Source organism: Neobacillus mesonae (assembly GCF_001636315.1).
GTDB classification, from domain to species: Bacteria; Bacillota; Bacilli; order Bacillales; family Cytobacillaceae; genus Neobacillus; species Neobacillus mesonae.
Genome location: NZ_KV440949.1, coordinates 1,893,866 through 2,009,208 on the forward strand (window position 1 = coordinate 1,893,866; position 115,343 = coordinate 2,009,208).

96 protein-coding genes and 2 pseudogenes (2 of these 98 running past the window's edge) are annotated in these 115,343 nt (G+C 41.5%); 32 read left to right on the forward strand and 66 right to left on the reverse strand.

Going from position 1 to position 115,343, the window contains the following annotated elements:
* Positions 1 to 607, reverse strand: the start of a protein-coding gene (locus A6749_RS09215) for a bifunctional GNAT family N-acetyltransferase/carbon-nitrogen hydrolase family protein (protein ID WP_066388484.1). Its footprint begins 872 nt before the window's first position; the window shows 607 of its 1,479 coding nt (coding positions 1-607); the start codon lies at positions 605 to 607; its stop codon lies off the left edge, out of view.
* Positions 608 to 790: 183 nt separating this feature from the next.
* On the opposite strand from A6749_RS09215, the gene A6749_RS09220 reads away from it, so the two are divergent.
* Positions 791 to 3,280: a M64 family metallopeptidase gene (locus tag A6749_RS09220; RefSeq protein WP_153043018.1), complete on the forward strand. Its 2,490-nt coding sequence runs from the start codon at positions 791 to 793 to the stop codon at positions 3,278 to 3,280.
* Between the two features lie 63 nt (positions 3,281 to 3,343).
* Here A6749_RS09220 and A6749_RS09225 read toward each other — a convergent pair whose 3' ends face one another.
* Both A6749_RS09225 and A6749_RS09230 read right to left on the reverse strand, forming a co-directional pair.
* A complete protein-coding gene (locus tag A6749_RS09225; protein WP_066388486.1) occupies positions 3,344 to 4,141 on the reverse strand; it encodes a fumarylacetoacetate hydrolase family protein in 798 nt (265 codons plus the stop codon).
* Between the two features lie 166 nt (positions 4,142 to 4,307).
* Positions 4,308 to 5,627 (reverse strand): MFS transporter, encoded by a 1,320-nt coding sequence (locus A6749_RS09230; protein WP_066388488.1) that lies wholly within the window; start codon positions 5,625 to 5,627, stop codon positions 4,308 to 4,310.
* Positions 5,628 to 5,876: 249 nt separating this feature from the next.
* On the opposite strand from A6749_RS09230, the gene A6749_RS09235 reads away from it, so the two are divergent.
* Both A6749_RS09235 and A6749_RS09240 read left to right on the forward strand, forming a co-directional pair.
* Positions 5,877 to 6,863, forward strand: coding sequence for a hypothetical protein (locus A6749_RS09235; RefSeq protein ID WP_066388490.1), 987 nt, complete (start codon positions 5,877 to 5,879; stop codon positions 6,861 to 6,863).
* Between the two features lie 320 nt (positions 6,864 to 7,183).
* Complete coding sequence (locus A6749_RS09240) at positions 7,184 to 8,179, forward strand: ABC transporter substrate-binding protein (protein ID WP_066388493.1); 996 nt, start codon at positions 7,184 to 7,186, stop codon at positions 8,177 to 8,179.
* An 804-nt stretch (positions 8,180 to 8,983) separates the two neighbouring features.
* Here the strand turns inward: A6749_RS09240 and A6749_RS09245 are convergent.
* A complete protein-coding gene (locus tag A6749_RS09245) occupies positions 8,984 to 10,186 on the reverse strand; it encodes an MDR family MFS transporter (protein WP_066388495.1) in 1,203 nt (400 codons plus the stop codon).
* Between the two features lie 123 nt (positions 10,187 to 10,309).
* A complete protein-coding gene (locus A6749_RS09250; protein ID WP_066388497.1) occupies positions 10,310 to 11,197 on the reverse strand; it encodes a LysR family transcriptional regulator in 888 nt (295 codons plus the stop codon).
* Between the two features lie 128 nt (positions 11,198 to 11,325).
* Here A6749_RS09250 and hutG point away from each other — a divergent pair, with 128 nt between their 5' ends.
* From hutG to A6749_RS09265, 3 genes are all read left to right on the forward strand, one after another.
* Complete coding sequence (gene hutG, locus A6749_RS09255) at positions 11,326 to 12,312, forward strand: formimidoylglutamase (protein ID WP_407937504.1); 987 nt, start codon at positions 11,326 to 11,328, stop codon at positions 12,310 to 12,312.
* On the forward strand, positions 12,287 to 13,474 hold the full coding sequence (gene gltS, locus A6749_RS09260) for a sodium/glutamate symporter (protein ID WP_066388504.1): 1,188 nt from the start codon (positions 12,287 to 12,289) through the stop codon (positions 13,472 to 13,474). The genes hutG and gltS overlap by 26 nt, the downstream gene beginning before the upstream one ends.
* A gap of 694 nt (positions 13,475 to 14,168) precedes the next feature.
* Positions 14,169 to 14,609 carry a YtoQ family protein gene (locus A6749_RS09265; RefSeq protein WP_066388507.1) on the forward strand — a complete coding sequence of 147 codons (441 nt, stop codon included), beginning with the start codon at positions 14,169 to 14,171 and terminating at the stop codon, positions 14,607 to 14,609.
* A 112-nt stretch (positions 14,610 to 14,721) separates the two neighbouring features.
* On the opposite strand, the gene A6749_RS09270 is transcribed toward A6749_RS09265, so the two are convergent.
* The 9 genes from A6749_RS09270 to A6749_RS09305 form a co-directional block, all read right to left on the reverse strand.
* Positions 14,722 to 16,455 (reverse strand): amidohydrolase, encoded by a 1,734-nt coding sequence (locus A6749_RS09270; RefSeq protein ID WP_169809858.1) that lies wholly within the window; start codon positions 16,453 to 16,455, stop codon positions 14,722 to 14,724.
* Between the two features lie 480 nt (positions 16,456 to 16,935).
* Positions 16,936 to 17,736 (reverse strand): carbon-nitrogen hydrolase family protein, encoded by an 801-nt coding sequence (locus A6749_RS09275; protein ID WP_066388510.1) that lies wholly within the window; start codon positions 17,734 to 17,736, stop codon positions 16,936 to 16,938.
* 133 nt (positions 17,737 to 17,869) lie between these two features.
* A complete protein-coding gene (locus A6749_RS28360) occupies positions 17,870 to 18,040 on the reverse strand; it encodes a hypothetical protein (RefSeq protein WP_161487130.1) in 171 nt (56 codons plus the stop codon).
* On the reverse strand, positions 18,037 to 19,044 hold the full coding sequence (locus A6749_RS09280; protein ID WP_066388515.1) for a TIR domain-containing protein: 1,008 nt from the start codon (positions 19,042 to 19,044) through the stop codon (positions 18,037 to 18,039). The genes A6749_RS28360 and A6749_RS09280 overlap by 4 nt, the downstream gene beginning before the upstream one ends.
* A 75-nt stretch (positions 19,045 to 19,119) precedes the next feature.
* Positions 19,120 to 19,884, reverse strand: coding sequence for a macro domain-containing protein (locus A6749_RS09285; protein WP_084797734.1), 765 nt, complete (start codon positions 19,882 to 19,884; stop codon positions 19,120 to 19,122).
* Between the two features lie 99 nt (positions 19,885 to 19,983).
* Complete coding sequence (locus A6749_RS09290) at positions 19,984 to 20,952, reverse strand: MBL fold metallo-hydrolase (protein ID WP_236719642.1); 969 nt, start codon at positions 20,950 to 20,952, stop codon at positions 19,984 to 19,986.
* A 386-nt stretch (positions 20,953 to 21,338) separates the two neighbouring features.
* Entirely contained in the window at positions 21,339 to 22,622 is a 1,284-nt protein-coding gene (locus tag A6749_RS09295) for a cation:dicarboxylate symporter family transporter (RefSeq protein WP_407937505.1), read from the reverse strand.
* Between the two features lie 570 nt (positions 22,623 to 23,192).
* Entirely contained in the window at positions 23,193 to 24,086 is an 894-nt protein-coding gene (locus A6749_RS09300) for a response regulator (protein ID WP_066388528.1), read from the reverse strand.
* A 2-nt stretch (positions 24,087 to 24,088) separates the two neighbouring features.
* Positions 24,089 to 25,330, reverse strand: coding sequence for an ATP-binding protein (locus tag A6749_RS09305; RefSeq protein ID WP_236719643.1), 1,242 nt, complete (start codon positions 25,328 to 25,330; stop codon positions 24,089 to 24,091).
* 187 nt (positions 25,331 to 25,517) lie between these two features.
* Here A6749_RS09305 and A6749_RS09310 point away from each other — a divergent pair, with 187 nt between their 5' ends.
* Positions 25,518 to 26,309 (forward strand): extracellular solute-binding protein, encoded by a 792-nt coding sequence (locus A6749_RS09310; protein ID WP_066388530.1) that lies wholly within the window; start codon positions 25,518 to 25,520, stop codon positions 26,307 to 26,309.
* A 789-nt stretch (positions 26,310 to 27,098) separates the two neighbouring features.
* Here the strand turns inward: A6749_RS09310 and A6749_RS09320 are convergent.
* On the reverse strand, positions 27,099 to 29,189 hold the full coding sequence (locus A6749_RS09320) for a GAF domain-containing protein (protein ID WP_066388538.1): 2,091 nt from the start codon (positions 29,187 to 29,189) through the stop codon (positions 27,099 to 27,101).
* Positions 29,190 to 29,859: 670 nt separating this feature from the next.
* On the opposite strand from A6749_RS09320, the gene A6749_RS09325 reads away from it, so the two are divergent.
* The gene (locus A6749_RS09325; RefSeq protein ID WP_066388540.1) at positions 29,860 to 31,257 is read left to right on the forward strand and encodes an LVIVD repeat-containing protein; all 1,398 of its coding nucleotides are present in this window, start codon (positions 29,860 to 29,862) and stop codon (positions 31,255 to 31,257) included.
* 286 nt (positions 31,258 to 31,543) lie between these two features.
* On the forward strand, positions 31,544 to 32,374 hold the full coding sequence (ypfJ, locus tag A6749_RS09330) for a KPN_02809 family neutral zinc metallopeptidase (RefSeq protein WP_066388542.1): 831 nt from the start codon (positions 31,544 to 31,546) through the stop codon (positions 32,372 to 32,374).
* Positions 32,375 to 32,436: 62 nt separating this feature from the next.
* Here the strand turns inward: ypfJ and A6749_RS09335 are convergent, their stop codons facing one another.
* The 6 genes from A6749_RS09335 to A6749_RS09355 all read right to left on the reverse strand — a co-directional run bounded on the left by A6749_RS09335 (position 32,437) and on the right by A6749_RS09355 (position 37,384).
* Entirely contained in the window at positions 32,437 to 33,213 is a 777-nt protein-coding gene (locus tag A6749_RS09335; protein ID WP_066388544.1) for an SH3 domain-containing protein, read from the reverse strand.
* Between the two features lie 314 nt (positions 33,214 to 33,527).
* Positions 33,528 to 34,709, reverse strand: a complete 1,182-nt coding sequence (locus A6749_RS09340; protein WP_066388550.1) for a NupC/NupG family nucleoside CNT transporter — start codon at positions 34,707 to 34,709, stop codon at positions 33,528 to 33,530.
* Positions 34,710 to 34,779: 70 nt separating this feature from the next.
* Positions 34,780 to 35,178 carry a cytidine deaminase gene (locus A6749_RS09345; protein ID WP_066388552.1) on the reverse strand — a complete coding sequence of 133 codons (399 nt, stop codon included), beginning with the start codon at positions 35,176 to 35,178 and terminating at the stop codon, positions 34,780 to 34,782.
* Between the two features lies 1 nt (position 35,179).
* Positions 35,180 to 35,320 (reverse strand): hypothetical protein, encoded by a 141-nt coding sequence (locus A6749_RS28365; protein WP_161487131.1) that lies wholly within the window; start codon positions 35,318 to 35,320, stop codon positions 35,180 to 35,182.
* Positions 35,321 to 35,387: 67 nt separating this feature from the next.
* On the reverse strand, positions 35,388 to 36,062 hold the full coding sequence (deoC, locus tag A6749_RS09350) for a deoxyribose-phosphate aldolase (protein ID WP_066388554.1): 675 nt from the start codon (positions 36,060 to 36,062) through the stop codon (positions 35,388 to 35,390).
* 20 nt (positions 36,063 to 36,082) lie between these two features.
* Positions 36,083 to 37,384, reverse strand: coding sequence for a pyrimidine-nucleoside phosphorylase (locus tag A6749_RS09355; RefSeq protein ID WP_066388559.1), 1,302 nt, complete (start codon positions 37,382 to 37,384; stop codon positions 36,083 to 36,085).
* A gap of 292 nt (positions 37,385 to 37,676) precedes the next feature.
* Between A6749_RS09355 and A6749_RS09360 the strand changes: the two genes are divergently transcribed.
* Positions 37,677 to 38,441: a TrmB family transcriptional regulator gene (locus A6749_RS09360; RefSeq protein ID WP_066388560.1), complete on the forward strand. Its 765-nt coding sequence runs from the start codon at positions 37,677 to 37,679 to the stop codon at positions 38,439 to 38,441.
* Between the two features lie 260 nt (positions 38,442 to 38,701).
* Here A6749_RS09360 and deoD read toward each other — a convergent pair whose 3' ends face one another.
* Positions 38,702 to 39,403 carry a purine-nucleoside phosphorylase gene (gene deoD / locus A6749_RS09365; protein WP_066388561.1) on the reverse strand — a complete coding sequence of 234 codons (702 nt, stop codon included), beginning with the start codon at positions 39,401 to 39,403 and terminating at the stop codon, positions 38,702 to 38,704.
* A gap of 57 nt (positions 39,404 to 39,460) precedes the next feature.
* Entirely contained in the window at positions 39,461 to 40,627 is a 1,167-nt protein-coding gene (locus tag A6749_RS09370; RefSeq protein WP_066388563.1) for an MFS transporter, read from the reverse strand.
* 384 nt (positions 40,628 to 41,011) lie between these two features.
* Here A6749_RS09370 and A6749_RS09375 point away from each other — a divergent pair, with 384 nt between their 5' ends.
* Entirely contained in the window at positions 41,012 to 41,896 is an 885-nt protein-coding gene (locus A6749_RS09375) for a DMT family transporter (protein ID WP_066388565.1), read from the forward strand.
* 97 nt (positions 41,897 to 41,993) lie between these two features.
* On the opposite strand, the gene A6749_RS09380 is transcribed toward A6749_RS09375, so the two are convergent.
* The 7 genes from A6749_RS09380 to kynU form a co-directional block, all read right to left on the reverse strand.
* Positions 41,994 to 43,469, reverse strand: coding sequence for an aminoacyl-histidine dipeptidase (locus A6749_RS09380; protein WP_066388570.1), 1,476 nt, complete (start codon positions 43,467 to 43,469; stop codon positions 41,994 to 41,996).
* Positions 43,470 to 43,721: 252 nt separating this feature from the next.
* Positions 43,722 to 43,925, reverse strand: coding sequence for a hypothetical protein (locus A6749_RS09385; protein WP_066388571.1), 204 nt, complete (start codon positions 43,923 to 43,925; stop codon positions 43,722 to 43,724).
* A 257-nt stretch (positions 43,926 to 44,182) separates the two neighbouring features.
* Complete coding sequence (locus A6749_RS09390) at positions 44,183 to 44,809, reverse strand: metal-dependent hydrolase (protein WP_066388573.1); 627 nt, start codon at positions 44,807 to 44,809, stop codon at positions 44,183 to 44,185.
* Between the two features lie 198 nt (positions 44,810 to 45,007).
* Positions 45,008 to 45,631 carry an arylformamidase gene (kynB, locus tag A6749_RS09395; protein WP_066388574.1) on the reverse strand — a complete coding sequence of 208 codons (624 nt, stop codon included), beginning with the start codon at positions 45,629 to 45,631 and terminating at the stop codon, positions 45,008 to 45,010.
* Positions 45,632 to 46,322: 691 nt separating this feature from the next.
* Positions 46,323 to 47,162 (reverse strand): tryptophan 2,3-dioxygenase, encoded by an 840-nt coding sequence (gene kynA, locus A6749_RS09400; protein WP_066388575.1) that lies wholly within the window; start codon positions 47,160 to 47,162, stop codon positions 46,323 to 46,325.
* 16 nt (positions 47,163 to 47,178) lie between these two features.
* Positions 47,179 to 48,567, reverse strand: coding sequence for an amino acid permease (locus A6749_RS09405; protein WP_084797736.1), 1,389 nt, complete (start codon positions 48,565 to 48,567; stop codon positions 47,179 to 47,181).
* 178 nt (positions 48,568 to 48,745) lie between these two features.
* Positions 48,746 to 50,020 carry a kynureninase gene (gene kynU, locus A6749_RS09410; RefSeq protein WP_127488978.1) on the reverse strand — a complete coding sequence of 425 codons (1,275 nt, stop codon included), beginning with the start codon at positions 50,018 to 50,020 and terminating at the stop codon, positions 48,746 to 48,748.
* Positions 50,021 to 50,167: 147 nt separating this feature from the next.
* On the opposite strand from kynU, the gene A6749_RS09415 reads away from it, so the two are divergent.
* The 3 genes from A6749_RS09415 to A6749_RS09425 all read left to right on the forward strand — a co-directional run bounded on the left by A6749_RS09415 (position 50,168) and on the right by A6749_RS09425 (position 53,306).
* Complete coding sequence (locus A6749_RS09415; RefSeq protein WP_066388576.1) at positions 50,168 to 50,785, forward strand: TetR/AcrR family transcriptional regulator; 618 nt, start codon at positions 50,168 to 50,170, stop codon at positions 50,783 to 50,785.
* A 161-nt stretch (positions 50,786 to 50,946) separates the two neighbouring features.
* Complete coding sequence (locus tag A6749_RS09420) at positions 50,947 to 51,819, forward strand: YitT family protein (RefSeq protein ID WP_066388579.1); 873 nt, start codon at positions 50,947 to 50,949, stop codon at positions 51,817 to 51,819.
* Between the two features lie 248 nt (positions 51,820 to 52,067).
* Positions 52,068 to 53,306 (forward strand): dicarboxylate/amino acid:cation symporter, encoded by a 1,239-nt coding sequence (locus A6749_RS09425; protein ID WP_066388581.1) that lies wholly within the window; start codon positions 52,068 to 52,070, stop codon positions 53,304 to 53,306.
* A 200-nt stretch (positions 53,307 to 53,506) separates the two neighbouring features.
* Here A6749_RS09425 and A6749_RS09430 read toward each other — a convergent pair whose 3' ends face one another.
* Both A6749_RS09430 and A6749_RS09435 read right to left on the reverse strand, forming a co-directional pair.
* Positions 53,507 to 54,799 (reverse strand): TrkH family potassium uptake protein, encoded by a 1,293-nt coding sequence (locus tag A6749_RS09430; RefSeq protein ID WP_084798053.1) that lies wholly within the window; start codon positions 54,797 to 54,799, stop codon positions 53,507 to 53,509.
* 285 nt (positions 54,800 to 55,084) lie between these two features.
* The gene (locus A6749_RS09435) at positions 55,085 to 56,452 is read right to left on the reverse strand and encodes a dipeptidase (protein WP_066388583.1); all 1,368 of its coding nucleotides are present in this window, start codon (positions 56,450 to 56,452) and stop codon (positions 55,085 to 55,087) included.
* Between the two features lie 103 nt (positions 56,453 to 56,555).
* Here A6749_RS09435 and A6749_RS09440 point away from each other — a divergent pair, with 103 nt between their 5' ends.
* Entirely contained in the window at positions 56,556 to 56,939 is a 384-nt protein-coding gene (locus A6749_RS09440; RefSeq protein ID WP_066388585.1) for a glycerophosphodiester phosphodiesterase family protein, read from the forward strand.
* 62 nt (positions 56,940 to 57,001) lie between these two features.
* On the opposite strand, the gene A6749_RS09445 is transcribed toward A6749_RS09440, so the two are convergent.
* Positions 57,002 to 58,270, reverse strand: a complete 1,269-nt coding sequence (locus A6749_RS09445; RefSeq protein WP_066388587.1) for an MFS transporter — start codon at positions 58,268 to 58,270, stop codon at positions 57,002 to 57,004.
* Positions 58,271 to 58,626: 356 nt separating this feature from the next.
* Between A6749_RS09445 and A6749_RS09450 the strand changes: the two genes are divergently transcribed.
* On the forward strand, positions 58,627 to 60,843 hold the full coding sequence (locus A6749_RS09450; protein ID WP_066388589.1) for a glycerophosphodiester phosphodiesterase family protein: 2,217 nt from the start codon (positions 58,627 to 58,629) through the stop codon (positions 60,841 to 60,843).
* A gap of 622 nt (positions 60,844 to 61,465) precedes the next feature.
* Here A6749_RS09450 and A6749_RS09455 read toward each other — a convergent pair.
* Both A6749_RS09455 and A6749_RS09460 read right to left on the reverse strand, forming a co-directional pair.
* Entirely contained in the window at positions 61,466 to 61,657 is a 192-nt protein-coding gene (locus A6749_RS09455; RefSeq protein ID WP_066388591.1) for a hypothetical protein, read from the reverse strand.
* A gap of 151 nt (positions 61,658 to 61,808) precedes the next feature.
* On the reverse strand, positions 61,809 to 62,759 hold the full coding sequence (locus A6749_RS09460; RefSeq protein WP_066388593.1) for an aldolase catalytic domain-containing protein: 951 nt from the start codon (positions 62,757 to 62,759) through the stop codon (positions 61,809 to 61,811).
* A 264-nt stretch (positions 62,760 to 63,023) separates the two neighbouring features.
* On the opposite strand from A6749_RS09460, the pseudogene A6749_RS28855 reads away from it, so the two are divergent.
* Positions 63,024 to 63,116: pseudogene (locus tag A6749_RS28855) on the forward strand (YjcZ family sporulation protein); the annotation flags it as partial.
* A 71-nt stretch (positions 63,117 to 63,187) separates the two neighbouring features.
* Positions 63,188 to 63,337 (forward strand): YjcZ family sporulation protein, encoded by a 150-nt coding sequence (locus A6749_RS09465; RefSeq protein WP_066388594.1) that lies wholly within the window; start codon positions 63,188 to 63,190, stop codon positions 63,335 to 63,337.
* A gap of 147 nt (positions 63,338 to 63,484) precedes the next feature.
* Here the strand turns inward: A6749_RS09465 and A6749_RS09470 are convergent, their stop codons facing one another.
* Positions 63,485 to 63,664, reverse strand: coding sequence for a hypothetical protein (locus A6749_RS09470; protein WP_066388595.1), 180 nt, complete (start codon positions 63,662 to 63,664; stop codon positions 63,485 to 63,487).
* Positions 63,665 to 64,088: 424 nt separating this feature from the next.
* Here A6749_RS09470 and A6749_RS28370 point away from each other — a divergent pair, with 424 nt between their 5' ends.
* The 3 genes and pseudogenes from A6749_RS28370 (at position 64,089) to A6749_RS09480 (ending at position 65,430) form a co-directional block, all read left to right on the forward strand.
* Entirely contained in the window at positions 64,089 to 64,256 is a 168-nt protein-coding gene (locus tag A6749_RS28370; RefSeq protein ID WP_161487132.1) for a hypothetical protein, read from the forward strand.
* Positions 64,257 to 64,271: 15 nt separating this feature from the next.
* Positions 64,272 to 64,598 (forward strand): annotated as a pseudogene (locus A6749_RS09475) (redoxin domain-containing protein); the annotation flags it as partial.
* A 226-nt stretch (positions 64,599 to 64,824) separates the two neighbouring features.
* The gene (locus A6749_RS09480) at positions 64,825 to 65,430 is read left to right on the forward strand and encodes a trimeric intracellular cation channel family protein (RefSeq protein WP_066388601.1); all 606 of its coding nucleotides are present in this window, start codon (positions 64,825 to 64,827) and stop codon (positions 65,428 to 65,430) included.
* Between the two features lie 214 nt (positions 65,431 to 65,644).
* Here the strand turns inward: A6749_RS09480 and A6749_RS09485 are convergent, their stop codons facing one another.
* From A6749_RS09485 to A6749_RS09500, 4 genes are all read right to left on the reverse strand, one after another.
* Positions 65,645 to 66,436, reverse strand: a complete 792-nt coding sequence (locus A6749_RS09485) for a J domain-containing protein (RefSeq protein WP_066388604.1) — start codon at positions 66,434 to 66,436, stop codon at positions 65,645 to 65,647.
* 156 nt (positions 66,437 to 66,592) lie between these two features.
* The gene (locus A6749_RS09490; protein WP_066388606.1) at positions 66,593 to 67,036 is read right to left on the reverse strand and encodes a hypothetical protein; all 444 of its coding nucleotides are present in this window, start codon (positions 67,034 to 67,036) and stop codon (positions 66,593 to 66,595) included.
* A 74-nt stretch (positions 67,037 to 67,110) separates the two neighbouring features.
* Positions 67,111 to 68,136, reverse strand: coding sequence for a DUF3231 family protein (locus A6749_RS09495; RefSeq protein WP_066400903.1), 1,026 nt, complete (start codon positions 68,134 to 68,136; stop codon positions 67,111 to 67,113).
* Positions 68,137 to 68,423: 287 nt separating this feature from the next.
* The gene (locus A6749_RS09500; RefSeq protein WP_066388607.1) at positions 68,424 to 69,287 is read right to left on the reverse strand and encodes a metal-dependent hydrolase; all 864 of its coding nucleotides are present in this window, start codon (positions 69,285 to 69,287) and stop codon (positions 68,424 to 68,426) included.
* A 224-nt stretch (positions 69,288 to 69,511) separates the two neighbouring features.
* Between A6749_RS09500 and A6749_RS09505 the strand changes: the two genes are divergently transcribed.
* Entirely contained in the window at positions 69,512 to 69,853 is a 342-nt protein-coding gene (locus A6749_RS09505) for a zinc ribbon domain-containing protein YjdM (protein WP_066388609.1), read from the forward strand.
* A gap of 153 nt (positions 69,854 to 70,006) precedes the next feature.
* Here A6749_RS09505 and A6749_RS09510 read toward each other — a convergent pair whose 3' ends face one another.
* Both A6749_RS09510 and A6749_RS09515 read right to left on the reverse strand, forming a co-directional pair.
* On the reverse strand, positions 70,007 to 70,210 hold the full coding sequence (locus tag A6749_RS09510; RefSeq protein ID WP_066388611.1) for a hypothetical protein: 204 nt from the start codon (positions 70,208 to 70,210) through the stop codon (positions 70,007 to 70,009).
* 168 nt (positions 70,211 to 70,378) lie between these two features.
* Positions 70,379 to 71,125, reverse strand: coding sequence for a DUF4253 domain-containing protein (locus A6749_RS09515; protein WP_066388613.1), 747 nt, complete (start codon positions 71,123 to 71,125; stop codon positions 70,379 to 70,381).
* Positions 71,126 to 71,505: 380 nt separating this feature from the next.
* On the opposite strand from A6749_RS09515, the gene A6749_RS09525 reads away from it, so the two are divergent.
* Complete coding sequence (locus A6749_RS09525; RefSeq protein WP_236719778.1) at positions 71,506 to 72,111, forward strand: peroxiredoxin; 606 nt, start codon at positions 71,506 to 71,508, stop codon at positions 72,109 to 72,111.
* A gap of 434 nt (positions 72,112 to 72,545) precedes the next feature.
* On the opposite strand, the gene mgrA is transcribed toward A6749_RS09525, so the two are convergent.
* The gene (mgrA, locus tag A6749_RS09530; RefSeq protein WP_066388616.1) at positions 72,546 to 73,535 is read right to left on the reverse strand and encodes an L-glyceraldehyde 3-phosphate reductase; all 990 of its coding nucleotides are present in this window, start codon (positions 73,533 to 73,535) and stop codon (positions 72,546 to 72,548) included.
* Between the two features lie 239 nt (positions 73,536 to 73,774).
* A complete protein-coding gene (locus tag A6749_RS09535; protein ID WP_066388619.1) occupies positions 73,775 to 75,970 on the reverse strand; it encodes a beta-N-acetylhexosaminidase family protein in 2,196 nt (731 codons plus the stop codon).
* Positions 75,971 to 76,420: 450 nt separating this feature from the next.
* Here A6749_RS09535 and A6749_RS09540 point away from each other — a divergent pair, with 450 nt between their 5' ends.
* Positions 76,421 to 77,512, forward strand: coding sequence for an AI-2E family transporter (locus tag A6749_RS09540; protein WP_084797747.1), 1,092 nt, complete (start codon positions 76,421 to 76,423; stop codon positions 77,510 to 77,512).
* Between the two features lie 72 nt (positions 77,513 to 77,584).
* Here the strand turns inward: A6749_RS09540 and A6749_RS09545 are convergent, their stop codons facing one another.
* The gene (locus tag A6749_RS09545) at positions 77,585 to 78,196 is read right to left on the reverse strand and encodes a TetR/AcrR family transcriptional regulator (RefSeq protein WP_066388621.1); all 612 of its coding nucleotides are present in this window, start codon (positions 78,194 to 78,196) and stop codon (positions 77,585 to 77,587) included.
* 253 nt (positions 78,197 to 78,449) lie between these two features.
* Between A6749_RS09545 and A6749_RS09550 the strand changes: the two genes are divergently transcribed.
* Together A6749_RS09550 and A6749_RS09555 are read left to right on the forward strand one after the other, a co-directional pair.
* Complete coding sequence (locus A6749_RS09550; protein WP_066388626.1) at positions 78,450 to 79,205, forward strand: SDR family NAD(P)-dependent oxidoreductase; 756 nt, start codon at positions 78,450 to 78,452, stop codon at positions 79,203 to 79,205.
* A 92-nt stretch (positions 79,206 to 79,297) separates the two neighbouring features.
* Complete coding sequence (locus A6749_RS09555; RefSeq protein ID WP_066388637.1) at positions 79,298 to 80,563, forward strand: MFS transporter; 1,266 nt, start codon at positions 79,298 to 79,300, stop codon at positions 80,561 to 80,563.
* A gap of 122 nt (positions 80,564 to 80,685) precedes the next feature.
* Here A6749_RS09555 and A6749_RS09560 read toward each other — a convergent pair whose 3' ends face one another.
* Positions 80,686 to 82,305 carry an MDR family MFS transporter gene (locus tag A6749_RS09560; RefSeq protein WP_066388639.1) on the reverse strand — a complete coding sequence of 540 codons (1,620 nt, stop codon included), beginning with the start codon at positions 82,303 to 82,305 and terminating at the stop codon, positions 80,686 to 80,688.
* Positions 82,302 to 82,757, reverse strand: coding sequence for a MarR family winged helix-turn-helix transcriptional regulator (locus tag A6749_RS09565; protein ID WP_066388641.1), 456 nt, complete (start codon positions 82,755 to 82,757; stop codon positions 82,302 to 82,304). Before A6749_RS09565 ends, A6749_RS09560 begins: the two co-directional genes overlap by 4 nt.
* A gap of 282 nt (positions 82,758 to 83,039) precedes the next feature.
* Here A6749_RS09565 and A6749_RS09570 point away from each other — a divergent pair, with 282 nt between their 5' ends.
* The 3 genes from A6749_RS09570 (at position 83,040) to A6749_RS09580 (ending at position 86,500) form a co-directional block, all read left to right on the forward strand.
* Positions 83,040 to 84,947 (forward strand): FUSC family protein, encoded by a 1,908-nt coding sequence (locus A6749_RS09570; protein ID WP_066388644.1) that lies wholly within the window; start codon positions 83,040 to 83,042, stop codon positions 84,945 to 84,947.
* Between the two features lie 190 nt (positions 84,948 to 85,137).
* Positions 85,138 to 85,488 (forward strand): hydrolase, encoded by a 351-nt coding sequence (locus A6749_RS09575; RefSeq protein ID WP_066388645.1) that lies wholly within the window; start codon positions 85,138 to 85,140, stop codon positions 85,486 to 85,488.
* Positions 85,489 to 85,630: 142 nt separating this feature from the next.
* A complete protein-coding gene (locus A6749_RS09580; RefSeq protein WP_066388646.1) occupies positions 85,631 to 86,500 on the forward strand; it encodes an SDR family oxidoreductase in 870 nt (289 codons plus the stop codon).
* 91 nt (positions 86,501 to 86,591) lie between these two features.
* Here A6749_RS09580 and A6749_RS09585 read toward each other — a convergent pair whose 3' ends face one another.
* From A6749_RS09585 to A6749_RS09595, 3 genes are all read right to left on the reverse strand, one after another.
* The gene (locus tag A6749_RS09585; RefSeq protein ID WP_066388648.1) at positions 86,592 to 87,095 is read right to left on the reverse strand and encodes a DinB family protein; all 504 of its coding nucleotides are present in this window, start codon (positions 87,093 to 87,095) and stop codon (positions 86,592 to 86,594) included.
* An 82-nt stretch (positions 87,096 to 87,177) separates the two neighbouring features.
* Positions 87,178 to 87,795 (reverse strand): hypothetical protein, encoded by a 618-nt coding sequence (locus tag A6749_RS09590; protein ID WP_066388650.1) that lies wholly within the window; start codon positions 87,793 to 87,795, stop codon positions 87,178 to 87,180.
* A 479-nt stretch (positions 87,796 to 88,274) separates the two neighbouring features.
* The gene (locus tag A6749_RS09595; protein WP_066388652.1) at positions 88,275 to 88,634 is read right to left on the reverse strand and encodes a hypothetical protein; all 360 of its coding nucleotides are present in this window, start codon (positions 88,632 to 88,634) and stop codon (positions 88,275 to 88,277) included.
* A gap of 202 nt (positions 88,635 to 88,836) precedes the next feature.
* On the opposite strand from A6749_RS09595, the gene A6749_RS09600 reads away from it, so the two are divergent.
* Positions 88,837 to 89,346, forward strand: coding sequence for a DoxX family protein (locus A6749_RS09600; protein WP_066388653.1), 510 nt, complete (start codon positions 88,837 to 88,839; stop codon positions 89,344 to 89,346).
* Between the two features lie 780 nt (positions 89,347 to 90,126).
* Here A6749_RS09600 and A6749_RS09605 read toward each other — a convergent pair.
* The 11 genes from A6749_RS09605 to A6749_RS09655 form a co-directional block, all read right to left on the reverse strand.
* On the reverse strand, positions 90,127 to 90,759 hold the full coding sequence (locus A6749_RS09605) for a superoxide dismutase family protein (protein WP_066388659.1): 633 nt from the start codon (positions 90,757 to 90,759) through the stop codon (positions 90,127 to 90,129).
* Between the two features lie 219 nt (positions 90,760 to 90,978).
* Positions 90,979 to 92,793, reverse strand: coding sequence for an ABC transporter ATP-binding protein (locus A6749_RS09610; protein ID WP_066400906.1), 1,815 nt, complete (start codon positions 92,791 to 92,793; stop codon positions 90,979 to 90,981).
* Between the two features lie 9 nt (positions 92,794 to 92,802).
* Entirely contained in the window at positions 92,803 to 94,557 is a 1,755-nt protein-coding gene (locus A6749_RS09615) for an ABC transporter ATP-binding protein (protein WP_066388660.1), read from the reverse strand.
* A 296-nt stretch (positions 94,558 to 94,853) separates the two neighbouring features.
* Entirely contained in the window at positions 94,854 to 95,747 is an 894-nt protein-coding gene (locus A6749_RS09620; protein WP_066388662.1) for an ROK family protein, read from the reverse strand.
* Positions 95,748 to 95,774: 27 nt separating this feature from the next.
* Positions 95,775 to 96,692, reverse strand: a complete 918-nt coding sequence (locus tag A6749_RS09625) for an ROK family protein (protein ID WP_236719644.1) — start codon at positions 96,690 to 96,692, stop codon at positions 95,775 to 95,777.
* Positions 96,693 to 96,785: 93 nt separating this feature from the next.
* On the reverse strand, positions 96,786 to 98,189 hold the full coding sequence (locus A6749_RS09630) for a glycoside hydrolase family 1 protein (RefSeq protein ID WP_066388666.1): 1,404 nt from the start codon (positions 98,187 to 98,189) through the stop codon (positions 96,786 to 96,788).
* A 20-nt stretch (positions 98,190 to 98,209) separates the two neighbouring features.
* Entirely contained in the window at positions 98,210 to 99,724 is a 1,515-nt protein-coding gene (locus A6749_RS09635) for a response regulator transcription factor (RefSeq protein ID WP_066388668.1), read from the reverse strand.
* Complete coding sequence (locus A6749_RS09640; protein ID WP_066388671.1) at positions 99,717 to 101,513, reverse strand: sensor histidine kinase; 1,797 nt, start codon at positions 101,511 to 101,513, stop codon at positions 99,717 to 99,719. The genes A6749_RS09635 and A6749_RS09640 overlap by 8 nt, the downstream gene beginning before the upstream one ends.
* 69 nt (positions 101,514 to 101,582) lie before the next feature.
* Positions 101,583 to 103,037 carry an ABC transporter substrate-binding protein gene (locus A6749_RS09645; RefSeq protein ID WP_066388677.1) on the reverse strand — a complete coding sequence of 485 codons (1,455 nt, stop codon included), beginning with the start codon at positions 103,035 to 103,037 and terminating at the stop codon, positions 101,583 to 101,585.
* A 23-nt stretch (positions 103,038 to 103,060) separates the two neighbouring features.
* The gene (locus A6749_RS09650) at positions 103,061 to 103,939 is read right to left on the reverse strand and encodes a carbohydrate ABC transporter permease (RefSeq protein WP_236719779.1); all 879 of its coding nucleotides are present in this window, start codon (positions 103,937 to 103,939) and stop codon (positions 103,061 to 103,063) included.
* Positions 103,940 to 104,104: 165 nt separating this feature from the next.
* Positions 104,105 to 105,034, reverse strand: coding sequence for an ABC transporter permease (locus tag A6749_RS09655; protein ID WP_066388680.1), 930 nt, complete (start codon positions 105,032 to 105,034; stop codon positions 104,105 to 104,107).
* 205 nt (positions 105,035 to 105,239) lie between these two features.
* Here A6749_RS09655 and A6749_RS09660 point away from each other — a divergent pair, with 205 nt between their 5' ends.
* Positions 105,240 to 105,971: a ThuA domain-containing protein gene (locus A6749_RS09660; protein WP_066388681.1), complete on the forward strand. Its 732-nt coding sequence runs from the start codon at positions 105,240 to 105,242 to the stop codon at positions 105,969 to 105,971.
* Positions 105,968 to 107,011: a Gfo/Idh/MocA family protein gene (locus A6749_RS09665; protein WP_066388683.1), complete on the forward strand. Its 1,044-nt coding sequence runs from the start codon at positions 105,968 to 105,970 to the stop codon at positions 107,009 to 107,011. The genes A6749_RS09660 and A6749_RS09665 overlap by 4 nt, the downstream gene beginning before the upstream one ends.
* Before the next feature lie 50 nt (positions 107,012 to 107,061).
* Here A6749_RS09665 and A6749_RS09670 read toward each other — a convergent pair whose 3' ends face one another.
* The 5 genes from A6749_RS09670 to A6749_RS09690 form a co-directional block, all read right to left on the reverse strand.
* Positions 107,062 to 110,169 (reverse strand): alpha-mannosidase, encoded by a 3,108-nt coding sequence (locus tag A6749_RS09670; RefSeq protein ID WP_066388685.1) that lies wholly within the window; start codon positions 110,167 to 110,169, stop codon positions 107,062 to 107,064.
* Between the two features lie 114 nt (positions 110,170 to 110,283).
* On the reverse strand, positions 110,284 to 112,167 hold the full coding sequence (locus tag A6749_RS09675) for a beta-N-acetylhexosaminidase (protein ID WP_236719645.1): 1,884 nt from the start codon (positions 112,165 to 112,167) through the stop codon (positions 110,284 to 110,286).
* 38 nt (positions 112,168 to 112,205) lie between these two features.
* A complete protein-coding gene (locus A6749_RS09680) occupies positions 112,206 to 112,826 on the reverse strand; it encodes a YesL family protein (protein ID WP_066388689.1) in 621 nt (206 codons plus the stop codon).
* A 28-nt stretch (positions 112,827 to 112,854) separates the two neighbouring features.
* Entirely contained in the window at positions 112,855 to 114,186 is a 1,332-nt protein-coding gene (locus tag A6749_RS09685) for a glycoside hydrolase family 125 protein (protein ID WP_066388692.1), read from the reverse strand.
* 14 nt (positions 114,187 to 114,200) lie between these two features.
* Positions 114,201 to 115,343: the 3' end of an alpha-mannosidase gene (locus A6749_RS09690; RefSeq protein ID WP_066388694.1), read on the reverse strand. The gene runs 1,560 nt beyond the window's last position; 1,143 of the gene's 2,703 nt are visible here — the last part of the coding sequence; its start codon lies off the right edge, out of view; the stop codon is at positions 114,201 to 114,203.

Here is a 115,343-nt window from a genome sequence, read left to right on the forward strand (position 1 = left end):
CCATCGAGGCAGATGCCTTATCATCCGGCAGGTACTGTGTATTGATTCGTTTGATGGTAAATCCCTGCAGGAGCTGGAAGGACAATACGGGATCATAAATGCTGTGCTGTTCCACAGCTTTTACATACTCACGGGCCGTCATTTGCTCCTTATACTTGTGATAATTCGGAATCCGCCCGCCGATAATAATGCTTTGAAGATTTAATCGGACAGCCAGGTCTTTGCGTGCCTCATACAGACGATGCCCGAGCTTCATCCGGCGATATTCCGGATCCACCATGACCTCAATCCCATATAAATTGAAGCCATCGGGGTCGTGATTGGTGATATATCCATTGTCCGTGATCGTATCCCAGGTGTGCTGGTCATTATATTCGTCAAAATTGACAATCAGGCTAGAACAGGAGCCGACAATCTTGTCCTCATATTCCACACAGAACTGCCCCTTAGGAAAAATCCGAATATGGCTAAGCAGCTGCTCCCGCTTCCACGGCTCCATATTAGGGAAGCAAACCTTACCCAAGGCTATAATCTCATCAATATCTTCCTCACGTATATTGCGAATGATGATTTTTTTCTCGTACTTTGACATATCGGTATTTGACATGTACTCACGCCCCTAAACTGTTATCCCTTATAGAATGGCTTTTTGGGGCAGCAATTATGAAACATGGGGACCTTTGTACCATTTTTCAGAAAAATCTAAATATTTATGGAAATTGTTTACATTGTGTGGCAAAATGGATTTGGCATGTATGCCTAAATATAAATGAGTGAAGGGCGGGGTTGAATGGTTAAGAAAAAATCATGGTTTTGGTCTGGGGTGCTGAGTGCTGCGCTGCTGGTTTCGGGTACTGGTTTTACCACGATGGATACAAGCACTCAGGCACAAGCTGCGGCACCGAAATTGCAGCAACAGCAGCTGCTTCAACAGACCAATGCAGCAAAGGAACTTAAAGTTGGGGATGTAAATATTGTTCCCCTGCAAGTAACCGGTCCAGCCAAGGATCGGCTTAATCTGATTATTTTGGGAGATGGCTATACCGCCGAAGAAATGGACAAATTTCAAGCGGATGTTGAAAGAAATCTTAACGTCCAATGGAGTGTGGAACCATTCCGCAGCTATCGCTATTACTTCAATGTTTACATGGTCCAAACGCCATCAAAGGATTCAGGAATCAGCTGCGACCCGGATGACGGAAACGTGCGCCGCGACACAGTTTTCAAACTTCAATTTGCCAGCCAATGCCCGGCGGACAAGCTTGCCCGCGGTGTCACATACGGCACGGGCGGAACAGAAGCACGCAACAATATTCTTAACAACTATGTATCTCCTCAACTAGGCATACCTGCTAATGCACAAAATATCCAAACACTAGCTATCGCAAATACATTCACATATGGCGGCATTGGCGGCGTCCATGCAACAACCACCGGCAGCAGTCCACAAGGTCCGTTAGTATCGTTACATGAATTGGGGCACTCTCTTGGTAACTTGCAGGATGAGTATGCTTACTATGATCGCGGTGTTCCAGGCGGCCCGCATCCAGAAAGAGAGCCAAGTTCCAACCACCATACCCGCCTTACATCTAGTGAAATGATTGCAAAACAAAGCAAATGGTGGCGCTGGCTTGGGGAAGAAAGTGAATCCGGCGGTATCATTCGTGCAGCCGACCACGACGGACATGAGAGCGGTGTCTATTACGATTCCAACGTTTGGCGTCCAAGCGAGCATTCCATGATGCGCCACACCGGCTTCTATTTTGATCAGGTTGGCCGCGAGCAGATGACCCAGAGAATTACCGGAATGCGTAATGCCGGAGCAATGCCGCTGGCGTCCACTCCGGTTGGTGAGGTTGGACCAAAAGATATGGTTTGGGTGGAAACGATGCATCCTAGATTCCATATCCTTGACGTCACATGGGAAATAAACGGCAAAGAGATTAAGGACATGCATAATAGCCGCCACCTCGAGCTCACCGACTTTAACGTTCAGACTGGTGATAAAGTGAAGGTCACGGTTAAAGATCAAACCAATTTTGTCCGCGATCCTAACTATTTAAATGGCCCAAGAATGACCCAGACAAGAGATTGGACAATTGGAAAACCACTGTCGAAAACAGAGGTGGAGGCAAAATTCATCTATACCTCCGTCACAGATCATCCACTAGCATATGACGAGGTTGCATTCGTTGAAACGACTAACCCGAACGATCGCGTACTGAATGTAACTTGGGAGCTTAATGGAAAAATAGTAGAGAATACAAAGAACAGCAGGCTGCTTGATCTTGGAAAATTAGCTTTACCTAAAGGAACTTCCCAGTTGACAGTAACCGTATCAGACCCGGCCAATCCTAATGGTCCATCTGAAACGATTCACTGGACAATTGACAACGGCCTGCCAACTGCACCGCGAACATTATCTGAGCCGTTAGTTAAGTTAGACGGCGAAGTTGAGCACAATGTTTATTTTAACGAGTTTGATATGCGGCTTAACCCTAAGGATGATCATAATGGATTCATTGTTGGAGAGTTCCGCTTGGACCACGATGGCTGGTACAATTACTTTGGTTTTCCTGAAAAACCTGAGGGCACTCCGTTCAAGTTCACACATTCTGGTACGGATGTTAAGGCATTAACATATGGCAACCTTGGAACTGGCGGCTTGTCAAAAGCAACATTTGAGCAATCCTATAAAGAAGGCGATCCTGGTGGTCCATTCGTGCCAGGCTTCGGTACGCACATTGTAGAGCATCGTGCCATTGACGCTACCGGAAACATCGGAAATGCTGATCAGTTTAAAGCGACCGTCCTGCCTGGGAATACGCCGGATTGCACAACAACTGTAACTGGCAATCAAAATGGCGGGCTAGTTGTCACAAAAGGAGTTACCTGCCTTAAGGATGCAGTGGTTCGCGGAGGAGTTACGGTGAAAGACGGGGCATCGCTAGTTATTTTCAACAGTACGATTAATGGCGGGTTGAAGGCTGACAAGGCGAACCTTATCCAGCTATTTGGTACTACCGTAAATGGCAAATCCGAAATCACGAGAACTGCCAGCAATGTGACATTTGCAGGAAATACTTTCAACGGCGGACTCACACTAACTGATAACAACCAAGTTTCCGCAAACAAACAATTCGGCAGCTACGGACCAATCCTATCAGGAAACTCCATCAACGGAAAATTGCAATGCAGCGACAACAGCTTAACAGTAAATGACTTCGGGGCACCGAACAAAATAGAAGGCTCTCTGACAGGTCAGTGTAAGGGGCTTTAAATGAATTAAGGGGACGGTTCTTCCGCTTCATGGAATGAAGCAGGGAACCGTCCCCTTGCATCACTATTTTACATAGTTACAAAGCTTACCAATCTGCTCTACTTCGACAACTACAGTATCGCCAGACTTCATCGGGCAGCTACCTGAAGGCGATCCAGTTGCCAAAACATCGCCTGGTTCGAGTGTCATTACCTGTGATATCCAGCTAATGAGGAATGGGATTGACAGTGACATCTGACTTGTATTACCGTCTTGAACCACTTTACCATTTAATTTTGTAACGATTCGTAAATTTGTTGGATCTAAACCGGTCACGATACACGGACCCAACGGACCAAAAGTGTCAAAACCTTTGCCCCGTGTGAACTGAGGATCTTTTTTTGTCAGGTCTCTTGCCGTTACATCATTAAAGATCGTACAGCCAAAAACATAATCCATTGCCTCTTCTTCTTTTACATTTTTGGCTCGTTTCCCAATAATGATTGCCACTTCCCCCTCCAGCTCCACCTGCTTCGTTAAATCGCTGGATGGCAAGATAATGTCACCTTGATCTGGAATCATGGAAGACGTCGGTTTTAAAAACAAAAATGGCTCTTTGAGATTGGCCGTCCCTCCAGTTTCCTTTGCGTGTTCAGCATATGTCCAGCCAAAATTAACGATTTTAGAAGGGACTACCGGCTCTAAAATCTTCACATCGCTATAATTAACCTTTACCCCATCAAATTTCAAATCATTATTTACGATATCAGTAAAACCACTGGATAATTGTAAGATCTCGCCATTTTCAACCATTCCATAAGAAGCTTCACCGTTAGGTTTCTGATAGCGAACTATCGTTTGTGTTTTTTGAAGCACTTGCATGACCATATGAACTCCTTCTATTACGTGATGAATCTTACCTGCTTGCTGATTATAACATATTGTTCTTTTTTCTTATTAAACTAAATTTATCCATCAAAAAATTTAATATTATCCATAAATAAGAATGCCCTACAAGTTTATAGAAAATCTTGCAGGGCATTTTGTTTTACGCTGATTTATTTCTATTATTTAGTTCAGATTCAATATGGGAGGTTTTAGAGGATTCACCCATACGCCAATAGGTAAATAGACTTACTGCTATACAAGCGGCAACATAGTAGAAGAAGAGAGATTCTTTTCCCGCATTCTTCAACCATAAGGCAACGAACTCAGCTGATCCTCCGAAAATCGCTACAGTGAGTGAATACGGAAATCCTACTCCTAGCGCCCGAATTTCAGTTGGGAATAATTCCGCTTTTACAATCGAGTTGATGGATGTATAGCCCGTTACAATCACTAGTCCTGCCAACATAAGCAGAAAAGCCATGACTGGATTTTTTGTCTGTTGCATAAGCATAAAGAGCGGTACAGTCAGGATGGTTCCAAATACTCCGAAGCCTATTAATAACGGACGGCGGCCAATTCGGTCGGAAAGCATACCCGCGAGTGGCTGCAGTACAACAAATATGAGTAAGGCCAGAAAATTAATCCAGCTGACAGATTGTTTATCGATTCCTACCGTGTTAATCATAAATTTCTGTAAATAGGTGGTAAACGTATAGAAGGCAATTGTTCCGCCAAGCGTTAAGCCAACGACTGTTAGAACTGCCTTAGGATATTTCATTAAGACCTTAATAGTTCCAGCTTTCTTACGGGTTTCTGAGCCCATTTTCGAAAATTGTTCAGATTCATCCATTGTGCGGCGCAACCATAATACAGCCAATGCTCCTAATGCGCCGATGACAAACGGAATACGCCAGCCCCACGATAACATTTCACTATCACTAAGGACCTGCTGAAGGATAATCATAACACCAAGTGCCGCCAACTGCCCGCCGACAAGGGTAACGTATTGGAAACTAGAGTAGAAGCCGCGGCGCCCGCTGCTCGCCATCTCGGATAAATAGGTGGCGGAAGTTCCATACTCGCCGCCGAGTGATATCCCTTGAATCAGCCGGGCAATAACAAGAATGATAGGTGATAGAATACCAATGCTGCTATAACCAGGAGTACAGGCAATGACTAAAGAACCCCCTGCCATGATGGTGACGGACAGTGTCAACGCAGCTCGGCGCCCACGCCGGTCGGCGTATATTCCCATTAACAAACTGCCAATAGGGCGCATAAGAAAACCGATAGCAAAAATTCCCGCTGTGTTGAGCAATTGAATGGTTGGATTACCTTTTGGAAAAAATTCAGCAGAAAAATAAATGGCAAAAGCAGAATAGACGTACCAGTCGTACCATTCAATTAGATTTCCAAGCGATCCCTTGAAAATGTTACTTGTAATCCGTCGTGACGCTGCACGATCATTTTGTGAACTCACTTTTAATTCCCCCTTTGTTTAAAAGCCTCTCGAGTGTAACATTATAGAGTTTTTACCCCCCTTTTTTAGGTTGTAAACGAATTCAAAAAAATGTAAACTCGGGGAGACTTCCCTCATGAGTTATTTAAAAATTCAATTATTCACTATGCAAATGTAGGGGATTCTTTAGTAGGGCTTTTTTTAATAAAAAATTGAACAGTAATTCGTAATTTATTATAATTTTAGGAAAAAGATGGGGTTAACGACCGTATGAAACAAGAATTGTATTCTTACTGTTTACAAGGTGATATCAATAAAGTAATGGATTATCTGAACAATTTACCCGAAGCCAAATCAATTGAGAGAATTAAAATACAATATACCAATCGATTTTTCTCAGAGAATCCAAAATTTGAATACAAAACAAAAGATCCTTGGATTAGAAGTGTTATAAACGCCTACTATCAGTACTTTATTTCAGTGATGACCAAAAGAGAAAACGTGGAAATAGCAGAAGATAAATTAATAAACAAATTAAATGAATGGTTCCCTGACCATGATGATAAAACGGATTTAGATTCAATTGAAATGCAATTAGAAAAGGAATTTAATACCAGGGGATTTTATTTCCTTGGGGGAGTTACTCCTCCTTTTAGGGGTCCGTATATTTGGAGAAAACAAGAAAAGTGTGAGTATAACGTACAAATTCCATCTGGCATGAAAAAGGTAACAGTTTATTTTATGGAAGATTTCATTATGCATGGCTGGCTGCACTTTGCTACCTTTGGAGAAAGGGCAGCAGGAGGATGGGCAACAAAAGATGGATTATATTGTGTAAAAGAAAGATATTCCACTGAATTAGATAAACCAAATTTTTTAATATCATACCTTGCTCATGAAGCACAGCATATGAATGATTATGATCAATTTCCTAATCTAGGTTCTCTTGACTTGGAATATCGTGCTAAGCTAGTGGAATTAATTTATCATCCGTCCAATAATGACACTCTCATACAAAAATTTCTGTCAGATTCAGATACTAATAGAGATCATCCACATCCGTATGCAAGCTATTTAGTTTGTGTCAATTTGTCTAATCTACTATTCAATAGTACTTTTGAAACTAACCCTATCAAGTGGAAGAGTATAGAATCCGAGATCCTTAGTAACACTGCAAAGGATTTACTAAAAAATCATACCCAATTGCTAGTAGAGCTTGGAAATGAAACCGTAAAAAGTACTTTACAAAGTATGTAATGCGCTCTTTGAAAGACTCATAGTGCGCTTTCCCTCTACATTTTTTACTCTAACGCGCTTTATGAAAGGGTTATAGTATTACTCTTACAACACGAGGAAGAACAGTGATTTCAAATCTATACCATATAGTTTTCAAAAACACAATTGCAGCTTGTCTACCATAATTATTCAGAAGCTCAACTGTAACTTGACGGAATTTTCCTAAAATTATGTTGTTCTATTCAAATAATAGTGTTAAAATCTGAATATTATAAATTTCTAGAAATAGAAAAAATAGGAGACTACTTTGGTGTAGTCTAAGAATTTGAGGGAGGAAGAAGATGAAAAAAAGTTTAGCGATTATCTTGTGCGGATTGCTATTATTGCTTTCTGCATGCGGTGCCGGAAGCAAGGAAACGGCTGGAGAGAAAAAAGAGAAAGTCGTGAAGATCGGCATTTCGCAGCTGATTGAGCATCCATCTCTTGATGCTGCACGAGAAGGTTTTATTAAGGCACTGAAGGATGCCGGCTATGAAGAAGGTAAGAACCTAAAGATTGATTACCAAAACGCACAAGGGGACATGAATACCAATATGCCGATTGCTCAAAAATTGGTAGCAGATAAGAATGATCTTATTTTAGCGATTGCCACCCCTAGCGCACAGGCAGTGGTCAATTCGACGAAGACGATTCCAGTTTTGTTTACCGCGATTACAGATCCGGTTGGGGCCCAGCTCGTTAAAAGTTTGGAACAGCCAGGCGGGAATGTAACAGGAACTTCTGATACACACCCGGAAGCGATCAAGAATACGATTGCCGCAATTAAAAAGTTTATTCCGGATGCCAAGAAAGTGGGTATCATCTATAATAGCGGTGAACCAAACTCTGTTGTCAACGTTAAAAACGCGAAGGAAGCCCTAAAGGCATCTGGTCTTGAAGCTGTTGAAACAACCATCTCCGCAAGTTCCGAAGTAAAGCAGGCAGCTGATTCATTGGTCGGACGTGTGGATGTATTCTATATTCCTAAGGATAACACTGTCGTATCCGCCCTTGAATCGGTGATCACGGTAGCGAATGCGCACAAAATCCCAACCTTTGTCGGTGAAGGGGATTCAGTAAAACGCGGAACCTTTGCCTCTTATGGATTTGACTACCATGACCTAGGGTACACGACAGGTAAAATGGCCGTTGAAATTCTAAAAGGTAAGAAACCAAGCGAAATCCCCGTCGGATTCCCGGAAAACCTTCAGCTGATGATTAACAAAAAAGCGGCTGAACAGGAAGGAATCACCCTAACAGACGAGATGTTAAAGGATGCTAAGATCGTGGGAGAATAAGCATAACTGAATTTGAAAAAAACACAGTTTAGGAATATGAACGGTGTTTAGTTTTTTAGGAAGGGATATCTATATACTTTAATTTGGTAAAAATAAGGAAGATGTGCACATTGGAGTGTTTAATGAACACGAGGGAACGGACTATCCACATAGATGGGCACATTGGAGCGTTCAATGAACACGAGAGAATGGAATATCCACATAGATATGCACATTGAAGCGTTCCATGAACACGAGAGAATGGAATATCCACATAGATGTGCACATTGGAGCGTTCCATGAACACCAAAGAAAGGAATATCCACATAGATGTGCACATTGAAGCGTTCAATGAACATGAGAACGAGGAAAATTCCCATAGTTGTGCACATTGAAGTATTCAATGAACATCAGAGAAAGGAATATCCACAAAGTTGTGCACATTGAAGCGTCCAATGAACACGAAAACAAGGAAAATTCCCATAGTTGTGCACATTGAAACGCTCAATGAACACGAGAACGAGGAAAATTCCACAAAGTTATGCACATTGAAGTATTCAATGAACACAGAGAAAGGAATATCCACAAAGTTGTACACATTGAAGTATTCAATGAACACCAGAGAAAGGGAGATTGCCAAAGAAGTGCACATTAAATCATACAAATTTGAGGATGACTAAAATAAGCAATTGTTTTATCACAAAAAAGGACAACACAGCAACGTGTTGTCTTTCACCCCTATTGATTCTTATTCTTTTCCCTATCCGTTTCCCATACTTTTGCCCCGCGTTCCCATGCTTTCCCGCGAGAACACGGACCGAATTTCTATTGGTGATAACTTCGATCTCCGGTATGGCTAATTTTTTCCGATAAAGCCTTACGATAGAAGATAATACTGATTAGAACGACCAAAGCCACAACAAAATACAATTGGGCTTCAAAGTGCACAAGAAGCCATCCGCCAAATATAGGACCCAGAAACCCTCCTAAATTTTTAAATTGCGAAGCGCCAAGGTAAGTTGCCTTTTGGGTGGCAGGGGCAATTTCTTCTATTAGGGCATTCATCATTGGAAAGGCGAAAATTTCACCAATTGTGAAAATCACCATACCAGCAATAAATCCCCAGCTGGAATGAGCGAGCCCAAAAACAAACAAACCACCAGCAAAGAAAATAATCCCCCATATTAAGCTGCGGATAATCGATATTTTTTCAGTATAAATGCCTATTGGCAGTTGTAATGCCAACACAACAATTGCATTTAGTGTGATTAAATAGGAATAGAGTTTAACTCCATTTTCAATGTTCAAATTGATATACTGCGGCAAAGTGGAATCGAATTGAGAATATCCCAGATTGATCAGGATTCCTCCCGCAAGCAGGTATAAAAGTTTTTTGTCCATAATAACCACTTTAAACACTTGAAAAATGGTTTGATTCTCAGCTAACTTCTGTTGGCTCATTTCATATTTTTTGAAAAGAAAAATCAAAAAAACGCCATAAATGGCATACATCAATGCCGTTATGAAAAACGGTACCTTTGGGCTGGACATGCCGGAAATCAGCACACCACATAATGGGCCAATGACGGCGGCAATGTTAATCGCTGTATAACGAAATGAAAACAGGCGGCGCCTCTTCTTCGGTTCTGTAAAATCAATCATTAAGGCCTGTGTTGCAGGTTCAAAAAACGAACGACATAAACCATTAATGGCACTTAACACAATAAACAAGCCAATCACATGAACGGTCGCAAATCCTATAAACACCGCACTCCAAATAAACACGGTGGCCAGAATGATAAATTTTCTGCCTAACTTATCGGTGAAATATCCGCCAATAAACCCGCCAACGGTCGCACTTAGCTGTGCAACTCCTAATGTTACGCCAATCATTAAGGGCGAAGCACCCAGCTCATTTTGCAAATAAATCGCCATAAAAGGAATGGTCATGAAGCTCGCAATACGTGTAAAAATCGTTCCAGTTAAAATAATCCATACAATCGGATGAAAATAGGACAAAAATGGCATAGTGGTGCTCCTTGAAATGTAATGAAATTACTTTAACTCAAACTATCTTGATTGACAATAAATAGATATAATCTACTGCCTTAGCCCCGATGATGGGTCAGAAGAACCGCCCGTCCCCATTCCTCATTCCTCTTCAAAATACTGCCGCACAGATTGTATGAAAGATTGAATGGCGGGTGCGAGGTAGCGATTTTTAAGATAGGTGATATAGACGGTTCTTTCGAGTGCGTGTGAGTCAAGGGTTTTCCAAACGACGGAATCATGGATTGGGCCGTACAGATAGTTTTCTGGAATAATGGTGATCCCAAGATTTCCCCTAACTAATGAGATGGCCGTTTCAAAGCGTTCGATTTCATATTTGAGATTGGGCACCGCCTGTTCAAGGTGAAATGCTTCTAAAATATCCTCTCTTGTCTGGAAGCCTTCCTTGCAAATGATGAATGGTTCTTTTTCTAGGTCCTTAATTGCAATCGATTCTTTAGATGCTAGTGGGTGGTCCTTTGGCAGAACGAGCACCAAGCGTTCGTGGTATAGCGGATGCGATTCAATATCCTCCTCGAAAACATACTGGTTGGTAATGATGATATGGGAAGAATAATTCCGCAGCGAATCCTTTACATCCTTGCCGCTCAACACTTCAATCAGCTTAATAGTAACAGAAGGAAACTGTTCTTGATACGCACTGAGTACTTTTGGCAGCCAATGCTTGACGGACTCAATCATCCCAATATGAAGGACACCGCTTCCGGAAAGTTTTACCTCCTCCATCTCCTTCTTCAGGATGTTCATTTGTGAAAGAAGTGCCTCCGCCTTTTTGTATAAAATTTTTCCAGCATCGGTCAATTCGACCTTTCTGGTATTTCTCTCGAGCAGCGGCGAGCCCACTTCGATTTCTAAATTTTTTATTGCATTGCTTAACGAAGGCTGCGAAATATGCAGGATTTGCGCGGCTTTGGAGTAGCTTAACTGGTCCGCAACCGTCACAAAATAATGCAGTGATTTGATGTCCATCAGAATCCTCCTCTCGCATTTATAACTTTAAAATATAAATCCATTCAAATTATATATTAGATATTATAAGTATATCATTATAAAATTAAAGTACGAATCATTTAAAAGATTCAGAAAGGATGAGAAGCGTGAGACAACATATTTCACCAGATTTATGGACCGGAAGAACGGACCATACAGAGAGAAGAAGCAGTTTTCGCTACCATCAGATCGTAGAATTAATTGACCTGGAAAAATTAGAGCCTTCCCCTGGGAAAGCTTGTGCCCTTATTGGATTCCAATGTGAGGAAGGTGTCAGACGCAATCAGGGTCGGTTGGGTGCCGCAAAAGCTCCAAACGCTATTCGGCAAGCGCTTGCAAGCCTGCCTTGGAAACTGCAGGAAGGCAGCACATTGATCGATACAGGCAATATTATGTGTCAAAACGATGAACTTGAAAAGGCTCAGGAGGAATTGGGCTCCGCGGTTTCCAGCATTTTTTCAAAGTCCGTTACTCCGATTATTCTTGGCGGGGGACACGAAACATTGTATGGCCATTATTTAGGAGTCCGGAAGCATATCGGGAAAGAGGCAACACTCGGGATTATCAATATTGATGCCCATTTCGATTTACGTTCATATGAAGTACAGCCTTCATCCGGAACGATGTTTAAGCAAATACTAGAACAAGACGAAAACAGCCATTATTTTGTACTCGGGATCCAACGTTTTGGCAATACCCAGGAGCTGTTTGACACGGCGGACGAGCTTGGGGCTCACTACATTTATGAAGAAGATATGACCGAGAGCTCAATGAATGAGATTCTTTCAGAACTAAACGAATTCATCGAAAAACACGATCACATCATGCTGACACTCTGCACAGATGTGTTAAATGCAGCCTTTGCACCAGGAGTCAGTGCACCGTCACCGTTTGGGTTAACGCCAATGACAGTGCGGACATTAATCCGGGCAGTGGCATCCCATCAAAAAACCCTTTCCTTTGATATTTGTGAAGTCAACCCAGCTCTAGATGAAAACGGAAGAACTGTAAAATTAGGCGCATATTTAACCAACGAAGCGATTATGGCATTTTTAGGAGGACACCAAGATGACGCTAACTTTGAATCAAGTTAATACCATTTTTTTAGCTGTTGCACTTTTAGTTTTAGGGACATTTTTTGTAAAAAGAATTGGATTTCTGCAAAAGTTCTGCATTCCTGCACCGGTTGTCGGGGGACTGTTGTTTGCGATTATTGCAACGGTCCTTAAGGCAACTGGCCTGCTGCAAATTACCTTAGATACCTCTCTCCAAAGCTTATTTATGCTTACCTTTTTCACCACAATCGGCCTTGGCGCCAGCTTTAAACTTGTCAAGCTTGGCGGAAAGCTGCTCGTAATTTACTGGATTGCCTGCGGTTTCTTGGCACTTATGCAAAACGTGATAGGTGTTTCGCTAGCCTCCCTATTCGGCATTCATCCGCTCATCGGCATGATGGCGGGGGCCGTTTCCATGGAGGGCGGGCACGGAGCAGCCGGCGCTTTTGGACAAACCCTTGAAGATATGGGCATCCACTCCGCATTATCCATCGGAATTGCCGCAGCGACCTTTGGCCTTGTTGCCGGCGGCCTAGTTGGCGGACCTATCGTTAAATATTTAGTGGGCAAATACAATCTGAAACCAACTGAAACGCAAGAGGTTGAAGTTGGGGCTGAGGAAAAAGTAGAACCTATTAAGTCTGATGTGTTTTTCATTCAAGTACTCATGATTACCTTCTGTATGGCATTAGGGACGTATTTAGGTGAACTGTTCTCATCAGCTACAGGCTTTGTTCTTCCAAGCTATGTTGGAGCGATGTTTGTCGCAGTAATTGTTCGTAACATTGTGGACAAATTCAATCCAAAAGCGATCGATATGAAGAGCATCAACCTGATCGGTGACGTAACACTAGGAATCTTCCTTTCTATGGCCTTGATGAGCATCAAGCTATGGGAAGTTGCAGACCTTGCGCTGCCAATGTTAGTGATTGTTTTTGTACAAGTTGTCTTTATCGTTCTATTCGGCACATTTGTATTGTTCCGCTTGCTTGGCAAAAACTATGATGCCGCTGTCATGGTAGCAGGCTTCACCGGCCACGGCCTAGGCGCTACACCGAATGCAATGGCCAACATGGCAGCCGTCACCGCACGATTCGGCCCATCACGAACAGCCTATCTAGTCGTTCCAATCGTAGGCGCATTTTTGATCGACGTATTCGGCATGCCAATCATCATCACTACTATTAACTTGTTTAAGTAATGAAGCATGGGTTGAGGTATTGGGGGATGGGTGAGATCAGTTTTAGGAGAACTCACTAATACTCCGGTCCATTTCAGCTCACATAAATAAAAGTATGCTTTTTTGATGGCAGTGTTTATGAACTAAACACGCCATGGAGAAGCATACTTTTTTTGTGAGGATTAATATTATCTGTTCTAATTGTCTCCTATCATTTTTACCGCTGGCTCTCTTCATGGTATCTTTTCGGGAAGAATCAGGACTTTATTTTGACTGGTGACCTCCTTCTTGGTACCTTTGCGGGAAGAATCGGACCTTTATTTTGACCGGTGACCTCCTTCTTGCTACCTTTGCGGGAAGAATTACGCCTTTATTTTGACCGACGACCTTCTTCTTGGTACCTTCACGGGAAGAATCAGACCTTTATTTTGACCGGTGACCTCCTTCTTGGTACCTTTGCGGGAAGAATCGGACCTTTATTTTGACCGGTGACCTCCTTCTTGATACCTTTGCGGGAAGAATTACGCCTTTATTTTGACCGGCGACCTCCTTCTTGTTACCTTTGCGGAAAGAATCACGACTTTATTTTGACCGTTGAAACCATTGGATTTCCCCTTTACATCCACGAATGGAAAAACACTAGGCGGAAAAATCCACGTTTCCAAAAAAGTAGTATATGATAGAGTTAGAATATTCTAGCTATGGAGGGATTTGGATGGAGTTGACGGTTTATTTGGCAGGGCAGATTCATGATGATTGGCGGGATGTTGTGGCAAAAAGAGCCAAGGAGAAGAATCTTCCTTTGGTGTTTGTCGGACCGCAGACAAATCATGACCGCTCCGATAATATCGGTGAGGAAATTTTAGGCGAGCAGCCTGGAAATTATTATAAAGATGACGCTGCGTCTGATATCAATAATTTCAGAACCCAGGTATTGATGCAAAAATCGGATATCGTGATTGCCCTATTCGGCGAAAAATATAAGCAGTGGAACACGGCAATGGATGCTAGCACGGCGATTGCGCTGAACAAGCCTACGATTATCGTTAGACCGGCATCGTTAATTCATCCATTGAAGGAGCTTTCCAATAAAGCGAATGTAACGGTTGAGACGGTTGACCAGGCTTTAGATGTAATAAGCTATATATTTGAATAACAGCATTGATTTTCAAGGTTAGGGGACAGGCTGAAATGGCCTGCCCCTTTCTTTTACCTCCTGCTCTTCCTCAATTTGGAGGATGAGGCAAGAGAACCGTCCCCATGCATCATTAGTTTTCGTATATTACTTTGTCGTTTACAATTGTTTTGAGTACTTTGATGTCTTTAATTTTTACTGGGTCTATTGTTAGTGGGTTTTCTTGGAGTATGACAAAGTCTGCATATTTTCCTATTTCGATTGAGCCTTTGATATTTTCTTCAAAGTTTTGCCAAGCTGCATCGCTTGTTACTGCTCGAAGTGCCTGTAATGGTGTGATCCTTTGATCTGGACCAATGACTTGACCGCTTCTTGAAATTCGGTTAACAGCAGACCAAACTGCCTGCAGCGGGTCCATTGGAGTTATGTGTGTATCAAGGTGAATACTAAATTTTATGCCGCGTTCAATGGACGATTTAAGCGGGCTCATCATAGCAGCTCGTTCGGGCCCCATGAATGTATCGCGGTGTTGATCGCCCCAGAAAAATGTATGCGAAACAAAATAGGATGGTGTAACACCAAGTTCCTTCATTTGATCTAATTGATCTAATCTAGCCATTTGCGAATGCTCAATACGATGACGGGCATCTTTGCGCGGATACTTCTCCTGAGCTGTACGGTAAGCATAAAGAATATCATCAATTGCGGCGTCGCCGTTACCGTGAATGGCAATTTGGTATCCTGCCTTATGCAATTCCACGACCCGCTTCGTTAATTCCTCACGGCTTTGTGCTGGATATCCTCGATAATTTGGGTCATCCCCCGGCGGAACATGGTACGGTTGACTCAAATAGCCAGTGTACCCTTGAATGGAGCCATCGTGAGACATCTTCACAGGGCCCAGCTTCAACATATCACTGCCAAAACCTGTGACAAAACCGCCTAATTCACCAGGTGAAATAACTCCTCCCCAGCCAGAGCCCATAGCTGTAACCCTTAATGGCAACAACCCTTGTTTCTGGTATTTTTGCAAATCGACAAGCCCCTGTTTGCTTGCACCTGCTATAATAGAGGTCGTTACACCTTTTGAGATATAATCCTGAACAGCCTTTTTAAACGCTGCAAGATTTTCTTCCTCTGTAACATTAGGAATATGCTTACTTACTAGACCCATAGCCGATTCCTCTAATACTCCTGTAGGTTCTCCTGTCTTAGGATCTTTAACAATGACACCACCTGACGGGTTAGGAGTACCTTTCGTTATTCCTGCTATTTTAAGGGCAGCGCTATTGGCTACTGCTAGATGCCCTGAAGTATGTGCAATGTAGATTGGGAGTTCCGTTGATACCTTGTCCAAGTCATCACGCGTAGGGTGACGCTTTTCTGCTAAAAGTGTCTGATCATACCCCCGCCCGAGTATCCATTCACCTTCGTGGGTTTCCATACCCCGATCTTTCAAGGCAATGATTAGATCATCAATCGTTTTAATCGGTCCCACCGGCGGACTATTTAAATTTACTTGAACCGTCCCATCCATTCCGGAGCTCGGGAAATGACTATGGGCATCATAAAACCCCGGCAATAATATTTTATTTTCTAAATCAACGATTTTTGTACTGCTTCCTTTTAACTTGCTAATCTCATTATTTGAACCGACTGCAATGATTTTGCCATCCTTGACCGCAACAGCTTCAGCATTAGCAGCATCTTCATCCATGGTGATCACTTTTCCGTTGAAGTAAATCGTGTCAGGTGCTAGCGGATCAAGATGTTTTGGGAGCGTACCTGAAGAAAAGCCTACCAATGCAAGCATAAATACAATAGAGAGTATAAACATATTTTTTTTACTTAAGAGATTCTTTTTCAAATAAATACCACCTTCACACTTTTTATTTTCTTTTTTGCACACACTAAAATAATTCTGTTTAATTCTCCACCCTTTCAAAACCTTCTTTTTGGAGCATTATGCAAGATAAATTACTTGATAAAACTTTACCTATACTACTAGAAAGCCACCACCCCCTATCCTAAAGACTGAAAAAACCGTTAGTCTACTATGTATTCCATGATAGATAAGTAAATTTCCATCAACATCATGACGTCCGGACCAGATTACATAAAATTCCAAGTAGTTTTTACATATATAGTATTTTATCTTCATAATATACTAAATATTCCGAATTTAATATATAACTTTATAACTAATTTTGTAGTGCATACTCTATGGTGCTAGACACAAAGTGTAAAAAATAACAGTTCTTAACTGAACTACCCCTAAGCATAGGAATATTTATACTATAAAGCAAAAAGAAGGAACCCTATATAGAGTTCCTTCTTTCACTAATAGTTATCTTGAAATGTAGCACTCCGGTCGACGGTTCGCGACACTTGGGAGCTTTTCTCTCACGCGCTCTATCCGCTTTAGATCAATGTCTGATAAAATCAAGGCTTCTTCTTCGCCGCCGCTTGATAGAATAATACCCATTGGGTCGACGGTGATGCTGCGACCGGTAAATATGTCGCCGACGAGGTTGGCACCACACACGAATACTGTATTTTCGATGGCTCTCGCACGAAGAAGAGTTTGCCAATGATCTTCTTTTAGCGGCCCCTTCACCCAGCCAGCTGGTACGAACAAGACATCCGCTCCTTGCAGCACTAACTGCCGCGCAATCTCTGGGAAACGGAGCTCGTAGCAGACAAGCAGGCCGATTTTTCCAAACTCTGTTTCTACTACTTTGTATTCACTATCCCCTGGAATAATCGTATCGGATTCCTTATATTTAAAGGCATCGTATAGATGGGTCTTACGATAGGCTTGTACGATTTGCCCAGAACGGTCAATAAAAACGGTGGTATTAAATGCGCGTTTCGGGTCGTCCACTTTAGATTCATAAACACCGCAAACTACATAGATTCCATTTTCCTTCGCTGCTTTTGCCAATGCGGTAACAAACGGGCCGTCCAGTGGTTCCGCTGCTTCTGCCGGCAGTAAGCCCGAATCCGGGGTCGCCAATACCATATAAAATTCTGGCAAAATTACAAAATCCGCCCCCGCACTTTTCGCTTTCGCAATATATTCTAACGCCTTTTCTAAATTCGCCTTCTTATCCGTACTTGTCGTCAATTGAGCCGTAGCAACTCTCACAATATTCCTCCTCCTTCATAACAAAACTCATTCTTCTATATTTTAATATACTTTCGGAAAATTCCAACACCCCATACATCATAAGAAAAGCAAAAAAGAGAGGGTTTCTCCCCTCTCTTCAAATTCTTTATAATTAAGCCCGCTTCTTATACGGGTCCTCGTGGTAATCCGCTTTACGTTTGTAAATGACTTTTCCGGATTCTTCTTTTCCGTGTTTGGTAGGAATGACGGCTCTGATGCCTGCTACCGCTTCTCCAATTTTATACGCATTTTTGTTTAATTTTAATACCACAGCTCTGTTCATGAAGACGCACCTCCAAAAATAGTATTGATAGTGCTTAGTAGGTTGTAATTATCGAGAAAGATATCGTCAATCTCTTCTTGACTTAATACCCTTTTTCCCGTAATGGCAACCGTTAGAACTAATTGGTTCCCTATAGGATAACATAAAACATAGGTATTATCAAAGGCAGTACTATTTTTTTGAAAAACTAACTCCGTACATTGTAAGAAGCAGTCGATGACGACAATTCTTTCTGTGTCTTCCCTGGCTTCATTTACATTAAAGGGATAAAATTCCCCCTGGCCGTCATTTCCAGCGATTTGTCTTAAGCCTTCCTGCCCTTCCGCCTGCCATACGCCTATTGCTTCGACATAATAAAAATCGGGCGCTTGGTAGGCATTTCTAACAGCTTCTTGGAGGTATTCAAATTTTTTAGAAGGGTCTGTTAGAAGTCGTTTAGAAAGAGTTCGGAGAATACGGATTAGGGTGTAATCCTTATCCATATTGGCTTGAGCTTCCTCTAAAAGCTTAACTGGATCTTGGAAGAAGCTTAGCTCAGTGATTTTTCTTTTAATCGCCCTGCAAGCGACATTGACAGCAGCCACATAATTATTGTCACCGCGGGTCTCATATCTTAAGACAGTTAGACCATCTAGATCTGAAGGTAAACGAAACCCTTTTATTTCCTCACTCTCTGGTAAGGACCCGGGAATAATGAAAAACACTCGTCCTCTTCTTAACCTTCCCCAAAATAACCCCATTTCAAACAATGTATTATCTCTTGTCGTAAAGGTGATGGTTCCGCGAATATTTACCACATCATCCGGTGAAAATACAAATACAGCAAAATCATTCTCATCTAATTGACGTTCGAGGGTTTCCATATTGTATTCTAAGGGACGAAATGCGCCTGCTGACCAAGGTGTAACCTCTGCAACATGTGAAAGTGCTTCATGAATCGCATCTACATACTCAATCGATTCTTTTGCAGATCCGATAAATAATTTTGGTTTGATTTTGGCCATTTACTCCTCCAAAAAACTATTTTCTATAATTATTATATCACAAATTTCCTCTTTTTGGAACGAACGGTTCTGGTACTACTTTAACGTATATAAATTTATTTTATCCTTTTTCGACTCATGTATGACTATCGAGACCTTCGAAGGGTAGGTAAATTTGATTCTGCTGACTTTAAATGACCAAATGATTAACTCTAACAACTCCTGGTCGGTGATTAGATTGTATTCCTTAAATCTGGTGATCCCCGAACCTAGCAATGGAATGGATACGGACCTGCCGCTGTAAACTACATCAATTTCATTCCAAAAATGGAGCAAGAAATTTATATAGTCATTCATGTATAAAAACGCTCGATTGTCGTGATCAAATCTAGAAAAAGCCGTTAGCAAATAATCATGATGCTGAAAAATACTTCCCAGTTTGTATTGCTTCTTTTTCCCACGGCTTCTGCTGCTATTTACCGCCGCCAGGTTTTCTTTTAAACGGTCATCGTCCTCCATCAAACGATCCAGCTCTTGAACGTCAGGGATCATTCTTTTTATATACATCCCGTTGAGCGACCTCTCCGAAATGATGGAATTGTCAACTTCTGTATCAAAATACTCGTTAAAGGCGATAACCTTAAGCTCATTTTCTTCAAAAATGTCCCCAAACTTTATTTCCACCGTGGAATTGTTAATCGTCAGTTTCGTCTTTTGAAGAAAGTTTGCCCTCAGCCATAAAAACAAATAGACAATAAGCAAAAATAAAACAAGGCTCACCCCAGTTATCAGTTTGAAACGACCTGGGATCTCCACCACAATCAAAACAAATGAGAAAATCAAACTAATAACCGACAACACTGAAAAGTACTCTCTTATCAGCCCTTCATCAAAAAAACGAACCTTAATTTTGATTTTTCATCCCCCCAGTTGATGAAGCAAGAGAACCGTCCCCGTGCTTCACGCAGAATAATGCCAAACCCCGCTGACCATTTCTTTCTGAACCTTCCCCTGCAATTCCAGGTAATCCAAGTGACCGATAACCTCGGACATGACGAGCGAAAATTGCTTAATGTAGGTTTCTTTGTAATACGTTTTGGCGACATCGGCGGCTGTTGTGCTGCCAGATTCAATTAATGCCAGGAACTTATCTGCTTTTCGCCCGATTCCGTCCAGCCTTTTTTGAATTAATGCCTTGTGGTTTTCAATCAGCATACCGTGCCCTGGAAAAATCACATCCGCGTTTACCCCTAATACTCTTTTTAATGATTGATAATGTTCATATAGTGTCATCATCCGGTGACCCTCTAGATCCGGTTCTACCAAAGCATTACTTGAGATATGTTGAAGTAATAAATCCCCACCGAACAGCCATTGGCTATCATTTTGGTAAAAAACAATTTGATCCGGCGCATGGCCTGGTACATACAGGACATCGAAATCAAGCAGCTGATTTCCTTTTACTGTGCGAATTTCACCATCCATTTTCTTTGTTCTATTTTTCTCCAGCGCCTGCTGCAAATACGCCGTTTGTTTTTCCCCTTGCTCGCCGCAGCCCATTTCCTTATAAAGCTTTGCAAAAAACTCCACCCGCATCGCCATAAAGTCATCGTCCCTTTTTAAGCGGGGAACGGACAGTGGGTGGGCGTAAACCGGAACGGGGTGCTCACTCAGAATTCGGTTCACTAAGCCGACATGGTCGACATGATGGTGGGTCAGAAGAATTTGGGTGATATCGTTTATGCTTAAATCGTGTGCTGTTAATGCCGTCTGCAAGGCGTTCCAGCAATCTTCGTTATCAAATCCTGCATCAATGAGCGTCAAAGAATGCTGCTTTTTATATAAGAAAAAATTTACCGATTTTAATGACGAAGAGACTGGCACCATAATGGGAATCACTTCACAGCCGTTTTTCTGTAAGTGGGACAAAATTTTCAACTCCAAACAAATTTTTAAACTATTAGGTATATTTTTTTATTCGCCATGATTGGTGGATGGTCCTGCAAAACTGAGGAAACTTGTTTTTTGATTTATAAGGAGGGGCTTGGATGGTTTGGATACACCTACCTGTATACCTAATTTGAAATTTAACCGTCTAAAAATTGAATTTACCCGTCAACTATGTGATTTTACCCGTCGATTTTTCAAATTTACCCGTCAATATCCACCCGTTACCCGTCACTTTTTCCATTTTACCCGTTAATCCTCAAGGTACTTTTTTTAAGTAAAAAAAAAAGAGGAAATAGATCTTACTCTATTTCCCCTTTTGTATCTTATAAAATGGGACACGAGAACCGTCCCCATGTCCCATTGCTTTATGCTGTTTTTTGCATAGATTGAAGGTATTTGGTCTTTTGGAGTGTGTCGAAGCGGCCTTCCCATTTGGACATGACGACGGTCGCAAGTGCGTTGCCGATGACATTTACAACGGTACGGGCCATGTCGAGCAGACGGTCGATTCCGGCGATGAAAGCAAGGCCTTCAAGCGGGATGCCAACCGTTCCCAAGGTTGCCAACAGGACAACAAAGGATACTCCCGGTACACCAGCAATTCCTTTCGATGTAATCATTAACACTAATACCAATGTGATTTGCTGTGAAATACTTAAATCAATACCGTACAGCTGCGCGATAAAAATCGCTGCAAGCGCTTGGTACAATGTCGAGCCGTCAAGGTTGAACGAATAGCCCGTTGGAACGACAAACGAGACAATATCTCTCGGGCAGCCGAACCTTTGCATTTTTTCAATGATCTTTGGCAATACGGTCTCGGAGCTAGAAGTCGAATAGGCTAAAATCAGCTCATCCTTTAACACCTTGACAAGTTGAAAAATATTGACGCCAGCCCATTTTGCAATGCTTCCTAGAACAATAACGATAAAAAATAACATCGTAGCATACACAAGAATCATTAATTTTCCAAGCGGAATTAACGATGCCACACCAAATTTTGAAACAGCGACACCCATTAAGCCAAACACACCAAACGGAGCAAACTTCATGATCAGGTTCGTCACCCAGAACATTGCGCTTGCCACGCCTTCAAAAAATGCAAGGACTGGCTTTCCTTTTTCACCAATCGCAGCTACTCCTAAACCGAAGAGTACGGAGAAGAAGATAATGGATAGCATATTGCCAGCAGCCATTGCCTCAATTACATTTTTCGGAACAATCCCGACAATAATATCCATCATCCCGTTGTGCTGCACTTGTTCCGTTGTTTGCACGTACTGGTCAATATTCCCTTTGGTTAGTGAAGACATGTCCACCCCTTCACCAGGTTTAAAAATATTCGCCGCCATCAAGCCGATAACGATTGCAATCGTAGTTACGATTTCAAAGTAAATTAGCGTTTTCCCGCCAAGCTTCCCTAATTGCTTGATGTCACCTGTTCCCGCAACACCAATAATCAATGTGGAGATAATAATAGGGACAACAATCATTTTAATCATATTAAGAAAAATGGTACCTAGCGGCTGCAAGTACGTTTCCACCGCTGGATTCCCGTAAAATACTGCACCGACAATAATCCCTAGAATTAAGCCTGCAAGAATTTGAACTGCCAATGAAACTTTAAACGCTTTCATTTTGGATTTCATCTATAAGGTCACCCCTCTATCAAACTTTCTAACCCCTAGGGGTTAGTATTTTAGATTAATATAAAGGCAACCTATAAAATCCTACACAATCCGACATTTATTTTCGAAAAAATTTTTGTTTTAGACGCTGGCGTATAGCTGCATTGACCATTTTGGTGGGTTTTTATCTTTTTTTGGCAATTAAGCCCACTTGCATTTACCTTTTTCATAGAGCTTCCTCTTTTTCGGGCAATGCACCCCACTCTCATCGACCTTTTTCATAGAGTTCCCTCTTTTTTGGGCAATGCAACCCACTCTCATTTACCTTTTTCATAGAGTTCCCTCTTTTTCGGGCAATGCAACCCGCTTGCATTTACCTTTTTCATTGAGTTTCCTCTTTTTTAGGCAATGCAACCCACTTTCATTTACCTTTTTCAAAGAGTTTCCTCCTTTTTGGGCAATGCAACCCGCTTGCATTTACCTCTTTTATAGAGTATCCTGCTTTCGGGCAATGCAACCAGCTCTCATTGACCATTTTAGAAGAGTGCTCTCTTTTTCGGGCAATACAAACCCCACCCGAAGAAAATTTTTTCAACCTCTATATTTTTCTAACGTTTCCAAATACAGCACCTGGAGAAATTTACGGATGTTGATTTTGATTTTCGGCGGGTTCTGGCGTTCATCGCGGATATAGACCATGTACGTCCTTACCTCTTGAAAGTCAAAATAGCGCGGTGCAAAATATTCAAACGCCTCGTTCGTAAAATCGATCGCCCCCAGAGACGCTAAATTATTGATGGCGCTTAGAATCGTCCGGCGAATCCGTTGCTCGATGGCCTTGCATTCCTTTTTCATATCAGCATGGCGGACCTTTCTTCTAGCCCCGGCCGCTTCATATAAATCCTTTAATGGCGGCAGCTGCACAGGCCTGTCGCTCATCTCAATCAAAAATTCAATAATCGCCGTGATATCCTCGCTTCCAGCTTCCCCGACTACACCCATTTGGTTGAGAATCGAAAGAACGATATCCTTCACCGATTGCCGGTTGCGAGTCGGCGGATTCTGCGTGAGACCGATCTGCTCCAATGATTGTCGGATCGTTTGCAAGGAATCCTTCAGCCGCGCCTGCTCAGCGGTTCTTTTTAAAATACTTTCGACTTCGACGCGGTTGATCGGCTTGTGGATGAAAAACTCGACACCCTTTTCGTACGCCTCCCCGACCATTTCCTTATTAACAATCTGCGAAATCATAATAAATTGGCCGGAAAAACCTTTCCGCCGGAGCTGCTCCATCGCCTCAATCCCGTCCATTTCCGGCATTAAACAATCAATCAGTACGATGTCCGGGCTTAAGCTCATGACGGACGAAAGCGCATCGCTGCCATTTTCGGCCTCTCCAATTACCATGCCAAGCTGGCTGTCGCTGATAATTTTTTTCAGCATCGTCCGGCAAACCTTATCATCATCTACGATAAAATAACGCAACGCTATTCCCCTCGCTTTCGTATGGTGTTCACTGGCAGGCACACTTGAAAAATCGTCCCGGTGTCCGGCGTTTCAATTTCAATCCGCCCCTGAAACGCCTGCACAATGTCAAGCACATGTGACAGGCCAATCCCCGTCGCCGCCACGCCTTTGTCATTAAACTTCGTGGTGTAGCCCGGCTCAAACACAATCGAAACATCCTCATCAGGAATACCCACGCCTGTATCTTTTACGAAAAAACAAATCTCTCCTGATTCTTCCAATATATCAAACTGAATCTCGCCGCTGTCAGCAATCGCTTCGACGGCATTTGCAGTTAGGTTATTTAATAGCGCCAGCAGCGGAATCGGCTTGTCGGTTTTAAAATTAACCTCCTGCTTAACATGGAAAGTAATTGTTTTTTTTAACCGCTGGCTGTACCGCTCGTTCGCATGAACAGTGAGGTTGAGAACATCCGACAGCGAAAAATCGAGATCTCTTTTTTGCTCAGTAACCTTTGTCAGACCCGATAATATTCGCTGGGAATCCTTTTTGACTTCATGGATTTCTTGCGCAATAAGAAGCGCTTGTTTTCCAAGGTCGTGGCTGTCCTGCTTTAACTTTCGATATAAATCATGGCTGGAAGCCGTAATTTGTTCAATGTGGTCAATTGATTTTTCTAAATAAAGGGTTTCAACATACAGCTCCGCCCCCACTCGGAGCATTTCTTCCACCCGTTTCTTTTGCTCGGAAATGATCATCGAGCCGTACAGCCCGATGGCAAAATAGCTCCGTAGCAAGGCCACACCGGCAAGGATGGCCCACTCCCTGAGGGTAAGATTTGCTTGAGATAGAAACTCATGCCGGATCAAATCTTCCGCTCCGTTGCCGAAAAATTCAAACAAAGCGGCCCACGCGCCTAACAACAGCGGATAGGTTTTGTAGCGGTTGACCTCGATGAGATGAAGGCCAAGGGCAAAGATAAAATAAAACAGAAAGGCCGGCAAATGATTGATAAAGCTTTCGGCTAGCGGCATGATTTCAAACAGGAGATTCCATACCGACCTGAAACATACTACCGTCAGCCCGGTCACAATCCCCGTCCGGAGCACCGACACCGGGGGCCAAATAAGAATCAGTAGGAAAAAGGTAATGCTCCCCAGCCCAAAACGGAACAAATCCCCATCAAACGGAACCAGTTTCACCTCACCAGCCAGCGCCGTTAACAACGCCGTTACCATCACCACAACCCAATCACGCCGCAAAAAACGCTCACCCACAAAACCACCCCCTCTACCTTTTTTAATATACCAGAAAAAGATGATGCATGGGGACGGTTCTTGTTATCATTCGAACCTGTTACTTTTTTCCTAACTTTTAATATTTATCAAACCGTTTTCTTCCTCCACCCGTTTCCTACATTGAAAATATAAACTATTGGAGGGAAAAGGGATGAAAAAAACGTTGTTGATTGGCGCTCTCTTTTTGTTTATGTTTGCGGCGGCCGGGATATCGGTATACGCGAACATGGATCATTCAATGAAGCCAACATCTGCAAAGAACGATGGCGTGATTAGAGTGTATGGACCAGGTGGGCCTCTGGGACCGATGAAGGAAGCTGCGGAAAAATTCACAGCCGAAACCGGAATAAAAGTGGTCGTGACGGCCGGACCAGAATCGAATTGGATTGACAGCGCGAAACAAGATGCAGACATCATTTACGGCGGATCGGAGTACATGCTGCGCAGCTTTATGCTCAGCAATCCAGGAATGATCAATGAAAAATCACTGACAGAATTATATCCACGGGCCGCAGGGATTTTGGTACGAAAAGGGAATCCGAAAAAAATTCATTCGCTTGAAGATTTAACAAAGAGCGGGGTAAAAATTGTGGATGTCAATGGCGCTGGGCAGCTCGGATTATGGGAGGACTTGGCAGGGAGAAAGGGACTCATCGGCGGAATCAGCAAAAACATTGATATTTCTGTAAAGTCTAGTGCGGAAGCGATTGAGTTATGGAAATCCAATTCGAAGCTCGACGCGTGGATTACATATGAATCTTGGCACTATAGACTTACGGATGTCACCGATCTAGTCGAACTGCCGGAAGCAGAAAAACTATACAGAGGTACCCCAATTGCCCTGGCCACCATCACGGACAATAAAAAAGAAGCCCAACAATTTGTCGATTTCCTAAAAACCGAAGCATCTCACCAAGTATTCCAAAAATGGGGATGGAAATAGAAAACGGGCAAGTTTAAAAGTACCGATTAACACAAAAACCTCAAGAATTTCCTTGAGGTTTTTTATGTTAAGGGCATTATCTTCGGTTCTTTCTGGCAGTTTTGTCCTTCATCGGGCTTATGAAGGACATTCCGGACCTGGATCCCGCCTGTTTTGTCCTTCATCGACTCTATGAAGACCATTTTGGACTTGACCCACGCCTGTTTTGTCCTTCATCAGCCTTATGAAGACCATTTTGAAACTAGCTCCCGGCTATTTTGTCCTTCATCTGCCTTATGAAGACCATTTTGGACTTAACCCACGCCTGTTTTGTCCTTCATCGACCCTATGAAGACCATTTTGGCCTTGACCCACGACTGTTTTGTCCTTCATCAGCCTTATGAAGACCATTTTGAACCTGGCTCCCGCCTATTTTGTCCTTCATCAGCCTTATGAAGACCATTTTGAACCTGGCTCACGCCTGTTTCGTCCTTCATCAAACTTATGAAGACCATTTTGGTCCTGGTTCCCGGCTATTTTGGCCTTCATCGACCTTATGAAGACCATTTCCGACTTAACCCACGCCTGTTTTGTCCTTCATCGACCCTATGAAGACCATTTTGGCCTTGACCCACGACTGTTTTGTCCTTCATCGACCCTATGAAGACCATTTTAGCCTTGACCCACGCCTGTTTTGTCCTTCTCGACCCTATGAGGACCATTTTGGACCTGGCTCCCGCCTGTTTTGTCCTTAAGATCTTTGAATGAAACACAAGAACCATCCAACCGTCCCCAAGCATCACTCGTTCTTCAAAATTTAAATCTTACACTAAAAGTGGTGCCTTCTGATTCTGTTTGGATGTCAATTTGGGCGTGATGACGGGCTGCTATGGCGTAGCAGACTCCTAGTCCCAAGCCGGTGCCGTTATCTTTGGTCGTGAAGAAAGGGGTTCCTAATTTTTCAACAATTTCAGGCTTAATCCCCTCGCCTTGATCCTCTACCGCAAGAACCACGCAATGATCCTGATCTTTATAGGTTCTAATGGTTAAAATCTTCTCTGGGTCCATCGCTTCTAAACCATTTCGACATAGGTTGAGTAATAATTGCCGAATTTCATTTCGATTTAAAAGCAGCTCTGGGATCTCTTCTGTTTCGATTTTAATCGATTTATTTTGACTAGACGCATCAATCTTAATTAAGGGAGCTGTATCACGAATAATCGAATTTAAATCTAACATCTGTAAATCTGACGTCCTGGTATTCCCCATTGAAAGAAATTCTGTAATAATCGAATTTGCACGGTCCAATTCTTCAATCATTAAATCAAAATAATAATCTTGATTCCGATATTTTTCATCCTTTTTTAAAAACTGTAAAAACCCTCTTACTGTTGTCATCGGATTCCGAATCTCATGGCTGATTCCTGCCGCCATTTGCCCGATTAATTCTAGACTGGATAACCTTTTCAATTCCTTCGCATACTTCTTTTTTTCCGTAACGTTTTTAAAAAGACAACAGATTCCCTCATCAAATGGGTAAGCCACAACTTCGTGCCAATAATCATCAGAGGGTGAAGCAATTTCGAACTGTACTGGTATCCGCTCGACCATGGCCCGACAAAATTCTTTATACATGACTGTATCTACAGCTTCCGGGAAGACCTCCCAAATTTTCTTGCCAAATACATCCTTTGCGGTTTTCCCTTGTGGTAAATACTGATGTTCGTTAATGTAAATAAACTCCCATTCTTTATTCAACGCAAAGAATCCATCGGTAATACTTTCCATTACACTTGTCACTTTCTCATTCGCCGCCGCTAGTTCCTTTGTCCGGTCTTCTACCATATTTTCGAGCTGGTCCATATAGAGCAGGTTAGAGAACGTAGGAGCCGTAGCATCAACGATCGAATGAGCCAACTGAATCTGAGATGGTAGATAAGGGGCACCTTTTCCATCTATATTGATCACCGCTACGACCCCTAAAACCTCCCCCGTTGAAACTAATGGAATCATGAGTATATTCCTAACATTGAAACGCCGGTAAATCTCACCCTCTAGGCTTTTGTCAGCAAAAACGTCGGGAATGAAGCACGCTTCTTTTGTTTTCATAACCTTTCGAATAACGGATCTTTCATATTTGTCGATTATTTTATTCATATAGGACCTCAGCCATTCTGCTTCTGTCCAATCCCTTTCATATCTTAACTTCGCTGATTTGATGGTTTTTTTGTCTACTGGGTCTAAAAGGTAGGCCACCATATATTGGCTGTCTAGAATTTTCTCTAGGTAAAAAAAACATTTATCAAGGCTTTCCTGTACCGAGGAGCACAATGATAAATCACGTGTCGCATCTAGTAATAACTGTTTTTCGGCAATCAAGGTTTCCTTTTGTGTTAAAATTTTCGCATTTCGAATGGCGACTGCCGCCATATTCACATAAGCTTCCACACTTTGAATTTCGGATTCGCTAAGGTCCATGGGAGTTCCATAGTCGAATAAAGAAACGAGTCCAAACAACTCTTGCTCATATGAGATTGGCAAGACTAATAAAGATCTAATTTTGAAGGCTTTGATTGATCTCAGATCTGGACGATGATCCTTCGAAGTATCTGGGATGTAAATCGTTTTTCTAGTTTCAATCACTTCTTTGAACAATAAATCTTTTTCAGGATCAATAACCAGTGAATCGAGCCTTACGCCATTTATGATCTCTGGTTTTCCTGCAAATCCTCTAAAAGTTCCATCTGCGTTCGGTAAAAAAATCCCCACCGAATGACACTGCACAATTTCATCCGATATTGCCGAGGTCACATACTGTAATACTTCACGCAATTCCAACCTTGTATTAATAATTTTCGTTATATCCGCAAGCCGAGAGTATCTCGTTTGTTCCCTTACCATTCACACGGTCTCCTAACATGTACAAAATAAATGTCATATATTCTTGATAAATTCTCTTTTACCTATCATTTTACATAAAATTTCATACAAGGAATGGAGAATTTTACGAAAAAGTGTTATTCGTTAAAAAATAAATAGAGGGCGCTTAAAAACAAGTTTTAGATGCCACAATGAACTGTATGATTATATCAAAATACCTAGAGCGTGGATTTTTAGGGAAAAAGCACGCCTTACTAAATGAAACAGCAATAGACACCCGAAGAAGGATGTCTGAATTGTTTCCTATTCCCCTATGACTCTTTAAGTTTATTCCTTAATGTTTCTTTTTACTGCATATTTCGTCTTCTAATTTATTCTACCCGAAACTATTAATTTCCTTTATTAAAATATAAGGTCGCTGGAAAATTCAAATACTAGACCCAATAGGAAGGAAAAGAATCGTCCCCATGCACCAAAAAATATTTTGCCGTTATGTATCTACGTTTTGTCCTTTATTCCCCTAATTCTAGTGGTGCCAGTCACGCAAGCGAGTAAGCCAATATTCCTATTTTGTGCAATAAAAATAAGAGTTTAGATGGTATTATTTTTTTAATTTTCAGTATTTTATTCACTTCCTGCAAACTGGTTTATAAGTTAATATTTGTATAAATAAGGGTATAGGAGGTTTTTTATGGTTAAGTTTCCTACTAAAATTCTTGCTGCTACTTTGGCTATTTCTTTGGCAGGCGGCAGCCTTGTACTAGCTTGTGAGGATGGACAGAAGAGTTATATTGAAGCGGGCGAATCTGCATTTGGCGGTGTGCCGCAAGTAGAAGGTTCTAAGAACTTTCAGCATTTAAAAGAGACAGCTGCGGTTCCTTTAAAAGACATAAAAGGAGCTCCTGCAACAACTGCTGACGTGTATGCCTATAAGGGATATGCTTATCTTGGAACTCATAGAGGGCAAATGACCAACGAGGGCGTCCGTATTTTTGACATGAAAGACCCTTCAAATCCAAAGGAAGTCGCTGTCATTGCAAATGATATTCCTGGAACATGGCAGGAGAAAGTCATTGTCCAATCCGTCAGTACCCCTTCTTTTAAGGGAGATCTCGCTGCAGTCAGCGTCCAAAGGGTAGATAAAGAACGATACGGATATGAAGGAGAAACCTCCGACAATGGCGGCGTTGTCCTATATGATGTTACAAATCCGAAAAAGCCAAAGAAACTTGGATTTTGGAAGACCCCAACTGAACTTCCGACTGGAACCCATGAAATGTGGCTGACAGAACAAAACAATAGGGTTCTATTGCTTGCAACTAACTACCAGGCCCACAGATATAAGGACCAAGGCGTAAAGGTCCATGACTTTTCTATTGTAGATGTATCAAATCCTTCAGAGCCAAAAGAACTGGCAAATTGGGACCCAACTGTGATTGGCGATGGCTTTAACGGTGATTATACCTTTAAAGATGAAAAAGGTGCCTCTAGGACTGCCTTTTTGCATAGTATTATTGCAGACGAGACAGGCAAAACCGCCTACCTATCCTATTGGGATTTAGGAACAATCATACTTAACATCGAGGATCCGGAAAATCCAAAATTCCTAGGACGTACAAAATTTGAGAGAAATGTTCAGGGAGCCGCACATTCCGCAGCTCTTGCACAAGGAGGAAATGTTTTAATTGAAACGAGGGAAGTATTCAATCCTGATCCTCATGACCCTGGATTCGAAAGAGGCTGGGGATATGTACGCATCTATGATATCAAAGATAAAAGCAACCCAGTGTTACTAAGCACCTTCAGGACGGTAAATTCGGCCGTGCAAATCAAAGCAGGAGAACGTAAAACTGGTACGTATACCGTACATGATCCAAAGGTGAGAGGGAATACGCTTTACCTTTCCCACTATTCCGATGGTATCCGAATGGTGGACATCACGGATCCTGCCAATCCTACAGAAGTTGGATCATATGTTTCCGATAAAGCAAATGTATGGGGAGTATTTGTCGATAAGAACTATATACTGGCTTCAGATATGGGGCAGGGATTAAAAGTGCTTCAAAAAGTTGGTACAGGCTCCCGATAAAAACAAAATTTCACCTTCAAAAAGCAGTTCATCCTTCAAGATTTAAGGTTGCACTGCTTTTTTTTTCACTGCTGAATGTAAAATAATCGATTTTTCTTAGAGTTAGAAAACCACGCTGCTTTGCATTATCCAATCAAAACAAACTCGTATCCCCCCTTTTTTACATCCTTCGAAAATCATCAAATGAAACAGAAGGACCACCACCACGGCTTCATATATTTTCCCTTATGTGGGTATAACACTATGGTAATGATTATAAGACGTTTATGTGGAAGGAGGCAAAAAGATGAAGTGGAAAGGAAGACGGGAGAGTTCAAACGTGGAAGACCGGAGAGGTATGGGCGGTAAGATGGTGTTTGGCGGAGGAATTGGCGGGGTGATTATTATTCTCCTCTTCACCCTTCTTGGCGGCAATCCCGGCGATTTGATCAATAACATGTCATCGAATGATGGCTCTAATACCAACGTTCCATACGAAGAAACGGCGCAGGAGAAGGAACTGAAGGATTTTGTTTCCGTTGTGCTTGCGGATACAGAGGATGTCTGGTCTGAAATTTTTAAAAAGAAAGGGCTGGAATATGAAAATCCTAAGCTTGTATTGTACAGCGGCAGCGTTCAGTCGGCCTGCGGGTCAGCAAGCTCCGCGGTGGGGCCTTTCTATTGTCCTGGCGACCATAAACTCTATATCGACTTAAGTTTTTATCAAGAGCTAAAGGATCAGTTCCAAGCACCCGGTGACTTTGCGATGGCCTATGTGATTGCGCATGAAGTTGGTCACCATGTACAGACACTCTTGCATTTAGGTGAACAGACCCCAGCAGCTAAAAGACGTACCAATGAATACTCCATCCGATTTGAATTACAGGCAGACTATTTAGCCGGTGTCTGGGCCCACTACGTGCAAGGCAAGGGCTACCTTGAAAAAGGCGACCTCGAAGAAGCACTCAATGCCGCAAAAGCTGTCGGCGACGACAACATCCAGAAAAAATCCCAAGGCTACGTCGTGCCTGACAGCTTCACCCACGGCACCTCGGAACAAAGAAAACGCTGGTTCTACAAAGGCTTCCAAAACGGCACCATCGAAGGCGGCGACACCTTCCGCGCCGTAAACCTTTGAAGCAAAGGGACGGTTCTTGTGCCTCATTCCATATTTGATGCAGAAGAACCGTCCCCATGCAGCTATAAAACTTTCAAGCCCGTTTCTACAGCCATTATATAGCCATAACCTTTGCCGTACTTGATTTTATACCAGCCGCCTCTTTTTGCTAAGATTTGGACTTTGTTATTTTTATTTACGCTGCCAATTCGTTTAGCTGTCGCCTGTGGTGCAATTCTTACATTAAAGCCAGCCCCTGCAAGGATTTTACCATTAGCTTTCATTTTCACTTCCATTTTTGGCGCAGGAGTTGAAGAATTCAATTCATGATGAACACCATCACTGGTTGGAAGCGGGAATTTTAAACCCGCCTTTTTGACGACTGCAGCTAATGAAGCACTCACATATCCCGCTCCATTCAGCGCTCTCCCTTTTTTATCACGGACAACCGCATCAAAGGCGATGCCTGCTACATGGGGGGCATCTGGCCTAGGGTGTGAAACCAAGCCGACTAAACTATGCTTTCTTATTTCAGCATGTTTGCAGGAGCTGTTTGGTGCATGAATGATTTCGTAAAAATGCTGCTGGTACTGGAATGGACGATAAGCTGATTTGTATGTAATTTTCCAGCCTTTTGCTTTAAGCAGCTTCTCATATTTTGCTTTTGCAATTAATAACTTCGGATCGACCTCATCCCAAATAACCATTTTCCCTTTTTCCATCTTAATAGCAAGTGGATCGGTTAGTGGGGAAATCCTAGAACATTTTGATGCAGCCAAAGCTTTCCCCTGCGCCGGAATAAAAGACAACATAAAAAAAAGAATAACAAAATAAATATGTACTTTTCTCAACCTTCCCATTACGATCCTCCTATGACAAAATATCTATACTAAACTATTCAACATTCATTCCCCTTTTCCTTCCAAATTTAGAGAGTTTTTTAAAAATCCCTTGCGATATTTATCATGAGTGTACAATAAAAAAAGAGAAGTGCTATGAACACTTCTCCCTGCAACTGCTACCATCAGGGGGGTAGAGTGACCCACCCCGTAAGCTAGCTCAAAACTATTTGCTGTGCCTTTTTATGCACAAAAAATTTCTAATTGTCCCTGTAAGACTGTCCTCATGCCTCACTCCACTCATGTTCCACAAGAACCGTCCCCGTGCCTCACTCTTATAAAACGACACTAACTATAACAGCCGACAATACGCTTACTAACGTGGCGCCGTACAAAAGCTTCAACCCAAACTTGGCTACGGTATTTCCTTTTTGTTCGTTTAAACTTTTAACAGCTCCCGAGATGATTCCGATAGAGGAGAAGTTCGCAAAGGAGACCAGGAATACGGAAATAATTCCTAATGTACGCGGGCTGAATGATTCCGCTACTTTTGCCAGGTCCATCATGGCGACAAACTCATTCGTCACAAGCTTAGTGGCCAAAATACCGCCAGCCTCTACTACCTCTGCAGCCGGAACACCCATAATAAAGGCAATAGGCGCAAAGATATATCCTAAAATTTCTTGGAATGAAATCCCGAAAATCATATCAAAAACGTTATTAATCGCACCAATTAAGGCAACAAATCCAATTAACATCGCACCGACAATGACCGCTACTTTAAACCCATCCATGATATATTCCCCTAGCATTTCAAAGAAGGACTGTTTTTCTACATCCTGAATTTCGAGAATATCCTCTTCCGGTTTAACGGTATACGGGTTAATGATGGAAGCGATAATGAATCCACCAAATAAGTTAAGGACAAGAGCCGTCACCACATATCTTGGTTCAATCATCGTCATATACGCACCGACAATGGACATCGACACCGTTGACATAGCCGATGCACAAAGCGTATATAAGCGGTTGGCAGGCAGGAGTCCAAGCTGCTTTTTCACGGTAATAAACACTTCAGATTGACCAATCATCGCTGAAGCTACAGCATTGTAGGATTCCAATTTCCCCATGCCGTTTACTTTACTAAGCAGTAAACCAATGCCCCTCATTACAAACGGTAAAATTTTCAGGTACTGAAAAATCCCAATTAAGACGGAAATAAACACAATCGGCAGCAATACATTCAAGAAGAAAGGAGATTCCCCTTTATTGGCCAGTCCGCCAAATACAAAGGAGATTCCTTCGCCCGCATATTCCAGCAGCTTGCTAAAAACAGAGGCGAACACCTTGATTAATTCCAAACCGAGCGTCGTATTTAATAATAATGCTGATAATATTAATTGAATAATAACCATAAGAATAATCGGTTTAATTTTGATCTGTTTCCGGTTATTGCTCGCTGCGTAAGCTAATCCTAAAACAACAAGCAAACCGATGAGTGCAATGATATATTTCACGGTTAGTCCTCCAGATGATGTACTTTTCTTAAGATGCCGTATCCGCTTTCACTAAATACATAAAATGTACTTATTTCGTTAAATCCTTCGATGAAAAAAATCCAGGCAGTAATTCGGCAATGGTTGTCTCTTCGATGGCTCCATTTAAGTTGGCTAGAATAACTTTCGTGTCTTGGTCACAAAATTCAGCCATCACCTGACGACAAGCGCCACAAGGCGAAATCGGTCCTTCGGTGTCACCAACCACGACGATTGCCTCAATCTCTTGATCCCCCTCAGAAACTGCTTTAAAAATAGCAGTTCTTTCAGCGCAGTTCGTTAATCCGAAGGAAGCATTTTCAATATTACAGCCACGAAAAACGTGGTTATTTTTTGTCAATACGGCTGCGCCGACTTGAAAGTTTGAATAGGGAGTATAGGCTTTTTTTCTGGCTTCAATTGCCTGATTTACTAATGCTCGAATATCCATTTCAGCCTTTTCCTTTCTTTTTGAAGGTTTCAGGCTGGTCTTTTGGCCAGCCTGATTCTGTTTCTCTCGTCCTTTTCGCTTCGCCGATAACTGTTATAGATTCGCCGATAAATTGCTGCTTTTCGCCGATATCTAGTTCCATTTCGCCGATATCTCACTATGTTTCGCCGATATTGGTTCCAACAGACACAGTCCTGAAAACTCACGAATTAATAGGAAGCTGTTGAAGTTTCACCGTTCACAATCTTTACACCTGAACTAGCACCAATTCGATTGGCGCCTGCTTTGATCACAGCTTCAGCGTCTTCTAAACTTCTCACGCCGCCGGAAGCTTTGACACCTACATCAGGACCGACTGTTTTTCTCATGAGAGCAACATCCTCTGGAGTCGCGCCGCCAGTGGAGAAACCAGTAGAGGTTTTCACAAAGTCTGCTCCGGCTTTAACGGATAACTCGCATGCCTTTACTTTTTCTTCGTCTGTTAACAGAAATGTTTCGATAATCACTTTTGTCAAAGCCTTCCCTTTTGCTGCATCGACAACCGCTTTGATATCTTTTTCAACCACATCATATTGCTTGTCCTTTAAGGCCCCAATATTAATAACCATATCCACTTCCGTTGCGCCGTTTTCAATCGCATTTTCCGTTTCAAAGGCTTTTACTTCTGATGTCGTAGCCCCGAGCGGAAAGCCAATCACGGTGCAGACTTTCACTTCTGGTGTATCACGAAGGAATTCTGCTGCGGTCTTGACCCATGTTGGATTAATGCAAACGGAAGCAAATTTGTATTGTTTCGCTTCTTCAAGCAATAGCATCACTTCTGCCTTTGCAGCATCAGCTTTTAATAATGTGTGATCAATTAATCCTGCTAGATTTTGTGTCATGCTTCTCATCCTCTTCTTAATTATTGAATTTCTGTATAAATCAATGTAGGTTTTTCCACTTTTTCATCTGCCAGCCTGTAAGCAGCGTAGATTTTTTCGATAACTTCCTCTACATTTTCCTGGTTGCTATGAATCGTCACCAATGCCTCTCCTGGTTGGATATAATCCCCTACCTTCTTATGAAGCATCACGCCTACGGCTAAATCGATGACCGATTCTTTTGTCGCGCGTCCAGCACCAAGCAGCATCGCAGCAATACCGATTTCCTCAGCAGCGATTTCAGCTACATAACCAGATTGTTTCGCAAGAACTTCTACTGTATAAGAAGCGGTTGGAAGTTTTGCCGGATCATCGACAACGGATGCATCCCCGCCTTGGGCGGCTAGGAAGATTTTAAAGGTTTCCAGCGCCTTTCCGTTTCGGATCGATTTTTCGAGCATTTCACGCGCTTGATTCGTATCGGCTGCTTTTTCCGCCAAAACTACCATATAGCTGCCTAGCGTTAAGCAAAGTTCATGTAAATCCTCCGGTCCTTGCCCTTTCAGCGTGTCAATCGCTTCTTTTACTTCAAGCGCATTTCCAACGGCGAAGCCAAGCGGCTGGCTCATATCGGAAATGATCGCCTTTGTTTTACGGCCAACACCGTTTCCGATGTCCACCATAGTCTGGGCTAAATCCTTCGCATCCTCAAGATTTTTCATAAACGCTCCGCTGCCTGTTTTGACATCAAGCACAATCGCATCTGCCCCTGCGGCAATTTTTTTGCTCATAATCGAACTTGCAATCAGCGGAATAGAATCAACAGTCGCCGTTACATCTCGTAAGGCATACAATTTTTTATCGGCAGGTGTTAAATTACCACTTTGACCAATGACAGCTACTTTATTCTTATTGACTAAATCCGTAAATTCATCGTTGGTAATTTCTACATGAAACCCTTCAATGGATTCCAATTTGTCAATTGTACCACCAGTATGGCCAAGGCCTCTGCCTGACATTTTAGCAACCGGTACACCAACCGAAGCAACTAGCGGTGCCAGCACAAGAGTGGTGGTATCGCCGACTCCGCCGGTACTGTGCTTATCTACTTTTATTCCCTCAATCCCGGAAAGATCAATTTGATCACCAGATTGAACCATCGCTTCTGTTAAATAAACGCGTTCTTTCTTTGTCATTCCTTGAAAAAATACAGCCATCGAAAAGGCGGACATTTGATAGTCAGGAATGTCTCCGTTTGTAAAGCCATTTATCAAAAATTGAATTTCATCTTTCGATAATTCAAACCCATCACGTTTTTTCTCGATCAAGTCAACCATTCTCATAGTATTTCCTCCTTATATTAGACGGAAATGTTCACCTTCATCCAAAAAAGTCTTGGACGGGAGCGTTTTCATTTCTTTTAAAAAGTGAATAAATAATAATGATTTGATAAACTACATTGATTACTATAGCAGTAGTAACCATTCAAGTAAATAGCTATTTTTTTAAAAAAGTAACTTCCTCTAATGGTAATTCATAGGAGGTTGTGAAAAGCGTTTACAAAACTACCTTCATGCCATATGATAAATTTAGTTTGTAAATTATTAGATTATTGACATAAAAGAGGTTAGAGCCATGCTCCAAAAGTTTGGATTTTCGCAATATGAAAGCAAAGTATATGAATGTTTATCCTCAAGTCCTGAACCTCTTGACGCTTCGATGATCGTGAAGCACTCAGGGGTCCCAAAAGCTAAAGTATATGAAGTAATTTCAAGAATGATCGAAAAAGGGATGGTACTAGATTCAGTTTCCGAAAAGAAAAAGCTTTACACGGCTTTACCGTTGAATCTTGTGATTGAAAAGCTGACGAAGGATTTCCAAGCGAATATCAATAAATTAAAAAACAATTCCAGCAAAAAAATCGTAAAAGATGACCGGGTGTGGAGTTTAAAAATGGATTCTTCCATCAAGCTGCAATGTAAGCAGCTATTGGAGGAGGCACAACATTCAATTCACATTTCTATATGGAAAGATGAACTGCCCGAATATTTGCCAATATTACTGGAGAAAGAACAATCCGGTGTCAAAGTAGAAGCCCTGATCGTTGGGGGGGCGGCAGAGGAAATCGCGTTATCCACCGTTTATACGTTGTCTCCCACCGAGGAACATCGATTATTGGAGAAAAACCGCCTCATTATTATTGATGAAGAAACGATTTTATTTGCCGGTGTAGAGAACGGCACGTGGCAGGCGATGATCACCAAATCAGCGCCATTTGTCAAATTTTTCGTTGAATTCTTCCATCATGATGTCGCCTTAACGACCATCACCAAACGATACGAAGACCAGTTAATGCAGGATGAAGAAATCAAACAACTTTTACTAAGGCTGCGCTATTAAAAAGATGTCAGGCACCATGTGAATTTTTCACATGTCCAGCTTCAGCGCCCAGCGACTAGTGTACTTCGGTCTTCTCCCTACGATAAGTCAACATCGAATCGCTAATGTTCTTCGTGTTTCCTTTATCTCAGTCGAAGCCCTCCACAAGGAAGGCTTCGACAGCATAAGCATCGCACGAAGAAAATGCGTTAGCATTTTCGAGGAGTCCATACGTCGCTAAACGGGCGCTTACGCTTTTCTTGATGCCTGACACCTTTGCTCTATATTAATGTTTCAAGCGCGATTGTGACCATGTCATTGAAGCTTGTCTGCCGTTCCTCAGCTGTTGTATCCTCGCCGGTAAAGATATGATCGCTGACTGTCAGAATGGACAGTGCTTGTGCGCCGTACTTTGCGGCCAATGTGTACAAGGCAGTTGTTTCCATCTCCACCGCCAGTACCCCATAGTCGGCTAATTTTTGAACAAGATCAATGCTATCACGATAAAAAACATCTGCTGATAAGACATTACCGACCTTAAGATTGATTCCCTGATTTGTTCCAATTTGGAAGGCCTTATTTAACAAACCAAAGTGAGCACAAGGAGCATAATCAACCCCAGAAAAAGTGAGCCGGTTAATATTCGAATCAGTCGAAGCCGTCATCGCAAGGACAACATCGCGGACATGCATATCCTTTTGAATCGCCCCGCAGGAACCAACCCGAATCAAGTTTTTCACGCCATATTCGCGAATCAGTTCATTTACATAAATAGAGAGGGATGGCAGCCCCATTCCGGTTCCTTGAACGGATACCTTTTCCCCTTTATATGTTCCAGTAAAGCCCAGCATACCACGCACTTCGTTATAACAGATAACATCCTCTAGAAATGTTTCAGCAATATACTTTGCCCGCAGCGGATCCCCCGGCAGCAGAATTTTTTCTGCAATTTCACCTTGTTTTGCATTAATATGAACACTCATCACATCAGGATCTATAAAAAGGGTCTCCCTCCTTACAAATCCCGTTCACCTCCTTGTTTATAGTTCATGAACTTCTTTATTGGTTACATGTGTTCCTCTTAGTGAAAAAATCGAACAAATGAATGCCAGCACGACAAAAATACCGCCGATGGATGCATTATAATGAACAGATGACTGGTTAATCACCATACCGCCGATCACAGATCCCGCGGCAATTCCTAAATGCATCGCTGAATTATTCAGACCTTGCTGGATATCCGCTATCTCCGGTGATGTTTCAATTAAATAATTTTGCATCGCCGGTGTAAGGGCCCAGCTTAACATGCTCCATACCATCATTACTATGACAAACAGGGTAATGGAGAAGGTTACGTTAGGCAGAATCAAGAGGGCGAGACAGAATGCCGCGACAACCGCTAGGATACTTTTCTTCGATCCCCATTTGTCGGCTAAAAATCCGCCCAGCCCGCCGCCAAAAACGGCTGCGATCCCAAATATAAAATAAAAAATACTAATCCATGCTGCATTTAAATGCAGGGTTGTTTGTAAAAAAGGTGTGAGATAGGCATACAAAGTCAGATGCCCAGTTAAAAACAGCAAGGATGTCAGCTGGGCAAACAATATTTTTGGCTTCTTTAATGTTTTTAATTGATTTCCGATTGAAATAATCGGTTTAGGAGCCATTTTTTGCAGAAATAACATCACTCCCGCCATGGAAATAAGAGTAAGGACAGCAATGAACAGAAAGGGCGTGCGCCAGCCGAAATGATTTCCAATCACAAGACCCAACGGTACACCGATGACTAACGACCCGCTGACTCCCATGAAAATGACGCCAATTGCTCGGGCGCGAAACTCTTCCTTGACAATGCTCGAGGCCATCGTTGCCGATAATACAATTAACAGAGAACCTGTTGCTGCAGAAATCATTCTGGTGATAAAAAGGATGAAGAAATTAGGGCTGAAAAAAGCGAGAATATTTCCGCCAAAAAAGATCAATAACGTCCAAAGAAATAGTTTTTTCCTTTCCACTTTAGCTGTTAAGGTTAACAGCACAGGTGAGGCAACAGCGAAAACAAGGGAGTAAATGGTAATCAATTCGCCGGCTTTACTCACCGACACCCCTAAGCCGTCGGCCACAATATCCAAAATCCCGCCAACAATCAATTCCGCCATCCCCACTACAAACGAAACAATGGCTAACATGTACACTCTAAAATTCAAAATGATGGACCTCCTTTCGGTAATATTATTTACAGTTTTAGGTTACTACCTGTATAGTAACCTATTATAAATATTTGTGGCAAGAACTAATTTTTTCTATAAACAAAAAAATGCCAAGCACACCGCTAAATGGGTGTCTGGCATTTTTATAGTGAGGCATGGGGTCGGTTCTTGTGTTTCATTTAGGGCATGGCAATGATGTTTTTCAGACTATTACTACTATTAGCAACTTAAATACATCCCTTTCCTTTTGGTGAAAATCCATATAGGATAATGAGTAGTGAATTGGGGGAAGAAAAATAATATAGGGGATGAAAGACATTTACAATGGTTTAGATGGAAAAACTCGTATCGTAACCAGTTAAATAGAGAAAGAAGGTTATTATGTTAAAAGCATATTTTTTACTAACTATTTGTGTTGTGGTTTGGGGAAGTAATTTTATATTTGGCAAGATGTTAGTACAAGATTTTTCTCCAACTCTTTTAACCATGGTTAGACTTGTGTTTATTGTATTATTATTATTTGGATTATCCGCAAACAAAAAACACTTCAGCAAATTGAATAAAACAGATTTACTTATAGTTTTTTCACTAGGAGTTATTGGTGTATTCATAAACCAATGGTCATTTTTTGTAGGATTACAAACAGCGGACCCAACAACTTCTGCCTTAATTTTAGCCACTACCCCTATTTTAACTAGTGCTCTAGCTGCCATTTTTCTAAAAGAAAAGTTAACCATTCGGATGCTGATGGGTTCTATTGTAGCCATTATAGGGATTTACTTTGTGGTAACAAACGGAAAATTATCCTCTGTACATGTCGATAAAGGGTTATTATGGATCGTTATAACGATGGTCACCTTTTCTATAATGATTATTTTGACAAGGCTCCTCTCTCAAAGAATAGCTCCGCTTACCATTACTTTATATTCGAATCTAGTGGGATTGGTGGTGTCAATTCCATTTGTATTTTTACTAGATCACCCCTTACGAATCAGCACTAGCATGTCGAGTTGGGCTCTGCTAATTTGCACAGCTGTTGTGGTGCACGGGATTGCGACACTGATTTGGAATAGCAACATCCGACATGTTGATGCATCAAAGGCTTCAATTCTATCTAATTTAGAGCCTTTTGTAACCATGATTATGGGATTAATATTACTCTCCAAACCAATTACGGGTACGGAAATTTTGGGTTCTCTATTTATTGTCGGTGGAGTCGTCCTGTCTACGTACCAACGAAAAAACAAAACGGCTACCATTAAATAACGGAGGTACTCCAGTTTTCTTGGGCAATTTTCCGAAAAGAAAATTGCAAAAAAATGATGCATGAGATCCGTCCCCATGCATCATTCTGCGTACGTTACTACGCCTCCCAATCAAAAGACTTCATTTCCTTTAATACGGATAGGAAGTACTCCCAGTTATTGATGGTTGATGGGATGCTTAGATGTTCGTTTGGTGTGTGGACATTATACATGTTCGGTCCTATTGATATTGCGTCGAGCCCAGCGATTTTGTCGATGAAAATACCGCACTCGATGCCGGCATGGACGGCGATAATCTCAGCCTCCTTGGCGTATTTTTCCCGGTGCACCTTCTCAAATACTTTACGAATCTTTGAATCCGAATTATAAGGCCACTCTGGATAATCGTTTTCCGTTAAAAACCCGCAGCCCAGCGTTTCCGCTACTAAGCGAGCCCGTTTGACAATATCTTCTTTTAAACTTTTCACTGAACTTCTTGCATCACTTTCAAAATGCAGCTCTGTCTCAGTTGTGGTTACCACTCCGAGGTTGGTCGAGCTCTCCACTAGTCCGGCAATTTCCATACTCATGCTTTGAATACCGTTTGGAATTAGCATCAGTGAAGCAATGGCTTTCTGTTTTGTTTGCTCCGAAAAAACACGAGGAACCTCAGGCTCCGCTTTTTTCAAGCTAATATGTATCTCTGGGTCAGACGTTTTTAGCTCATTTTTTAAAATGTTATTCCATTCATCGATTTTAGCTTCTAATTTTTCAATTGAATCTTCAGATACTAAAATAACCGCATCCGTTTCACGAGGAATCGCATTGGTGGCTGCCCCACCGTTGATTTGCTGCAAGAAATACGGGACGTCATCAGCTAGGCCTGCCAAGATTCTCCCCATAATTTTATTGGAATTGCCTCTTCCCTTATGAATAGACATCCCGGAATGCCCGCCTTTTAATCCTTTAACACTGAGTGAATATGCAGCTGTGTTCATCGGTGCCTTATCCCAAACAATTGGCAGGACTTGCGTTGTTTTGATTCCGCCGGCGCTGCTAACTAATAACTTATGGTCTTCCTCTGAATCAATATTAATTAGAATTTCCCCCGCAAAGTTAGCTGGGTCTACCGCTAAAGCACCACCCATTGTTGTTTCTTCCTCTGTCGTGATGACAACTTCCAGGGCGGGATGGGGGATTTCCTTGGAATCCAGCAGAGCAAGGGCGTAAGCAACCGCCACACCATTATCGGCGCCTAATGTAGTCTCGGTTGCATAAAGCATATCCTCCACGATTCTCAATTGAATTGGGTCCTTTTCAAAATCATGAACAGTCCCCTGATTTTTTTCGCAAACCATATCCATATGTCCTTGAATGATCAGGGTCGGTACGTCTTCATATCCATTGGTGGCAGGCTTTTTGATAATGACATTTAAGGCTTCGTCCTGTATCACTTCCAAATGACGCTCTTTTGCAAACTGAACTAAATAATCACTAATCGCTTTCTCATTCCCGGAACCCCTTGGAATCTTCGAAATCTCTGAAAAAAAGTAAAATACCGGGTGCTGTATTAAATCCTTTAAACTATTGTACATTGTGACCTTCCTCTCATTTTAAATTAACCTCATGAATGCTTTATGAGGACAAGATTGGCATTTTCCCTAGGCTCTCTGGCTGGGTCCGACTGCATTAGCAGCATCATTCCTGGATATTCTGTCTGCACTTCAATTTCTCCCTTACATTATACCTCATTCTGCTTATTAAGGAGTGAGGCATGGAGATGCTTCTTCCACTTCAAAAATTAAAAAAGATGCATGAGAACGTTCCCCATGCATCTTTATTATGTTTTAGTTTATTAAGTCTTGAACCTTTAATTCGATAGCGCTAAGATGTGTTTCTTTCAGTTTATTTTTAGGATGTGGATGAAACCATTGAATTTCTCCAGCTTTGAAAAGGCCGGCATAATCCTTTCCTTTAATATTTATCTTAAACTGTTGACATTCGTGGAACAGACCTTTAAACATTGTTTTCACTTCAAAATTCTTAAACATAATAATAACCTCCTTAATTTTAGAAAGCTATTTTAACTTTACTTTCGTGCTTCCTTGTTTATAACAATAACGGTTAAAGATAACAATTTAATGAGAATAAGATTAGAATTCAATGAGAAGTAATTAGGAGGGGAGCTTTGGGGATTGGAATATATTAAGTCCATCTTTGAAGATAAATAAAAGCACATCCAGCTGGATGTACTTTTATTAGAAAAATTACCGATTGTCTCTTGAAACCGCCCTACCAATCTTGAAATCTATATCTCTATCGAAGAAATAGGTAAAAACAGCTTCACACCTCGTTTATTAAAAGGCAGTATTTTTAAATCGGCAATTAAATGGCTAATATAACCGATAAGGCAGGTGTAATAAACACCATTAATACCGAGGGACGCTTCTAGTTTGGAAGCGATTATTCCGAAGAAAAGGACTCCCAAAATCGAATGAGTATAGCTGCGGTGTGAAACAAAAGACGCGATCAGAATATAGATTCCAAGCAGAATTAACCACGTTTCCTGTAAAGAAATTCCGCCCAACAGGACTCCGATTCCGGTAATGGTTAACATATGCTTTTGCTTGATCTTTGCCGATACGGCCATCATAACTATGCCGATCCCCATACCAATCCATCTCTCATCAGCCGAACCCTCAAAGAAACTATAAACGACCATCAAAATCCCAATTAACTGTGCAACCAGCTGAATCAAATGATGGGAAAATGTGATTTTTTCCCGAAGCTTCCCATCAATGTCCAGATCGGGGACCAACGCCGAAACTCCGCCTAATCCAACTAAAAATAGAGTAGTTGAAGGAGATGTATGAAGAGTGTTGGCAACAACAAATCCTGCTGCCGCTCCAATTGCTGCATGTGCTGTTCCGTTCAATAGTCATTCCACCTTTGTTGTAGTACTTTCCAAAACACTGCTTTATTCATTCTACAACAAAACATCTGTTCTGTTAAAAAGTTTTTTATTTTATTGAAGGGAGTTTTTCTACTAATCACTATATTAACAAAGGCTGGAACCCGATTTCTTTTTAGAATTGGATTCCAGCCCTTAATGTTCTATTTCAAGAAGTGATACCTACACTCTCCGTAATACCGCACGGACTGGGCTCCCGTCTGCTTCCACGAGTGAAAGCGGGAGGGCGGCTAATTCATAGTCGCCTGAGTCGATATGGTCTAGCACCAAACCTTCCAGAATGTGAATTCCATGACGGGTTAGTTCATGGTGTGCTGAAAGTTCTTTGCTATCAATTGGATCTACGGATGGTAAATCGAGGCCAAGCAGCCGGATTCCCTTATTTCCCAGATAGGACGCTAACTCGGGTTCGATTTCTGGAATCGCAGCTGGGAAAACACTTCGATCGGTCCATGCATCGGTTCGGATTAACAGGCGTGTGACTCCTTCAAGCTCAACTCCGGATAATTCCTTTATTCCAATCGATGACGGTTTCGGCAAATGGATGACCTGGGCCCTGCCAATATATAAATTTACATCAAGCTCAATGACTCTCTTTCCATCATTGTCAAAATGAAACGGGGCATCAATATGTGTACCAGTGTGGGTGCTCATCGTGATCTGCCCGACATTAACCGAACCGCTTTCCTCTTTACTCCAAGTAACTTTGTAGCTAAAAGGGGTGTCCCCCGGCCAAACAACAATGCGGTTATCCAGCGGCTGAGAAATATCAATCCAAGGATTCATGAGTAAAAACCTCCTAAACTATTCTTTTAGGCAAAAAACTGTTCAATTGAAGACAAAACAGCCTTAATTTTATGGAAAAGTGTCTTCTATATGTCTTATTGGAGACAATATCTACTGCGTCTTTATAAAAAATGTCTTCAATAGGCCGCATTGGAGACAAAACTCTCTCCATTTTTGTAAAAGTGTCTCCAATAAGCTTCATTGGAGACAAAACTCTCTCTTTTTTAACGAGAAGTGTCTCCAATAAGCTCCATTGAAGACAAAATCCGCTTCCTTTTCACGAAAACTGTCTTTAATAAGCTTCATTGAAGACAAAATCCACTCTTTTTTCACGAAAAGTGTCTCCAATAAGCTTCATTCAAGACAAAACCCGCTCCATGTTCACGAGAAGTGTCTCCAATAAGCTCCATTGAAGACAAAATCCGCTCTTTTTTCACGAGAAGTGTCTCCAATAAGCTCCATTGGAGACAAAACCCACTCTTTTTTCACGAAAAGTGTCTCCAATAAGCTTCATTGGAGACAAAACTCTCTCTATTTTTACGAAAAGTGTCTCCAACAAGCACCATTGGAGACAAAACTCTCTCCATTTTCACGAAAACTGTCTCCAATAAGCCACATTGGAGACAAAATCCGCTCTATTTACTCAATAACTGTCTTCAATAACAGCTAGAATTACCAAGCACATCCCCTCTTACAGCTTTGTCCGTAAGCTCAACAGCTCCGGGAAAAATTGCTGGTCCAGCACTCTTTTTAAATAGGTAACTCCGGACGAGCCGCCTGTTCCTGTTTTATGGCCAATAATTCTTTCGACTGTAGTCATATGATTAAATCGCCAAAGCTGCTGCTGGTTGCCGATATCCACCAGCTTCTCCGCCAGCTCGTATAAATCCCAATATTGGTCCGTGTTGCGGTACACCGTCAGCCATGCCTCTTCGACACTTGCGTTCGGTTCATAGTTTTGCGACCAGTCGCGGTTCAGCGCTTTTTCATCGACCTCTAACCCATGCGCCGCAAGTGCAAATATTGCTGCATCATAAATGCTCGGCTCATTTAGCGCCTTCACCATCAACGGATATAACTCTTCCTGATGCTGATAGACGGCAAGGGTACGAGCATTCTTATTTCCAAGCGCAAACTCAATCAAGCGATTTTGATAGGATTGAAATCCTGAAGAGCGCCCCAATTTATCACGAAATTGCATGTACTCGGACGGCGTCAGCGTTGAAAGCACACTCCACGACTGGATGAGCTGCTGTTGAATCCTCGATACCCGCGACAGCATTTTAAACGAAGGCTCCAGATCATTTTGACGGATGCAGGCAATGGCCGCATTCAGCTCGTGCAAAATCAGCTTCATCCATAACTCGCTCGTTTGATGAATGATGATAAACAGCATTTCATCGTGGTGATCCGAAAGCCGGTGCTGGCTCGACAAAAGCTGGTCAAGCCGCAAATAATCACCATATGACATATCCTTTTGAAAGTCTAATTGAATGCCTTTTTCTAAATTTTTATTCTCTAAGTTATCCATTTTGAAGACCCCCTAATCAATCTTTCACCACTATGTCCTGCTGGGAAGCTGCATCCACTCTCTTTTTATGAAAAAAGAAATAGACAACCGTTAAAAATACCAGCCACGGAATCCCGAACTGAAGCAAAATTTTAAACGGTGTAAACCATGTTGTAATCATTAAACACACTAACAAAACCGCTCCAAGTAGGGTTAAATAAGGAAACCCGATCATCCTCACAGGAAGCTTGCGGCCCCCTGATTTTTCCCACATGTTTCGGAAAAATAAATGCGAAATAAACACCATTAACCATGTAAAAATAGCTCCAAACATAGAAATCCCCATCATAAAGGCGTACGAGGTTCCCGGGAACACGGCGCTGACCACCGCGGCGACAATAATCCCGACGGCGGAAACAGCTAGAGCAAATAATGGAACTCCCTTACCATTAACTTTTCCAAAAACAGCAGGAGCAAATTTTGCTTGGGACAAAGAGAACACCATTCTAGTCGAAGCATACAATTGGCTGTTCATCGCCGATAAGGCTGCGGTCAAAATAATAAAATTCATAATTCCAGAGGCACCGGGGATATTCAAAATTTCCATTACTTTTACAAATGGACTTTTATCGATACCTGCCTGCTTCCACGGAACAATCATCAGCATGATCGCGAGCGTCAGGACATAAAAGGTGGAAAGACGGAAAACCGTTGCCTTCAACGCTTTAGGCACCGCCACATCGGGATCCTTCGCTTCACCGGCGGTTACGGCAATCAATTCGGTTCCTAAAAAGCTAAATAGCGAAATAAAAATCGCAATCCAGACACCCTTAAAGCCAAACGGCAGAAATCCCCCGTCATTTGTAAAATTTTCAGGACCAATGTTAGAAGGACCAGAGGATCCAAATAAAACATAAGCGCCTAGTAAAATAAAGCCGATAATCGCACTGATTTTGATCATCGAAAACCAGTATTCAAAGGTTGCAAAGGTGTGTACGCTCGTAGCATTTACATAAATGAGCACCGCTCCAAAAAACAAAATCCAGACAATTCCCGGCACGGTTGGGAACCAGTATTTCATATAGACGGCAATGGCACTTACTTCGACTCCGACAGCCAAAACGTTGGCAACCCAATACGAATAGCGGACGAGGTACCCAGCCATCGGATGGATGTATTTTTCGGCAATTAGCCCGAACGATCCTGATGTGGGATGGGCAACCGTCATTTCCGCCAAACAGCCCATGAGCAAGAGGACAATAAACGCCCCAATTGCATAACTAATCAAGACACCCGGCCCTGCCGTACTAATGGCAAGACCGCTGCCGAGGAACAGCCCGGTTCCGATGGCACACCCCATCGCAATCATCGTCAGCTGCTTTGTTTTGAGTTCCCGCTTTAATCCCTTTTCCATCTTACTTTCCATATGTCCCCGCCTTTCCTTTATCGGAATTTTTTTTATGAAGCCGCAGCGTCACTTTTTAGGTATCGCGGCTTCTTTTTCTGCTTATCTGCGAATTTTTGCGTATGGCATGCATTATTTGCCTATAGCAGCATGTTACTTGCAGATAACAACAAGTTACTTGCGAGTTGCTCCATTCCGTCTACGCCACAATTTCCCGCTCATTAGCAAACTTCTCATATTGTTTTTCCGTCATAATTTCCTTCAAAATTCGCACCACGTTCCACACGTCTCCATAAGAGGTATAAAGCGCAATCGGCGCTAGGCGGATCACGTTTGGGGCGCGGAAATCCGGAATAATCCCGTTTTCTTTTAATGACTTACAAATCCGTGCTGCTTCCGGATGCTCAAGGCAGACATGGCCGCCGCGGCGTGCATCGTCACGTGGATTGCCAATTTCAAACCCAAGCCCCGCTAACTCCACTTCAATCAATTCCATGAAATACTGATTGATCTCTAGCGATTTTTTTCGAATATTTTCAATCCCTGCTTCTGCAAAAATTTCCAAAGATCCAAGCAGCGGTGCCATGCTTAACACATGCGGCGTGCCTATTTGATAGGCCCCGGCTGTTTCCGCAGGCGTAAAGGTATGCTCCAGATCAAACTGTTTATCCTTTCGGGAGCCAAACCATCCGGCCAAACCAGGATTCGTACCAAAATGTTTCCGATTCACATACAGCCCGCCAACACTTCCCGGCCCGCCGTTCAAGTATTTGTAATTACACCAATACGCAAAATCTACATCCCACTCGCTAAAAGCATGAGGGATCGCCCCGACGGAATGACAGCCATCAAAACCGATTAAAATGCCGCGTTTATGGGCTTCCTCGGTTAACCGTTTCATATCAAGAATTTGCCCGCTGCGATACTGAACCGTCGGGAGAATCACTAAAGCCACCTCATCGGTCATTGCTTCTATTATATCCTCTTCTTCAATGACACGGCCATCCCTGCTTTTTACGCGAATCAAATGCTCATCTGGATCATAACCGTGGATGCGTAGCTGGCTTTTTAGCGCATAAATATCCGTAGGAAAATTCAACTCATCAGCTACAATTTTCGTCCGTTTTCCTTGCGGCTGATAAAATGTCGCTACTAACTGATGTAGATTAACCGTCGTGGAACCGGTTACAATCACTTCCTCAGCTGATGCTCCTACGAGGGGTGCCAACAATTCTGCTAATCTCTCAGAAAGATCAAACCAGGGATGTGTTCCCTTTGTCCAGCCGTCAATCCCCTGTTCCTTCCAATCTTCCAGCGATTCCAGCAAAGTCCGTTCTGCTCGCTTTGAAAGCAGCCCCAACGAGTTTCCGTCCATATAAATCGAACCTGGCTTGAGAAAAAACTCCTCCCGAAACTGCCTTAAAGAGTCCGCGTCATCTAGTTTTTTTGCATATTCTAAAGTTGGTTGCATCATTATGAAATTCCCCCTTTTTATTACTTGAAGAAAATATATCAATAAATATGACATGATGTCAATATTATATTTCAGAAAATTAACAATCTTGTAACCGCACTTATTTTTAGATATTCTTTATGGTAGAAAGTACAGGAGGATACGGAAATGAAGGAGAAACATGATGTGGTCGACAAACGCCATTTACGTTCCATGAAGACAAAGCAAAAGCTGCTGGAGGCTGCCAGGGAAGTTTTTCTAGTGGAAGGCTTTCAAAAAGCAACGATTTCACAAATGATCAAAAAGGCAGGAATTGGCTACGGAACCGCTTATGTTCATTTTGAAGGAAAAGAAGAAATTTTAATGGTGCTAATGGATGATGTTATGGAAAAATTCTATGACATTGCCGAGGTTTCCTTTTCCCCAAATACAAAGGAAGAAGCGCGGCAGATCATCCTTTCGCAGGCAACTGCTTTTTTAAAAATGGCCGAAACCGAACGGAGCATGATGCAGTTATTTGAGCAGGCCATCGGAATCTCGTCATCGATTGCAGCGAAATGGAAAGCAATCCGTGAAAAATTCATCCAGCGAATTTCACAAGACATCGCATTCGCCCAGAAAAATGGACTGGCCCAAGCAGAGCTAAACCACACGCTTGTCGCTAAGGGCTGGTTCTTCACGAACGAAATGTATCTATGGGAAATCGTCCGAAATGAACACCAAGGCACCGTCGAGGAAATCGCCGAAACCATGACTGCTGTTTATACGGACGGGCTTTATCATTAAGAAGGGCCGGGCAAAAACTGCCCGGTTTTTTTATCTAGTAAATAATCCTCCGTGCTTTGCTAAATCTAAACATTTAGGAGCCGTCATCCCCCTGTTGACTACTAAAAGAGGATTTTTTTGATAAACTAAACTAAGAAAAAGCGTATGAAAAGAGGAATGAAATGAGCAACATTAAAAAGCAGAAGCCCAAAACACTTAAAATAATTTTACGAGGATTGGCCATCATGATTGGGGGTTTTATTGCAGCATATGGCCTAGAAACGGTATTAATCCCAAATAACGTATCTGATGGAGGTGTAACCGGTCTTAGTATTGTTGGTTCCGAATTATTTGGATTACCATTAGGAGCTCTCATTGCCATTATTAACATCCCTTTTATTTGGTTAGGATATCAACAAATCGGAAAAAGCTTTGCTTTTTTTTCGGTTCTCGGAATTGCTTCACTCGCTGTTAGCACCACCCTGATGCATCATATGCCAGCTATTATTAAAGGGGATACCTTACTAGTTACGGTGGTTGGCGGGATTATTCTGGGGTTTGGAATGGGACTGGCCCTGCGTAATGGCGGTGCACTAGATGGTATTGATATGCTGGCCGTACTACTTTCGCGAAAATTACCGTTTGGGACAAGTGATTTCATTCTTTTCTTGAACTTATTTGTCTTTATTTTTGTTTCTACCGTATTCGGCTTTCAAGGGGCTATCCTGTCAGCAATTGCTTACTATATTGCTTCTAAAGTGATTCACATCGTTGAGGAGGGTTTAAGCGGCTCTAAAACCTTTAAAATCATCACCACTCAACCTGAATTAATGGTAGAAACTATACGTGATCGATTAGGTCGAAGTGCAACGTATAATGAAGTTCTTGGTGGATATTCCAAAGAAAAATTCAAGGAAATTACTTGTGTTATCAATCGCTTAGAAGACAGCAAAATTAAAGAAATCATTCATGAAATTGATGAAGGTGCCTTTGTAACGGTATATGACGTAGCAGAGGTTAAGGGCGGGAATTTCAGAAAGCGTAATATTCATTAGTTAAAACCAAATACATTACCAAAGAACACCTTTATTACGAAGAGAAGCCGGGCAAAAACTGCCCGGTTTTTTTGTCTAGTAAATAATCCTAGGATGAAGCACAAGAACCGTCCCCGCGCGTCATCGCCTCCCGTTTTCAAAATATTTAGGATAATATGTGTTTTTTACCTTGACAACCATAATTCACTTTACTATAGTTAGGTAAATAATTAATCCTATAAAACCAATATGAATTAGAGGTGTAATCTGTGAAGCTTTCCACAAAAATAACAGTCAGCTTAGTGCTCGGCATATTCTTTGGTGCAATTTTAAATGTATTTTTTCCAAGCATTGTTCCTACGTTGGATCAATATGTCTTATCACCAGTAGGGAAAGGATTTCTTAGAATTATTCAGTTTGTTGTTGTACCTATTGTGTTTACGTCACTTATCGTAGGATTCTTAAGCATTAAGAATACAGAAAAAGTGGGCCGCCTTACTTGGAAGCTATTAACTCTATATATTTTTACGAACATCGTTGCTCTCCTAATTGGAATAGCCACTGCTTCTGTGTTAAAGCCTGGAACCGCTGTGGGCGATGTAGGTAAAGTCAGTGCCCAGGAAGCACCTGAAGGCCAAGGAATCATCGACTGGCTCATTTCGATTATTCCATCAAATCCATTTGAGGCATTTTCAACGGGAAACTTACTGCAAATTATTTTCACGGCGATCCTTATTATTATTGGATTACGCCTTGCGGGTGATAAAGGAAAAGCATTCCTTTCCTTTATTGAAAGCTTCCATCACATCATTGAAAAAATTACTGTCGTTATACTGAAGCTTTCCCCGATTGGAGTATTTGCCTTAATTAGTTCAGTTATAGCAACGCAAGGGTTTGGTTTGGTACAGAAGCTGCTGATGTACATAATCGGCCTGGTTTTAGCAATCGGCATCATGCTGGCTGCCTATTCACTCATTTTATATGTGTGTAAAATTTCTCCCGCGCGTTTTTGGAAAAGCTTCCTGCCAACCTTCGGGATTGCCTTTGGCACCGCAAGTTCCAATGCTTCTCTCCCGGCCGCGATTGAGAATGCACAGCGTCAATATAAAATGAAAGACGAGATTGCTAGTTTCGCTATTCCTTTAGGGACGGCCTTAAAAAGGGATGGTGCCTGTATTTTACAAGGCTTTAACGCCTTGTTTGTGGCCCAGCTTTTCGATGTCCAATTAACGCCGCTTCTGATTGCAACGATTATGATCAGTTCCATTGTGGTTTCTTTCAGTACTGCTGGCGTGCCAGGGGCGGGAATTATCATGATGTCAACCGTATTAACAGCTGCAGGGCTTCCCCTTGAAGGCATCGCAATTGTTGCCGGCATCGACCGTCTAACCGATGGCTTTAGAACTCTATTAAATGTGTTTGGAAACACAGCAAACGCCGCCCTGCTCGACCAATGGGAACAAAAAGCTTCCGCAAAACCTCTTAACAAGGGGAAAATGACAGCATAAGCAGGTTATGAAAAACCCAAACCCCTTACAACGAAAAAAAACGCTGTTGATGAAAGATCAACAGCGTTTTTATGACTCCATATACCTCGTTGACTTTTTTCGTTCATCAAAGCCGGACAGTCCCACTCTAGGCGGGTAAATAAATGTTTAGTTAGCTACCCTTTCCCACATAGCTAAATAATATATATTTACTTTTACACTTATCCGATGAGGATTTTTTCTTCCGCGTAACGGATTTTTGATACTTTGTTGGAACGAATGGCAAGGGCAAAGGCCATTGTTAGGGGGCCCACTCTTCCGATAAACATCATGATGGTGATTAAAATACGTCCCATATGGCTTAAATCACCAGTTAATCCTGTACTAAGTCCAACGGTTCCAAAGGCAGAAACGGTTTCGAATATGATGGCCGTTACATCTGCTCCTCTTTCGGTGATCGTAAGGGAAAAGAAAATAATGAAAATAAAAATCATACTTGATACCGCGATTGATAAAGCCCTAAATACTTGTGAAGCGGGGACTCTCCGTTTAAATACATTAATATCTTGCTTGTTCGTTAAAACCGACCATAGAGCGAGAAGCAATAGAGCAAACGTTGTCACTTTAATTCCCCCGCCTGTTGAGCCAGGCGATGCGCCAATAAACATCAATCCTACCATAAGGACAAGGGAACTAGGTGTCATTTGTCCAATATCAATAGTATTAAAGCCAGCGGTACGAGTAACGACTCCCTGAAAATAAGCAGCCCACCATTTTTCTGTTGTTCCCAAGCTCCCTAAAGTAGCAGGATTGTTATATTCTAATGCAAAAATAATCAATGTACTTACTACATTCAGAATTAATGTAACGGTTAAAACAATTTTAGTGTGAAGGGAAAATTTAAATATATTCCTCTTTTCAAAAATGTCTGCAACTACAAAAAAACCGACCCCGCCTATGATAAATAAGGAAGTAATCACAAGATTGACAGTCGGATCACCGACCCACTTGCTCAAATTATCTGGTTCAAGCCCAAATCCCGCATTGTTAAAGGCAGAAATAGAATGGAATATTCCATAATAAATAGCTTTCCCCATACTCATTTCCTGTGACCATCTTATCGCTAAAAAAATGGCACCAATAGCTTCTACAATTAACGTAATAACAATTACCTTTTGAACAAGCTTGATGATTCCTTGCAATGAAAAAGCATTCATTGACTGTTGAAGCAGAAGTCTTTGCTTAAACCCAATCCTTTTCCCCAATAAGATAAAAGTAAGAATTCCACTCGTCATAAATCCCCAGCCGCCCAGTTGAACAAGGAGAAGTAAAACGATTTGACCGAACAAAGTAAATGTCGTTCCAGTATCGACTACCCCAAGCCCTGTAACACAAACAGCAGAAGTTGCTTCAAATAAAGCATCAATGAAATTGAGATGATGCCTATCCTTTGTCGCAGCGGGAATCATAAATAAACACGTCCCCAAAAAGATTAATGCCATAAAACCCAGCATTAGTACGTGTGCCGGGTTAAGCTGAATGGTCTTATATTGATTAACTTTTTTAAATAGCTTCAAAATGTTCACCTTCAATGGCACAATTTTCTTTTTATCATATTCCCTTTTTGATTCTTCTTCAAGCTAACTTTTTTCTTGGTTTCAACATGATTATTCCCAAAGAAGAATAAACGCTAGGAATGACCCTAGCGTTTTTTCTACAGCTATTGAATGGTTTTATTATTATCAAAAGGGATCCTTCACTTTTTCCACAGTAACGTAACTGCTTATGCTGTCAATCCCTCATGATTTCAACTGTTCTAAAAAAGAACAAATCGTTAAAATGCCTTTATCAAAGTTTTCTAAGTTAAAATGTTCATTAGGCGCATGAAGATTCTCGTCTGGCAGACCGAATCCCATTAAAACAACAGGTGCATTCAGGGATTGATTGAAATCCGACACAATCGGAATTGAGCCGCCTTCCCGCTTGTAAACAGGTGATTTTTCGTATACGTCTTGGTATGCTTCGGCTGCTTTTTGAATCATCGGACTGTCGATCGGCGTTAAAAATGGATTGCCCGTATCCCCTAGAGACACGCTAACCGTGCAGCCTTGTGGCGCCTGTTCTTCCAGATGTCTTTTGATCAAATCCTGAATCTTTTCAGGGTTTTGATTATTGACCAGACGGCAGGTTATTTTCGCATGCGCTTCGTTCGGGATGACCGTTTTAGTACCTTCCCCCTGAAATCCTCCCCATAAACCGTTCATCTCTAATGTTGGACGGGAACTAATTCTTTCTGGGTAAGGTACATTGTGTTCCCCGCCCGTCAAATCCGTTAATCCTAGCTGTTGCTTTAGCTTTTCTTCATCAAATCCCAATGCTTGAATTTGTTCCTTTTCAAATTCAGTTAGTTCAAGGACATCATCATAAAAATGGGCAACATTTACCTTTCCGTTTGAATCATGAAGGGTGGACAACAGCTGTACCAATAAATGATTGGCGTTCTGAACTCCACCGCCAAACATACCAGAGTGCAAATCCGTATTAGCCGTTTTTAAGGAAACTTCCAGTGCACATAGACCTCTTAAAGAATAGGTGATCGCAGGAACCCCTCTATCCCACATATCAGAATCAGAAATCACCACTACATCACAGGATAATTTTTCATTATTTTCGGCTAAAAACTGCGGCAGATGAGGACTTCCAATCTCTTCTTCTCCTTCAATACAAAATTTCACGTTAACGGGCAGTTTTCCTTCTGATTCTAATAAGGTTTCCACGGCTTTGATATGTAAAAACATCTGGCCTTTGTCGTCTGTTGCTCCTCTCGCAAAAATCTTCTCATCACGGATGGTCGGTTCAAACGGCGGGGTCTCCCATAAATGAACAGGGTCAACAGGCTGTACATCATAATGACCGTAGACTAAGACCGTCGGAGCATTCTCCTGATGAAGCCAGTCGGCGTAAATAATCGGATGACCTTTTGTCTGGACAACTTCTGCATGTTCCATGCCAATATTTTTTAATTTATCGGCTATCCATGAAGCAGCTTGTTGAACGTCCTCTTTATGCTCCGATAAGGAACTAATGCTGGGAATCCGGAGCAATTCTTTTAATTCTTCCACATTTTGATCATGGTTGTTGGATACAAACTCAGCGTATCGACTCATTTAATCACCTTTTCTCTTTTATTATCCAATCTTATTTTATACATAATAGTGGTTTGAATACTTCCTAAACATCCTGAATGTTATCAATCTATCAATAAATATTTTGTCGGTTTCAGCTGCTGCTCCATATGCCGTTTTGGCGAAACCAATTGAAATCACGGCTACTGACAATGGACAATCATCATTAAAGCCCCTTACTTCTGATGTTGCGATTATTGCCCACCGGGGGACCTCCGCATATGGCCCGGAACATACACTTACTGCCTACAAGCAGGCCATCACCATGGAGGCCGATTATGTCGAATTCGATTTACAAATGACCAAGGATGGCGAGCTGATTGCCATCCTTGTTGAAACACTGGCACGGACAACTAATGCCAAGGAACTTTACCCAAACCGCGCACCATGGAAGGTAAAGGATTTTACTCTTAACGAAATCAAACGTCTTGATGCCGGCTTATGGTTTAATAAAGCATACGCGGAATAAAACTGCCCGGATTTTTTTGTCTAAATATCATTCTAGGATGAGACGCGAGAACCATCCCCTTCTCATTGTCCACTTGTTATATTATGCCTATCATACAGGTCTGTTGGCTTGGAGAATGATAGACTTTGCGGTAATGTGATGGATGCTAAGCTGGCAAGAAGCGCGAGGATGCCCGCGGCACTGAACGATAATAGGTGTGTTCCAAACACTTCGTACCCCCAGCCACCCAAAAACGAACCGATGGCTGCTCCAACTTGATGCCCGATAAAATACGCCAATCCATTTAAAATTGCTAATAACCGTACTCCATATAAATCACCTAAAATTGCCGTGGACATGGCGACGGAACCGGACCATGCCAATCCCCCAATAAAGGATACAAGAAAGAGCTGCCAAGTAGCCGCCGAAAAAACAAGACCGAAAAATCCCAAGCCTCGGACAACATACACTAAAAACAAAATATTTTTTCGCGGAAAACGGTCGGCGAGCTGCGCCAAGAACAATGATCCAAAGATCGCCACAACCCCAATTATCCCAACTCCAAGGGAAGCTGTCATTGGTGCAAAATGATGGTCCATCAACATTGGGACCCCATGGGAGCCTAATAGATTCATCCCAAATCCACAAGCAAATAAGCCAAACACAATTTTCCAATAGGTTGGTGTTTTTAAAGCATCCTTTAATGTGAGATTGGCAGGGGCAACAGGTCTTATTTTCGCGCCGTCAGCACCTGCTCCATCAGCCTCCTCTGGAACATCCTCCCGCATAATAAAAATCGCCGACGGAAGAACAATGCAGAGGAAGATTGCCCCCAATAATAACAGCGTATTATGCCAGCCCATAAGGCCAATCAACCATGTTTCAACGGGGGTCATAACTGCCAAACCAGCCATTCCACCTGTCGTCAAATAAAAAAGCGCCTTCCCTCGTTGGCGGACAAACCATTTGCTAACAATGGGCGATAAGGTAATACTGCTTAAAAAGGCAAGCCCAATCGACAAGAACACCCCATAAGAAAGGAGAAAGGAAAGCATCCCTTTAGAATAAACCGTCCATACAATCGAAATACATACAATGGCCAGCCCCATCAACAACACCATACGGGTATTAAAAGTTTTTAAAAGAATACCAGCTAACGGCATGCCAACTCCATAAAAAATCATGCCAATGGAAACAATGAGAGAAATTTCCGTTCGCGACAACTTTAAATCATCCATAATGGGATGGATAAAAGGTCCGATTCCCATCCGCATTCCCATTGAAAGCAAAACGATGATGGAGGCAGTAATGACAATATACCAGCCAAAATAGAGGCGTTTAGCTTTATTCATAATGTACACCAATTCCTATTTCCCTTGCGAAACCATAAAATAACACCATTTCACATACCCCCAAAAATTTATAACCATACCCCTTTTAATCAATATTAGCACCGACTATTTGAAAATTACAAAATCTTGGACTGGATTTTCTAGTATTGAGCCTTTTTTAATAAAAAATTTAAAATGAGTTGCAGTGTGTAAGAGATACAACCCTCAACAAATCCGTGGTGTCAGGCACCCCAATGGGACAAAAGCCCTGTTTTCGCCCCATTTACAGACTATTCATACTCTATTAACACGGGCTCAACAATGCTCCTATATTTTTAATATGGTAATACATAAAATTTGTAGGAGATGATGGAAAGATGAAAAAGAGTTTAATTGCTGGTCTTGCTTGCCTGTCTTTGTCGGTTTCAGCGGCTGCTCCATATGCTGTTTTAGCGAAACCAATTGAAATGACGGCTACTGACAATGGACAATCATTATTAAAGCCCCTTACCTCTGATGTTGCGATTATTGCCCACCGCGGGGCCTCCGCATACGGCCCGGAACATACACTTGCTGCCTACAAGCAGGCCATGACCATGAAGGCCGATTATGTCGAATTCGATTTACAAATGACCAAGGATGGCGAGCTGATTGCCATGCATGATGAAACACTAGCGCGAACAACTAATGCTAAGGAACTTTACCCAGACCGCGCACCATGGCGGGTAAAGGATTTTACTCTTGACGAAATCAATCGTCTTGATGCCGGCTCATGGTTTAATAAAGCCTATCCGGATCAGGCCAAACAAGCGTACATCGGCCAGAAGGTGCCAACACTTGAGGAAGCCATTAAATTCGTCAAGCAGCATGGAAATGGCAAAGCCAGCCTTTACATAGAAACAAAAGCCCCCAATGTGTACCCGGGAATGGAAGAGAGATTAATAGAAATCTTGAAAAAAACCAATGTTCTAGATGATGAGAAACTATTGCTCCAATCTTTCAGCGAAGATAGCCTTCGCAAGTTACATAATCTTGTCCCTCATGTAAAACTGATTCAGCTTTATAACGCAAGTATGCTGAAAGGGAAAGATGTTTATCAGGAGATGAAGCGAATCTCAGATTATGCTTCTGGTGTGGGTCCGAGCAAGGAGCTGGTGGTTCCGAAGCTGATGGAAGCCGCTCATCAGAACAAGCTACACGTTCACCCATATACCGTCAATTCTAAGCATGATATGGTATCGCTCCTCTCCCTTGGTGTCGACGGGCTATTCACAAATTTTCCTGACCAATTTGAAAATCTCCTGGACAAGCCGTTTATCTCTCATGGGGTGGCTAGTGGCGATATAACCGATTCTTCCGCGATTTTATGGGCACGGGCAAATGGTAAAGCCAATGTGCAATTTGAAATTTCAACAGACAGCACGTTCAAACACAATACTATTGTTAGAACAAGCGCTGCAGAGGCCAAGAACGATTTTACCGTAAAAGTAGATGTTAACGAATTACAACCAAATACCACTTATTTTTACCGGGCACATGCGGTTTCCAGTAAGTATATGGTAAATGGAAAGTTCAAAACGGCACCGGAGAAAAACAGCTTAGAGCCATTGACAATGGTTTGGGGCGGAGATACGGGCGGTCAGGGAGAGATTCCGCCATTCAAATCATTCGAAGCAATGGCCAAATTAAACCCAGACTTCTTCCTGTTCAGCGGCGACACGATTTATGCCGATAATGCGACACCGGCCGTGCCAAATCCGCCTTCCCAAACGGAAAAGGATTTCTGGGCAAAGTATAAAGAAAATCGTACCGACAAAGGATTACGCAGTCTCCTGCAGAATACTGGAACGTTTGCGATCTGGGATGACCATGAAGTAATCAATGACTTTTCTGGCCCATCCGAACCGCTGACACCAGCTGGATTACAGGCGTTTAAGAACTACTGGCCGATTTCAAATGAACGCAGTGCAGCGGACAAGTTGTATCACAAGTATTCTTGGGGCAATACGATGGACATGATCATCCTAAACAACCGCGGCTACCGCTCCCCGAACACTCAGGCAGATGGACCGGATAAATCAATGCTTGGAAAAGAACAATTAGACTGGTTGAAGCAGCAGCTTCTTGAGTCAGATTCGAAAGTGAAGCTGGTCGCGACTTCTGTGCCAATCTCCGTTCCAACCGGAAAAGCGATGGCGAGAGATGGTTGGGCAAATGGTGATAACGTCAACCCGAATGACCCAACAGGATATGAGAAGGAGTTCAAGGAAATCTCTGATTTTATCATCGAAAAAGGGATTAAAAATGTCTTCTTCGTTACCACGGATGTTCACTTTGCAGAAGTGATTAAATATGATGCCAATCAAGACGGAAAATCGGATTATCACGAGCTGATCAGCGGTCCGATTGGCGCTGTAAAAATTAAACCAGGGACATTGGACCCAACATTTGGTCCAGAAAGATTATATTCTGAAGGAAACTTCTTCAACTTTGGCGTATTACGTGTGGACCCTGCGACAAAGCAAGCCACGGTCGAAATTCAGGATGAAAACGGCAAGGCTCATTTCAAGCATACATTTAAGCTGGAGGATTAAACTGGGAAATTAGAGGTTTTGTACGCGTAAAAAGCATGACTAGCTGATGTGAGAATTGTAGCTTAAAAAATTAAGGCGCCAACCGGTTTTATGGATGGCGCCTTTGAACTCGGGAAACACTCTATGAAGGACATTTTGAACCTGGTTCCCAGCTATTTTGGCCTTCATCGGATTTATGAAGGACATTTTGAACCCGGGTCCCAGCTATTTTGGTCTTCATCGGGTTTATGAAGGACATTTTGAACCCGGGTCCCAGCTATTTTGGTCTTCATCGGGCTTATGAAGGACATTTTGAACCCGGGTCCCAGCTATTTTGGTCTTCATCGGGCTTATGAAGGACATTTTGAACCCGGGTCCCAGCTATTTTGATCTTCATCGGGCTTATGAAGGACATTTTGAACCCTGGGTCAGGCTATTTTGGCCTTTGTCCTAGGATTCTCTTATAGTGCGCAGCTCCTTCATTTTTTTACTCTGACGTGCTTTATTAAGGGATTACAGTACGCAGTTTATTGTTTTTTCAACTTCAGCGCGCTCTATGGAAGTCATAATACGTGTTTAAAGCTGCACTACACTACTTCAATTTTCCATCATTAATTCAGGCACAAAAAAACGGAGAGAAAAATTACTCCCCGTCAGACACTACCACTTCGTATCCAAGCTGTTTTAAGCTGTCTTCGTATACCTCGCGCTCGACAATATAATATGTTTCGGCGTTATCATTCGAAATCACAACTTCACTCGGACTTTTATCCACTTTTGCTTCCATTAAATTTTCATACGGAGCACCTAGTAATTCTGTTACGTCCAGTGCCATCGTAACACCCCTTCCCTTTTGCGAGTGACTTTAGCGAGTTTTTCTAATCGACAGAGTATATATCTACGAGTTGGTGCTATTTATCTTCGAGTTACAAAGAAATATCTGCAACTTTATACGATATATCTGCGATGCGCCCGATACAAGACTTTTAAACCGTAGCTACTGAAGACTCTGGTGTGGTTACTTTATCATAAAACTCTACAAACTTGTCACGTTCGGTGCTGCTGCGGTGGGCCATGGCGACACGTGGGTGTTCGTTAAGAACTCCTGAAATCATGTAAGGAATAATATAGCCCCATTCCCATTTTTGACGCATTTCGAGCATGTGTTTTTCAATGATACCAAGAACCGGTTTCAGTTCATAGGTAGTTTTTGGAATGTAACTAACCAAAAGCTCTGTATTACAATTACCGGCAGCACGGCCCATCCCATAAACGGACGAATCAAGGAATGTCACACCATTTCGCATCGCCGTGATGGTGTTCGCGAAAGCTAACTGCATATTGTTATGCGTGTGAATGCCAAGCTGTTTATTTGGAAGCATTGATTGGAACTTTTTCACTTGATGCTCGATATCGGAAGGGTCTAGACTTCCAAAGGAGTCCACAATATAAACAACATCTACGGGACTTTCCTTCACCATTTCAAACGCTTCAATCAACTGATGTTCGGGAACGCTTGATAAGGCCATGATGTTAAGAGAGGTTTCATAACCCATGTCATGGAACATTTGGACAAGCTCCAATCCTTTATCTACCTCACGCACGTAACAAGCAACTCGAATCATATCCAGGATGCTTTGCTCACGAGGCAGCACATCATTTGGATCCACGCGCCCAATATCGACTAATGCCGATAGCTTCGTGAATTTTTTCTCGGGAATAATTTCCTTTAAAAATTGATCATCCAAAAATCTCCATGGATTAGGCTCTGTGGCATTCAAAAGCTTTGCGGAATTTTTATAACCAATTTCCATATATTCCACGCCGGCGTCATTCAGACCATTATACAGGTCTTGAACAAATTCAACGCTGAAATCCCAATTATTCACTAGCCCGCCATCACGAATCGTACAATCAATAATCTTAGTATGCTTCATGGATCGTCATCTCCCCTTGTTGATTTCTCTCTCTACTTTTGCACTTTTAAGCGCTAAAATAATTGGATTAATATTAACATTCTGAAAGGGTAATGTCCACTGAAAAAATCCAAGTATGCATAGGGATTGTTCTTCTCCATTATTTTATGAAGCAAAAGAACCGTCCCCCATCCATCATTCCTAAAACTAGGACAACAAAAGCCCATTCGAATTGGAACTTTTTTTCATATGATACATTAAATAGAGGAAAAGGAGGCTTATGTCATGGATGGTGTAGCAGGAGCTGGTGCAGGTTTTGCTTTGATTGTTGTGCTGTTTATCCTTCTAATTATTGTTGGAGCTGCCTTTGTTGGCGGTTGTGGTGGATTCGGCGGATATGGCGGGTATATTTAATAATAAAAATTAACTTTACGAAAGGTGGAAATTTTATGTTTGGATACGGTTATGGTGGATACGGTGGTTTTGGCGGCTGCTGCGGTGGTTATGGTTATGGCGGATTCGGCGGCGGCAATTGGTTTGCGCTAATCGTTGTACTGTTCATCCTATTAATCATCGTAGGAGCAGCTTGCTTTTATTAATTAAAAGCAAACACGAAAAAAGCCCTTCATCCGAGGGGCTTTTTCCTTTTGGTAATGGCTTTACCGCAGCGAACGCTAATTAAATCATAATCATGGAGGCAAATGTAGGCGGATATCCACCTGGCTTCCCTATAGTTTATGCAGCTTTCAAAAATCAGGATCACTTTCTGAATCTGTCTCCCCGGCATCTTTCTTATTTGTCAGGTCGAGTATTGCTATTTCTTCAGGCGATAGCTCTGATAGTCTTTTTACATCGGCAAAGTCGATGAATTCAATTAAACCAATTTTCGGAACGTAAATAAAGTTCTTTTTGGATCCGATTAGCATCCTTCCTACACCTCTTTTCCCCTTTTTAAATTAGACGAGCGACCCCTTTTTCCTTGTGACAAATTTGGGAACAATTCGGCCATCCACGGTCACCTTTTTTAAACGAACGTTTATGTAAAAACAGCAGAACCGCATTAAATAACAATCTTTCTTAGCTATATGCCGAAAATTTTGTCAGTCAAACGAACGTTTATTTGAAATTAGCTCCAACCGCATCAATACAATACTTTTAAGTCCATTTAGCCATAAAAAAAGTCGAATCCTAGGGAGAACATAAACTTGTCATTTCCAGCCCTAACTTTAATGAACAGCATACATAACGTAAGAGAATTTCAGAAAAAATCTGGATAGAGTTTTATTAGTTTGTTCATTCTAATAAGGAAAAATGGGGATGAATATAATTTGAATAAGAAAGGAGTTAACAATGCGGCCTATAATTATAGTCTTGTCCTTACTTTCTTTTCTAGTATTATCAGCATTTGGACAAAAGACGATTACCGAACCAATCACTTTATTAAACCACGAACAAAAAGAGGTGACTTTTCCTTTAGAAAAACCAACAGTATTCTTTTTTATTACAACCTATAAATGAACTCTCTGTCAAAAGCAGCTGGTTCAGTTGCATAAAAATAGAAGTAAATTGGCTGGAATGAACGTTGAAATGTTCGTCATTAGCAAAGATTCACCAGAAGAGCTACGCACATTGCACGATAAATTGGAGAAAACATTTGGACATAGTCTCTCTTTTATTTCCGATCCGAAATTAGAATTAATCGAAAAAATGGGAATGAAGAAGAATGGTGTGGCTTATAGAGGTTATGGCATGATGGATAAAGAGGGGAATATTGTTTTTAGCACCAAAAATGACCACTGGGGAGAGCAAATCGAGCAAACCGTTGAAAAGATTAGAGAAGAATATAATAAACTACAATAAAAGTGCAAAATAACGGAAGCTTTCTTGAATAAACAAAACGATCAAACCAAACGCTCAGAGGAATATTCTCTGGGCGTTTTTACCGGTTTCTGAAAAACTTACACGTCCAAAAAGATCTTGAAAATATAGTTGTTTTTTACCGAGGAAGTGTTAAAATCATACTGTTTGCACTTTAATTAACTTGTAAATACAATGTATTACAGCATAGAGGAGAAAGCAGAAGAAAATGACGTGGGAAGTACTTAGTATAATTGGCACCATTGCCTTTGCTGTCAGTGGCGCAATTGTGGCAATGGAAGAGGAATATGATATTTTAGGTGTTTATATTTTAGGAATTGTTACGGCTTTTGGAGGGGGGGCCATTCGGAATTTGTTAATTGGCGTCCCCGTTTCGGCATTATGGAGTCAGGGGTTACTATTTCAAATTGCTTTATTATCCATAACGGCGATTTTTCTATTTCCAACAAATCTATTAAAGCATTGGCAGAAGTGGGGAAATATGTTTGATGCGATTGGGTTGTCCGCCTTTGCAATACAAGGTGCTATTTATGCTACAAAAATGGGCCACCCGCTCAGCGCTGTCATCGTTGCCGCCGTCCTTACCGGAATCGGCGGCGGGATTATTCGTGACCTGCTTGCCAAACGAAAACCAATTGTTCTCAGAGCTGAGATTTACGCCGTTTGGGCCATCGTCGCCGGAGTCATCATTGGTTTAAAAATAGCCGTTGACCCTTGGCAATTATATACCCTGTTTGTGATAGTAACCGGCTTGCGTATTCTCTCGTATACATTTGATTGGAAGCTGCCTGTCAAACGGCTGAGGACATATTAAAAATCGACGATAGGTTCGTCGCTTTTTTCCCTTCAGTTCACAATGGAAAAAGAGACCATCCTTTTGGGTGGTTTTCTTGTTTTCTAGAACGTTTTTCCCGGAAGAAATAAGCGCTAGTTTCACGCATTATTCCGACAAAATTCTAGCTGTGCCAGCACTCGTATCCCCGGTAAAATGAACACTTGTTTTCGAACAAGCATCTCCTTTTTACTCATTATCCCTTCATACTATTTTTATAAACATCATATTCAGTTTTAATATAATGAAAGGCCTCTGCGCTTCCGCCGTGGTCGGGATGTGTTATTTTTAAAAGTTTCTTATATCCTGCTAAAATCTCTTTTTGACTAGCGCTTTTGGAAAGTCCTAATTTTTGCCGATAATCATTTGGTTGAAGCGGAAGTTGAGTTCCCCGCGGCTGTTTACGCTCTTTGTAATGTCCTTTAGCAAGTTCTTCTTTTAATTTTAATAATTCGTTACGCAAATCCATATTTTCCCGCAATAATTTCTTAGTTTCGTATTGTAGTTCCGTTTTTTCCTTCTCTATTTTCATCATTTCTTTTTGTAATTTATCTCGTTGTTGAATTAACGAATGGATGGAAGTCTGATGAAGCTGCTCAATTCCTTTTATTTGCTCATCCTGTGCTTTTATCTTTACTTTTAATTGGCGAATCATGGGATCGGAATCTTCGGGAACATGGTCGGAACGGCTTATTTTAGCTCCATTAGATATGTACTCGATTTTGCGGGTTTGCAGCCCTATGTTTTCCACCTTTCCTTCACTTATCCAACGCTCGACAATTTGCATCCCCATACTTTCGGCTATACCAGCGTCTGTTAACATGCTCATGGCCTGAACTGTATCATGAAACTTGTACCCTGATTTGTTCTGCCCTTTTCCCTCAAATGTAATCTTCCTTTCACGAAGCCACCGTCTTACAGTTAAAATACTCTTTTCCTCTGTAACCCCTGCATCCATTAACAATTCATAAGCTTGATCAGTGTTCACACGGATCTCCCTTCCCTCTTCATTAATATGTTTTATATTAAATGAGGAAAACCATAATGTGAATGGATAAAAAAGACTAGAACGTGAAGCAGGGGGACGGTTCTTCTGCACATACATAAAGCGGAAGAACCAAATCAATCTTCCTAAGCGGTCCAATCATCTCATTAAATATTTAATAAATGCTCCAACAGCTAAGCCTGGTACCACACATAATATCGGAAGCCAAACAGGTCCAAATAATATCCCAAATAAGCTTAAATGTGATGAAAAGATACATCCAACTGTGACAAAATATGCCGAAAAGACAAATGGTAGAAATGCGTACTTTTCTTTTCCTCCCCCTGCATCTTTAAACGCATCCCACATTGCAAAAAAATACAAACAGGGATAAAACATTAACCATTGATAATCAGTATGTTCGATCGCTTTTTCAATCTCCCCATGAAAACTCAAAATAATTATTTCATTAAAATTTGCCTGAACATTAATAAGAACTTCCAAGAAGACAAATACAATACCTTTTAACGGTTTACCATTTAGTAGTTGACTGAATCCCGGAAGTGCAATACTCCATAACAACGCTTCTTTTTTGTTCGCCACATTGTCCTATTCCTTTTCTATATTCTTTTTTCAACTGGCTTGTTTAATGGAGGTTCTTTCATTCCATTTGATTGTCATTCACTTCGATCGAATGCTCTTGGCGGTGATTCCATCCATCCTTTATCAATTAAGATATTCGCACCATCATCAACAAATAGGCCGACGTTAGTCACAGTTCTTAAATATAATGTACTTATATCCCTTCTTCCATTTACTGCAAGTGAGTTCCCATACGACCTAATTTTCATGGAAAACATGTCCACTTTATGAAATAACATGATTTTATCGGAAAAAGGAGGATTGGTTGATGTTGTCACCAAATGGTCTATGTATGACGGTGTTGATAAGTTTTCTTTATGAAGCTTTTCAATAAATTGCTTCACCGCTTTATCGGTCATATCTAAACCTCGTTTAAACAAAGCTTTTATTTTCTCGTCCTTAACCGTCTGATAAAATCCCAATAATAACGCTTTACTTGTTATGTTATTTTCAATGTTATCGTAAAGGTGGACGATTTCCATTGCATGCAGCGGTCTAACATCCCCAAACCAACCATTAAGAAAGTTTTGTTTATTAATAAATTCTGGTTTTTCAGGTGTAGGAATAATTGGAGGCTTAACAATTAATTTCTTTTCCATTAAAACATTATTAATTTGTCCCAATAAGATATCGGTGCATTGATTTGCATAAACGAAAAATTCTCTAATATCCTCCCTCATTACCAGCGGAATGGCAACGGAATATAGGCTGATACCGGCCTTAGCCGCATATTTTATATATTGTACGTAAAAATCATCTTCGTATAAACGTGGGGCACCAAGATTTACATCATCTTTTGAAAAACCTACAGGTATAGGGAAATTTTCCCTCTTTAAGATTCCCTCTATCCTTTGCAAGAAATCTTTACTTAACGCTAAACCATTTTCCAAGATGGTCCTAATATACTCATCCTCACAATGTTGAAGAAAATAAGATAAGATTTGACTAGACATACTGTTCCCCATATAAGTAACCCAAAGTTTACCCATTTCAACTGTTGTTAATGGCTGCGATGCGTCTAATTCTTTTGTACTTAAATTAATCGGTTTCATTATATCCATTGGGTTGATAATATCCAATTTAAAAATCTCCTTATCATTTTTGTTTAGAATTAGTTTTTAATTACATTTTTATTCCACTGACTTGTCCCGTTCATTGTAGTACGCCACTTCGACTAACTCCTGTTTTTATGAGAAAATTTCTGCAGTCTATTATGCAAACAAAAATGACCAGCAAATTAGATTAATTTGCTGGTCATTTTATATTACATTTTGTTATGTTTACAACAGGAAACGGAACCCGTTAGCTGGTTACACTTCACTTTGCAGCCTATGACTTGAAAATTTAATTAGCGGGTAATGTATTCATAAAGAAAGGATTGGCCGTTGCGATAGAATCTTGGGTCGTAAATACCGAGTTGCTTACCGTCATCAATGACGACTACAAAGGGTGACCATTGGTAGAGAGTTTTGGCTTTCGGGCTTTTTGAAAATAAATAATCTAGATCTGCATCCTCTTTGGATTGGAGGACATACTGAGTCTTCTTAGGTTGAAATATTCCGTCTTGAAAAATGGTGACGGTTCCTTCCTGTTTCGCGATGACTTGAAAGGTAGTAGGAATAAAACCAGCTGATAAGGCAATTTGCTCATAATCCTGATTGTATTTTTGATAGAAATAATAGCCTTGCACACTTTGCAGGATAACATGAAGAGCCATTAAGACCCACGCTACTCGAAAATAATAGGGTCTCTTCATGACCTTCTTCCTTGATAAATAATAGCAGCTGCCAATAATTACCCAGAAAACAAAATCAATAATCGAGATGGTACCAAAGGTAATTCTTGTCTGAGAAAAAGGCTCAAGATAACCCGTTCCCCAAGCATTAAATAAATCACTTGTATCATGAATCACTACGGCAAGCCATCCTAGAAAAAATAACCGCCTGTCCCTAACTTTAAAGACAAGCATGCATACCACATAGAATAATAACGCCCAAATCGGTGTAAGAAAAATTGAATGGGTAATGCCGCGATGCCACATTTGATAAAGCCCTTCTGAATCCCAAAGTTGAGAAATCACATCACTATCAGGAATCTGGCTGGCTCCTATGGCGGTGAATAAATAAGCTCTTTTTGTTCTTCGATCCATCTTGTCTTTATGAATGGAACTATATAACGAAAGTCCAAAAAGTGTATGGGTAATCGTATCCAAAGCTACTCCTCCACAGATCATGAGGTTTTTTTAAAGCGTCTCCACCCACCTTAATTCGACATAATCAAACGATTTCCTTCCTTGATAAAGGGATACAAATAATTCTATCCATCTACAACAAAACCCGAGCGGAGGATTACTAAGCCAAGGCAAATTCATATTGCTGGATAATACTAGGGGGATAGGTATAATTTGATATAGAACGTATGAAAGGATTGTGAATGATGAGTAACTTGCCGAATTGCCCAAAATGTAATTCACAGTATACTTATGAGGATGGGAGCCTGTTGGTATGCCCGGAGTGTGGCCATGAATGGACGCTAACCGCAGCAGCTGAACAGAGTGACGACCAAAAGGGGATCACGGATGCCCATGGAAACGTCTTAACGGATGGAGATACTGTAACGATCATCAAAGACCTCAAAGTAAAAGGAAGTTCAACTGTCCTTAAACAAGGCACCAAAGTAAAAAGTATCCGGTTAGTAGACGGAGACCACGATATCGACTGCAAAATCGAAGGCTTCGGCGCCATGAAGCTAAAATCTGAATTTGTCAAAAAACTATAGATGCCAGATGCCAGGCACCTCCAGTTACTCCTCCCTTTAGGCAGGAATATTTTGGATTAAAAGAAGTGCCATAACCCGCAAAAAGACTGACCCAATAGAGCCGTCCTTCAACGGTCTTTTGAGTCAGTCTAGTGTTTGTCGTTTTTTGATGTTTTAATTTAATATGTCTTGAACCTTTAATTCAAGTGCATGAATAGATGCTTCATTAAGCTTATTTTTCGGATGTGGATGGAACCAAAGAATCTCTCTATCTTTTAATAGGCCGGCAAACTTATTGCCTTTAATGTTTACTTTAAACTGGTGACATTCATGGATATGACCTTTAAACATTTTCTTTACTTCAATATTTTTAAACATTATCATAACCTCCCGATTCTAAAAACATAACTTAGAACTTATAAGTGCTATGCTGTTGTTAATAACTATAACTTTTATAAATGAGAATTCGATGAGGTCAAGATTAAAATTTAATGAGAAATGGTCAATGATATCGACCCATGCAGATTGGTGTCAGGCACCGCGTTTTTAATCCCACCAGAAATACCATATGGAAGAATTCATAAGTGTGCCTGCAAGCGAACCAACGGATTCAACCCCTTGCCAAACAATATCAGGACAAAATCCAAATTGCTCCCAAGCAAGCACTTCCGACTGTTGCTTTGTCCTAGGAGGGTTCTCAACGAAAAATTCCCAGACGTCCTCGGTTACTAGAGCTGGGAACGCCCCATATTGTTCATACCAGTATTGGAATACGGCAGCCTGCTCTTCTGGCATAGGACATTCATTAAACCCGCCCATCGGAACCCAAGCAGCTGCTTCCCAAGGTTTAACCGTTGGAATCTTTGCTACGATTACTTTCTTATTTATTACTTCTTCTATAGATAAGAAATGGCTTATTGGTTCCTCAAAGGAAAACTCGCCTGCAATATCATCCTCTTCTTCGTCCTCGTCAGCGGTCATGACATCATCAAGCAGGGTCCTTAATAATTTTGTTGCATCAACATCCTTCGATTTAGATAAAATGGTCTCGCGATCATCGGTCGAAAATTCCCTCGCTTCGGGATCAACGATTTCTAACATCCTCTCCGAAGGAATTATGATAAGTGGCGTATATCCTTCCTTTTTGCCTTCAATTAAGGCTTGTTGGTACCTCCTCATCACATCTTCAGCATTCCTTTCCTCCATAACCCAACAGTCGCAGCCCAATTTAGCAACGATATCATCAATAAAATCTTTTTCTTTCTTGTTCTTGAATTTATCAAAAAATCCCATGCTCTCCATCTCCTACAAGATTAAATAAATTTTATAGATAAATTCGATACTTTTTACTTATTTCCTTTAAAAAAGAGCGGTACAGAATTTAATATCAGCCTGTATTTAAAAATAAGACAGAATTAACGCTACAAAAAAATAGATTCGATGATATTATCGGCGAATTTTTCGTATATATCGGCGAAACGGGGCCATTTATCGGCGATATTTTGTTTTTATCGGCGCAAAGAGCAAATTTATCGGCGAATCGTAAAAACAACCACTTCTATAAAACCACCCGCAAAAAAGTACAACACACAATAGGCTCAATGGGACAAAAACCCGGACATACAATAGGTATGGAATGACTTGCACATGCATGAAATGAGGTGGAATGTTCAATGTCCAAGGATAGAATAGAAGATTCCCGACTTTCCTATTGTGCACTGCCTACGGAGGCGGCGCCCTTATTTACCGCAGAAGCTTACGACAAAGCGGAAAAGAAAATCAAACAGGTAAGTTTGGAGAGTTATCGTGGAAAATGGCTGATTTTATTTTTTTATTCGAGTGATTTCACCTTTGTCTGACCGACAGAGCTGGCAGCGGTCGCTGCTATTTATGATCAGTTACGGTATCTTAATTCGGAGGTTCTGGCGATTAGTACGGACAGTGTTTATTCCCATAAAGTATTTGCGGAGATTTCCCCATCGGTGTCAAAGGTGCAATTCCCTCTATTAAGCGACCGGACGCAGGCGATCAGCAAGGCCTACAGGGTCTTCAATGAGAAGATCGGGGCTTCGTACAGAGCAACCGTCATCATCGACCCCGAAGGAATTATTGCTGCCAAACTGCTATACCCGCCGGAAGTGGGACGAAATGTGTACGAGATAATGAGAATTATTCAGGGAGTCCAATATGGCAGAAGCACAGGAGAAGGGGTCCCCGCCAACTGGATCCCCGGCCAGCCCGGAATCATAAGGGATCCAAAGAATATTGGGAAAATCTAATAAGGAAAGTACAAGCGCCCCGGTGTCAGGCACTCAAAATCAGCGGTGCCTGACACCCATATCCAAGATTATTGTCAGTTCCATTGACCCAAAAGGTGATAATTCCTTAATGCAATGGGCTTCCTTTGACCAAAATAGTGATAAATCCTCTAAAAAGGGTAATGCAATATGGTTCCTTTGACCAAAATAGTGATAAATCCTCTAAAAAGGGTAATGCATGCTGGTTCCATTGACCAAAATAGTGAAAAATCCTCTAAAAAGGGGAATGCAACGGGCTTCCTTTGACCAAAATAGTAATAAATCCTCTAAAAAGGGGAATGCAATATGGTTCCATGGACCAAAAAGCCGAAAAATCCTTTAAAAGAGTTAACTTAGAAGGATGATTCATTTTTTCACACAAAAAAGGATGCCCCTTGGACACCCTTTTCGTTTAACTATTTGAGAATTTTATCTATCCTCTTTAGCTCGTCATGTGTGAATTCTAAGTTATTAAGAGCAGCAACATTTTCTTCGATTTGGCTTACTTTGCTGGCCCCGATGAGGACTGAGGTTACTTTACCACCGCGCAGTACCCAGGCAAGCGCCATTTGTGACAGACTTTGGCCGCGCTCTGCAGCAAGTTCATTTAATTTTTGCACTCGTGCGACTACCTCAGGTGTGATTTCATTTTCCTGAAGGAAACCTGTTGGCTTTGCTGCACGGGAATCGGCTGGAATACCCGTTAGATATTTATTGGTTAACAAGCCCTGCTCAAGTGGACTAAAGACAATCGACCCCACCCCATTTTCCTCTAACACATCCTGCAGACCATCTTCAATCCATCTATTAAACATAGAATAATCTGGCTGGTTAATCAGCAGTGGCGTTCCCAGGCTATTTAGAATTTCAATTGCTTGAGCGGTTTGTTCGGCACTATAATTTGAGATTCCGACATACAAGGCTTTGCCTTGGCGAACGACGGCATCCAATGCTGCCATGGTTTCCTCTAATGGTGTATTAGGATCAGGACGGTGAGAATAGAAAATATCGACATAGTCTAAACCCATGCGCTTTAGGCTTTGGTCTAAACTTGAAATCAAATATTTTCTAGAACCCCAGTCTCCATATGGCCCTGGCCACATATAGTAGCCTGCCTTCGTGGAGATCACCATTTCATCACGATAGGGGGCAAAGTCTTTCTTAAGTACTTGTCCAAACATTTCTTCAGCAGACCCAGCTGGAGGACCGTAATTGTTGGCTAAATCAAAATGAGTGATGCCTAAATCAAAGGCTTTTCTTAACATGGCACGTCCATTTTCAAAGGAGTCCACTCCACCAAAGTTATGCCAAAGTCCTAGTGAAACGGCAGGAAGCTGTAGCCCGGACCGGCCGCTTCGATTATACTTCATAGATTCATAACGATTTTCTGCAGCTTGATACACCATTGTTTCAGGCCTCCTTTTAGTAAAATGTATACTTATTCATAAACGATTACTAAAGAATACAAAGCAAGTGTATCCTTTACCCGCCAACCACCAAAAACTCAAATACTATTAGTATATTATGCCATTTTTAATATCATAGCGAAATGGCAAAGTTACCAAAAAGATTGCATGACACATGGATAGGTTCCCTGTCCCTCTTAAAACCCAAAGGGACAAGGTTCCTGTCCCCTTGTCCCTTTTTAATGATCTGCTGGGGGTGTGATGAGCACCTGTCCATTTTCTATGAGGACCTTGGCTCCAATTACAGCGTGTAGATCAAGCCAGTTTCTTTCCATCCAATTGCTATTATGGATACTTAAGACATAGCCGTTGTCTGGGATGGCGGAATTATTACCGCCCCTCTTCACCACCACGCCTTCCTCTACGGTTACTTCATAGCCATATGGATTGGTTCGAGTTGTCTCTCCATGCTCAGGTGTGTATAAAATCAGCTGATCTGCTCCCCGCTTTGTATTAATGCCGTCCAGCTTTCTTGACTTTACATTTTGCCCCCAAATACCTTGTACAAGGAACGGTCTTAGCGCAGTCTCTCCAATTTTTTGCGGAATCGCATCAATTTCTTGCAACAGGGACTTTAATCGTGCTCTGTATTGTCCAGCTGCCTCAGTCTCATTATATTTCTCAGCGACCAAAGCTTTCACAGCCAGCTGACCGGCTTTCCCGTACAGTTCAATCTTCTCTAAATACGGCTTGGTTTCATTTAGGAATTTCTCATTTCCCAGGTTTTGACGCAGTCTTTCGGGCGCCGTTTGTAACTTTTCAAATTCAGCAAGGAGCTTATTGGCAGCCTGTTCGGTATCATCTGCCTCATAGGCCTTCCAGAACTCTTCAATCAATGGCGTTAAGGTCAGCGAATCCTGGTCATTAAGCGTTGACGAATAAGAATTCTCAGCAAATGTCCGCAAGGCATCTGCTGCCTTTCCGCCAAAAGACTGAATACTGCGCTCCCACGAATCAATCGGATGATAGTCGGCTGGATTCCAGCTGTAATCAGCGATCGTATATAGTGGGATTTTTGAAGCTTCTGCCTCATTCATTGGATTCGCTGTTAATCCTACGACACCGTTTTTGGTTAAATCAGCATCTCTATGATCGAGCGGACCGAGGAATATTCGATTACGCTCAAAATCGTTCACCGGATAATTATCCCATAGCAACAAATCATGCTGAAAAATGTCTCGTACCTTCTGTGCTTCTTCAGCTGTGATCTGCTTAGAAACCACATCCTGACCCGTCCACATAACAATCGTATCCTCATCAAGCAAATCGGCAAAGCGCTCCCGATAGGTGTTTGATTGATTTCCAGCATAATCCGTTGGAACCGTAATCAACCGTTCTCCACCCTTATGTGTTCCAAGAAATTCTTTTGAAAAACGATTCAACAGATAGGCATGCGCAGCTGCTATTGGATCTTCCTCTTCACCAAATCTAGTTTTATCCTGTTCGCAATATAATGTTTTATTAATATCATCGAGGAAAATGGCATAGGAGCGTACGCCTAAATCCCACATTTTTTCCATCTTCTTAATCAATAAGTCAAAATCTTGATTGCCCGAATAGCAAATAGATTGACCTGGTGAAAGGGAAAAAGTAAATTTCACATGGTTTTCCTGTGCCTTCTCGATTAGCTCGGCTATTCTTGCCAGCTCTTTCTCCGGATAAGGCTCCCGCCAATTTTCCCTATGATATGGGTCATCCTTGGGTGCATAAATATACGTATTCAGTTTATTCTCCCCATAGAATTCCAATTGATTTAACCGATCCTCATGTGTCCAAGGCGGGCCATAAAATCCTTCAATCGATCCCCGGATAGGCATTTCTGGCCAGTCACGGATTTCTACCTGTGGAAACCAATCCCTGCCTTTTTGTTTTTGGATCAATTGTTTAAACGTCTTGGCCGCATAATATGTACCTGTCTGATCTTTTCCAGCCAGGATAATTTGGTTCTTCCCTTTGCTGCTTGATGCCAGAACATATCCTTCCTTCTTCAATGCTTCCGGACCTTCAATACCCATTTGGTTCAGCACTTCTGCGGCAGCTTGATTTTCATCTGGGCCGCCAATCCAAATCGTAACAGGTGTTTTGACCTGCTTATTGTCGTTATAGCGGATAATTTCCTTTACCTCCGCAGCTTCTAGGGCACCAACCACCTCTTTAATCGCGTATTCATCGGTGTCCTTCCCTGTAACAATTCCCACTTTTGGTGTAAGAGGAAAACCATTATCTGTCAAGTGGACCTCCTGTGGCGTTGGGTTCATAACTGGTGTGACTTCACTGGCAGCTGATGCTTTATTTGCCCCATAGATCATAGGAACACTTAATAGTAAACTAGTAGACATGACCAGCGCCTTTTTCCAAAAAGTTAATCCAATCATCCTTATCGACTTCCTCCATTTAGTGTGTTTTTTTCAAAATATTCATCGACTTCCTTGTTAATGGTTAAGTTTTCGGGTACAACACCCCCTTGATAATTTTTTTTATGGTTGGCTACTAGATTTCTTTTTGAAAAATAAAAATGGCATGGAAAACTAGCGAGTGCATTCCCGCTTTGTTTTCCATGCCTAGTATCATCTAGTAACATGAAACCAATTATTTACTATTTATACTAAAGCGTTTACATTTGGGGGTCAACATATTTTAGAATAGTCAGTAATATAGAACCACAATGGAATGATAATTGAGTAAATAGGCCCATAGATCACACGGTCAGCGAGTTAGCATCTTATGATAGATCATAGCTCCTGCAGCCCTATACATAGCACTAGCCGCTCGTAAATGGTAATATTATTTTTAAAACATGATCCAAAGAAAGCAGGTATGATATAGTGTCGATAGTAGAAAAAAGATGGTTTAAAGGGATGATTGCCATCCTGTTATTTTTGTTAATTTTGCTTTTGTTAAATAAAAATCAGTATATCCTAACTCCAATTGTGGTTTTGCTTAAAACCATCTTTTTACCTTTCGTAGTAGCGGGGATATTGTTTTATCTATGCCGCCCGCTGGTAGAATGGCTTATAAAAAAGAAAGCTCCCAAATGGGCAGCCATTTTGACCGCCTATGCTGCCATCTGTTTATTTTTCTTTGGTGTGATCAGATTAGTTGGCCCGATCATCACTGATCAATTAGAACGATTTATGGATAATGTACCGGCCATGTTTTCTACCGTGAATGATTTCATTGCCTATATTAAAGAGAATCAGAACACTTTTCCGAATTTTGTTCAAGAGGGATTGGTAACCGCCAGTGAAGAAATACAATCTAGGCTGGAAGCAAGTGGAGGAAAAATCGCAAGCGGGATTCTTGGTATTTTCAGTTTTATCGGAGGTTTTATTAATACCGTCTTCTATCTTGTGCTGGTCCCATTTATTTTATTTTATATGCTAAAGGACAGTCATCGGTTTGCGCCGAGTGTGGCCATGTTTTTCCCGAGGTCTAAAAAGGAACATGTTCTTCGCATCTTAAAAGAAATGGACAAGACGATTTCTACCTATATTCAAGGTCAAATGCTTGTTAGTGTAATTGTCGGCGTTCTGTTGTTTATCGGCTACTTATTGATCGGCTTAAATTATTCCCTTGTTTTAGCGATGTTTGGTATGTTTACAAACGTCATCCCATTTCTTGGGCCATACATTGCCGTCATCCCTGCCTTTCTTGTTGCCTTATTTCAAAAACCAATTTTGGCGCTTTACGTAGCCATCATTATGTTAGTCGCACAGCAAATCGAAGGAAATATCATCTCGCCAAATATTATGGGGAAGTCGTTAAATATCCATCCAGTAACAATTATTGTGTTGATTTTAACAGCGGGAAATCTCATGGGGATTATCGGAGTCATTTTCGTTATCCCGGCTTATGCGATCGTAAAAGTACTGGTTGTAAATATCGTCAAAATTTATCGAGCAGATCCTGAACAATAAAAACATGAGGAGGCTTTTTCGCCTCCTCACTTTTGTAACGTACTTGAAATGCCCCAACAGGGAATGTATTTGTTAAATCTTCGAGGGGTAGTCAGTGCAAAACTGGCGCATAACGGTTTCCGTTGAAACCTTGATTGGATGGACTCCTCTCGCATTCCACAATGTGAGACCTTGAGAGTAGGAAAGATAATAAATCGCCAGCTCCATTGGATCCCCCTCTATAAAAAGTCCCTCTTTCTGCCCATTCTTAATGATTCGAGCGATTCCCTCCATGGATATCTTATATTTCTCAATGAACTCTTGTTTCTCTTCCTCTGAAAGGAATTCGGATTTAAGTGCTTCCATCACCAAAAGATGCCGATCGATGGCTTGCTCTAATGATCCTGAAAAAGTAATGTCCGTAAGCCATGCGAGCTGGTCCCGGGATGTCCCCTTTCGATTTTCCGCTTCCTCCACCGTTTCAATAAACAATTGAAGGATATTAAGAATCAGAGAAACATACATATGCTTCTTTGATTGAAAGTAATGGTAAAACAGCCCATGGCTGATATTGGCTGTTGATGTAATGTCACTAATCTTAGTGGCTGCATAACCTTTCCGGGCAAAAACCTTCAGGGCTGCATGGCTAATTTCCTCATACCGTTGATCTCGTATCATTTTAAATTGTTCTTCACTCTTCGCCATTTCTTCATTCCTCACTTATCTAGCTATGTTCAATAGAATGGCACCGACCTGGCAATGGATGCCTTATTAAAATCATAACATCTATTATAGCATTGTTTATCTTCCTTTATCAGCCATTGTCGTTGAAACAAATACTGGACTGAGTTGGGTTTATTTTCTATATTTTTTTGATTGACTTATCAGTCAACGTTGTATACTATGAAAATGCTATTAAGATTAACACTATAAAAATGTTACAAAGGGGATATGTCAGATGAATAGACTTCAAGGGAAAACCGCCATTGTTACAGGCGGAGCAGGCGGTATTGGCAAAGGAATTGCAACCGCTTTCGTCAAAGAAGGGGCAACCGTGGCCATTATTGATTTAAATGAAGAAGCCGGAAAGCAAACGATTCAAGAGCTGCAAGCCTATCAGCCGGAATCGATCTTTATTCAAGCCAATCTAGCTGAGCATGACAAACTAGCTGATCTAGTTAAACAAGTGGTGGACCGATTCGGAAAATTGGACATTTTGGTGAATAATGCCCATGCATCCAGAATGAGCTCTATTGCCGAAACGACACAAAAAGAGTTCGATTTATCGTTTAATACTGGATTCTATCCAACCTTCTATTTTATGCAAGCAGCACTGCCTTTCTTAAAAGAAACACAAGGAACCATCATTAATTTTGCATCAGGGGCCGGCATTAATGGGGACGTGAATCAAGTTTCTTATGTGGCGGCAAAAGAGGCAATCCGCGGCATTACTCGTGTAGCAGCTAATGAATTCGGTCCTTTTGGAATCAACGTGAACATTATTGCGCCAATTGCCAAATCACCTGGAATGGTAGAGTGGGCAGAGGCCAATCCAGAATATTACCAAGCAATGCTGGCTAAAATTCCGTTACGAAGACTTGGTGAAATTGAAAGTGATATTGGACGAACTGCTGTATTCTTAGCAAGTGAAGATGCTTCTTATATAACAGGACAAACAATCATGGTAGATGGCGGTTCCGTTAAATTACGTTAATGGCCGGCTAACTGGGGAAAAACACGACTAGTGAAGCCGTGCCTTTCCCCCCTTTATGACTAAATCAAGAAAGAACAAAGGGGAATTTTTTTATGAAGCAAGAAAAAAAGGGGAAAATACATTTTGCCTGGTGGGTATTACTAGGTCTATCCATCATGATTGGTCTTGCCAGAGGCGGCATTAATAATGCTGGCGGCATGTTTTTAACACCTGTTTCTAAGGATCTTGGAATTGGGATGGGAAGCTTAACACTGTATTTTAGTATCTCATCGATTGCGACCATGATCTTTTTGCCTATCGCGGGTAAAATGATGGCCAAATATGATATTAGGGCGCTTTTAATTGGCGCGATTATTTTACAAGCTGGTTCGTTCGCTATGTTCGGATTCATGAATTCCGTATGGGGCTGGTATATCTTTTCTATCCCTATGGCCATCGGTTCCATCTTTGTTGCACAGATGGCAGGCCCGGTTATTATTAACCGCTGGTTTAAAAAGCATAATGGTTTAGCTTTAGGGATTATGATGGCAGCGGTAGGAGCGTTTGGAGCCGTCATTCAGCCGATTGTTGGTGATTTAATCCCGACACAGGGCTGGAGAAACACCTATATCATCCTAGGAGTTACCGTGATTATCATTGTGATTCCGATTGTGCTGCTGACCATTCGAATGAAGCCTGAGCACAAAGGCTTGCTTCCGTATGGGATGGAGCATGGGCAAAACGAAGAATCCCAAACTGCTGCAGCCAATAAAGGCGTGACCTTCGCTGTTGCAAAAAAATCATTGGCATTTTATTCTTTATTATTATTCTTTTTCTTTATGACAGCGATTGGCAGCTTTGCGCAGCATATCGCTCCCTATGCAATGGGGATTGGGTATGATATTCAATTTGCCGGAAAGGTAATGGGCGCGTTTATGATTGGAATGCTGGTTGGTGCGTTGGCCTTTGGAGCATTAACCGATAAAATCGGGGCGAAAAATACCGCTATTTTTTCCATGATCAGCGGTTTAGTTTCCATTATTCTATTAATCATGATACCTGGAAATCCAGTCGTCTTCAGTTTCGCGATCGGTATTTTCGGATTTGTTACCTCTTCAATTGGAACTCTAGGACCTTTACTGACTTCGGCTGTATTCGGGACGAAGGAATATAGCCAAATTTTTGCCACGGTTGCCATCGGTCTAGCCTTAGCTGGAATTGTAGCCCTCCCTGGATACGGTTTTGTTTACGACATAACAGGAAGCTACACTCTTGTTTTATACACCATTATCATCATGCTCCTCATCAACATCGTGCTTGTCATTCTAGCCTTCAAAGGGAAAAAGAAGCTGGAAAACGCCGGGGTGTGGAACGAATAATAAAAAAATACCCAATTTGCGCATTCTGGCAAATTGGGTATTTTTTATTCTAACTAAGGCGAATAAGTACAACTATATAAAAGAGAAGTGCTGTTTAACCACTTCTCTTTTTTCCGACGGTGTCAGGCCCCTGAAGACTTTTCTGATTTCCGAGGCTGCTTTTGGTGATCCTTTTCCGATACTAATGGAACGGCTCTTAAAAATACTGCTATGACTACTGCTGCCAGCATAATGATGGCACCGGCCAAAAATGTCGAGGTGAGTGCATCACTAAAAACCTCCCTCACACTAGCAATCATCTTTTTGGCATATGGCAGGATTTCTGCTGGCAGCTGCTTTTGGATTTGTTCCAATTTTGGCTGATCCAATAATACTTGTGGATTCATCAGCTCACCAAATTGTTTTGCTTGTTCAGGCGGCAGCTGTGATTGCCCAGTCGATTGACCAGTATACATTTCAGTCAATCTTGATGCCATTCGCGAGCTCATGATGGTACCAAGAATCCCAATACCAATCGTACTCCCTAAAGAACGAAATAACTGGGAAGAGGCCGATGCTACACCTAATTGTCTTAATGGGACAGCATTTTGGACGGTTAAAGAAAAAACAGGCATGCTCGCGCCAAGTCCTATTCCGACAATACATAAGTATATAATTAATAGATAAATAGGTGTATCAATGGTAATAAAGTGAAGTAAGAATATGCCAATGGTGGTTGTAAGTAACCCAGCAATGGCCAGCCCTTTGTATTTCCCGGTCTTTGTCATCAATTGCCCGGCAAAAGCGGTAGCTAACACCATCACAATGGACATAGGCATCATAATATACCCTGAACCACTTGGTGAAATGCCTTTTACCCCTTGAATAAAAAATGGGGCATAAATCATCACACCCATCATTCCTGCTCCTAGTAAAAACCCTGCCATATTCGACATCGTTACGATATCATTTTTAAATAAAGACAGCGGAAGCACTGGGGATTTCACTTTTGATTCCGTTACAATGAAGGCGGCAAGTCCTATAATGGTTAAACCGAATAGACCAAGAATTTCCCATGAAGTCCAAGCATATTTCCCAGGTCCCTCACCTGCTAAGCTAAAAGCAAGCAGTAACGCAACAATGGTAATAGTCAGGAAGAAGGAACCAAGGTAATCAATCGTTTCTCCCTCTCTGCGTGGAACCTTCGGAAATAAGAACGCAATCATCATGAAGGCGATGATTCCAAGCGGAAGGAAAATCCAAAATACCCAATGCCAGTCCAGATGATCCACAACATACCCACCCACTAAAGGTCCAAGCACACTGGAAATTCCGAAGATGCCGCTCATCAATCCTGTCCAGCGGGCACGTTCTCTTGGAAGGTATAAATCACCAATGGCGGTAAAGGCTGTTGACATAATAACACCCGCACCGAACCCGGTAATACTGCGGTAAGCAATCAACTGGAAAATATCGGTGGACAGTCCCGACAAGAATGCACCAATCGTGAATAAACCGATACCTGCTAAAATGAACGGCTTTCTTCCGTATATATCTGAAAGTTTACCAACTAGAATAGTAGCAACGGTTGTCGTCAGCAAATAAATCGTAATGGCCCAGGTGTAATAATCCATGCCGCCGAGCTTCGCAATGATTCGCGGCATCGCTACCCCGATAATGGTTTGGTTGATCGCCGAGAAAAACATAGCGACCATTATGGCGATCATAATCGTGATTTTTTTCTTTTCTGTCAGATGAATCATGTATCGTACTCCTTTCGCAAATCGCTGATATTTTGGATGGCTTGCTCAAAGGTACCCATTAAAAACTCCAAATCCTTGTCAGATAAATGACTAAATACCTTTTTCATGGCCATCCTCCCTTCCTCTTGAAGTTCAGTGATGGCCTCCCTGCCTTTGCCTGTCATTTCTAAATAAACAACACGCCGATCTTGTTCGTCACGGATACGTGCAATATACCCATGTTCAATTAGCTTATCTGAAGCCGTTGTCACGGCCCCTGGAGTTAAATGCAGTAACTCGGCTACCTCGGACATTTTCTTTGGGCCATTTCGTTCAAGCAAAAATAAGATATGAGATTGCGAACCTGGAAACTGACGATTAAAGATGTCCTTCCAGATATAATTCATATCCCTGGATAGATTCCAATAAAGCTTAACGAATTGCCGAAAAATCTCATGATTAGTTGATGACAATTATGTCACACCTCCCAAAATTGCTTTAATAATAAAATAGTTTAATCATTAAAGTAATTTCAATTCTAAACCCTTCATGTAATTTTTGTCAATTAGTTATTTTTTTCTATTGGATGTGGTTAGATAAAACCTTGAAGTAATAAGGAGAGAATGACCCATAATAATAAAATGGGAGGAAATGCAAAAATACACAGTCTAACTTAAACCATTCAAACTATTTTACTGTTAAATGGTTTAATGTTAAAATACCCTTCACACACATCATAGGAGTGAATATACCTGGTGAATAAAAAAACGATTATTTCGAACACGATACTATTTGTAGTAATTGTTGCGTTTATAATCCTCTTTAGTACTGTTTTTGGAAAAGAAAATACCCTGATTGGGGTAACCACTATAACTGCCATGCTAATGTTATTGGAAAGGGACCTAACGAATAATCCCATAAGTAATACCCTAAAGCTGATCCTGTTAAATCTTGCAATTGGCATCGCTGCGTTTCTTGCGGGTATGAATATGTGGCTGGCTATTCCGGTCAATTTTACGATCATGATCGTGATCAGCTATTCTCTTATTTTCAATTTAAGAAACCCGCTGTATTTACCGTTTTCGCTACAATATTTATTTCTATTGGCCACCCCTGTTGGTCTACCGGAAATGCCGCTCAGGTTAGTGTCACTAATCGCCGGAGCCGTGGGTATTATGGTTTTACAAATGGTTGTCAACAAAAACAAAATGGCTAAAAATAGTTATACGAAAATCCAAGCAATTTGTAATGCCCTTGTGACAAAAATTGAAAAGATCAAAAACGAGGAAGACCACGAGGATCTGGACAAACAAATTGCCGCTGATATTAGTACAATCAGAAGCATGATTTACGATAAACGAGAAGAAGATTTCTATTTAACGGATGAAGGGCAAAAAAGTTTAAACCTATCCGCTTCCCTGGAAAGAATCAATCAATTATTGAATAAAGTAACGAAAGAGGAATCGGAGCATGAACTGCTCAATGACACAATTGACTTCTTACAGGCAGCAGCAGACAGCCTGGAGGACTCGAAGGATGTAACCATTAGAGAGATTAATGATTCTTTTTCACATATTTTTCGTAAGTATAAACAGGATGACAGCCATTCTTTAATTGTTTTACGTATGTTAAATAACATGGACTTTTTGCGAGATTCCTTAGTTTCTTTAAAATCACTTGAAAAAGAACATGTTAACATCGTAAAAAAAATGGAACAGATCCCAGCAAAATTTCAAAGGCTATCGTTATTTCAAGTACCTCGGCATACGAAATCGATTAAGGTATCTTATGCCGTTCGGATGGCTCTAGGCATTACCATTGGCAGCTTTTTGGTTGATTACTTCCACTTACAGGATGGCCGATGGATGCTGTTTACGATTCTTTCTGTCATTCAGCCAGTATACGAATTGTCGAAAAGAAAAATGCGTGATCGGATCTTCGCTACTGTCGTTGGTGCCATCATCGTTACCCTTTTGTTCACCATCTTCCAAGGTCATACAGCCCGAACGATCTTGATATTAATCGCTGGTTATTTAATGAGTTATATTAAAGAATATCGTTACAGTACGATTCTTGTGACGTTTTCAGCGATTGGTGCTGCTGCTCTTATTACCGGCACTACAGAGATCTTAACCTTGAACCGCATTATCATGGTCATCTGCGGGGTTCTTCTTGCTCTAATTATCAATAAATGGATTTTCCCTTATAGGATGGAAGATTCAATCCGGGACTTAGAGGAGATGAATCGAGATACAATTCGTGAAATGCTGCAAGAGGTCCATCAGAAATTACAAGGCACAGGCAATGATCATAGCATCAAGAATTTATTGATCATCGCAAACATGATTGAAAATAGAATGAAGCTGAATAAACAGGTTTCTGAGAAGGAATCAGGGAAATTAGGCAGCATCTATTTGGCGCCATCTGCCATCTATGAACTCTATTGCTGGATTGACAAATATGAAGTGAGTGAAGAAACTCGGCACTTTCTTTCCTCCACCCTTCAAGATATTACAAATCATCTAGCGAAGGGGCAATCGTTGAAAACAACCGTAGACCGATTGAAGCAGAATCTGAAAATAAGCCCTGACATCGAAGATCGCTTAATAGAGAGTTTACTGTTTGAGGTTGCTGCTCAACTAACCCCTGCATCGGATCGATGATATAGGTAGCCAAGGGACATTCCCCTTGCTACCGTTTTTTTTTAGGAGCACTTTGGAACATGTTAAACAAAGGATGAAATCAATTGTTCAAACAGAGCTAATAAGTGAAAAAGGCACATATTTCCAAACAATAAGATTATTCCTATCTATTCTGTGGTAAACCATACTAAAAGAAATAGGAGATGATCGAATGGAACAGCCAAAACAGAGCTACTATATTAATATTCAATCACATGAAATAGCATGGGACCCTTTCATTTCAGATTGGGATTTCAAAATTGAGGCGACGGACAGTCAAATTGCAGATCTCAAGCAATTGTTTGATGAAAACTACCAAACAGACTGGGAAAGCTTTATCCGCTCCCATGTTCCTTTCCTTGAATATCATCATGATCCGCAAAATACAGAATATGATATGCGAATGGTTGTCATTTACGCCATGCTCTATCAGCTCGGTGATTCCAGAACCCGCACCCATATCGAGGAGATGGGGATATTAAATGAGGACTTTTTAAACAGACAAAATGCACAATTTAAATAAATGGAGAGTTTTATAGAATGAGGCTCTTTTCTTTCATGCCACCTTCTAACTGGAGATGACGAACACAGCCCGTAGAAAGTTTATGACTGGAATATTTGGGTAGTTATAAACTATGATCTATTAAACTATGGGAGGAATCGAAATGAATTTAGAAAATCGTCAAAAAACGGGACAACCTGCCCAGCATCAAGATCGACAGCCAGGGATTACATCTAAGATGGACCCCCAACCTCTTGAAAACAATCCCTCCTATAAAGGCAGCGGGAAATTAGAAGGGAAAACAGCACTTATTACCGGCGGAGATAGTGGGATTGGCAAAGCGGTTGCGATTGCATTCGCCAAAGAGGGAGCTGATGTTGCCATTGTTTATAAGGATGAACATCAAGACGCAAGAGATACACAGGCCGAGGTACAAGAGAAAGGTGCCCGTTGTCTTCTCATTTCAGGAGATATCGGCAATGAGACCTTCTGTCAAGAAGCAATCCAAAAAACCGTAAATGAGCTAGGCGGTTTAGATGTTTTGGTTAACAATGCGGGTGAACAGCATCCGCAGCCAGGTATTGAGGAGATTAGCCCGGAACAGCTGGAAAAGACCTTTCGAACCAATATTTTTTCCCTATTTTACCTCACGAAATCAGCACTGCAGTATTTAAAAGAAGGAAGTACCATTATTAATACTGCTTCCGTTACAGCCTATGAGGGGAATGAACAATTGATTGATTACGCCTCAACTAAGGGAGCAATTGTTACCTTTACTCGATCGATGGCCAAATCGCTTGTGAATAAAGGGATACGCGTGAACGGGGTGGCGCCTGGGCCGATTTGGACCCCGCTAATTCCATCCACCTTTGACGAGGAAAAGGTGGAAAAGTTCGGGACAAATACCCCCATGGGACGCCCCGGACAACCGGCGGAACTTGCCCCAGCATACGTTCTACTCGCCTCCGATGACTCCTCCTACATGACAGGACAAATCATTCACATCAACGGCGGGCAATTTATTACAACTTAACGGTGGGACACGGGGACAGGCACCGTGTCCCCCTCTGTATGCTCCCTGGCTGGTGGCTGCCAAGCGGTGCCTGACACCATCACCCAATTTTTTACATCTGAGGTGCTTCCCGGCCGATCACCGCCCACTCCTCTTTCGACGGCCCATATATACCAGGTACTTGTAAACCGGCCTGACGCATTAGAATGGTCATTTGTCCGCGGTGGTGAATTTGATGTTGAATCATGAAAAATAATAGTTGGGAATTGGAAAATTGTTGTCCAAAGACGTCATGTACTTCCGTAAGACTTTTGTCAGTCCATTGACTTCTGAGTGCCTGACACAATGTGCTGCTTGCCGTTTGATAGCTGTCAGCGATAAATTTGGCTGAGGTTGGGACAGGGTAATCTTTATCCGGCAAGTCCAAAGATAGATTTGTTTGAGAGGCAATCACCGCAATCGCCGTTACACTATGCCAGGCGATTCTTCCTAATGTCCAATGTTCAGGGGTTACGGATTGGGATAAAGAATCATTCGTCAGCTGATTAAGAATTTTCTGGGTAACACCTGATTCAAATTCCCATAATTGATAAAAACCATCCAGTGTTTGAAACATATTTGACCTCCTTCTTTCAATCCCACACAAAATATATTCAGTTTTTTGTAAAAAAATCCCTGTTATCTTTTGAAAATAACTATTATTGTTCCCTGTTACCAACCAAGCTCAGTTCATTCGGTGCCAGTTCATTTGGCATTGATGCACAAGAACCGTCCCCATGCTTCCTTACATTTTTGGGGATTAGTTTGGACACATTGTCATATTTTCCTTCTTTTGTTGAATAGTCCTGGGCGTCCATTTTATATTCCATATAAGAGTAAGAGAAGAGTTTTCGTTCGACTCTGCCTTTTTCGCCAATGAGGGAAAACCATTTTTGACCTACATAAAAAGGGTTCATCAGCATGTGATCAATAATATGACCAATGCTGTCATTTTCCTTGCCTTGTTCAAATTTTGTTTTACAAGAAAGGGCCAAGATAAAGTAGTTTGTAAACTTATCCAATTCAAGCAATTCAAGATGGTAGTTTTTGTGCTGCTTTTGATTGAAGTCCTCCAGTACCGCTTTGATACTTTTTTCAATATCTATTTCATATTTACCGGCATCTCTCCAGGTCGATAACCGCGTATCAAAAATAGACATTGTCAAGATATAATGGGCTGAATAATGCTCGGGGGCAAATACTTCTTTTCCAACTCGCTTTTCATCTTCCGGTACAACAATAAACTTTTTATAATCAGCAAAGAAATTCTCGTTCATATCCTATACCTTCTTTCATAGCTTGATGGAATGATAAAATGGTTCTTTTTTTTCAAGTCGTTTGGAAATTTTGTCGTGGGGGAAAATCCATTGGCATTTTCATAGCGTAATTGTTTTATATATTCCGTAATGAAAATCAAAAATCCTGCTATTTTTCCTTAAAATTTACATGTCACATGGTTTTTAATCAAAAAGTCCTATTTGAACGATAGAATTATAGGATAAAAAATGAGGGAAGCTACAGCCATTCACTAGTCTTCGCTTGTTTTTGCCCAGCGGCTTCTGAAACCGGGGACTTCGGGGAAAATGCGGGGCTGATTTTGACCGCGCAGCTCTTAAAACCGGGAGCCTAGGGGAAAATGAGGGACTGATTTTGACCGTGCAGCTCATGTAACCAGGGTCTTCGGGTAAAATGAGTGCTGGATTTTGACCAAGCAGCTCCTGAAACCGGAGGCCCGGTAAAAATGAGACCTGATAAACTAACCATTTCTAGAACAACCGGCAGAGCCATCCTTATTTCCTCTTACGAAAATTTTTTTAACCAAATTGTAATGGGCAAACATCAATAATATATATACTTCAAACAAGAATATGGAATCAAAATCATAGTTTTCTTTTGTGATCTTATAATTAATGTCATCTAGTACTCCAACCACGATGCAGCAGCCAAAGAAATATACGTATTGCATAAGGGCGTACTGCCAATCTGCCCGTTCTCCCCCAATCGCCGCAATCAAGGCAAAAATTGCGACTCCAAAGAACCAGACACTTAATATGATGGTAAACACTAAAACTATAAAACGAAGAAATCCAAATAGATACAAAGCAAGTGTTTTCATAATCCGCCCTCCACAATCCTATAAAAATTAAACAGTATTAGTTTATTATGCCATTTTCCCCCAGATTACGAAATGGATAAGACTACATTAAGGGAGCAGGAGCCGACTGCCCATATTTAAGTTCAGGTCTATCATCCTATTGACTATAATTGAATTTTTATTGATAATGATAATCGTTATCAATCAAAAGGAGGCTGTAATAATGTTTTTACAAATTTTAAGAGAAAATCGTTTTGCGTCACTGTTACTCGCCGTGCTTCGAATCTATCTTGGTTGTGAGTGGTTATTAGCTGGTTGGGGGAAAATTACCAGTGGAAAATTTGATGCAAGTGGCTTTATGTATGGAGCACTGCAGAAAATGTCTGGAGACCACCCGACTGTTCAAACCTGGTGGGGTGCTTTCTTAAAAGAAGTAGCGATACCATATGTGGATTTCTTTAATGTATTAGTACCTTGGGGTGAGTTTTTAGTTGGTGTCGCCTTAATCCTTGGCGTTTTTACCAATTTTGCTATACTTATGGGGCTTACGATGAATTTTGCTTATATGTTTTCAGGAACTACCAGCACTAATCCCCAGATGGTTCTCCTTGGAATGTTTATTCTGGCAGCTGGATTAAATGCGGGGAAAATCGGGTTAGACCGCTGGATGTATCCCTACTTAACAAATCTATTAGTAAAAAAAGCTAATAAGAATCCCCAAATAGCTGATTAAAATTATTTATTATGATATTTTACATAACAAAAAACTAGTTCTAGCTTTATTTTTGGCTCATCAATTATAAAAAGAACGGGCCGTTTTCCGCTTCTTAATAAGCGTGAAAACCGCCCGTTCATTCAAATTCCGACTATTTCTCCAAATCGAATATCTACATAAACGTTTGTTTAAATTTGCTAGAAGTGCCTCTAAATCAACGTTATAGTTGATCTAGCAAGCAAAAATTTGTCGTTTCATTTCTTAAAGACCCCAGGAAAAAGCACATTATTCCCCAGAAAATGATTTCATTTGATTAAAACCAAAAAATTCTACAAATCTATCTCTATTTCAACATCACTCAAACGTTCGTTTAACATTCGACCCAGTACGTATCCTTATTCATTTTTGCCAATGAATCAGTTAAAAAGATGTCGAAGTTTAAGGTTTTAACCCACCAGTAAAGTTTGTCCACCCAGACAATTAATTTTTAATACAATAGGATTAAACTGTTATTCTATTTTTATACTACAAAAACAGGCACTCTTTACACTCATTTAATACTGTCCTAAAAAGTGGACAATTCCGGAAGTAGTTTTTACAAAGAAAAAAACGACATATCTCATGTGAGGTATGTCGCTTTTTCGCGGAACGGGTGGTCACACCACCTAATTTTTAATAATGACAACCAGGAATTATTCCTTCTATTACAAAAGAGCGCACAGGTCCTTAATACGTTACTTATAGGCGCTTCATGCTTCAGAAATCTAAGATTATGAAGCAGGAGAACCGTCCCATGCATCACTTGCTATCAATCACTCCGCATGCTTGTCTGTCCCCCGCATCCCCAGCTTTCAATGTAGCTTCATCAGGGCCAGGTTTCCCCTCTGTTTTGTAACGGTCAGGGATATTGCCAAAGTTATCGGGATTTGCATGGATAATGACGGCTAATTTGTTTTCTTTTAATTGATCAATCGTCATACGATCGATTCTAGCCGAATATTCAGCACGGCCGTCCTTATTAACATATAGGGAAGGCAAGTCCCCGGCATGCCCGGAGTGCTGTTTTCCATCCGGATTAAAGTGTCCACCTGCGGTTGTGAATACTCCATCCTTAGCATCAGCTTCACAAATCCCTTTTTCATGGATGTGAAAGCCATGGTGCCCCGGCTCCAGACCGTCAATACTGGCGTTTATTTGAACATGGTTGTCATCATCCACTAAAAAGCTGACAGTGCCAATCGTTTTATTATTTACATCTTTAAGCTCTGCTTGTGCCTGCGGTTCCACCTGTCCTTCTTGTTTCTCGCTCTGTTCAGCATTATTTTTCGTCTTTGTATCTTTCTCTCCTTCTGAATTTACATCCCCGCTGCATCCACTCAGCAATATAGCCAAAAACGTGGTTAGCATTAGCTTCGTCCAATAATTTCTCATGTCATTTTTCCTCCATTTCACAAAATGTGCAAATACTTCAAAACACTTGCTATATTGCACATTCTACCAAAATAATACTATTTAGATAGTCAATACATTAAAAATGAGTCTTTAGAATTCAACACGGTAAAAAAGCCCTACGCATGACAAGGGCTGGGACAAAGGGGACAGGCTCCCTGTCCCATTATAAAAGGGACAAGGAGCCTGTCCCCTTGTCCCTCAGGTGAGCATTTTGTATTGTGCTTTGATTAATTCATAGTAAACTCCTTGTTCTGCCATTAACGTGTTGTGGTTTCCTTGTTCAAGGATATTTCCATGGTCGAGGACAATAATTTGATCTGCTTCTCTGATGGTAGATAATCTGTGAGCAATCATTATGGCTGTTCTGTCTTTTAATAACGTTTTTAATGCCTGTTGTATTTTTACTTCCGCTTCCGTATCAATACTTGCCGTTGCTTCATCCAGAATGAGAATTTTCGGGTCAGCCAGCAGTGCCCTTGCGAAGGAAATAAGCTGGCGTTCACCGACAGATAACACATTCCCCCGTTCTTCCACCTCTGTCTGATAGCCATTGGAAAGCCTGTTAATAAAGGAATCTGCCCCAACCGCCTTCGCCGCCGCGATTACCTCTTCATCACTTGCATCAGGTTTCCCAAAACGGATATTTTCCATGATCGTACCTGAAAAAATAAACGTATCCTGCAGCACTACACTTATTTGGGAACGAAGATTTGTGATAGACAGTTCTTGAATGGGATGGCCATCAATCATGATTTGCCCTCCAGTCGCGTCATAAAATCGGCTGACTAAATTCGCAATGGTCGTCTTCCCGGAACCAGTGTGCCCGACTAGCGCAGCGGTCTCGCCAGCTTTGATCGAAAAAGAAACCCCGTTTAACGCTTTTCTTGTGTCATCATAGGAGAACTCCACTTCTTTAAAATCAATTTGTCCTTTAATGGAAGGGAGTACTACTGGTTTGGGAGCCTCTTTTACAATCGGTCTTTCATCTAAAAACTCAAAAATCCGCTCCGAAGACGCCATCCCAACCAAAAGCTGATTATACAGCTGACCTAGCCGGGAAATTGGCTCCCAGAACATCCCTAAATAAAAAGCAAATGAAACAAATTCCCCCATGGTGCATTCACCATTAGCAACCAGCGTCGCGCCATACCAAATGAGAATAGCGGTCCCGACAGCATTCGTCATCTCCACAAACGGACCAAACATCGCATTTTTCTTTACTGTTTGCTTCCAAGTTTGATAATTCTCCTGATTGATCCCTTGGAAAAACTGGCTGTTTTCTTTTTCTTGAGTAAATGTCTGTGTTACTCGAATACCTTGAATGCTTTCATTTAAATGTGAATTCATCTTTGACTGAATTAAACGAACCTGCTGCCAGGACAAGCGGATTTTTTTCCGCAAGCTTGTGGAGATAAAAAACATAATCGGCAATATGACCATAATGGCAATAGTGAGTTTCGCATTTAAAGAAAACAAGATAAAAATGGTTGCAAACAACAGGAGGAAATCTGTAAGCAGATTAATAACCCCGTTTGTAAACAGGTCCTGCAGTGAATTAATATCATTCATAATACGCACCAGAATCGACCCAGCAGAGCGCTGATCAAAGAATCTATGTGATAATGTCTGGACATGGGTAAATAAATGCTTACGTAAATCATAAATGACATTTTGGCCAAGCCTGTTCATCCAGCGAATCCTTAAAGCATTCACTATATATGACAAAACATATAATCCTGAAATAAGGAACACTAGCTGAGTTAATAGAGTTGTATCTTTCTTAATAATGGCCTTATCCAGGGTGTATACCCCAATCAAAATGGGAATGATTAACCGAACTACCGTTGAAACAACTACCGTCAAAAATGAAAGCGGCAGTAAATTCTTTGCATATGGTCTAAGATACTGCAATAAGCGCCACATTTGTTTCCAGTTAAACGGCTTATCTATAACTTGATCCTGAGCGTAATGAAACCGCTCTAGTATCAGTTTTTTCCTGCGAATTTCTTCCATACCTATCACCTACCTTACCGCCTTTTGCGCGATTGTCTCAAAATCCTTGTATTGAATGTTATAAATTCTTCGATATGGCCCGTTGCTTGCGAGAAGCTGTTCATGTGTTCCACGTTCTATAATTCTTCCATGATCCAATACGATAATTTCATCGGCATGCTGCAGCGAAGAAATTCGATGGGCAATAATAAACGTGGTTCTCCCTTTCATAACATCTTGAAGGGCTTTTTGAATCTGAAACTCGGTTTCCATGTCTACAGCACTTGTTGCATCATCCAATATGAGAATGGCCGGGTTCGTACAAATGGCACGCGCAATGGCAATTCGCTGCTTTTGTCCTCCGGAAAGCCCCATTCCCCTTTCCCCTAGCATCGTGTCATACCCGTCAGGCAGTTCCATAATGAAATCATGGGCATCGGCACGTTTAGCGGCATCGATAATTTCATCCATCGTCGCCTCCGGATTTCCGTAAGCAATATTTGCTTTCACCGTTGAAGAAAAGAGAAATGTCTCCTGCAGGACAACCCCAATCTGCGAACGGAGCTTGTGTAGACCATATTCCTTAATAAACCGCCCATCAATGAGAATATCTCCTCCCGTCGGTTCGTAAAAGCGCGACAGAAGCTGAATGACACTAGTCTTACCGGATCCCGTAGCCCCAATCAATCCTATTGTTGAACCTGCAGGTGCATCGAAGCTGATATCTCTTAAAGCAGCTATTTCTTCTTTAGCGTATTTGAATGTCACATGTCGAAAGGTTACATGCCCATCCAGCCTGCCGCTATCCCTTACGTTCTCCTCATCAAATATGGTTTCATCTGCCTCCAAAATCTCTAACAGCCGCTCACCGGAAGCCTTTGCCTGGGAAAACATATTAATGGTGAAACCAAGATTCATAATCGGCCACAAAATGTACCATATCAAACTATAAAAAGCGACCAGCTCACCCGGTTTCACGCTGCCTTGGATGGCCTGAAATCCTCCGACCGCCAACAAGACGACAACAGATATATTTCCAATCAACTCCATCAGAGGGAAGTACTTCGACCAAACAGAAGCAGTGTAAAGCTGTTTTGTCCGGTAGTCTTGATTAGACTGATTAAATCGCTTAATCTCCACTTCTTCTTTGGATAGCGCTTTAACAGTATGAATGCCGCTAATATTTTCTTGAACCTTTGTATTTAAGCGGCCGAACGACTCACGAATACCTCGAAAAGCCGGATGTACATCCTTATCAAACTTATAGACCGCAACCCCGATAAAAGGAAGGACGGCAATCGTGACTACTGTTAGTGAAACGGAATAATAGAGCATTACACACAGACTGGCGACGACTTGAATAACAAAGCGAAGAACTTCTGCAAAACCAAATGACACAAAAATACGAAACCCTTCGACATCTGCGGTTAAACGTGACATTAAATCGCCCGTTTTCGCATTATCATAATAGCTGAAAGGCAGCCGCTGCAGTTTTTCATATAGGGCATTTCGCAAACTGTACACCGACTTAACGCCGAACAAATCTGCCAAATAATGCTGGATAAAAGCTGACAATCCTTTAACTGCCATTACCGTGAAAAATCCTAATGAAATCCAAGGTACCCATTCATATTGACCGCCAAGCACTACATCATCTATGGTCAGTTGTAAAATGACTGGATAAATAACTGTAATACCTGCCATGATCATTAGAAAAATCGTTGACCATATGAAGTTCCGTTTATAAGGAAGATAAAACGACTTCAATTTTTTAAAGACGGACATTTTTTCCTCCTTTTAGATAAATATTTTTGCATGCTTTAATCATATAAATTAGGACATAAAAATATTTCTAAAATTTTCTAAAATATTAAGTAACACGAATTTTTTAAAAACTAATTCCAGACTTATAAAAACACATCTGTTTTTTAGACAGAAACAGGCTGAATTCACAATGAACACAGCCTATTCCTACTTTTATCACATGAAGCTGATTGTCTTCATTCCTAAATGCCGCTTAACCACCACATATTCTAGTCTTCTAAAATAACTGCCGTCCGGTCACTGATATACCCTTAAAACTATTTATCCCGACGGGACAAGGAGCCTGTCCCCTTGTCCCTTAAGGCTTGATGTGCAAGTAAAAGTGAGCCGGTTATTCCAGCATTGTCACCTAGGCCGGGACTAACTATATATTCCGTTAGGTTAGGCAGCGTAACATATCCAGAAATAAACTCCTGCAAGTACTTATTAATAGAGGAGAATACTTGTTTCTGATTCATCACGCCGCCGCCAAGAATAATTCTTTTTGGCGATAGAATTAAAATATATTGCATCAATGCTTGGGCAATATAGTATCCTTCTAAATCCCATACTTCCATTCGGTCCACTAAATTGATCCCTTTTTCACCCCATCGTTCTTCAATTGCAGGACCAGCAGCAAGACCTTCTAAGCAGTCACCATGATATGGGCATTTTCCCTGATACTCATCATCCGGATGACGTCTTACAAGAATATGGCCCATTTCAGGATGGGACAATCCTTGAAGCAGCCGTCCTTGAACCACTGCGCCTGCCCCAATTCCCGTACCAACCGTAATGTACAAGCAGCTGTCCAGACCTTTAGCCGCACCGTGGACGGCCTCTCCCAATGCCGCCGCATTGACATCGGTATTGAAACCGATCGGTACCGGAAACGCATCCTTCATAGCTTGGACAAACGGAAAATGACGCCATGCTAATTTGGGTGTAGAGGTAATCATTCCATATGTTTCACTTTCAGGATTTACATCAACCGGACCAAATGAACCGATACCAATCGCATCCAGTTCATATTTTTTAAAAAAGGCTATGACCTCTGCCATCGTTTCCTCCGGCACAGTTGTTGGGATCTTGACTCGATCGATAATCGTGCCAGACTCGTCCCCGACGGCACAAACGAATTTTGTTCCTCCAGCTTCAATCGCACCATACATTTTGACTTCCTCCAAATCTTTAGTAAGTTACTTCTTGCGTACTGCTTGTAAGAAATGAAACAAAGCGCCTAGTAAATTTGCATCGTTATCAAATTGACAGGCTTCAACCTCTATGTGAAGCGTTGAAATATCATCCTTTAATAATGACAATTCGCGGTTGATTCCTTCAATGACCTCCCGGCGTTTACTAATCCCACCGCCGATGAGGATTTTTTCCGGATCTAAAGCATATTGCAAATTATAAATTCCAATAGCCAGCCTTTTGTAAAATTGGGCAATCACACTTTGAGCAATCGGATCCCCTGCCTCCGCCAGACGAAATACCGCTTCGCCGTCTAACGAACCCTGTGCCATTGATCTTTCCCTTTCAACCTCCCTGACAAGGGCATTTGTAGAGGCAGATAGACTCCAAGTGGATTGAAGCGGATCCTTACCCTTATCGTGCGCCCCGCCCATAATCATGTACCCAAACTCGCCGCCATGGAGCGATGCACCGCGTAAAACAGATTGATTGATAACAATACTGCCGCCAATCCCTGTCCCAATGACAATACAAATGTAGTAGTCTACTTCCTTTGCAGCCCCTAACCAGCCTTCTGCCAAAGCAGCGCAATTGGCATCATTTTCAATCGAAATCAGAAGGCCCGTCCGCTCCCTTAGAAGATCAGTCATAGACTCTCCTCCATGTAGATAGGGAATCGCACTTGCACCGCCAATTATTCCTGTTTTCACATCGACAGCACCTGGGGAGCTCAAAGCAATTCCTTGGAGTTCATAGGTATCTTTATATTCTTCTACAATATCGCAAATAGTTTGTAGAAAAGTCTCTAATCCATCCTTAGGTGTTGGAATCTTCCCACTTTTTAGCTTGTTCGCTTCTTCGTCCATTACTGCAAATTTTATATAGGTGCCGCCAATATCAAATACCATATAAGTTCTCATCATCGGAATCCCCTGCATTAAAAATTTTAGAAGGGACGGAGGGACAGGTCCCGCGTCCCAGAACAAAGGGGACAAGGAGCCTGTCCCTCTGTCCCGTTAAAAACCGTTGTTCTCAGACAGCTGTTTATACCATCTGCCTGATTTTTTAATGGTTCTGTTTAAATTATTTTTTAGATCTACTTCGACTAATCCATAGCGGTTCTTATAGGAATTCGCCCATGACCAGTTATCCATAAAAGTCCAGAGATGATAGCCTAGGCAATTAGCTCCCTCTTGGAGACCTTTATGCACCCATTTCAGATGTTCCTGAATAAATTCAATCCGGTAATCATCCTCAATAAATCCTTCTGTATTCCGGAATTTTTCTTCTCCTTCTACACCCATTCCATTTTCAGAGATAAAGAACGGGATATTGCCATAATGATCACGAATATCCATCATAATGTCATAGATGACTTCCTCACAAATTTCCCAGCCGCGGTGCGGATTGATTTTCCGGCCCGGCATAATATATGGGTCAAAAAGATGTTCCGGTATAAACGGAGCTCCGGCAGGCACCGGCTCTTCCTTTGCTTTGACACGACGTGGCTGGTAGTAGTTCACTCCTAAAATATCAATTGGATTGTTGCGGATGACCTCTAAATCCCCAGACTCCACTGCTGGAAGCAGCTCTCTTTCTTTTAAAATCTCGACTAGGTCCTTTGGATATTCACCTTTTGTTACCGGGTCTAGGAAGCTGCGGTTAAAGAATAAATCAGCTATATGGGCTGCCTTGACATCCTCTGGCTCCTGACTTCTTGGATAGGATGGCGTTAAGTTCAGGATAATACCGATCTTTCCATCTATATTTAATTTTTTGAAGACCTCTACCGCTTTTGCATGGGCAACAATGGTATTGTGGGCCACCTGCGCCCCGCGCTTAAAATCTACTACTTTAGGATAATGTAAATTATATAAATAACCGGCCTCAACAGGGACAATCGGTTCATTAAAGGTGAACCAATATTTCACCCGATCGCCAAATAATCGAAAACAGGTTTCTGCAAATTTTACATAGGCATCGATAACTTCCCGGCTTTCCCAGCCGCCTTTTTCCTGCATACACATCGGCATATCGAAATGATAGAGATTCATAAATGGTTCAATATCATTGGCAATCAGTTCGTCAATCACACTATTGTAAAAATCAACTGCCTTCGGATTTACTCCCCCGAAACCATCAGGAATTAACCGCGACCATTGAGTTGAGGTTCGGAATGAATTATGGCCCGTTTCCTTCATTAACTGGATATCTTGTTTATAGCGATGATAGAAATCAGAGGTATGCTCCGGTCCTACCTCATTATGAAAGCTCCCTGGCTCAATGCTGTACCAATAGTCATAGATGTTTGGCTTTTTTCCATCACTATCTGCGGCACCTTCTGTCTGCGGACCAGATGCTGCACTTCCCCACCAAAAGTCTTTTGGAAATTGATAGTTTTCACGTGAGATTTTGTCCATAATTATCACCGTCTCTTTTGTTAAATTTTCCGCCACTCGCTTGGTGTGGTTCCAACCGTTTTCTTGAATTGTTTATAGAAGTAAGTCGTATCGGAATAGCCAACCTTCTTTCCAATTTCCCCTGCTCGATAATGAGTAGTTTTCAACAATTCCTTCGCCTTTTCCAATCGGTAGCGATTTATGTATTCCGAGAAGACAACCCCTACTTCCTTTTGAAATAATTGCCCAAGATAGATGGCGTTGACATGGAACTGCTGGCCCAGCGTTTTTAAGGATAATCCTTGATCATAGTGGGCATGGATAAACTGAAGAACATTTTGCACAATCGGGCTCCGCATATGAACTTGATTAGTAATAGAAAGAATTATTTCATAACAATATTCCCGTAAAATCGCTTTCATCAGCTCGATATCCGAGCTATAAACGATTCTTTCAATTGCTGCCGTATAATGAGAAAGATCGTCCGGCTGGATGGAAAAGTGAATATAAGACATTAAATCGAATGTATATTTTTTAGCCACTTGCGGGGAAATAAATTTCGATTCCTTTTTTAAACAATCAAAAAATAAATCAATCATTTGTAATGCTTCTTCATCCGCATGTAATAGCAGCTTCACTATATTTTCTTTAAATTCCTGCTGTCTCTTTAACTCTTCCTGTCTGTCAATTGTAGACCCGTCTGATATCAGCATGTTTGGCTCTAAATAGAATTGCAGCAAGCTATAATCCCTTGCAGTGTTAAAGCTTTCCTCTAATAGCTCAATCGACTTAACCGTTTTTCCCATAGATAAATAGAATAGCCCCGTCCCCAGCTGTTCTTCACAAAGCTGTTTCACTAAACCTTGGTTCCATGTCACTAAATCTGCTTCACATGGTCCGCCAAAGATAATAATTAATTCCTGGTTTGGACTATAAAGACATGTAGCGGAATATTGCGCTTCAATAAGGTCTCGAATATTCTTTTTAATCTCCGTCTTTTGATAGTGTTCAAAATTTAAAATCGACACATTATAAAAGGATTGATCGAATTGGACATTGTATAATGATATTCGTTCGAGACAATCGTTTTTATCAATTTCCCCCGTAAGAAAACGCCAAAGCGTATTATCCAATAGGGTTGCCTCTTCCTCTGCCGGTCCAGCTTCCGTGGAAACAGGTGCAGCACTTAGTTTCCGGCCGACATTTTGGATTGTTGTCAATAATTCTTCTTCATCCACAGGCTTTACCAAATAGTTCTCAATCCCTAATAGCAGCCCTTGTTTAATAAACTCAAACTCTTGATAACCCGTTAAGATAATACTCTTAATCTTAGGCTGAATTTCCTTTGCCTCTTTGATTAAATCCAATCCAGTCATTTCACCCATTAATATATCAGTAATCAGGAGGTCAATTGGATGCTCCTTAAGATAACGAAGGGCTTCTTCCCCGCTTTCTGCTGTATAGGCAATTTCAAACCCATAATCTTCCCAATCTATCAGCGCCATTAGTCCTAATGTTATGAGCGATTCATCATCAGCCAGCAATACCTTATACATGGTTAATCCCCTGCACTGGAATGGTTAGTGTGACAATCGTACCTTGATTTGTGATGCTTTTTAGTGAAATCCCAAACTGGTTTCCATATTTAATTTTTAAACGTTGGTGAATATTTCTTAACCCGATAGATTTCATTTCATCGCCCTCTTCACGATTGATATGATGAGTAATGTTGGATAGTTCCTCTTCAGTCATCCCTTTACCATTGTCTTCTACTTGTATCTCAATTTTGTCTCCAAGGTTTACAGCACGAATGGATAGCTCATTATCATTCCGATCCTTCTTAAAACCATGAACAAAATAATTTTCAATAATAGGCTGCAAAATTAATTTTTGCACGGTTGTTTGTTCTACATCGCTAGGAATATCCATGTGCACTTGGAGTTTATTTGGATATTTAAACTGCATCAATTTTAAATATTGATTCACATACTCGATTTCGGTATACAGCGGTACCATGTCTTTAGACTCTAACGAGTAGCGAAATAGCTTAGCTAAATGAAAAATCATTTTACTAGAAGTCTTAGAGCCCTCTACGACTGCTACCATCCGGATTGCTTCAAGCGTATTAAATAAAAAATGGGGATCTATCTGCGCTTGAAGTGCTTTTAATTCTGCCTGCTGCTGCTTCATATTAAGCAGGTAAAACTGTTCTATATAATTATTCAATTCTGTTAACATCGAATTCATATTGACTGCAATCTTTGATAATTCATCCTCATGCTTGGATTCGGGAATCCGTGCATCTAGGTTCCCTTTTTCTACCTGGCGAATAATAGAAACAATATTATTAATTCGCCGTGAATAATTGATCGTAAAGGAATAAGAGATTAAAATCGCAATAAAAATGAGGAAAATAATAACGCCCCACATCGTTCCCCTTATAATCGATAACTTTTGCCATCCTTTGTCCGGGATGACACTTACATACGTATAATCTCCCTTGTTCGCAATGGTGTTAATATAATAATTTTCATGTTTCAACTGTAATTTTGTCTCATTTGTTTCCTGTTTTATTTGATTAATGATGTCCAAAGGAATACCCTTATTAAGTGAATAAACAATCGTGCCATTCGTATCAATCAAAAAGAAGGATGCTTGAGCCCCCTCATGCTTTTTTAACATTTTATCTAAACGATCGGTTGAATAATAAAACGAGATCTCACCAATCTTTTTCAGTGTGACCGGGTTGTTAATTTCAATCCTTTTGGTAATCGTGTTTCTTAATATCCGCCCTTTAGGCAGGACATTTCCACTGAGGTTCGGTATTCCTTGCGAAAGATACGGATCTGAATTTGTCCCATGGTCAACAATGCTTTTATTCCAGCGTATATTGTTATTAACTAACAAATACTCTATTGAGGGATTCTCCAATGAACGTAAACTAATTGCATTTAGATCGCTATCCTGGCTGAAATAGCCATTAAAATACGTGTCGATATTATTTGGTGTAAAAGATTTGTCCTTTGAAAATTTATCTAAGCGATATTCTAAATATTTTTCATAGCCATTATGAAGGGCAAAGGAAATATCATCAATCATATCCCCTTTAAGATAAAGGTCTCTGATCGCCCTGCTAATATCGGAATCTTTTGCAGAAAAGTAATCCTCCACTCTCTCAAGTGTTCTGGTATTGATATTGACTTCCTTTTGAATAATAATATCCGAATAATAGTTGGTGATTGTAACAATCAAAACAATAACAGTCACAATGATGGTGATAGAAGATGTTAAGAATAATTTATTAAATATTTTTTGGGTAAAGCGACCTTTTCTTCTTAGTTCCATTTCGATATCCTCGGGTTAGGCTGAAATAAAATCAAGCTGGAATATCCCCCCCAGCTTGATTTTTACTGCTTATTTTTGCGTGCTTTTCCATTCATCGTATTGCTTTTGAATTTCTTTTAATACTTTATCAAGACCAGCTTCTTTTAACTTCTTATTGTATTTTGGCAAATATACTTCAGGGTCAACAGAACCTGTTGCCAATGCTGGATAGAATTCTTTAGAAATATTTGTAATCGATGCAAGTTCTGATCTTACCGGATCACTGTTAAAGTGGAATCCAAGTGTTGGTGCTTGTGTTGCAGATTCATTAAACTCTTTGAATTTGTCCCATTTATCTTTTGGATCATTCTTATATAGGTATAGGACAAAGTGGTTTCCTAAAGAATAAGTTGGTACATTGTAACGATCGATACGTGCTGGAAGATCTTCAATTGTGCCATCTTCATTCTTCTTATAGTGTACCCCTTCAATCCCCTTGTCTACAAGGTTACGAAGGTATGAATCTGTGTTAAGCAGTGTTAAGAATTCCATTGCTTTTTTAGGATTCTTTGAAGTTGCTGAAATAGCCTGAATCGATCCGGAAACAGAATCGTTAATGGTTACAGGGTTTTCAGCTGGTACTGAAACAACATCATATTTAGCGGAACGTGACCATAGTAAATCAGCATATGGCTGGGAATCACCCATGCGGACAAACCAGTTTTCTACATCCATTGGCCAGCTGTCTTTACTTGTTGCAGCATCTTCTTTAAGGTATCCTGCTTTGTAATAATCATGCATTGTTTTATAGGTTGACATCGCTAAATCGGTTTCAAATGGGTTAACAACATGATCTCTGTCACCCTCAAATGGGATGGCAAAAGGCATTTCATTATTAAAGATGTAATCAAATGGAAGATATGCTTTAAATGTTGCCATAGGCGTAATGCCAGGTTCATTTTCTTTAATCGTTTTCAACATTGGTTCAAGATCTTCCAACGATTTTACTTTTGTCAGATCGAAGTGATATTTATCCACAAGGCGTTTATTGAATGTATAAACAGATTGTCTAGCAGCTTCTTTATTAGTAGGAACACCATAAATTTTGCCGTCAACCTTAATTCCTTCTAAAAGGGCTGGATCGACCACATTCTTAAGGTCTTTACCTTCTTTATTTAACATATCATCGATTGCCAGGAAAGCACCTTTTTGTGAATTTTGAACATAATCAGTACCATTCGTAAAGATAATATCAAATGGTTCTCCTGAATTGATCATAACTTGGGATTTTTGTGCCCAATCGCCCCAGTCAATTTGAGTCATTTTGACAGTAGCATTGATTTTCTTCTTCAAATACTTATTAACTTCGGCAAATACTTTGTCTGTATCCTTTTGCGGAGTTCCGATGGTATACCATTTAATTTCATATGGCTGACCATCTTTCCCGCCTTTATCCGAAGTAGAACTGTCTTTACTGGTACAAGCAGCAAGAATGGTTCCAATGGATAAAACTAATGCGAGTAAAAGTCCTAACTTTTTCTTCATCCTTTTTCTCCCCTATTCTTTTTTTATTCTTTAACGCCGCCAATAGTCAGTCCGCTAATAAAATACTTTTGAAAGAACGGATAAGAGACTGCTATCGGTAAAGTGGCGATAACGACCATAGCCATTTTGGCTGATTCTTGTGGAATGGTATCAAATATGCTTTGGTTCATGATAGCGACATCCATATTTTGCCTCATAAATTCAAGATTTGCCTCAATTTTCATTAATAATGATTGAAGCGGCACGAGATTTGGGTCATTAATATAAAGCAATGCCGTAAACCAATCATTCCAATAACCTAGTGTACTGAACAACGCAATTGTTGCAATCCCTGGTAATGAAAGCGGGAATATAATCTGGAAAAAAATTCTCCATTCACTTGCTCCATCTATTCTAGCTGATTCCAAAATCGATTCAGATACTGATTTTAGGAAGAACGTTCTCATAATAATGATATAAAAGGCATTCATAGAAAGCGGTAAAATTAACGCCCAAATCGTATCCTTCAAATGCAGGAATTGGGTTACTACAATATAAGTAGGAACTAATCCGCCGCTGAACAGCATCGTAAAGAAGGCTAGGAATGTGAAGAATCTGCGATACTTAAATTGCGGTCTTGAAATCGCATAAGCATAAAAGGTAATCATCAATACACTGATAACGGTACCAACAATCGTAACAAAAATCGTGACACCGTAAGAGCGGAATAATTGCTCCTTCATACTCCACAGATAGTGGTATGCGTCCATACTCCAATCCTTCGGAACCAATTGAAATCCATTCCTTACAATACTTTCTTCACTTGTAAAAGAAATGATAATGACATAGATAAAAGGAAAAATACACGCGAATGCTAGAATACCTAGCAATACACTAATAATCGTATTTACGACCGGATGCATAGCTTGAGGGTCGCGATACTTTTTCCTTATCTTCCCGAGGTTCGTCCCACCCCCTTTCATTTCCTCCAATGACGTTGAAACAGCGACCGATGATTGGGACCGTTCTAGTTTTGGCATACAGTTAGCCGCCGGGCGACTTTTCCTCCCTTCGCGAAGAAATGAACATTAAAACAATGCACTTTCCTCATCCACTTTTCTTACAATGTAGTTGGTAATCATAACAAGCGCAAATCCGACTGCCGACTGATAAAGACCTGCCGCTGTACTCATACCAATATCCCCTAGGTTCATAAGACCGCGGTATACAAATGTATCAATTACATTTGTAACTGAATAAAGCGCCCCCGAATCTCTTGGTACCTGATAAAATAATCCAAAGTCTGAATTGAAAATCCTGCCGATATTCATGATGGTTAAGATAATCATTAATGGCTTCAGCATTGGTAAGGTGACATGCTTAATCTGTTTCCATTTCGACGCACCATCAATCATCGCTGCCTCATAATACGTTCGATCAATCCCGACGATGGATGCCAAATACACGATACTTCCATATCCTACACCTTTCCAAAGGCTCATAAACACTAAGATAAATGGCCAATACTTAGATTCGCTATACCATGAAATCGAGTCGACATGGAACCAGCCAAGAACATGATTTAACAGGCCATGATCTGTACTTAAGAAGGTGAAGACAAAGTAACTCCCGATAACCCATGAAATAAAATGGGGAAAAAGAATGGAAGTCTGATAGATTTTCGATAACCTCTTATTCACAAGTTCACTAAGCAGTATAGCTGTTGCCACCGCCGCAATTAGCCCTACCACAATAAAGATAACATTGTATACAAGAGTATTTCTGGTAATAATCCACGCATCATTTGTACTAAATAAATATTTAAAGTTATCCCAGCCGACCCATTCGCTATTTATAACGCTGGCAAAGAAGCCATCTGGATCAATCCGAAACTTTTTAAATGCCAATACTTGTCCGAACATCGGCAAATAGGAGAATAATAGAAGCCAAATCGTTCCAGGTAAAACCATAAGCAGCCATATTCTGTTTTTATATAAATCACTTGCTATTCTTTTCATGCTTTTCCTCCTCTCACTTGATGTAAGCACTTCCATACATTCATTTTATAAGGAATAGAGACCCATTTATAGTTGACTAATTTAGGATTAACTGCAAAAATCTTAGAAATCGCTTTATTCTACTTTTATTTATCCATAGAAAAGATATTATGGGACGGAGGGACAGGTCCCTTGTCCCAATGATTGCGGTGAAAGGAGTAGATCAATGGTGAAAGTGACTGTATGGAATGAAAACCGCCACGAACAGCAAAACCAAATTGTAAGCGGTTTATATCCAAATGGTATTCATGGCATCATTTCGGAATTTCTTCAGGTCGAGGGCTTTGATGTAAGAACAGCTACACTCGATGAGCCAGAGCACGGCCTGACAGATGAGGTCCTCATAAATACTGATGTCTTAATTTGGTGGGGGCATCTTGCCCATGATGAGGTGCAGGACGAGATTGTGGAAAAGGTAAAGCAGCGGGTTCTTGAGGGAATGGGACTAATTGTGCTTCACTCTGGTCACTTTTCAAAAATTTTCAAGTCTTTAATGGGAACAAGCTGTGATCTAAAATGGCGGGAGGCTGGGGAAAAAGAGCGCCTTTGGATCGTTAATCCGGGGCATCCGATTACAGCGGGAATCCCCGAATATCTCGAGCTTGAACAAGAAGAGATGTACGGCGAGCATTTTGATATTCCCCAACCGGAGGAATTGATCTTTATCAGCTGGTTTGAAGGCGGAGAAGTGTTTCGCAGCGGCTGTACCTACACACGCGGGAATGGAAAGGTATTTTATTTCCGTCCAGGGCATGAAACCTATCCGACCTATCACAACAAACAAATTCAGCGCGTCATCATTAATGCCGTCAAGTGGGCAGCTCCTGCGCACTGCCAGAGACCTATTTATGGATATTCAAATCCATTGGAGCCATTAAAAGGAGGAACAACAAAATGAAGAAAGTAAGAGTTGGTGTGATTGGCTGCGGCGGCATCGCCCAGAATCGCCACCTGCCTGAGTATAATATTCATCAAAATGTAGAGATAACGGCTGTTTGCGATATTCATGAGGATCGTGCGCGAAAGATTGCGGATAATTATGGCGCTTCAGCTTTTACTAGTTTTGAAGAGTTAATCAACAGCGGGCTGGTGGACGCAGTTAGTGTCTGTACATCCAATGACCTGCATGCACCTGTCTCCATTGCCGCATTAGAAGCGGGTCTACATGTCCTTTGTGAGAAACCAATGGCAACCTCCAAACAAGCTGCAGAAGAGATGATTGCCGTAGCAGAGCGAAGCGGAAAAAAATTGATGATTGCCCATAACCAGCGTTTTATCCCATCCCATCAAAAGGCACGCAGGCTGATTGAAAGCGTTGAAATCGGGAGAATTTATAGTTTCCGAACAACATTTGGTCACGGCGGGCCGGAACTTGGGAATGCAGAAGGGAAAAACAGCTGGTTCTTCCAAAAAGAAAGGGCATTTGTCGGCGCCATGGGTGATCTTGGTGTTCATAAATCAGATTTACTACGTTATTTGCTCGGTGAAGAGATCGTGGAAGTCGGCTCGTTCGTGGAAACAAGTGCGAAGGATTTTGCTAACGTGGACGACAATGCGGTTTGTATCTTGAAAACCGAAAGCGGTATCATCGGAACACTTGCTGCCAGCTGGACATATGCAGGCGGGGAAAATAACTCGACGATTATCTACGGGGAAAAGGCGATCCTTCGTTTAGAGGATGACCCCATTCACTCTTTGATTGTTCAATATGCCACGGGTGAAGTCGTTAAACATGATTTCCGAGGTATGCAATCAAACAATTCACATGTTATTGAACAATTTGTAGAATCCATTCAGCTAGATTTGGAGCCCCCTATCTCCGGACATGAAGGACTGAAATCACTTCAGGTAATACTAGCCGCACTGGAGTCAAGCAGAACTGGACAAATTGTGAAGGTAGGGACGGAGGGACAGGTCCCTTGTCCCAATTATCAATAATTTTAATGGGTATTAAAAAGGGACAGGGTGCCTGTCCCCCTGTCCCACCATTACATAATTCTAATCGTCTTAATTTCATAAGGTTTGATTTCCAGCTCAATTGGTGTTGTAGATTGTGCTGCAATTGGTTCTTCCATCAAATTCGTTTCGACCCATGATGTAATGTCTTTCCGGATGTTCAACGATAGCTTGCCTCTGCGTCCCTCATATTCATGTACTCGGACGATAATCCCGTTACCATCGTAAGCTGGCTTAATGGCATCAACCCAAACATGGTCTGAATCGGTTTCAAGGAAGGATTCCTCCTTCGTCCATTTCCCTTCAACAGCAAGAAGCGGCTCATTCAAATCCCAAGCCTTTTCCACTGTTTTTGCTTCCCGCCAATCGCCTAAATGTGGATAAAGCGAATAAGTAAAGGAATGCTGCCCCTGATCAGCTTGCGGATCCGGATGGATAGCCGATTTTAATAAGGTTAATCGCATCACGTTTTCCTTGATGTCATACCCATATTTCGAATCATTCAGCAAACTAACCCCATAATCTGGTTCTGACAGGTCGGCCCACTGGTGTCCGACTGTTTCAAACTTCGCCATATCCCAGCTTGTGTTCCAGTGTGTCGGACGCTTCACATTACCGAATTGAATATCATAGGTAGCCTCTGTTGCACGAATATCCACAGGGAACGACGCTTTCAGCAATTTCCGCTTCTCATGCCAATCAACATTGGTTTCAAAATCAATCCGGCGGTCATTATTATAGAAGACCATTCGCTGAGAAATTTCCGAATGATGATATTTCCACGTAACAAGAATACTAAAGGAAAGCTCGCCATTTTCCACCACTTCAAATGTCGCGATATCACGGATCTCTTCCATTTTTTCTTGATAGAAAAGATCAATATCCCAGGCATCATGGGCAAGCGGTTTGTCTTCAAAAATTTGCAGGACATTGCCGTTCCCGCCTTCCGCTAAAACCGGGCGCTGTGCTTCCTTATCATAAATCTTCGTCAGCTGGCCGAACTCATTCCATTCAACAAGATAATACGGAGTTTCTAACTTTCGATCATGATAAATGAAATTCGATGATACCGGAGCTGCTTCAGCAGGCTTAAAATATAAGGTTACGGCACCGAAAGATGGGAGGCTCTCTACTTCAACAAGCCAGCCATTCTCACGTTTTTGATGGTTTAACGCATGTCCCTTGCTGTCTTTCCAAACCCCTGCCGCGAAATTAGCAAACTGAGAAACGAACACATTTCTTCTGCCTTTTTGATGAGTAGAATTGAAAACAACGACAGAACGGTCAGCCGCATCAATTCCGTTTTGCACAATCTCCTTCTCCACCTGCTGGACAATTTGGAGTGCTTCCGCGTATTCTTCCCTCGCATCTTCATATACTTCATGAATCGAAGAGCCGGGAATAATATCATGGAATTGGTTTCGTAAAATAATCTTCCAGCCATCTTTTAGCTCAGCATCGCCAATCCATGCGCCATTCTCAGACAGCCATGAGGAAAGGAATTCCGCACGACGATATAAAAGCTCAAGCTGGCGGTTCATTTTTTTCATAAACGCTTGGCTCGTGTAAGTACCGCGGTGATATTCCAGGTATAGCTCACCGTCCCATTTATGGATATAGCCCGTTGACTTCTCCACATTTTCATGCAGTTTTTCAAAAAATTCACCTGCAGTGGACGTTTTCACATTCGGCATGCCTGGCATTTGATCGAATCTACGGCGCATTTCAAGCATATGGCGATTAACGCCGCCGCCGCCGTCACCATACCCATAAGAAAGCAGCAGGTCTTTGGATAAATCCTTATCGCGATAGCCGTCCCAAGCACCTTTTACGGTCTTCGCGGTAATGTAGCCGTTATACGTATAGAACCAAGAATCCGGACCATTCCATGGTTCTGGTGTGGTGATAAAGTGTGTTAAAATCTCTGAGCCGTCAATACCCTTCCAATAAAAGGTATCATGCGGCATCCGGTTATATTGGTTCCAGCTGATCTTTGTGGTCATCATCGTGTTGATGCCCGATTTTTTCAATATCTGCGGCAGTGCCCAGCTGTAGCCGAAAACATCTGGCAGCCAGAGATATTGGCAATCCACGTCAAACTCTTCCTTGAAAAAGTTCTTCCCATGAAGGATTTGCCGGACAAGCGACTCACCACTTGGGATATTACAGTCAGCTTCCAGCCACATCGCACCGCCTGCTTCCCACTGACCTTCTGCAATTTTCGCTTTCATTTGTTCGTAAATGTCCGGATAGTCGGCTTTGATATAATCATACAGCTGCGGCTGTGTTTGCAGGAATAGATATTCCGGGAACTGCTTCATTAAATGTAAAACGGTTGAGAAGGAACGGGCTGATTTCTCCCTTGTATTCCTTAAGCGCCACAGCCAGGCAACATCAATATGAGTGTGACCAACCGTATGAATCGTAATATCTGATGTTTTCTCGACAGCCTGCAACGCTTTTGTTAAGCTCTCTTCTGCTTCATAACACGAATCGTAAAATTCAGCGCTTCCAGGTTCCGTCCAATTGATTTGCAGTAAGGTGTCCTCCATCATTTTCTTTAAAATGGAGTAATTGGAATCAGCTTCATTTGTTTCCTTTAACACTTCATATGCAGCTAAAAGTGTATAGTATAGGTTATCGACGCGGGTATCAAGCCAGCCGATTTTCGCCGTCTCTAGTTTAAATTCATTTTCAACGGGAACGCCCCCGCCCTCAAGTCCAGACCAAAGTCTGAAATCCAAACGAATCGGTCCTTCGGCAGTCTCCTTATCAAAGAGAACCTCCTCATGGTTGGAATCGACGCCTTGGTATGGCTTGCCGTTGACAAATAATAACGATTCAAAGCCGGAGTTATTTCCGCCGCCAGTTTTCCCAAACGAGAACAGCCCTACGACCTGCTGACCGTTATTTGGCAAGTGGCCATCCACTTCCGCATGCAGCCATAGGTAGCGGTCGCGGCCCTTCCAATAGTCGCCGATTTTCATGGTGCTCGCTCCATCATATTCAGCCGGAGGATAGGCACCAACCTTCCCCTCATCCTCATGTGTCAGAAATTGCTCAATCGCGATACAATCGCGATACCGATACCCTTCTAACTCATTAATACGCGCTTCAAACTTTCTTTCGGTCAAAAACATATTTTCACCCCTAAGTGTGTTAATTGGGACAGGGGGACAGGTTTACTGTCCCAGCCGGCAGGACCGGAACATGACCGGGACTTGACTGGGACAAGGAGCCTGTCCCCTTGTCCCTTATAATGAAAAGTTGCCGGCAGTGACGATTCGATGATAGATGTTTCCGCCTATTAAGCCGTCTACAATTTCCCATGGGCCGTCATGGTGTAACCTTTTTTCTTCTAACTCTTCTATACTTGCGATTCTTCCTTCCAGCCACTCATTGATGCGATATTTGACGGAATCGATTCTAGTGATCACGCCGCCATAACGAATATCAATGACTTCCCAGCCAAATGGTTTATAGGCTGCAAACCAAATGTCACGGTGCTTTTTACGAAGCTCGTCCACATTGGTTTGAATCCAATCAAGCTTACCCATAAATGCCCTTATTTGCTCAACGTCTTTTTGATCATAAGCTTCCTTTAGCTGAAGGCCAGCTTCTGCCTTCACACTTAAAACCCTTGCAAGCTGCTCATAAAAACCAAATAGATTTTCCCATTTCGGATTATGAAGCTTAGCTTTTTCAATCTCAGGGACTAGCTTTCTATAATGCTCTCCCAATTCCAGTCCGCGTATATTCTCATCATATAAACCTAGTAAAATATCTTGATATAACGTCACCTTTGAAGTCATGGAGGTATTCATATTATCTTCCATGACACCTGGTGTTTCATCCAAATGCTTTAAAATCATAAAGTCATCAAAGTGTCCCTCACAGCAAAATTCAAAGCGCTCAGCCACTTGTTCAGACGAAACTTTCCCGTGATACGTATGTTCAGCGAACAATTGAAGGATTGGATCAGCTGTGGAGAACGGCGTTTCAGCCCCATTATCTCCCCAAAGAGTAACAAAGACTTCGTTGATCCCTTCCTTTTTACAGGCAGCCATTGCCGCCTCAGTGGTCGCGACCGCTTTGCCATAGTTCGGAACCATTCCATTCCACGTCCATGCCCCGCCGGCAAAAATCGGCATCCGCCCAAGCTCCTTATGATGTTGGAAATCCTTTTCATAGACTTCCTGCTCTTTGCGGTAATAATTCCAGTACACAAGCTCCACATCCGGAATGCCGGCAAGAATATCCTCGCGAATCCCGCCATTTTCATCACGATATTTACTGTCTTGTGAAAATAACGGAAAATACATATCGCTCCAAATCATTGGTTTATAGCCATATTTTTCGGTAATCGCCACAACCTTTTGCAGGTGGCGGTTCATAATTTCGATATGATTCTCGTACCCGTGTTTTTCTAAATATTTCCCAAGTCCCAGCTGAAACGTTTCATCCATTCCAATATGAATACGCTTCGTCTGAAACGCTTCAGAAGCTGCTCTGATACAATTTTCCAAGAATTCATAGGTCTTAGGCTCATCGACCAACAGAATATCATCTGTATCTTTAAAGCCTGCAGCATAGTTCCACTTAAGCGCTTCTCGCAAATGCCCCAATGTTTGAATACAAGGAATCATTTCAATCCCCAATGTGCTGGCATACTCGTCACATGCCCTTAACTCCTCTGCCGTATATCTTCCCCGCATATATCCGAAATAAGGATGTTCCTTTACTTCGTACGTATCTTCGGTATATAGCATTAAACTGTCTAATCCCATGACAGCCATTCTTCGCAGCAGTTTTTCGATATCTGCAACAGTCGGGACGGCATTTCTTGACGCATCAAGCATGACACCGCTCATGCTAAACTGCGGAACCTCTGATACAGCGAATTCCATATTTTTTTGATAATTTTCAACCCATAACCCTAAAGCCCGGAAAAAATGGATCGGTTTTTCAAATGTAATTTCCCCTTGGCCATTTTGATTGGCAGCCTTTAATGGTCCTTTTTCATTTTTTATTAAAATGGGGTGGCCATCTGTGGAAAGTTCAATATTTAAATGCTCGGATATAATCCTTAGACCCACTTCTACCGAAGATAAATCTCCCTTGATATACAGTTTCAACATAACTCCTCCTGTAGTTCTCATTTCGGCAGCCATTATTATTATTGCTGCTGTGCTCGTCTTTCTAAAGCGGTAAAGCGGCTGAGACAGACTCTCATCATCCATAGTGCTGGTGCAACCGCAGAAATAAACGCTGTAAGGCCTGGATACTGATTAATTGCATAGCCAATCACTGTAAGGCCAATCACAATCAATACCGTGGACGGCAGGCTGGTAAGCGCAAACAAAAATGCCTGTTTGATATATCCCTTATTTGACAGTTCATAATGAGCATAGATGGCAAAGAAGTAGCCCACCGATAGTAATAGAACAAATACGAGAATGTATAAGAAAATATATAGTAAATTAGCCAAAAAACCTGTCATGACTTGGTCTACAATCCGGAGATCAATAAACAGGAAAAGGCCGATGCCATAAAAAACAAGGCCAATGGCATTGGTTCTTTTCCATTCTTTAAAATAAGTGTCCTTAAACGTTTTTAAGACGGGGATATCTGTATCTTTTCTCAGCCATTTCCGGACAATAGTAAACAGGGCAGCTGACGCAGGGAAAAAGCCCAAAACCCCTAATCCTAGAATCGTAAAAGCAAACCAGCACCAATTGACTAATATGGCTTTCCAGATCCATTCACAAACGACAATCATCCATGGTACTTTTTTCATTGCGTCATCCCCTCAAAACCAAAATTTCTTAAGCTTCCGTACTGTTGTTTTTCATTAATTGCTGATAAAGCGGACTGCCCTTTACGGCTTTCCCTGTTAAACTTAAGACAAATTCACTAAACATCGTGTTCGCCCACGCAAACCAATCTCTTGTGAACTCTTCAGGGCAATCGGCATCAAAGCCTTCGTGCATATAACCGGTTCCGCCATCTGTGTTTTTAAAATAAGCTAAAATTTGCTGTTTCTCCGCTTCATCTGTGGTCGTCATTCCTTGGATCGCCAGCGCAATGTGCCAAATGTAATGATCAGGAGTATGCGGGCTTCCGATACCATTGGCATATTTTCCTTCGTAGTAATAAGGATTATCCCTGCTTAACAGAAATTGACGTGTATTGGTATATGTTGCATCTCCATATGGAAGGTATCCTAAATACGGTGCAGCCAAAAGACTTGGAACATTCGCATCGTCCATTAAATTGATGCGGCCCTCTCCGTCTGTTTCATAGACATACATATCACCGTGAATCGGATGATCGAATTTTGCAAATTGCTCAATCCCTTTTTGGATTTCGTCTCGAAGCTTCTGACACTCTTCTTTTAATGATGCATTGTTCAACACTTGTTCGCTCATTTCCGCTGCATAGCCTAACACAACCACTGCAAACATATTAGCTGGTACAAGGTATCCGTAAGTGCAGGCGTCATCACTCGGGCGGAAGGCGCTCCATGTCATCCCGGTTGGGACAACACGCCCTCCTTTTCCGTCGCGGATTAATGTATCCGATTGCCGGCAATCCGAACGCTCAAAGCGGTAAGGAGAATGGGTCTCATGATCCTGCTCTGTTCTCCACACCCGAAGAATCGTTTCAATCGTCTCCTGGAACGTTTCTTCGATAAAGGCCGTCCGTCCTGTTGACTTCCAAAATAGGTACGCTAGCTGGATCGGATAGCATAAGGAATCAATTTCATATTTACGTTCCCAAATATGTGGTGTCATCTCTGTCCGGTCCGTTTGGTGCCCTTTTCCATTGGCACTTGCATTGAAGGCATTCGCGTACGGATCGTGCAGGATAAAATCAAACTGCTGGCGAATCACGCCTTCGAGTAAATCTGCCATTTCCGCGTCCTCTTCAGCCGCCAGTAAATATGGCCGTACCTGTGCAGCTGAATCCCTAAGCCACATGGCTGGGATATCGCCGGTAATCACAAATGTTTTTCCATCTTCCTGCTTTTTCAAGGTCGTTGTATACGTATTAACAAAGCATTGCTCAAACATTTGCTGCAATTTTTCATCCTCAGGAAAGAACTCCTTCACATGATGAATCAGCTTTTGCATTGATTCGGGAATCATAACCGTCATTTTCCCCACTCCTATTATTTTTTATAAAATCCTAGTGTCATAATTTCATATTTTCCTGCTTCATATTGTTCTTCTGTCTGGTTTGTTTTCTCTTCCAGCACCGTACTTTTATAGGATTGATAATCCTGGATAGAAGCGTGCAGACTCAGTTTATCTTCAGCTGGATTAAACCAGCGGATCATGACATCATCGCGGTCTTCCGCCGCTTTCATGGAGGACCATGCAAGTCCGTTTGCTTCTGTTTTAACGAATTGATGTGTTTTTGGCCATACACCTTCATGGATATTTGGCTGCACTACAACGAGCGGTACTTTGAATTGGTACGCATCGACAAAGGCCTGTGATTGAACAACATCTTTTTCATGTGGCAGTACTTGCCACTCTGCTGTCTGCAATCCTAAGCATTGTGCTTCAGGTGTCGGAAAGTAGCCCCAGTCCCCAAGTTCTGCTGTCGCACGAAGCACTGTTACCGCAATCGTGCCGTCCTCAGGCAGGATTTCGTATTCTTGCAGACCATCCGTAGCCACTGTTAAGCCCATTTGGTCATCTGCTAAACTGCTAAACCGCTGTTGATGATGACAAAAGCTTGGATTTTCCCATTCTTTCTCCGGCGTATTCGGGCGGGTCACGATTTCAAAAATACTGTCGGCTTTATGTGTATCTGCCTTTAGACCTGTAGGGAACAGTACGCGCAGACGGTGGTCTTTCGCTTGGTTATCAATCGTCAGCTTAAAGGCTGGACCTTTCATTCCTTTTGTCAGTGTGACAACAGTACGAAGTGTGATGGCTGTCATTTCACTTGATCTGCCTGCTTCTCTTTCCTTATGCCAAATCAATTGATTCCGTTCAATCGCTAAGCGGTCATCCGCGGAAACTGGAATTGAAATCGTCTGAGTAAACTCTAGGACTGTCCGAAGTGAAGTCCTTTCAAGGAATGTAAACTCTGCTTTTACACCTTTGGTTGTTATCGGTGCATGTCCCTTTGCTTCCTTGTACATATATTCGTTTCCAATATCGCCAGTGTCCTCGTAAATACCAAGGCGGTGGAAGGACTCACCTGTTTCTTTATGCATTAAATCAAAGCTGCCATCCTCATGGAACTGTACATGAACATATTCATTTTCCATTTCTATACCGCTGGTTTCCGTTTCCAATTC

Bases quoted from the DNA above. Each gene is read 5' to 3' on its own strand.
- A6749_RS09220 (WP_153043018.1), top strand. From the start codon at position 791: ATGGTTAAGAAAAAATCATGGTTTTGGTCTGGGGTGCTGAGTGCTGCG.
- A6749_RS09225 (WP_066388486.1), bottom strand. From the start codon at position 4,141: ATGCAAGTGCTTCAAAAAACACAAACGATAGTTCGCTATCAGAAACCT.
- A6749_RS09235 (WP_066388490.1), top strand. From the start codon at position 5,877: ATGAAACAAGAATTGTATTCTTACTGTTTACAAGGTGATATCAATAAA.
- A6749_RS09240 (WP_066388493.1), top strand. From the start codon at position 7,184: ATGAAAAAAAGTTTAGCGATTATCTTGTGCGGATTGCTATTATTGCTT.
- A6749_RS09245 (WP_066388495.1), bottom strand. From the start codon at position 10,186: ATGCCATTTTTGTCCTATTTTCATCCGATTGTATGGATTATTTTAACT.
- A6749_RS09250 (WP_066388497.1), bottom strand. From the start codon at position 11,197: ATGGACATCAAATCACTGCATTATTTTGTGACGGTTGCGGACCAGTTA.
- gltS (WP_066388504.1), top strand. From the start codon at position 12,287: ATGACGCTAACTTTGAATCAAGTTAATACCATTTTTTTAGCTGTTGCA.
- A6749_RS09265 (WP_066388507.1), top strand. From the start codon at position 14,169: ATGGAGTTGACGGTTTATTTGGCAGGGCAGATTCATGATGATTGGCGG.
- A6749_RS28360 (WP_161487130.1), bottom strand. From the start codon at position 18,040: ATGAACAGAGCTGTGGTATTAAAATTAAACAAAAATGCGTATAAAATT.
- A6749_RS09280 (WP_066388515.1), bottom strand. From the start codon at position 19,044: ATGGCCAAAATCAAACCAAAATTATTTATCGGATCTGCAAAAGAATCG.
- A6749_RS09295 (WP_407937505.1), bottom strand. From the start codon at position 22,622: ATGAAATCCAAAATGAAAGCGTTTAAAGTTTCATTGGCAGTTCAAATT.
- A6749_RS09310 (WP_066388530.1), top strand. From the start codon at position 25,518: ATGAAAAAAACGTTGTTGATTGGCGCTCTCTTTTTGTTTATGTTTGCG.
- A6749_RS09320 (WP_066388538.1), bottom strand. From the start codon at position 29,189: ATGGTAAGGGAACAAACGAGATACTCTCGGCTTGCGGATATAACGAAA.
- A6749_RS09325 (WP_066388540.1), top strand. From the start codon at position 29,860: ATGGTTAAGTTTCCTACTAAAATTCTTGCTGCTACTTTGGCTATTTCT.
- ypfJ (WP_066388542.1), top strand. From the start codon at position 31,544: ATGAAGTGGAAAGGAAGACGGGAGAGTTCAAACGTGGAAGACCGGAGA.
- A6749_RS09335 (WP_066388544.1), bottom strand. From the start codon at position 33,213: ATGGGAAGGTTGAGAAAAGTACATATTTATTTTGTTATTCTTTTTTTT.
- A6749_RS09345 (WP_066388552.1), bottom strand. From the start codon at position 35,178: ATGGATATTCGAGCATTAGTAAATCAGGCAATTGAAGCCAGAAAAAAA.
- A6749_RS28365 (WP_161487131.1), bottom strand. From the start codon at position 35,320: ATGGAACTAGATATCGGCGAAAAGCAGCAATTTATCGGCGAATCTATA.
- deoC (WP_066388554.1), bottom strand. From the start codon at position 36,062: ATGACACAAAATCTAGCAGGATTAATTGATCACACATTATTAAAAGCT.
- A6749_RS09355 (WP_066388559.1), bottom strand. From the start codon at position 37,384: ATGAGAATGGTTGACTTGATCGAGAAAAAACGTGATGGGTTTGAATTA.
- A6749_RS09360 (WP_066388560.1), top strand. From the start codon at position 37,677: ATGCTCCAAAAGTTTGGATTTTCGCAATATGAAAGCAAAGTATATGAA.
- deoD (WP_066388561.1), bottom strand. From the start codon at position 39,403: ATGAGTGTTCATATTAATGCAAAACAAGGTGAAATTGCAGAAAAAATT.
- A6749_RS09375 (WP_066388565.1), top strand. From the start codon at position 41,012: ATGTTAAAAGCATATTTTTTACTAACTATTTGTGTTGTGGTTTGGGGA.
- A6749_RS09380 (WP_066388570.1), bottom strand. From the start codon at position 43,469: ATGTACAATAGTTTAAAGGATTTAATACAGCACCCGGTATTTTACTTT.
- A6749_RS09385 (WP_066388571.1), bottom strand. From the start codon at position 43,925: ATGTTTAAGAATTTTGAAGTGAAAACAATGTTTAAAGGTCTGTTCCAC.
- kynB (WP_066388574.1), bottom strand. From the start codon at position 45,631: ATGAATCCTTGGATTGATATTTCTCAGCCGCTGGATAACCGCATTGTT.
- kynA (WP_066388575.1), bottom strand. From the start codon at position 47,162: ATGGATAACTTAGAGAATAAAAATTTAGAAAAAGGCATTCAATTAGAC.
- A6749_RS09405 (WP_084797736.1), bottom strand. From the start codon at position 48,567: ATGGAAAGTAAGATGGAAAAGGGATTAAAGCGGGAACTCAAAACAAAG.
- kynU (WP_127488978.1), bottom strand. From the start codon at position 50,020: ATGATGCAACCAACTTTAGAATATGCAAAAAAACTAGATGACGCGGAC.
- A6749_RS09415 (WP_066388576.1), top strand. From the start codon at position 50,168: ATGAAGGAGAAACATGATGTGGTCGACAAACGCCATTTACGTTCCATG.
- A6749_RS09420 (WP_066388579.1), top strand. From the start codon at position 50,947: ATGAGCAACATTAAAAAGCAGAAGCCCAAAACACTTAAAATAATTTTA.
- A6749_RS09430 (WP_084798053.1), bottom strand. From the start codon at position 54,799: ATGCTGGGTTTTATGGCATTAATCTTTTTGGGGACGTGTTTATTTATG.
- A6749_RS09435 (WP_066388583.1), bottom strand. From the start codon at position 56,452: ATGAGTCGATACGCTGAGTTTGTATCCAACAACCATGATCAAAATGTG.
- A6749_RS09445 (WP_066388587.1), bottom strand. From the start codon at position 58,270: ATGAATAAAGCTAAACGCCTCTATTTTGGCTGGTATATTGTCATTACT.
- A6749_RS09450 (WP_066388589.1), top strand. From the start codon at position 58,627: ATGAAAAAGAGTTTAATTGCTGGTCTTGCTTGCCTGTCTTTGTCGGTT.
- A6749_RS09455 (WP_066388591.1), bottom strand. From the start codon at position 61,657: ATGGCACTGGACGTAACAGAATTACTAGGTGCTCCGTATGAAAATTTA.
- A6749_RS09460 (WP_066388593.1), bottom strand. From the start codon at position 62,759: ATGAAGCATACTAAGATTATTGATTGTACGATTCGTGATGGCGGGCTA.
- A6749_RS09465 (WP_066388594.1), top strand. From the start codon at position 63,188: ATGTTTGGATACGGTTATGGTGGATACGGTGGTTTTGGCGGCTGCTGC.
- A6749_RS09470 (WP_066388595.1), bottom strand. From the start codon at position 63,664: ATGCTAATCGGATCCAAAAAGAACTTTATTTACGTTCCGAAAATTGGT.
- A6749_RS28370 (WP_161487132.1), top strand. From the start codon at position 64,089: ATGCGGCCTATAATTATAGTCTTGTCCTTACTTTCTTTTCTAGTATTA.
- A6749_RS09480 (WP_066388601.1), top strand. From the start codon at position 64,825: ATGACGTGGGAAGTACTTAGTATAATTGGCACCATTGCCTTTGCTGTC.
- A6749_RS09495 (WP_066400903.1), bottom strand. From the start codon at position 68,136: ATGGATATAATGAAACCGATTAATTTAAGTACAAAAGAATTAGACGCA.
- A6749_RS09505 (WP_066388609.1), top strand. From the start codon at position 69,512: ATGAGTAACTTGCCGAATTGCCCAAAATGTAATTCACAGTATACTTAT.
- A6749_RS09510 (WP_066388611.1), bottom strand. From the start codon at position 70,210: ATGTTTAAAAATATTGAAGTAAAGAAAATGTTTAAAGGTCATATCCAT.
- A6749_RS09515 (WP_066388613.1), bottom strand. From the start codon at position 71,125: ATGGGATTTTTTGATAAATTCAAGAACAAGAAAGAAAAAGATTTTATT.
- mgrA (WP_066388616.1), bottom strand. From the start codon at position 73,535: ATGGTGTATCAAGCTGCAGAAAATCGTTATGAATCTATGAAGTATAAT.
- A6749_RS09535 (WP_066388619.1), bottom strand. From the start codon at position 75,970: ATGATTGGATTAACTTTTTGGAAAAAGGCGCTGGTCATGTCTACTAGT.
- A6749_RS09545 (WP_066388621.1), bottom strand. From the start codon at position 78,196: ATGGCGAAGAGTGAAGAACAATTTAAAATGATACGAGATCAACGGTAT.
- A6749_RS09550 (WP_066388626.1), top strand. From the start codon at position 78,450: ATGAATAGACTTCAAGGGAAAACCGCCATTGTTACAGGCGGAGCAGGC.
- A6749_RS09555 (WP_066388637.1), top strand. From the start codon at position 79,298: ATGAAGCAAGAAAAAAAGGGGAAAATACATTTTGCCTGGTGGGTATTA.
- A6749_RS09560 (WP_066388639.1), bottom strand. From the start codon at position 82,305: ATGATTCATCTGACAGAAAAGAAAAAAATCACGATTATGATCGCCATA.
- A6749_RS09575 (WP_066388645.1), top strand. From the start codon at position 85,138: ATGGAACAGCCAAAACAGAGCTACTATATTAATATTCAATCACATGAA.
- A6749_RS09580 (WP_066388646.1), top strand. From the start codon at position 85,631: ATGAATTTAGAAAATCGTCAAAAAACGGGACAACCTGCCCAGCATCAA.
- A6749_RS09585 (WP_066388648.1), bottom strand. From the start codon at position 87,095: ATGTTTCAAACACTGGATGGTTTTTATCAATTATGGGAATTTGAATCA.
- A6749_RS09590 (WP_066388650.1), bottom strand. From the start codon at position 87,795: ATGAACGAGAATTTCTTTGCTGATTATAAAAAGTTTATTGTTGTACCG.
- A6749_RS09595 (WP_066388652.1), bottom strand. From the start codon at position 88,634: ATGAAAACACTTGCTTTGTATCTATTTGGATTTCTTCGTTTTATAGTT.
- A6749_RS09600 (WP_066388653.1), top strand. From the start codon at position 88,837: ATGTTTTTACAAATTTTAAGAGAAAATCGTTTTGCGTCACTGTTACTC.
- A6749_RS09605 (WP_066388659.1), bottom strand. From the start codon at position 90,759: ATGAGAAATTATTGGACGAAGCTAATGCTAACCACGTTTTTGGCTATA.
- A6749_RS09610 (WP_066400906.1), bottom strand. From the start codon at position 92,793: ATGGAAGAAATTCGCAGGAAAAAACTGATACTAGAGCGGTTTCATTAC.
- A6749_RS09615 (WP_066388660.1), bottom strand. From the start codon at position 94,557: ATGTCCGTCTTTAAAAAATTGAAGTCGTTTTATCTTCCTTATAAACGG.
- A6749_RS09620 (WP_066388662.1), bottom strand. From the start codon at position 95,747: ATGTATGGTGCGATTGAAGCTGGAGGAACAAAATTCGTTTGTGCCGTC.
- A6749_RS09625 (WP_236719644.1), bottom strand. From the start codon at position 96,692: ATGATGAGAACTTATATGGTATTTGATATTGGCGGCACCTATATAAAA.
- A6749_RS09630 (WP_066388666.1), bottom strand. From the start codon at position 98,189: ATGGACAAAATCTCACGTGAAAACTATCAATTTCCAAAAGACTTTTGG.
- A6749_RS09635 (WP_066388668.1), bottom strand. From the start codon at position 99,724: ATGTATAAGGTATTGCTGGCTGATGATGAATCGCTCATAACATTAGGA.
- A6749_RS09640 (WP_066388671.1), bottom strand. From the start codon at position 101,513: ATGGAACTAAGAAGAAAAGGTCGCTTTACCCAAAAAATATTTAATAAA.
- A6749_RS09645 (WP_066388677.1), bottom strand. From the start codon at position 103,037: ATGAAGAAAAAGTTAGGACTTTTACTCGCATTAGTTTTATCCATTGGA.
- A6749_RS09650 (WP_236719779.1), bottom strand. From the start codon at position 103,939: ATGCATCCGGTCGTAAATACGATTATTAGTGTATTGCTAGGTATTCTA.
- A6749_RS09655 (WP_066388680.1), bottom strand. From the start codon at position 105,034: ATGAAAAGAATAGCAAGTGATTTATATAAAAACAGAATATGGCTGCTT.
- A6749_RS09660 (WP_066388681.1), top strand. From the start codon at position 105,240: ATGGTGAAAGTGACTGTATGGAATGAAAACCGCCACGAACAGCAAAAC.
- A6749_RS09665 (WP_066388683.1), top strand. From the start codon at position 105,968: ATGAAGAAAGTAAGAGTTGGTGTGATTGGCTGCGGCGGCATCGCCCAG.
- A6749_RS09670 (WP_066388685.1), bottom strand. From the start codon at position 110,169: ATGTTTTTGACCGAAAGAAAGTTTGAAGCGCGTATTAATGAGTTAGAA.
- A6749_RS09675 (WP_236719645.1), bottom strand. From the start codon at position 112,167: ATGTTGAAACTGTATATCAAGGGAGATTTATCTTCGGTAGAAGTGGGT.
- A6749_RS09680 (WP_066388689.1), bottom strand. From the start codon at position 112,826: ATGAAAAAAGTACCATGGATGATTGTCGTTTGTGAATGGATCTGGAAA.
- A6749_RS09685 (WP_066388692.1), bottom strand. From the start codon at position 114,186: ATGACGGTTATGATTCCCGAATCAATGCAAAAGCTGATTCATCATGTG.